The following is a 111969-nucleotide window of genomic DNA, read 5'->3' as shown; positions in this document are numbered from 1 at the left end:
TGTTCAGCGAGCTGCCGAGAGTCGTTGCGCCGGTGATCAGCGCTACGGAAATCAGCGCTGCGATCAGGCCGTATTCGATTGCGGTTGCGCCGGATTCGTCCTTCAGAAAACGGCTAAAAAGCTTGGTCATGGTTTCCTAACTCCAGTTGAGGTTCAGCACGTCCGCCAACTGTGCCGTTGATCGGATGCCACAACCTAGCGAGGCGCCATTTCAATCGGCTTAAGGAAGAGGGTTACCAGATCGTAAATGCTAAAGTAGAAACTGCCATGGTAAGCATTGCGTTACTAGGATATATTCCAATTTAACTATATTACGAATCTTATAACACACCAATCTTCGGGATGCGCCGAAACGTTACATAGGCTGCGTCATTACAGATCATCGCACTCAGGAAATTCTTCTCACATGACCCAATTCGGACAAATACGTGCCGTCACCGGGCAGTTCCAACGATTCTTAAAGCTTCATTCACCATTTTTTTCCATTCTGTTTTGAGATTTCTACCGGACTCTGATCCGGATTCCAGTAAAGAGAGCCCTATGCCACCGAGCGGCAAGACTATCCCTTTTACCGCAGCCGCCATCCTCGTGCTTTGCGGGCTTCAGGCTCCCGCGCGCGCCGAGGAAGACGTGCTGCGCGTCTATATGGATCATGCGCGTGTCTTGAAGCTCGACCGGCCAGCCAGCAAGGTGATTATCGGCAATTCCAAGGTTGCCGATGCGACCGTTGCCGATCCGAAGACGATCGTGCTGACAGGCCGCAGCTTCGGGACGACAAACCTGGTGCTGCTCGATGCCGATGGCAATGCGATACTCGACGAGACCGTCCTCGTCTCCATCGACGAAGGCAACACCGTTCGCGTCTACCGGCAGACCGATCGCTCGGTCCTTTCCTGCACGCCGAACTGCGAACAGCACACGCAGCAGAACAATGCGGCCGATGCGGGCGGCTGAGGAAGCTTCATCCGTTAAATTGTTGACCCGCCCTGAAACGGAAAATCAACGAACGCCCGCTACGATCAGCGCATGAACGTTCTTCGGGATGGCGCTATGGCGACCAGTGATCACCAGGCAGACAGAACCTGCACGCCGCCCGGCAAACGGAGCGGATGGCGGGCTTTTGCGCGCTCGCGCGACGGCTCGGCAGCGATAGAATTCGCGCTGCTCGCCATCCCCTATTTCATGGTGATCTTCGCAATTCTGGAGACCTTCATCGCCTTTGCTGCGGAAGAACTGGTGTCCAACGCCGTCGACACCATGAGCCGCAAGATGCGGACCGGACAGATCATCTCTACCGTTGGTGAGGCGGCGTTCCGGCAGGAGTTTTGCGACGAGGTCTCGATCCTGATCCAGTGCTCCGAAGCCGAGATCGCCACCCCGGACAAGCTTAGGCTCGATGTTCGCACGTTCAGCAAATTTTCCGAAATCCCCGCCGCTGTTCCAATGAATGCGACGGGCCTCGATACATCGGCGATGCAATATTCACCCGGCGGCTCCGGCTCGATCAATATGGTTCGCGCCTATTACCACTGGCAGATCATCGCCGATCTTATCCGGCCCTATATCACACCATACCGCACTGCCGACGGATCAAGGCTGAACGACTACCTGATCGTCGCCACGGCCGCCTTCCAAAACGAGCCATACTGATGACGGCGAACGGAACGCTGATGCGGCTGAAAGACAAGCTCGTCCGGTTCGGACGCGACCGCAGCGGCGTCGGCGCAATCGAGTTCGCCATCCTCTTTCCCGTCCTGGTGATGCTCTATATCGGCGCCTTCGAGATCACCATTGGACTGAGCGTCAGCAAACGCACCAGCCGCGCGGCCGGCTCGATCGCCGATCTGATCACGCAGCAGAAGGACGTGACCAAGAGTTCGCTGACCGAGATCAGTTCTGTTGCCGGCGCGATTTTCACTCCCTTCGATACGACCGGCATGCAGATCAAAGTGACCGGCATCAACATCGATGCCGCGGCCAACGCCAAGGTTTTCTGGTCCTGGGCGAGCAACACCACGACAGCGCCCTACGCGGCCAATACCGCCGTCACCGACGTCCCGGCCGATATGAAAAAGGCAGACAGCTTTCTCGTGCGGGCCGACCTCAGCATTCCCTACAAGCTGTTCGCATTCGGCCCCGATTTTCTTCCAGGCGACATGCAGGAACTCACCATCCGGCGCACCTATTATTACCGCCAGCGACAGGGCGACAATGTCGCCTGCGGCGATTGCTGATCAGGATCCTTTCCGAACTTTGAAATTTGCCAAGCCTGCGGCAGCATTATATGCCTGAGCGGGATTGCGGTTCATTGGCCGCTCAGCTTGATGGGTAAAGATGGCACGTGCATTTCTCTTCGTTCTCGATTCCTTCGGCGTCGGCGGCGGGCCGGATGCGGCTCAATATGGCGACGAAGGATCGGATACGCTTGGCCATATAGCGGAGTTTTGTGCGGCTGGCGCTGGCGACAGGGCGGGCTTGCGCTCCGGCCCGCTTTCGCTTCCCAATATGTCGGCGCTCGGCCTGATGCAGATCGCCAAGACCGCAACCGGACGCTTTCCGGCCGGCATGCCGGTTCCGGATAAAGTCTACGGCATCCATGGCTGCGCCAGCGAAATCTCCCGCGGCAAGGATACCCCGTCTGGCCATTGGGAAATTGCCGGAACGCCCGTGACCTTCGATTGGGGTTATTTCCCCACGGAAGGCGAAGCCTTTCCGCCGCAATTTATCGAGGCGCTTTGCAGCGCTGCAGAGGTTCCAGGCATCCTCGGCAATTGCCATGCCTCAGGCACGGAAATCATCGCCCGCCTCGGCGAGGAGCATATCCGCACCGGTAAGCCGATATGCTATACCTCGTCCGACTCCGTTTTCCAGGTCGCGGCGAACGAGACGCATTTCGGCCTCGACCGACTCCTCGGCTTCTGCCGCATCGCCCGGGCGCTGCTCGACAGCCATAATATAGGCCGGGTCATCGCCCGGCCTTTCGTCGGCGAGACCTCATCGACATTCGAGCGCACCGGCAATCGCCGCGATTTTTCGGTGCCGCCTCCGGAGCCAACGCTGCTCGATCGTATCGTCAAGGCGGAGCGCAACGTCCACGCCATCGGCAAGATCGGCGACATCTTCGCGCACCAGGGCATTTCAAGGGTCATCAAGGCGAATGGCAATGATGCACTGATGGACGCGTCGCTCGCCGCTATGGAAGAGGCGAAGGACGGCGACCTCGTCTTCACGAATTTCGTCGATTTCGACATGGTCTATGGCCACCGGCGCGATGTGCCTGGCTATGCCGCGGCGCTCGAAGCCTTCGATGCGCGGCTGCCGGACGTGCACCGCAAGCTTGCGCCCGGCGATCTCGTCATCCTGACGGCTGACCACGGCTGCGACCCGACCTGGCGCGGCACGGACCATACGCGCGAGCGCGTGCCGATCATCGCTTACGGTCCGGGGCTGAAGTCGCGCAATATCGGCGTCCGCAGCACATATGCCGATATCGGCGCGACGGTTGCCCGGCATCTTGGCATCGCCGCCGGGCCGCACGGGAGAAGTTTTCTGTGACATCGCATTTGAAGAAGGTCGAGCTGCATTGCCATCTGGAGGGCGCGGCGCACCCGGCGCTGACGGAAGCCCAAGCCCGCAAATACAATACCGACATCAGCGCCTATCTCCGTGACGGGGCATATGTCTGGCATGATTTTGCGAGCTTCCTCGAATGCTACGATAATATCTCCAAGGTCTACAGGACTGATGAGGATTACGCACTGCTCACCGAGACCTATCTGCAGGAGCTTGCAGAGATCGGCACGGTCTATAGCGAACTCACCGTTTCGCCGGATCACGGCGGGCGTATCGGGCTTGGCGCAGATGCCTATATCGCCGGCATCTGCGAAGGCATTCGCCAAGCGAAGGCAAAAAGCGGCATCGAAGCGCGGCTGATCGTAACCGGCGAGCGGCATTTTGGACCTGAGAGCGTGATCGCCGCTGCCGAATACGCGGCTAAAGCCAACAACCCGCTAATCACCGGCTTCAACCTCGCCGGCGAGGAGCGAATGGGGCGTGTGGCGGATTATGCCCACGCCTTCGATATCGCCCGCGACGCGGGTCTTGGCCTCACCATCCACGCCGGCGAGGTCTGTGGCGCCTTCAGCGTCTCCGATGCGCTCGACGTCGTGCGTCCGTCGCGCATCGGGCATGGCGTTCGCGCGATCGAGGATGCGGAACTCGTCAGGCGGCTTGCCGATCTCGGCACTGTTCTGGAGGTTTGTCCCGGCTCAAACATCGCGTTGAACGTCTTTCCCGATTTCGCGTCCCATCCCTTGCGCACGCTCAAGGAAGCCGGCGTGCGCGTGACGATCAGTTCCGACGACCCGCCCTTTTTCCATACCTCGCTAAAGCGCGAGTATGAGCTGGCCGCCAATGCATTCGGCTTCAGCGACAGCGAAATCAACGAACTGACGCGGACCGGCATTGAAGCGGCTTTCGTCGATGAAGCGAGCCGCTTGGCGCTTCTCGCCCGGCTTTGAGCTGCCCGGGCTTGGGGATCAAGCCATGAAAATCGCCTCCACTCTTGCAGTTGGGGCGCTTTCCATGAAAGAAACGTCCGATAAGAACAAAAGGAAGGCTCGGCCATGGAAGGCGTCATCGTCATCGATCACCCGCTTGTGCAGCACAAACTCACCATCATGCGGCGCAAGGAGACATCGACGGGCAGTTTCCGCCGGCTGCTCCGCGAGATCTCGACCCTGCTCTGCTACGAGGTGACGCGCGATCTCGAACTGACAATGGAAACCATCGAAACGCCGCTGCAGACCATGGAATCGCCGATCCTGGAAGGCAAGAAGCTCGTCTTCGCCTCGATCCTGCGCGCCGGCAACGGACTGCTCGAAGGCATGCTCGATCTCGTGCCTTCGGCTCGCGTTTCCCATATCGGCGTCTATCGCGACCACGAAACGCTGCAGCCTGTGGAATATTACTTCAAGGCGCCGGAGGACGTGGCTGAGCGTCTCATCATCGTCGTCGATCCGATGCTTGCGACCGGCAATTCCTCGATTGCCGCGATCGAAAAGCTGAAGGAACGCGGCGCGCGCAATATCCGCTTCCTCTGCCTGCTCGCCGCTCCAGAAGGCCTCAGGAATTTCCGCGCGGCACACCCCGATGTGACTGTCTTCACGGCGGCGATCGACAGCCATCTGAACGAGAAGGGCTACATCATGCCAGGCCTCGGCGATGCCGGCGACCGCATGTACGGCACGAAGTAGTTCAGCTTTCCTTTACCAAATCTCAAGACATCGAGGGCCCGGAGCATTAATCCGGGCCTTTTTAACTCCGCCATTAGCGACTTATCAGCAATTGCGGCGTAGCAGTCTTGAAGACCCGAGCCCGCATGAGGCGGGGTCTATACAGGCAGGGTTTCTGATTCATGCTCATGCGTATCGTCATTTTCGCGAGCATTATCGCCGCACTCGCCACTCAGGTGCCCTCATTCTTCGGCGGCAGCCAGCCCGTTGCCGACACGGTTTCTGCCAGCGCTGTTTCAACCCCGGCCCCTCAGCCTAGGGCGCCCGCCCCGGTTTCCGGCAATGGCCGCATGCACCTTCAGGCCGATGCGAGGGGGCACTACACCGGCGACTTCAAGATCAACGGCAAGCCAGTACAGGGCCTGATCGATACCGGTGCCACCTATGTGGCACTGAACGAAAGCCTTGCGCGCCGTCTCGGCTACGGGGGCAATCAGCTCGATTTCCGCCATGCGGTGAATACCGCCAACGGCCAGGCCAAGGCCGCGCATGTCACGCTCGATCGCGTGGAGATCGGTGGCATCCGCGTGCAAGATGTGGAAGCCTTCGTGCTTAAGGATGATGCGCTTTCGACGACCCTGGTCGGCATGAGCTTCCTGAAGAAACTCGAGTCCTACTCCGTTGCCGACGGCTCACTGAATCTGAAGCAATAATCAAATGCGGCCGGAAATCACCGGCGGCAGAGAAGGCTCGTTGCCGGAGATGCGGTAGCTTGCCGTGATCGAGGCTGCCGCCTTTTGCGCCGCCGCCTCATCTGCGGCACCAACGATCGCGATCGTATCACCCTTTTCGACACGGGTGCCGAGCGGCAGCAGGGCGGAGAAGCCGACGCGATGATCGATTTTGTCTGCCGGGTGACGCCGCCCGCCGCCGAGATCGATAACGGCCATGCCGACATCGCGCGCATCGCAGGCCGAGAGCCATCCGCTCTCTCCTGCGAGAACCGGCCTTTCGACGGGCGCTTTCACCAGATAGTTTGCGGGCTTTTCGACAAGATCCGCCGGGCCGCCCAGCATATGCACCATGCGGCCAAAGACTTCGGCCGCCTTGCCGGACGCTAGTGCCGCACGTGCTTTCGCTTCGCCATCGTTCAGAGACGGCGAAACGCCCGAACGCACCAGCATCTCGGCTGCAAAGGCCAGGACGACGGCCTCAAGCCGGGTTCCAGCTTTCTTCCCCGCCAGGAAATCCAGGCAGTTCCATATCTCCACGACGTTGCCCGCCGCGTCCGCCAGCGGCTGGTTCATGTCGGTGATCAAGGCCGATGTCTTGACCCCTGCCCCGTTTGCCACGTCGACTAGGGAGTGCGCCAGAAGCTTTGCCTGCTCGTGATCGGCCATAAAGGCGCCGTTGCCGGTTTTCACATCAAGCACCAAGGTCTGAAGTCCAGCCGCGAGCTTCTTGGAAAGAATGGAGGCCGTGATCAGCGGAATGGAATCGACGGTCGCTGTGACATCGCGCACGGCGTAGAGCGTGCCGTCGGCGGGCGCCAACGAACCCGTCTGCCCGATGATGGCGCAGCCCACTTCCTTAACGACCTTGCGGAAACGAGCAGCATCCGGCGTAATTCCATAGCCGGGAATGGATTCCAGCTTGTCGAGCGTACCGCCGGTGTGGCCGAGGCCGCGGCCGGAGATCATCGGCACCGCTAGGCCGCAAGCAGCCGCAATCGGCGCCAGCATCAGCGAAACGTTGTCACCGACCCCGCCGGTCGAATGCTTGTCGGCAATTGGGCGATCGATCCCGAGCCATGTGAGCATATCGCCTGAGCGCGCCATGGCGAGCGTCAACGCGACGGTCTCGTCACGCGACATGCCCTTGAACCAGACGGCCATCGCAAAGGCGCCGATCTGCCCCTCTGATAACTCGCCGGTGGCAAGGGCCGCAACGAAGGACTGGATCTCATCCGCGGAAAGGACGCCACCATTCCGCTTCTGCCGAATGATCTCCTGCGGGATCATGCTCAATAGCTCGAGGCCTTGGCGGGCGCTGACTGGGCGCCGCTGAGGACAGCGAGGATGTCATCGAGCAGGCCGGAGGCCCCGAAACGGAAGGTGGACGGCATCGGCCAATCCGGCGTCATGATCGTTTCCGTAAGGCTGAGATAAAGGGCGGCATCCGCGACGGAGCCGATGCCACCGGCCGGCTTGAAGCCCACCTTGCGGCCGCTGTGGCGGATCGCGCGGATCATGATATCTGCAGCTTCGAGCGTCGCGTTGACGGCGACCTTGCCGGTGGATGTCTTGATGAAGTCCGCGCCCGCATCGATTGCAAGTTCAGATGCGCGGCGAATGAGGCCGGGATCCTTGATCTCGCCGGTCTCCAGGATGACTTTCAGCAGCACACCACCGGTGCATTCCGCGCGCACCGCCGCCACCATGTCGGTCACGGCCTTCTCGTTGCCATTGAGGAATCTGCGGTAGGGAATGACCAGATCTACCTCGTCCGCACCGTCTGCAATAGCTTCGCGCGTTTCGGCGGCGACATCAGCCACTTCCATGTCGCCAGACGGGAAATTGACGACCGTCGCGATGCGGACGGGATGACCCTTGCCGAGAACCGTGCGGGCATGTGCCACGAAACGTGGCCAGATGCAGATCGCGGCACTATTCCCGTAGGGCGTCTGTGCGCGGGCGCAGAGCGTATCGATCTGCTCTTCGGTGCAATCGTCCTTGAGATTGGTAAGGTCAAGGAGCGACAGCGCGACGGCTGCCGTTTCCTTCTGCGAGTGACTACTCATTATCGCTTCCTCCACCCGCAATCATTTCCTTTAAGATTGCGGCGAGACGCGCGCCGCCGACGGGCGCCATGTCTTTTGTTTCTTCGTGGCTGAGTTCGGAGCCGGTCATGCCAGCCCCATAATTGGTGATAACCGAGGCTGCGGCAACCCTCAAACCCAGCATTCGGGCGATGATGACCTCCGGTACGGTCGACATGCCGACGGCATCCGCACCGAGAATCCGCGCCATACGGATTTCCGCAGGCGTTTCGAAGCTTGGTCCCGAAAACCACATATAGACGCCGTGAGAGAGCTTGATGGCGAGCTTCTCGGCCGCCTTGCGCATGGACATGGAAAGATCGCGATCATAGGCGCTCGTCATGCCGACGAAGCGGCGGTCGCTTTCTTCGCCAATCAGCGGATTCATGCCGGAATAATTGATGTGGTCGGTGATCTGCATCACCGAACCCGGCGGCATTTCCTCGAGTAGCGAGCCTGCGGAATTGGTCAGGAACAGTGACTGCACGCCAAGGCCCTTCAACACCTCAAGCGGCAGTCGCATGGCGCTGGCGTCGCCTTTTTCGTAATAATGGACGCGGCCCGACAGCATGATGACCGGCACGCCGCCGAGATGGCCGGCAACGACCTCGCCGGCATGCCCGGAGACGGCGCTGACAGGAAAGCCCGGCAGGTCCCGATAGGGAATTCGCACCGCATCCGTCAGTTCGCTTACCAGCGAGCCTAGGCCGGAACCGAGCACAATGCCGTGACGCGGCGCGAACCCACCGAGTTTGCCGACGAGCAGATCGATGGCGGCGTTCATCCGAGTTCAGTCTCGAAGCTGAAGGGAAGAAGCTCCTCCATCGTCATGGTCTTCTTCACGCCCACGTCGTCGCAAAGATAGATCTTCGTATCCTTCGACGCGAATTCGGAGATCTTCTGCCGGCAGCCGCCGCAGGGCGGGCAGAGCGGCAGCTTCTCGGCGATGACCGCCATTTCAACAATCTTCTTCGCTCCGCCCATGATCATGGCGCTGATGGCCGTCGGCTCGGCGCACCAACCCTGCGGGAAGGAGAGGTTTTCGATATTGGCGCCGGTATAAACCTTGCCGTCTTCGGCGCGGATTGCCGCACCGACCGGGAATTTGGAATAGGGCGCATGGGCAAAGGCCATGGCGCCGCGAGCGGCTTCGAAAAGGTCATGCGACATGTTTCAACGCTCCTTCGTATAGGGGACGCCACCAGCCTTCGGCGGCGTTGCGACGCCAATGAATCCAGCAAGCAAGATACAGGTGAGAATATAAGGCAGCGCCTGGAATATCTGCACCGGCACTGCGCCGATCAGCGGGACCTGCTTGCCCTGCATGAAGTTCGCCAGCGCATCGAGGAAGCCGAAGAGCAGGCAGGCGAACATCACCGGCACCGGTTTCCATTTTGCGAAGACCAGGGCGGCAAGGGCGATATAACCCTTGCCTGCCGACATATCCTTGATGAAAGCGGCCGATTGCGCGATCGCCAGATAGGTGCCCGAGAAGCCGCAAAGAATGCCCGCACACATGACGGCTCGATAGCGCAGCCAACTGACCGAGATACCGGCGGTATCGACCGCACCGGGATTTTCACCGACGGCACGAAGGCGCAAGCCGAAGCGCGTCCGAAAGAGGATCCACCAGGAGAGCGGGACTGCCAGGAATGCGAGATAGGTCAGGATGTTGTTGCCAGAGATCACGTTGGAATAAAGCGGACCGATGATCGGAACCTCCCGCATCACGTCTGCGCCCGGAAGCGCGATCGGCGAAAACCGGCTTGCCGGGGAAAGCTGCGGCGTGCGGCCGCCCTGGCCAAACCAGGCCTGCCCAAGCACAATCGTGATACCGGCGATGAAGAAGTTGATGGCAACGCCCGAGATGATCTGGTTGCCCCGATTGGTGATGGATGCAAAGCCATGCACCAAACTCAGCGCGACGGAGCAGAGGATGCCCGCGACGAGGCCGAGCCAGGCGGAGTCGGTGATGTATGCAACGCAGGCGGCGGCAAAGGCCGCGCCCAGCATCTTGCCTTCAAGGCCGATGTCGAAAACGCCGGCACGTTCGGAAAAGAGGCCTGCAAGGGCGGTAAAGATCAGCGGGATCGAGAGCCGGATCGTTGAACTCAGAACGTTGATGAGGATGTCATAGTAATCCATCGTCCGCTCCCCTCACTTGACCTTGAACTGTTGGTAGATTCGGACGAGCGCCGGGCGGAACATATATTCGAGCGCGCCTGCGAAGAGAATGACCAAGCCTTGAATCACAAGGATCATTTCGCGGGTGATGTTCGGCATCTCGAAGGAGACCCAGTCGCCACCCTGATAGAGGATGCCGAAGAGGATCGCCGAGAAGATGATGCCGACGGGATGATTGCGTCCCATCAGCGAGACGGCAATACCGACGAAACCAGCCCCGCCGACAAACTCGACCTGGAGGCGGGCGGATGAGCCCATGACCGGGTTCAGCGCCATCATGCCGGCCAGCGCGCCGGAAAGCAGCATGGCAATCATCACCGTGCGGGCATACGGAATGCCTGCATAGGAGGCGGCAGTGGGACTGACACCGAGCGTGCGCATCTCAAATCCAAGTTTCGTGCGCCAGATGAGCAGCCAGACGAAGTAGGCGGCGACTAGGGCGATGAGGAAAGAGACATTGAACGGCGCGGCCCCAAGCTTCGCACCGAAGAGGTTCATCACCCATCCGAGCTTCGGCAATTGGCCGCCTTCGAGGAAGGTGCGCGTTTCCGGCGCCATCTTGCCGGGGACGATCAGCACGTGAACCAGCAGGTAAACCATCAGCGCCGCGCCGATGTAGTTGAACATGATGGTCGTAATGACGATGTGGCTGCCGCGTTTTGCCTGGAGGAAGGCCGGAATGGATGCCCAGGCGGCACCGAACAGGCCTGCACCGACGACCGCAACCGGCATGGTGACATACCAGGGCACGAAGCGGTCAAGGGCCAGCGCCGCCAATGCGCAACCGAGGCCACCGAGATAGGCCTGCCCCTCCGAGCCGATATTGAAGAGACCGGCATGAATGGCAACTGCCACAGACAGGCCAGTGAAAATGAAGCTTGTGGCGTAATACAGCGTGAAGCCGATGCCTTCGCCACTGCCGAGTGCCCCCTCGATCAGCAACGAGAGGGCGCCAAGCGGACTTTCGCCGATCAGCCAGACGACGAAGCCGGAGATCAGGAAGGCAACGATCAGGTTCAAGACCGGGATGAGGCCGTAGGTGATCCAATGCGGAAGAGGAACGGAAGCAGTGCTCATTAAGGCCTCACGCGGCAATGCCGGCCATCATCAGGCCGAGGGTCTGTTCACCGGCATCGGGCGTCTTCTCGCCGACGACATGGCCGGCAAACATGACAAGGATACGGTCTGAAAGGGCGCGGATTTCGTCGAGTTCGACGGAGACGAGCAGGATCGCCTTGCCCGCGTCGCGCATCTCGATGATGCGGCGGTGGATGAATTCGATGGCGCCGATATCGACGCCGCGCGTCGGCTGGCCAATAATGAGTGCGGCAGGATCGCGCTCGATTTCGCGGGAAACCACGATCTTCTGCTGGTTGCCGCCCGAGAAATTGGCGGTCTTCAGCCGCGGGTTCGGCGGGCGGATGTCGTATTTCTCGATCTTGTCCATGGCATCCTTGCGGATCGCATCAAGATCGAGCAGCGGACCTCTGCTATAGGCAGGATTGCGGTGATAACCGAGAACCGAGTTCTCGTATTCCTCGAACTTCAGCACGAGGCCCATATGGTGGCGGTCCTCGGGAATATGGGCAAGGCCCAGTTCGCGCAGCCGTGCCGCGTCGGCCTTGTCGATCGTCTGGCCATCAAGGAAAATCTCCCCGGAATGCGGCTTGCGGATGCCCGCGATCGCCTCCAGCAGCTCCGATTGGCCGTTGCCTGCAACGCCTGCGATACCGACAATTTCGCCGGCCCGGACATCGAAGGAGACATTGTCGACCATTGTCACGCCGCGATTGTCCTTGACCGTCAGGTTGCGGACCGACAGCAGCACATTGCCGGGTGTCGCCTCGCCTTTCTGAACGCGCAAAAGAACACGGCGGCCGACCATGAGTTCGGCGAGTTCTTCGACCGTCGTTTCCGCGGTCTTGCGGGTCGCGACCATTTCGCCGCGGCGCATCACCGAAACGGTGTCGGTGATGGCCATGATTTCGCGAAGCTTGTGCGTGATAAGGATGACCGTCTTGCCCTGATCACGTAGCACCTTGAGGATGCGGAACAGGTGGTCGGCTTCAGCTGGCGTCAGGACGCCGGTCGGCTCGTCGAGGATCAGGATTTCGGCGCCGCGATACATGGCTTTCAGGATTTCGACGCGCTGCTGCAGGCCGACCGGTAGCTGCTCGATCAGCGCATCCGGATTGACCTCCAGGCCGTATTCCTTCTCCAGCCGTCTCAATTCGGCGCGAGCAGACGCAACACCCTTCGCCAACAGCGCCCCGCCTTCGGCGCCGAGCATGACGTTTTCCAGGACCGTGAAATTATCGACCAGCATGAAGTGCTGGTGGACCATGCCGATGCCGGTTGCAATCGCCGCCTGACTGTCGCGGATGGTCACCGGCTGACCGTTAACCCGGATTTCGCCGGCGTCGGCGTGATAAAAACCGTAGATGATCGACATCAATGTCGACTTACCAGCACCGTTTTCCCCGATAATGCCGTGGATCGTGCCCTTGGCGACGGTAAGGTTGATGTCCTTGTTTGCGTGAACGGCACCGAATTTCTTATCGATGCCCACAAGTTCGATAGCGGGCGTGTCTGTCACAGCAGGCTCCAAATACGAAAAGGGCGTATGGCGGAAAAAACTGGCCGCCATACGCCCATCTCAGTCGCGGATCACTTCGGGCAAGAGTTGTCCGTCGTGTAATCGTGAACCTTGATGGTTCCTGCGATGATGTCAGCCCGTGCCTTGTCGACGGCGGCCTGCATTTCCGGCGTGATCAGCGGCTTGTTGTTGTCGTCGATCGCAGCGCCAACGCCGTCTTCCTTGACGCCAAGAGCCTGCACGCCGCCGGTGAACTTGTCGTTCTTCGTATCGGTGTAGGCGTTGTAGACGGCGAGATCGACGCGCTTGACCATCGAGGTCAGCACGGAGCCCGGATGCAGATGGTTTTGGTTGGAATCGACCCCGATCGAAAGCTTCTTGTTGTCGGCAGCCGTCTGGAGAACGCCGAGGCCGGTCGCACCTGCCGCCGCATAAATGACGTCAGCGCCCTGGTCGATCTGGTTCTTGGTGAGCTCGCCGCCGCGAACCGGGTCGTTCCAGGCAGCACCGGTCGTGCCGGTCATGTTCTGAAAGACTTCAATGTCAGCCTTGACGGAGCGGGCGCCCTGCTCATAGCCGCATTCGAACTTACGGATCAGCGGAATATCCATGCCACCGACGAAACCGACCTTGCCGGTTTTGGAGGCCATGCCGGCGAGAACGCCGACGAGGAACGAACCTTCTTCTTCCTTGTAGACGACCGAGCGGACATTCGGCTTATCGACGACGGAATCTACGATGATGAACTTGGTGTCCGGGAATTCAGCAGCGACCTTTTCGATTGCCGAGGTCCATGCGAAGGACACGGCGACCACTGGGTTGAAACCGCGGCTTGCGAAGTTGCGGATCGCCTGCTCGCCCTGTGTGTCGCCGGTCGGTTCGAAGTCGCGATAGGCAATGCCGGTTTCCGCCTTGAACTTCTCAGCGCCATTATAGGCTGCTTCGTTGAAGGACTTGTCGAACTTTCCGCCAGTGCCGTAAACGAGAGCCGGCTTGACGTCGGCAGCGAGCGCCGTCGTGGACATCGCGGCCACGGCCAGGAGAGAAAGAAGGGTTTTTTTCATAGTGCAGCCCTATTGTTGCTATTTGTTTGGGTCCTCCCGCAAGCCTTTGGCAGGCATGTCTGCGGAACCACCGGCCTCCCCCCGGAGGCCTGGCTGGGCGCATCCTTGCATGGCTCAACGAAAAATTCACGAGAAATTTTTCGGCTGGTAAAAAATCCGAATAGATGCTGAAAATCAGCCCATGTGGGCTGATTTTTGCGCAAAATGAGCTGCTAAAATGCGACTTTACTGGCCAATCGGGCAGCTCACTCCGGTTCCGCGGAGACCGCAATAACCATCCGGATTCTTCGCCAGATACTGCTGGTGGTAATTCTCGGCATAGTAGAATTCACCTGCCGGAGCGATCTCCGTGGTGATCTTCGCCATGCGGCCGGTAGATTTGAGAGCCGCCTGGGATGTGTCGCGTACGCGCTCTGCCGTCGCAAGCTGTTCCGGGGCCGTCGTATAAACGGCCGAGCGATAGGTCGTTCCGACGTCGTTGCCCTGGCGCATGCCCTGCGTCGGATCATGCTCGTCAAAGAAGGTTTTCAGCAGGCTTTCCAGCGACACGACCGTCGGATCGTAGACGAGCTTGACTACTTCGGTGTGGCCGGTCAGTCCTGTCGTCGTTTCCTGATAGGTCGGGTTTTTCATGAAACCGCCCGAATAGCCGGCCGCGGTCACATAGACGCCCGAGATATTCCAGAGGAGGCGCTCAGCAACCCAGAAACAGCCCATGCCGAGATAAACGGTCTCCGTGCCTTCCGGATATGGTCCCTTCAGCGGACGACCGCTGACGAAATGTTCGGACGCGGTCGGGATCGGCTGATCGCGGCCCGGCAAAGCCGTGTCGTGGTCTTCTTGGTGAGCATATCGATTATGCGCATTCCAGCTTTCTGGCATAGGCCCGATGCAGGCCTCAAAGCTGATACGTCAGGGCCGCGCGTTTTGTTACGCGGTAAATCGGCCAGCCACCGGCGGCTTTTTGTAGCCGATCATCCAAAGTAGCAGCGCGATCACCAGAAAGACGGCAAAAGCGGGCTGCAGCATCAGCCATTGGAATACGAAGGCATAGAAGCGCGGGTGCACATAGTAGGAAACGGACGACTGCAGTGCCGAAAGCGACGAAGGGCTCAAATCCTGCCAGGCACCGCCCATGGGTGTCACCACGACAGCCGATGCCGCAACGGACTGAATTGAATCGATCGTCCCTGCAATCACGGCCACAACGAGCGCGACAAGGCTAGCCACACGCAACAAGAAACGCATCAATCCCTCCGACGCTCTACCGCCGGATTTTCCGGTCAGCCGCGCCATTCTCCACCTTGGCCAATAGATAATTATCTCACGATCAAAGCGCAATGGACAGCGCGGGCGGAGTTTTATCGGAAGAAGTCAAAAAACTGTTAGATTTAGGTTGATCCCCGAAAATTCATCGGTATATATCGCGCCGTTCCGACGATTTGCTCCTCTCCGGGTGCGAACGCAAATGGACAGGTGGCCGAGTGGTTTAAGGCGCACGCCTGGAACGCGTGTGTACGTGAAAGCGTACCGAGGGTTCGAATCCCTCTCTGTCCGCCATTTCTCAATAAAATCAGACACTTCTTGTCGTGCTGAACAGCACGTCAAAGCATTGAAGATGAGCTAATTAAACTTCTCTTCTTTCCAGCCGAAGACGCTTCTGCCGCCCCAACCGGGTGAGTTGCGGAATTCGCCGGCGACGACCTCCTTGAGGTCTGGGCCTGTAACATATCGCTCGAGTTGCCGGGACTGGTCGTCGAGGCGTTTCAGCGCCTGCAGTTCCTCCTCACGGCCGAGCCTGCCCTTCTGCACGGCTGACTTCATCACCTTGATCGTCTCGTCATAGACCTTCAGCGGGACGGGAAATGGATGCCGATCCTTGCCGCCGTGGGCGAGCGAGAAGCGCGCGGGATCGGAAAAGCGGCAAGGCGCACCATGAACCACTTCGGCGACCATCGCCAGCGCCTGCACCGTTCGGGCTCCGACGCCGGGCACGAGCAGAAGCTGCTCAAAATCTTCCGGTCCGCGGTCGGCGGCGGCTGCAAGATTGCCATGCAGGCGCTTCATGTTGACGTCCTTTTCACGAACGTCGTGATGGGCGGGCATGAGGAGATGGGGTAGGAGCGGCTGGTCCGGCTGCGGCGCAGGTTTCGCGAGATCGAACGCCAAGGCTGCCGCTTCGCGCAGAATACGATCCGGCCCGAGCGTCGCCAGAAGATCAAGCTGCCCCGTGCGCGAACGCTCGGCACGCCTGTCGGCCAAATTGATGATATTGCCCTGGCTGCGGCCCTCGATTGCCGTGTGCGGCGAATTGACGAAGCTCTCGAGACCTTCCGACAGCCAGTGATAACGCCGCGCCTGCCGCTTGTCGCCGTTCATGCCTTGCTGCACGACAACCCATTTGCCGTCGTCGGTGACGATGAAGCCATGGAGGTAGAGAGCGAAGCCATCCTGGACGGCGGCGCTATCAACCTTCGCGACGAGCCTGCTCGCAGTCGCAAGCGAACCACCGTCGAAGCCGACACGCTCACCGATCGCAACGAGTTCGTCCGGTGTCTTGCGGGAATGGGCGCCACGGCCGCCGCAGACATGCAGGCCGAGTTCGCCCGAAAGCGGCGTCAGCCCGCGCTTGAGGGCGCCGAGGACGCTGGTTGTTATTCCGGAGGAGTGCCAGTCCATGCCCATGACGGCGCCGAAGGACTGGAACCAGAAGGGATGCGCAAGGCGGCGAAGCAGTTCATCCCGGCCGTAATGTTGCACGACGGCTTCGGTGATGACTGCACCGAGCTTCGTCATCCGCTCGCCGAGCCACCGCGGAACTCTGCCGCCATGCAAGGGAAGATCGGCGCTGCCTGCTCGTTGTGCCATGCCGCAACTATAGCGCGGCCAGTGACGCGAAGGAATGTTTTCCTTGAGACGACTCGCAAAAAAACGCCGGTTGCGATGCAACCGGCGCCCTTGGGAGGAAAGCCTGGGGCTTAGGCAGCCGCCGAAGCGAAGCCGGAGGTCGAAACTTCCGAGATCGTCTTCAGAACCTGCGAAGCAATCTGATAAGGGCAGCCCTGCGAGTTCGGGCGGCGATCTTCCAGATAGCCCTTGTAGTCGTTCTTGACGAAGGAGTGTGGAACGCGGATCGACGCGCCGCGGTCGGCAACGCCATAGCTGAACTTGTTCCACGGAGCCGTTTCGTGCTTGCCGGTCAGGCGCAGGTGGTTGTCCGGGCCATAGACGTCGATGTGGTCCTGCAGGTTCTTGTCGAACTGAGCCATGAGTGCTTCGAAATAGGCCTTGCCGCCGACTTCGCGCATGAACTTGGTCGAGAAGTTGCAGTGCATGCCCGAGCCGTTCCAGTCCGTGTCGCCGAGCGGCTTGCAGTGGAATTCGATGTCGATGCCGTACTTTTCGCAGAGGCGGAGAAGCAGGTAGCGAGCCATCCAGATCTGGTCGGCGGCGCGCTTGGAGCCCTTGCCGAAGATCTGGAATTCCCACTGGCCCTTCGCCACTTCGGCATTGATGCCTTCGTGGTTGATACCGGCGGCCAAGCAGAGGTCGAGGTGCTCTTCCACGATTTCGCGGGCAACCGAGCCGACGTTCTTGTAGCCGACGCCGGTGTAATACGGACCCTGCGGAGCCGGGTAGCCCTGCTCCGGGAAGCCGAGCGGACGGCCGTCTTCGTAGAAGAAGTATTCCTGCTCGAAGCCGAACCAGGCGTCTTCATCATCAAGGATGGTTGCGCGGCTGTTCGACGGATGCGGCGTGACACCATCGGGCATCATGACTTCGCACATAACGAGAACGCCGTTCGTGCGGGCCGGATCCGGATAGAGGGCAACCGGCTTCAACACGCAATCGGAGCTGCGGCCTTCGGCCTGCATCGTGGAGGAACCATCGAAGCCCCAGAGCGGAAGCTGCTCGAGCGTCGGAAATTCAGCAAATTCCTTGACCTGCGTTTTGCCACGCAGGTTCGGTGTCGGTGTGTAACCGTCGAGCCAGATGTACTCGAGCTTATACTTTGTCATTGGCCAGTCTCTCAAACGTAAGGGTGTGAGCAAATCCCGAAAGCGACCGCTAAGCGCGTGCTTGATCACCACCGGATGTCAGATGCCAAGCACGTGCCGTGCCAGTTTGGAGAGGGCACACGGACTGTGACGAAACGTGTAGCGGGAATCAGCTGGGAGCAATCGTCGATTTTCAACGAAAGCGAGGGTTTAGGGGCATGGAACCGATCGGCGCACAGGACGTTTTTTTGGTCGACCCCTAACGCCTCAAAAAGGTGCAGGCAGTGCTAGTATTTTACGCGTCTTATCAAGTGCTTATGAATATCACATTTATTGGCGCTTTTTTAGGCTGTTTGCGCAAATGATGGGCACTCTGTTACTATGAAATGCCGGGCAACCGGTATGCGAAGATAATGGAAGGCAATTCGATGCCAGCAAATGTTCATCGCGAATCCGCGAAGATCTATCAGTTCCCGGTAAAATTCCGCAGGCCGGGCGAACGCTTTAGTGCCCGCCACCAGCTCGACATCGATCCCGATGTCTGCGACGCCGCCTTCGATTCCTGGTATCACGAAGACGCCATCCGCGAAGCTGAAGAAAAGCAGAAACCGCAAGCCTGAATATCTGACCGACGCGGCGGGGGAACCAGCGGCCGCGACGTCAGTTTGTCTTTCATGGCAAGGAAAGGCACGATCCGTATCGGCATATCCGGCTGGACCTATGCGCCGTGGCGCGGGGTATTCTATCCTGAGGACCTGCCGCAGAAGTGCGAACTGCATTTTGCCGCGCGCAATTTTACCTCGATTGAAATTAACGGCACATTTTACGGATTGCAGAAGCCTGACGCGTTCGCGCACTGGCGGGAGATGACGCCGGACGGCTTTGTATTCGCCGTCAAAGGTTCACGCTACATCACCCATTTGAAGCGGCTTCACGATGTCGAGACGCCGCTTGCGAATTTCATGGCGTCCGGGCTTCTGCGACTGGGGCCAAAGCTCGGCCCCATTCTATGGCAGTTTCCGCCGACCATGAAATTCGACGATGAGCGTTTCGCGCGATTTATGGCAATGCTGCCGAAAGACACGGATGAAGCGACGAAGCTTGCAAGGTCGCACGATGACCGGTTGAACGGCCGTGACTGGCTGGAAAGTGATGTGCAGCAGCCCCTTCGTCACGCTCTTGAAATTCGCCACGACAGTTTCTGCACAAGGGAATTCATCGAGTTGCTGCGCGAACATCAGGTTGGCCTCGTCTGCGCCGACTCGGTCCAGTGGCCGCTTCTGATGGATGTCACCGCAGACTTCGTCTATTGCCGCCTTCACGGATCCGAGGAGCTTTATGTCAGCGGATACGACGATGCGGCGCTCGATGTCTGGGCCAAACGTATCGCGGCATGGGCGCGTGGACACGAGCCGGAAGATGCCAATCGCGTGCTGCCGCCGCTCAAGGGGTCAGCCAAAGGGCGCGACGTTTTTGTCTATTTCGACAACGACGCGAAGGTGCAGGCGCCTGCGGATGCACGTTCGCTTGCCGAGAAGCTTGGTGTTACCTTCTTACTTGAAGACGCTGCCACATCATCAACGCCGCCAAAAAAGAGCCGGTGGAGTGGGGAGGATGCGAGAGCGAACCGGCCCTCCCCCTGACCTCAATCAGACAAGTACCGTCTGCTCGGTGCGATCTTCCGCGCCGAAGAATTTGAGGTAACGCTCGACTTCTGCCGGGTCTCCGGTTGCCTTCTGAGGATTGTCGGAGAGCTTGACCGCCGGGCGGCCGTTGGCCTCGCTGACCTTGCAGACGATTGAGATCGGATTGAGGCCGGAAATTTCGGTCGGCGCGCAGCCTGCGAAATCGTTGGTCAGGTTGGTCCCCCAGCCGAAGCTCATGCGCACGCGGCCCTCGAAATGCTTGTAGGTGTCGATGATCGCATCGACGTCGAGACCATCCGAGAAGATCAGCAGTTTCTGGCGTGGATCGCGGCCCATTTTCTTCCACCAATCGATGATCTTCTCGCCGCCCTCGATCGGCGGTGCACTGTCGGGGCGGAAGCCGGTCCAGTCGGCGACCCACTCGGGCGCGTCACGCAAAAAGGCTGCAGTGCCGAACGCATCCGGCAGGACGATCAGCAGGTTACCACCATAGAGCCTGTTCCAATCGCGCAGGATCTTGTAAGGCGCGTTGCGCAGCTCCTCGTCGGTGTCGGCAAGCGCTGCGGCCACCATCGGAAGCTCATGAGCGTTCGTGCCGACCGCTTCCAGATCGGAATCCATAGCGAGCAATACATTGCTTGTGCCCGTGAAAGCGGGGCCGATGCCCTCCTTCAACGCCTCGACACACCAGCGTTGCCACAGGAAGCTGTGGCGACGGCGCGTGCCGAAATCGGAGATACGCAGGCCCGGCAATTCACGCAGCCGCTCCACCTTCGCCCACATCTTGGCCTTGGCGCGTGCATAAAGCACATCGAGCGTGAAGGGACCGAGCGCCTTCATCGCCGAGCGCGAGCGCAGCTCGTTGATAATCGCCAGCGCCGGAATTTCCCACATCGTCGTCTCTTTCCACGAACCGTGGAAATCGAGCACATACTGGCCGTCCTTCTTCGACAACTCGTATTCCGGCAGCTGGAAATGAGAGAGCCAAGCAAGGAACTCCGGCTCAAAGATCTGCGCACGGCCATAGAAGCTGTTACCTGCGAGCCAGATTATTTCCTTCTTGGAGAGCCGCAGCGTGCGGGCATGATCGAGCTGGGCGCGCAGTTCCCCCTCATCGATCTCCTCGGCAAGACGGACGCGCTTGGTGCGGTTGATGAGCGTGAAAGTGGCGCTGACATCCGGATAAAGCTTCCAGATCATTTGCAGCATCAGAAGCTTGTAGAAGTCCGTATCGATGAGGCTGCGGACGATGGGATCAAGCTTCCAGGCGTGATTGTAAACGCGCCTTGCAATATCTGTCTTGGCCATGCTCCACCCCGTCCCAATCCGGTCGGGTGCCGCAAAAGGCCGGCACACGACGACCGGCTCGTGCGCCTTCTTATCGAAAAATCAGCTGATAATGTCCAGTACAAATAAAAACCCCGCCGCAGCAAGGCGGCAGGGCCTCTTTCGATGATCCCCTTGGGACTCAAGCCTATTGCGCAGGCTGAGGCGGCGCAGGTGTGGCAGGCGTCGCGGGTTCAGCGTTCGGTGTCGGCGGCTGCGTGTTGGGCGTTTGCGTGGGAACGGCACTGCCATTCTGCATGGATGGCGGCGCAGCGGGTGCCGGCGGCTGGGACTGCAGTTCCTGACCGGGCTGCTGTGGCGCTACTTCATCGGCTTGACGGCTGCCCCAGATTTCGACTGGAATCCAAACGATGAAGGCAAGAATGAGCGCAACGACCAGGACCATCAGGATGCGGGCGCCAGTGCGGCCCTGCTTTGCCTTCACCGCGGGGACCTGCTCTTCGGCATGCCGCTTGCTATCGGAGTTTTCCCAGCGCTTATCCATCTGATGAGCCATCTTCGTCTCCCTTCCGATGTCTCGCGGATCGTATGCCGACCCGCCCCAGGACCGTCGTTAGGAGCAACGAATATGCTGCGTCATGGTTCCGCCGGGCCTCAGTAGCCAGCCTTCCGGTCCACCACGAACTCCAGCGGCTCGCCGCGCTCGTAGCGGGCGATCTGCGCCTCGACATACCGGAAGAGCGCATTCTCTTCCGAGATTGCGGCATCATGCGGGGTGATGAAAACGTTCTCCAAACCCCAGAGGGGATCGTCCGCCGGAAGCGGCTCGACCTCGAATACATCAAGGGAAGCACCGCCGAGCACACCGCCTTCAATCGCCGCAACAATATCGTGCTGCACCTGGCTCTTGCCGCGGCCGGCATTGATGAAAACCGGCTTTCCGAGCGGACCATCCGGACGGAGCTTTGCAAACAGCATCGCATTGTAGAAGCCTGTCGTTTCCGGTGTCAGCGGGAGCAGTCCGACGAGGAAATCGGTCTTCGACAGGAAGGTATCGAGTTCGCTTGCATCGAAGGTTTCGATCCCATCAAGCCGTTTGCGGCTGCGCGACCAGCCGATGACGTTGAAGCCCACGACCTTCAGCTTGCGGAGAGCATCCTGCCCCAGCACGCCAAGCCCCATGACACCAACGGTGATTTCCGCGGCTTCCGGCGGTGCCATCTGGTTCCAGACGCGACCGCGCTGGTGCCGATCATGGTCGCGCTGCTGGCGCAGGTGCATCAGGCACTGCAGCAGCACCCATTCGCTCATGCGCACCGTCAGGCTGCTGTCAACAAAGCGGACGATCGGCACGTCGGGCAAACCCGAAAGGTTCATGAAACTATCGACGCCGGCACCGCCTGAGAAGATGACCTTCAAGTTCGGTGCGCGTTCGAAAAGATCGGCATCAGGCTTCCACAGCAACGCATAGTCGATCGCGCTCAAGTCGCGGCTCTTGGTCGCAGGATCGGCAAGATTGATGCTGCCGCGATCCGGAAAGGCGGTTTTCAGAATGCGGGCGATGCCTTCGGGATTGAACTTCAGATCGACGAGAACGGGAGGTCTTGCGGACATGATCTTCTTTACTGCTGCACGGCAGGCGTCGGCACTGCCTCGATATTGAAAGCGGCGGCCATCAGCGCCTTGGTGTAGTCGTGTTTCGGCGCGCGGAAGATTTCTGCCGACGACCCCTGCTCAACCACCTTGCCGAAACGCATGACAATGACATCGTTGGCGAGCGCTTTGACGACCTTCAGGTCGTGGCTGATGAAGAGGTAGGCTAGATCGTGCTTCTTCTGCAGGTCGCGCAAAAGATCGACGACCTGTGCCTGGACGCTCATGTCGAGCGCCGATGTCGGCTCATCGAGCATGACGAAGCGCGGCTTCAGCACCATGGCGCGGGCAATCGCGATGCGCTGACGCTGGCCGCCGGAGAATTCGTGCGGGTAGCGCCAGCGGGTCAGCGGGTCGAGGCCGACCTCTTCCAACGCCCAGCACACGCGCTGGTCGCGCTCCTCATGCGACAGCGAGCGCTCATGGACTTTCAGCCCTTCTGCGATGATATCGCCGACCGACATGCGCGGGCTGAGAGAGCCGTAAGGATCCTGGAACACGACCTGAAGCTGGTTGCGCAGCGGCCGCATTTCGGTGAACGAATAGTCCGCTATGTCCCTCCCGACGAAACTGATGCGTCCCTTGGAGGAAATCAGGCGGGTGAGCGCTAGGCCAAGTGTCGTCTTGCCGGAGCCGGATTCACCGACGACACCGAGCGTCTGGCCAGCGCGCAGCGAAAGGTCGATGCCGTCGACGGCCTTCACGTGGTCAACGACTCTGCGCATCAAGCCAGCCTTGATGGGGAACCAGACACGGATATCGGAGCCCTCCATCACCACCGGCTTGGATGGATCGGCGAGAGGCGGATCGCCACGCGGCTCTGCGGCAAGAAGATGACGCGTATAGTCGTGCTTCGGATTGCTGAACACCTCTTCGACGGCTCCCGTCTCGACAATCTTGCCCTTCGTCATGACGCAGACACGATCAGCGAATTTGCGGACGATGCCGAGATCGTGGGTGATGAAAAGCAGCGACATGCCATGCTCGCCTTTCAGCTTGCGCAGCAGATCCAGTATCTGCGCCTGGACCGTGACATCGAGCGCCGTCGTCGGCTCGTCGGCAATCAGCAGCTCGGGCCGGTTGGCAAGCGCCATCGCGATCATAACGCGCTGGCGCTGGCCGCCGGACAGCTCGTGCGGATAGGCTTTCAGCCGCTTTTCCGGCTCGCGGATGCCAACCTGGTTCAGGAGTTCCAGCACCCGCATGCGGGCCGCTTGGCCGGTCACGCCCTGATGCAGATCGAGGATTTCGGCAATCTGCTTTTCGATGGTGTGGAGCGGGTTGAGCGAGGTCATCGGCTCCTGGAAGATCATCGTGATATCGTTGCCGCGCACCTCGCGAAGCGCCTTCTCCGATGCCTTGAGCAAATCCTTGCCCTTGAAGAAGATTTCGCCGCTCGGGTGGCTTGCTGCAGGATACGGCAGCAACCGCAGGATGGAGTTTGCGGAAACAGACTTGCCCGACCCGGATTCGCCGACCAGCGCAACGACCTCGCCCTTTTTTATCTCGAAGGAGATGCGATCGACGGCCAGTGACGTTTCGCCGCTTTGGTGGAAGGCGACGGAAAGATCGCGGACAGAGAGAAGAGGTTCAGGCATCTGGCTCATGCGAAGGTCTTTCTCGGGTCAAACGCGTCGCGCACGGCCTCGCCAATGAAGATCAGCAGGGAAAGCATGATCGACATAGTGAAGAAGGCCGCCAGCCCTAACCATGGCGCCTGAAGATTGGCCTTGCCTTGGGCGATCATCTCACCGAGCGACGGCGAGCCGGGCGGCATGCCGAAACCCAGGAAGTCGAGCGAGGTCAGCGTCGTGATCGAGCCGGACAGGATGAAGGGCAGGAACGTCAGCGTCGCCACCATTGCGTTCGGGAGCATATGGCGCCACATGATCGTGCGATTGTTGACGCCGAGCGCTCGGGCGGCGCGGACATATTCGAAGTTGCGGGCGCGCAGGAACTCCGCGCGTACCACGCCGACGAATCCGACCCAGGAGAAGAGCAGCATGATGCCGAGCAACACGAAAAAGCCCGGCGGCAGGACCGCGGCGATGATCAGCAGAATATAAAGCACCGGCATCGATGACCAGATTTCGATCAAGCGCTGCAGAAGCAGATCGGTCCAGCCGCCAAAATAGCCCTGCACAGCGCCGGCGGTCACGCCGACAATTGCCGAGCAGATGGTCAATACCAGGCCGAAGAGCACGGATATACGGAAACCGTAGATGATGCGCGCCATTACGTCGCGTGCCTGATCGTCGGTGCCGAGCCAATTGAGATTGCCGTAGGTGCAATTGGGATCGTTGACGCCCTGCGGATAGCCTGCGCAGCGCTCCTCCTTGCTCATCAACCAGAACGGCGGCGTCGGCGCGGAATGCGGGATGTTGGAATTCACCGAGCGGTAGGAATAATGGACCGGGGGCCAGATCATCCAGCCATTGGCTTTGATCTCATCGGCGATGACATCCGAGCGGTAGTCCGTTTCCGCGAGAAAGCCGCCAAACTTCTCCTCCGGATAATCCACCAGCACCGGAAACAGAATCTCGCCCTTGTAGGATGCGATGATCGGCTTGTCGTTGGCGATGAATTCCGAAAATAGGCTGAGGCCGAACAACAGCATGAACAGCCAGAACGACCAGTAGCCGCGGCGGTTTGCCCTGAAATTCCGCCAGCGGCGGATGTTCGTCGGGGAAAGCAGGCCCTTGCGCGGCGGCTTGACCGGCGTAACGGGCGTCGGATTGGCAGCCGTATCCATCAGACATCCCTCCGCTCGAAATCGATGCGTGGGTCGATCCAGGTATAGATCAGGTCCGAGAGCAGGCTGACGAAAAGGCCTAGCAGCGAGAAGATATAAAGTGTTGCAAAGACGATCGGGTAATCGCGATTGACGACCGAGAGATAGCCGAGGCGACCGAGACCATCGAGCGAGAAGATATTTTCGATCAGCAGCGAGCCGGTGAAAAAGGCGGAAATAAAGGCGCCCGGAAAACTGGCGATGATGACCAGCATGGCATTACGGAAGACATGACCGTAAAGCACCTGCCGCTCGTTCAACCCCTTGGCGCGCGCCGTCGTCACATATTGCTTCTTAATCTCCTCGATGAAGGAATTCTTCGTCAACAGCGTCGTCGTCGCGAAGGCGGCAAGCGAGAGCGAGATCAGCGGCAGCGTCAGGTGCCAGAAATAATCAAGCGGTTTTTGCCACCAGGCGAGCTGGTCGAAATTATCCGACACCAGGCCGCGGAGCGGGAACCAGTCGTAAAATGAGCCGCCGGCGAAAAGCACGATCAGCAGGATACCGAACAGAAAGCTCGGCACGGCGTAACCGACGATAATGGCGCCGGATGTCCACACGTCAAAAGTCGAGCCATCCTTCACAGCCTTGCGGATGCCGAGCGGAATGGAGATGGCGTATGAGAAAATCATGATCCAGATGCCGAGCGAGACGGATACCGGCAGTTTTTCCTTGATGAGATCGAGCACCGAGGTATTGCGGAAGAAGCTCTCGCCGAAGTCGAAGCGGATGTAATTCCACATCATTTCCAGAAAGCGCGTCAGCGGCGGCTTGTCGAAGCCGAACTGCTTTTCGAGTTTGGCGATCAGTTCCGGATCGAGGCCCTGGGCACCACGGTATCTGGAACCGCTGTCATCGAACTGCTGTCCGAGATCGCCGCCGCCGGAAATCCTTTGGTCGGCACTATCGGCCTGACCGGTCAGCTGCGCGATGACCTGCTCGACAGGGCCGCCCGGTGCAAACTGGATGACGGTAAACGAAATTGCCATGATGCCGATAATTGTCGGTATCATCAGAAGCAGGCGTCGAAGAATGTAAGCTCCCATCAGCGCGCGGCCTTCCAGGTCTCGAAATTCATAAGGGTGCGCGTCCTACCAGAAGTCTTCAATCCGTCAGCCTTTCTCCGCCGGTAGCCCCGGCTTTTTCATAGTGATTCGGATGGCTCATTTGGACCCCAGCCGCAAAGCCAATGCAAGTCCGCTATTTCGCGTCTTTCGACCACCACACGTCGGGGAAGCCAAGCGAGTAAGTCGGCAACTCGGCAGGATGAGTCAGCTTATCCCAATAGGCGACGCGCGACGTATTGCTGTAGAACAAAGGGACGACATAGTGGTTTGCAAGCAGCACCCGATCCATCGCCTTGATTGCCGCCACTTGCTCCTTACGGTTCGGCGCAAAAATGATCATCCGGATCAGCGCGTCGACTGCCGGATCGGAAATGCCGGCATAGTTGCGGGATCCGGGCTGGTTCGCCGCCTGGGAGCCCCAGTAGTCGACCTGCTCGTTGCCGGGATCCATCGTCTCCGCCCAGATGCCCCATATCATATCATAGTCAAAGCTTCTGACGCGGTTCGTATATTGCGAGGCATCGACGGTGCGCAACCGCGCGTCGATGCCGATCTTCTTCAGATTGTTCGCAAAGGGCAGAACCGAGCGTTCGAACGACGGGTTGGAAAGCAGGATTTCGAAGCTCATCGGCTGGCCGTTCTTCGTGTTGACCATGCGGTTGCCCTTCAATTCCCAGCCAGCCTCCTTGAAGAGCGCGATCGCCTTGCGCAGATTGTCGCGCAGCTTTTGCGGATCGCCGGCGACCGGGTTTGTGTAGGGCGTCGTGAAGACCTCCGGCGGCACCTTGTCCTTCAGTCCTTCAAGGATTTCCAGCTCCCTTCCTTGCGGCAGACCCGAGGAGGCGAGTTCCGTGCCCCAGAAATAGCTATCGACGCGCTTGAAGGCGTTGAAGGCAAGGTTGCGGTTCATGTCCTCAAAGTCGAACGCATAGTTCAGCGCTTCGCGCACCCGCGCGTCCTTGAATATCTCGCGACGCGTGTTGGGCACCAGCGCCTGCATGACGCCGACGGCCCGCAGCGCATTCGGCAATTCCTCGCGTTTCACGCGGCCGTCCTTCACGGCCGGGAAGTCGTAGCCCGTCGCCCAGCGGCTCGCCTGGGTCTCCTGTCGGTAATCGATGTTGCCGGCGCGGAAAGCCTCGAGCTCGACGTCTCTGTCGCTAAAGAAGGTGTATGTGATGTTGCGGAAATTGTTCTGTCCGACATTCACGTTGAGGTCCTTACCCCAATAGTCATCACGCAGTTCATAGCGAATGTTCGCGCCCGGCGAGAAGGAGGCTATCCTGTAGGGCCCGGAGCCCATGACGGGCTCCAGTGTCGTCTTCGAGATATCGCGCGGCTTGCCGTCCGGGCCAGGCGCCTCCCACCAGTGCTTCGGCACGACCATGAGCTGGCCGAGGATACTCGGCAGTTCGCGGTTGTTTTTTTCATCGAAGGTGAAGGTCACATCGCGCTCGCCGGTCTTCTCGGCCTTCACCACATGCCGGTAGTAGTTGGCTGTAAGCGGACTGTGTTCTTTCGTCTTGTCGAGGCTGAAAATCACGTCCTCCGGTGTGACCGGCTGGCCGTCCGCCCATTTCGCCTCTTTGCGCAGGCGGAAGGTGACGCTGGAGATATCCGATGGAAAGGAAACCCCTTCGGCAAGCAGGCCGTAAGAAACGAGAAGCTCGTCATCGGCGGATTTCATCAGCGTGTCATGGACCAGCGGCAGGCCGTCCGCTACCTCTCCCTTTGCGAGAACCGGATTGAAGGTATCGAAAGTGCCGGTCGTCGAAAGCCGCAGATCGCCGCCCTTTGGCGCGTCCGGATTGACATAGTCGAAATGCTTGAAGCCGGGCTGATATTTAAGGGCACCTATGCTCGACGTGCCGATTTGAAAGCTCTGCTCCTGCGCGAAAACTTCCAAAGGCAAGGAGATCAAGGCCACGAGAGCAACGAGCAGACTTCTTTTCGACCATGCGACCGCCATTCACCAAACCCCATATTATTTTAGCTTTCTTCGAGAATACGGGAAATACAGGCAAAAAACAGGAAAGTGTGACGTTTTCGTCCATTTCGCAAAATTTTGACTGGATACAAGCCGCCAGGACACGTCTTCTTCATTCGACCGCCACCGCCGGAATGTCATCCCCGCTGCCAGAACATCGATTCACCAAAATTGCTTTTCACGGTAGACTCGATGCAAATCACTCTGGCAGACATTCAGGATACCGCATGACATTCCGCCTCGCTCCGTCTTTCCAGACAATCGGCAGACTCGCGTTGGCGGGTATTATTGGTGCAAGCCTGATTGCGGGCGACGCGGAAGCGCAACAGAAGCAGCCGAGCCCCGGCAGCGCCAAGGCGCTCTTCGGTTCGGCTTCCCTACCGGCGCAAGGACCGGCGCGACCGATCGGTTTCTATTCGAAAGGGTGCATGCTGGGCGGCGTTGCCTTGCCCGTGGATGGTCCGACGTGGCAGGCAATGCGCCTTTCGCGCAACCGCCGTTGGGGCAATCCGGCCATGATCGCGCTGCTTGAGCAATTGTCCCGCGATGCAAGGCAGCAGATCGGCTGGCCGGGGCTGCTCGTCGGCGATATATCGCAACCTCGGGGCGGACCGATGTTCAATGGCCACACCTCGCATCAGATCGGCCTTGATGCCGACATATGGCTGATGCCGATGCCCACACGCCGGATGACGGCAGAGGAGCGCGAAGACCTTCCCTTCACCACGATGCTGCAGAAGGAGAAGTTCCTGACGATTAATCCCAGGGTCTGGACGCAATCCCACGCCGAATTGCTGATGCTTGCGGCAAGCTACCCTCAGGTGGAACGCATTTTCGTCAATCCTGCAATCAAGAAAAAGATGTGCGATACTTGGAGGGGCGACCGCACGAACCTCGGCAAGCTGCGCCCGATATACGGCCACGACTCGCATTTTCACATCCGGATGAAATGCCCGCCTGGCGCTGCGGACTGCAAGCCGCAGGCGCCAATCACGGACGGCGATGGCTGCGGAAAGTCGCTGGCCTGGTGGTTCACCAAGGAGCCGTGGGCGCCGCCGAAGCCCGATGCCCGGCCGCCTAAACCACCGCGTGAAATCATGGTAGCCGATCTTCCGAAGGTATGCGCCGCCGTTCTGGATGCACCGGCCGCCGCATCGATGACGGCATCGACTGATGGCGGCTCGACCGCAACTGCCCTGACCGCGGCACCAGCAACACCTGCGGCGGCCGGAGACCTTCTTCCTGCCGTCGGCCCGGTTCCCACCGACAAGCCCCTGGTGCAATGATAGTGGAAATGCTTGTTTTTCTAATCGTGGGCTTGGTATAGAAGCGGCCAAATCGATTGAATCTATGGGATGGAGGTTCTTTTTCATGGCCGGCGGCAAATGCCTTGCATTGATTGCGCATGACCAGAAGAAGAACGAGATGGCGGAATTCGCCCGCCGCAACAGGAACCAGCTGTCCAAATGGAAGATCGTGGCGACCGGAACAACCGGCGGCCGCGTCCTCGATGCGGTCCCCGATCTCGATGTCACCCGTCTGAAAAGCGGGCCGCTCGGCGGCGACCAGCAGATCGGCGCATTGATTTCAACCGGTGAAGTCGGCGCACTCATCTTTTTTGTCGATCCATTGACGCCGATGCCGCATGATGTCGACGTGAAGGCATTGATGCGGCTTGCGATCGTTTACGATATTCCAATGGCACTAAACGAAGCGACTGCCGAAAAACTCATCCCGACTCTGAACGCCTAGACACGGAACCGGCTATGTCCATGCTCAACACCAGCGATGCCCTGCCTTTTCCGATCCTGATCGGCGATATCGGCGGAACGAATGCGCGCTTCTCCATTCTTGCGGACGCTTCGGCCGAGGCCGTCAATTTCGCGAACGTTCGCACAGCCGATTTCGAAACCATCGACGAAGCGATCCTGAAGGGCGTCTTTGCAAAGACGGAGATGCGCCCGCGCGCGGCTATTCTCGCCATTGCCGGCCCGATCAATGGCGATGAAATTCCGCTGACCAATTGCGACTGGGTCGTCCGTCCTCATACGATGATCGAAGGTCTCGGCATCGAGGACGTGATTGTCGTCAATGACTTCGAGGCGCAGGCACTGGCGATTTCCGCACTCGGTGACGGCGAGCGCGAGCGCATTGGTGCTGCATCCGGAGAGATCGTCGCTTCCCGCGTCGTGCTCGGACCCGGAACCGGCCTCGGCGTTGGCGGGCTCGTCCGCGCGCAAGGTTCATGGATTCCCGTGCCGGGCGAAGGCGGCCATGTCGATCTCGGACCACGCAGCAAACGAGACCTGGAGATCTTCCCCTATATCGAGACGATCGAGGGCCGTGTTTCGGCGGAGCAGATCCTTTGCGGACGCGGCATCGTCAATCTCTACCGCGCGATCTGCAAGGCGGATGGCATCGAGCCCAAATATCGCGATCCGGCCGACATCACCTCTCACGCGCTTGCCGGAACCGATACGACGGCCGTGGAGACCATCTTCCTTTTTTCAACCTACCTCGGCCGTGTTGCAGGCGATATGGCGATGATCTTCATGGCCAAAGGCGGCGTCTATCTTTCCGGCGGCATCTCGCAGAAGATATTGCCGGCATTGAGGCAGCCGGAGTTCCGAGCCGCTTTCGAGGACAAGGCGCCGCACTCTCACTGGCTGAAGGCGATTCCAACCTATGTCGTGACCCACCCGCTGGCGGCTCTTGCAGGCCTTTCGTTCTACGCCCGCCGGCCGGCAAGTTTCGGTGTCTCGACCAAGGGCCGCCGCTGGCGCGGTTAATGCCAGTCTAGCCAAAGGCGCGCCAACTCTTTATAGAGCCGCCCCAAGCGCGCGGCTGACGCCGTGCGGGTTATCCGAGACAGGAAGCACAATTTTTGGATTCGTCCGCGAGCAAAAAGAGCACCGTCAGCAGCGATACCGTCACCGGCATCTTGAAGCGCATTATCGCAGAAAACGGCCGTGATCATATCGGTGGATATGCTTTTGCGATCAGCTGTCTGGTCGTTGTGGCCCTTTCGACGGCGTTCACTGCGTGGATCATGAAGGTGATCATTGACGAGGCCTTTGCCAATCGCCGTGCGGATATGGTGTGGATCATTTGTCTTTCGATCTTCATCGCATTCGTGCTGCGCGGTTTTGCGAGCTACGGCCAAGCGGTGGCGCTGTCCAGGATCGGAAACAACATCGTGGCACGCTATCAGCGGCGCCTTTATGCTCATCTCATGACCCTGTCCGTCGGCTTCTACAACCAAGCCCGTTCGGCACATATTGCGGCGCAAGTCAGCCAGAATGTCGGCGGCATCCGCGATGTCATGAACCTGACGATCACATCGACTGCGCGTGACCTTCTCACCTTCATCGCCTTGATCGGCGTGATGGTTTTTCAGGATCCGTTGCTAAGCCTTGCAGTCTTCATTCTAGCTCCGCCGCTCCTCTATGGCTTGCGATATCTGTCCAAGCGCCTACGTCAGGCGACCAAAGAGGCGATTTATCTGAACAGCCATGTCCTGGGCGCGATGCAGGAGACGATCCAGGGGATCGCCATCGTTAAAGCCTTCACCATGGAAGGCGAACTGGAGCGCAAGCTCAACAAGCTCGTCGCTGCGGCAGAAGGCCGCGCAAACCGCATCGCCCGCCTGTCTGAGCGGAATGCGCCGATGACGGAAACCTTCGCCGGTTTTGCCGTTGCGAGCATCCTTGCCTATGCCGCCTATCGGTCGATCTATGACAACGTGCCGCCGGGGGCGTTCTTTTCCTTCGTAACAGCACTGTTGCTCGCTTACGACCCTGCCCGCCGCCTTGCAAGACTGCAGGTTCAGCTGGAGCGAGCCGTCGTCAACGCCCGCATGATCTACGAACTGCTCGACATGGAGCCGCGTCAGCGTGATCTTCCGGATGCGAAACCGCTAAATGTCACAGATGCCCGCATCGAATTCCGCGATGTATCGTTCGCTTACGGTACAGATCCGATCCTCAACGCCGTAAAATTTGTTGCAGAAGGCGGCAAGACGACGGCGCTCGTGGGTCCATCCGGCGCCGGAAAGTCGACGGTCATCAATCTCATTCCGCGCTTCTTCGATCCGAAGAGCGGAGAGATTTTCATCGATGGCCAGGACATTGCGCACGTCACCAAACAGTCGCTTCGCCAGCAACTCGCCTATGTGTCGCAGCAGCCATATCTATTCGAAGGCACGATTCGCGAAAACATCCGCTATGGGCGTCCGGAAGCGACGGATGCCGAAGTGGAAGAGGCCGCCCGGCTTGCCTACGCCCATGAGTTCATCCTCGCGCAACCCAACGGCTACGATACGCCTGTCGGTGAAAATGGCGTGACGCTTTCCGGCGGCCAGCGCCAGCGTCTGTCAATCGCCCGGGCGCTCGTCCGAAAAGCGCCGATCCTGCTTCTTGACGAGGCTACATCGGCACTCGATACGGAATCCGAAGCGGCCGTACAAAAAGCGCTCGATGAAGCGATGACCGGTCGCACCGTCGTCGTCATCGCCCACCGGCTCTCAACGGTCGTGCGCGCCGACAAGATCGTCGTGATGCAGCAGGGCCGTGTCGTCGAGGAAGGCAATCACGAGACGCTTGCGAAGCTCAACGACGGACTTTACGCTCGCCTCAACAATCTTCAGCGGCCTGCCGCCTCGGATTCTCTTTGATACGGATTGTGAGCTGACATGAGCGACGCTGCGATGAAGCTGGTGGTGGTTGGGGCAGCAGGCCGCATGGGACAGACGCTGATCCGACTTATTCATTCCATGGAGGGTGTCACGCTGCATGCGGCCGTCGCCCGGCCCGGCTCGCCGTTCGTCGGCAAGGATGCAGGCGAAATCGCAGGCCTTGGACCAAATGGCGTCACCATTGGGGACGACCCCCTCGCGGCCTTTCTTCACGCCGACGGTGTCCTGGACTTTACAACGCCCGGGACGACAAATGAGTTTGCAGCACTCGCCGCTCAGGCGCGCATCGTCCATGTCATCGGCACCACTGGGTGTTCGGATGCGGATAATGCCAAGATTGCAGCAGCATCGCGTCATGCGCGTATCGTAAAGTCCGGCAATATGAGCCTTGGTGTGAACCTTCTCAGCGTTTTCGTAGAGCAGGCCGCACGAGCGGTCGATGCTGCCGATTGGGATATCGAAATCCTCGAAATGCACCACAAACGCAAGGTTGATGCGCCTTCGGGCACCGCTCTGCTTCTGGGGGAAGCTGCTGCCAAAGGCCGCAACATCGACCTGTCATCGCAATCTGTCCGCGTCCGCGACGGCCATACCGGGGCGCGCGAAACGGGTACAATCGGCTTTGCGACGCTGCGCGGCGGTTCGGTGATCGGTGAGCACTCCGTGCTCTTCGCCGGCGAAGGCGAGATCGTGTCGATGTCGCACAGCGCCGCTGATCGCTCGATCTTCGCCCGTGGCGCCATCAAGGCGGCGCTTTGGGCCCGCGACAAGAAGCCCGGCTTTTATTCCATGCTCGACGTGCTCGGGCTCTCCTCACATTGATCTCATTACGGAGGCATATTTCATGAGCGGCACCCTCGTCCTCGTTCGCCACGGCCAGAGCGAATGGAACCTGCAAAATCTCTTCACCGGCTGGAAGGATCCAGATCTCACGGAACTCGGCATCGAAGAAGCCAAGACGGGCGGTCAGGCGCTTGCCGACTACGGTATAAAATTCGATGTCGCCTTTACGTCTGCGCTCGTACGCGCGCAACACACGCTAACGCTCATTCTCGACAAAATCGGCCAGCCGGACCTCAAGACGATCCAAGATCAGGCTCTGAACGAGCGCGATTACGGCGACCTCTCTGGCCTCAACAAGGACGATGCCCGCGCCAAATGGGGCGAGGAGCAGGTTCACATTTGGCGGCGTTCCTACGACGTCCCGCCTCCTAGCGGTGAAAGCCTGCGCGACACCGGCGCGCGCGTCTGGCCTTACTATCTCACCGAGATTCTGCCGCGCGTGCTGCGCGGTGAAAAAGTGCTCGTCGCTGCCCATGGTAACTCGCTGCGTTCGCTGGTCATGGTGCTTGACCGCCTGACCAAGGAGCAAATCCTGGCGCTCAACCTCGCAACCGGCGTTCCGATGGTCTACAAGCTCGATGCCGACTCCACCGTCGCTTCCAAGGAAGTGCTCGGCGATATGTCCGGCGCGCATTAAGCCTTCGGGATCTCCGCTCAGAAGCCGGGCTCGCTGCCCGGCTTTTTCAATTCTCTATCGTGAACTGCACCCTGTCGGCTGCAAAGCGGCTGATCGAGTATTGCACCGGCACGCCCTCAATATCCGTATTCATTGCCTTGGTGATGAGCAGGATGGCACCCGGCGTCAATTCCAGGGTCGTGATGTCGCGTGAATCGGCATGAGCGGCCGTAATCTCTGTCGTTGCGCGGACGTAATCCGGCAGGCCCAGTTCGGCGAAGGCCTTGGTGATCGATTCCGTCTTGCGATAAGCTTCGTCGATGCCGGCAAACCGGTCCGCCGGAAACCATGTCGTCGCGCAAGACACCGGCCGTTTGTCGGCCATACGCAATGTCTCGAGGCGGATCACCGCAGCCCCGGGTCTAAGTCTCAGCCAGCGTGCAACTTCCGCATCGGCTCCCTCCTCGGTATGGTCGAGCAATAGCCCGCGCATCTCGCGCGCCTGGGCACCGATACCGGCGGTGAAGCGCGTGCGACGTGTGATCGGAAAATTCAGCCGTTCCTTCCGCTCGATCAGGGTACCGCGGCCCTGCACCGCGCGCACGATGCCTTCCTGAGCCAGGGCGGCAAGCGCGCTTCTGACCGTATGACGATTGACGCCGAATTGCAGCGCCAGAACCGTTTCCGGCGGCACCATGCCGGTCTCGTCATAGGCCCCGGTATTGATTGCGTCGCGAATACGGTCCGCGATTTGGCGCCAGAGCGCCACGCCCGTCTGTCGTTGCACTTGTTCTGCCATCTTACCCCTTGATGTCACACGCTTGTCACGTCGGCGATTTAAGCGTAATCATATCTTGTATAGTTGTCTATATCAATAGACATTTAGGGATGTGGTGATGACCTTGGCGGAGAACAATGCGGCGGCGAACGGCGAGCGCAAGCGCGCTGCCGGCCTGCTCGCGCGGGCTGAACGACACGAGCTTGTCGAGGCTTTTGAAGCTCTCGCAGAAAAGCCGGCGGTTCAGCCTGTGCGCGGGCCGGAAACCGGCCTCGTGATGGTGCGTGGCCGCATCGGCGGCGGCGGCGCGCCCTTCAATCTCGGCGAAGTCACTGTCACGCGCGCAACGATACGGCTTGGTTCGGGTGCCGTTGGTCATGCGCAGGCGCTCGGCACAGACCGCGAAAAGGTAAGGCTTGCCGCGATTTTCGACGCGCTTTGGCAGAACGACGCGACGAAGGGCTTCATCGAGGAGAGACTGCTTTTGCCGATCGCGGCGCGAATTGCTGAGACCGATCGCCGCAAGGCAGACGAAACGGCGGCGACGCGGGTTGATTTCTTCACAATGGTGCGCGGAGACGACTGATGAGCCTCAAGATCGAAGCCCTGACCGGTGGCTTTACCGAACCCGTCTTCCAGTCCCAAAGCGTCTTCAAGACTATGATGGATAGTATGGCGCGGCCCGGAACAATCCAGACCATTGCACCCGAAGTCGCGCCACCTGCGCCGCTTGGTACTGCCGCAGCCGCGATTGCGCTGACGCTATGCGACCACGATACGCCGGTCTGGCTGTCTTCCGGGCTCGCGAAATCAGCAATGCCCGATTGGCTCGGCTTTCACACCAGCGCGCCCGTGGTTCCGGAAAGGGCTGAAGCCCGCTTTGCCTTTATTGAGCACGGCGTGACGCTTTCCTCGTTAGGACTCTTTGCCTTAGGTACGCAGGAATATCCCGATCGCTCGACAACGTTGATCATCGAACTTGCAGGACTCGAAGGCGGCCGCCGGCTGGCGCTAACGGGCCCCGGCATTCAGAGCGTGACCGAGATTGGGCCCGTCGGCCTGCCGGAGACCTTCCTGCGGCTCTGGGCGGAAAACCGCGCCCTCTTTCCACGCGGCATCGACCTCGTGCTGACAGCAGGCAGCCGTTTCCTCTGCCTGCCGCGAACCACCAAGATCATCGCAACGGAGATGTGAGCCATGTATGTTGCCGTCAAAGGAGGCGAGGCCGCCATTGAGAATGCCCACCGCCTGCTTGCCGATCGCCGCCGCGGCGACCGTTCGCTCCCTGCGATCGGTATAAACCAGATCGTCGCGCAGCTTGCCCTTGCAGTCGACCGCATCATGGCCGAGGCCTCGCTCTACGACCGCACGCTCGCCGCACTTGCCGTCCGCCAGTCGCGTGGCGACATGATCGAGGCGATCTTCCTGCTGCGTGCCTATCGCACGACGCTGCCACGCTTCGGATACTCGAAACCGCTCGATACCGCGGCGATGAAGATCGAGCGCCGCGTTTCCGCCACCTACAAGGATCTGCCTGGCGGCCAGCTTCTCGGTCCCACCTTCGACTACACGCACCGACTGCTCGATCCTGCGTTGCTTTCCGACGAGGCCGTTGAAGAGCCAGCGCAACGTCCTGCCGAAACCGGCCGCGTCATGCGCGTGTCGGAAATCCTTGGCCAGGAGGGACTGATTGAGGCCGACGGCGATATGCCGGAGGATCACGAGATCGGCGACCTTACCCGCGAACCGATGGAATTTCCGATGAGCCGCGACCTTCGCCTGCAGGCGCTTGCGCGCGGGGACGAGGGCTTCCTTCTGGCGCTCGGCTATTCCACGCAGCGAGGCTATGGCCGCAACCATCCCTTCACGGGGGAAATCCGTATCGGTGACGTCGAGGTGGAATTAGACGTTCCGGAACTCGGTTTTGCCGTATCGCTCGGGACAATCCAGTTGACGGAATGCCAGATGGTCAACCAGTTCAAGGGCTCAGCCAAAGCGCCGCCGCAGTTCACGCGCGGTTACGGCCTCGTCTTCGGCCAGAGCGAACGGAAAGCGATGTCGATGTCGCTGGTCGATCGGGCACTGCGCGCCGAGGAGTTCGGGGAAGACATCACAGCACCGGCACAGGACGAGGAATTTGTCATTTCTCATTCCGACAATGTCCAGGCCACTGGCTTCGTCGAGCATCTGAAATTGCCGCATTACGTGGATTTCCAGGCCGAACTGGACCTTGTCCGGCGCATGCGCCGCGACTTCGAGACTGCTCGAAACGGCGGCAGGGACTTGCAGGAGGCGGCAGAATGATGCGCGCCGCCAAAAGGCTTTCAGTCGCCGCCACCCCCGCTATCGCCGTCGTCCAAGTCGAAGCTGCTGTCCTTTCCGGAACCGAAGATCTGACGGTGGAGAAACGCAAACGCAATGGCTGCCAAGAGCACGGCAGTCGAGAGCATTTCAGCGTCGAATTCCAAGCCGTTCCCTCGCTTTTGCTTGAAGGTAACCGCAAATGACGGAGCTAGCCACCTACAACTTCGCGTATCTCGACGAGCAGACGAAGCGGATGATTCGCCGCGCGATCCTGAAGGCGATCGCGATTCCCGGGTACCAGGTGCCTTTCGCCTCCCGCGAAATGCCCATGCCCTACGGCTGGGGCACGGGCGGGGTGCAGGTAACGGCCTCGATCATCGGGCCGGACGATGTACTGAAGGTCATCGACCAGGGTGCCGACGACACCACGAATGCAGTTTCCATCCGTGCTTTCTTCCAGAGGGTTGCAAACGTCGCGGTGACCACCCACACCAAAGATGCAACGGTCATCCAAACGCGTCATCGCATTCCGGAAGAAAAGCTCGGAGCCAACCAGGTGCTCGTCTACCAGGTTCCGATCCCGGAGCCACTCCGCTTCCTCGAGCCGCGCGAAACCGAAACGCGCAAGATGCATGCGCTGGAAGAATACGGCCTGATGCATGTGAAGCTTTACGAGGACATCGCGCACAACGGCCGCATCTCCAAGACCTACGCCTATCCGGTGAAGGTCGCCGGGCGCTACGTCATGGACCCGTCGCCGACGCCGAAATTCGACAATCCGAAAATGCATATGTCCGACGCGCTACAGCTCTTCGGCGCTGGCCGCGAGAAACGCATCTACGCGGTTCCGCCCTATACCGAGGTCGTCAGCCTCGATTTCGAAGACTATCCGTTCGAGATTCAGCGCTTCGGCAAACCCTGCGCACTTTGTGGCGCAGAGGAGGTCTATCTCGACGAGGTAATTCTCGACGACAAGGGCGGACGCATGTTCGTCTGCTCCGATACCGACCATTGCGAAGACCGCCGCGAGCAGGGACATGCCGGCGAGATGCTTGCGCCGAAGGAGGCTGCGGAATGAGCGACACACCTCTTCTCAAAGTCAACGACGTTTCGAAATTCTACGGAAATCGTGTCGGCTGCCGCAATGTCTCCTTCGAGCTCTGGCCGGGCGAGGTGCTGGCCGTCGTCGGCGAGTCCGGTTCCGGAAAGACGACGCTACTTAACTGTATCTCGACGCGCTTGATGCCGACGACCGGTAGCGTCGAATATCACATGCGCGATGGAAGCTATCGCGATCTCTACCGCATGAACGAGGCGGAGCGCCGCTTCCTGATGCGCACTGATTGGGGATTCGTGCACCAGAATCCGGCCGACGGCTTGCGCATGACGGTGTCGGCCGGCGCCAATGTCGGCGAACGGCTGATGGCGATCGGCGACCGGCACTATGGCAAAATCCGCTCCACCGCCATCGACTGGCTGGAGCGTGTTGAAATCGACGCCGGCCGCATCGATGATCAGCCTCGCGCTTTCTCGGGCGGCATGCGCCAACGTCTGCAGATTGCCCGCAATCTCGTCACCAGCCCGCGGCTCGTCTTCATGGATGAGCCAACCGGCGGTCTCGACGTCTCGGTTCAGGCGCGCCTCCTCGATCTGGTTCGCGGTCTCGTCAACGATCTCGGCCTCTCGGCCATCATCGTCACCCACGATCTCGCCGTCGCGCGCCTGCTCTCGCATCGTATGATGGTGATGAAGGACGGCTATGTTATCGAACATGGCCTCACAGACCGGGTGCTCGACGACCCGCGCGAGCCCTACACACAATTGCTCGTCTCATCGATCCTGCAGGTCTGAAAGGCAACAACCATGGCAACGCCCCTCGTCGTTTCCGAAGTTTCGAAGTGCTTCACCATGCATTTGCGCGATAACATCAAACTTCCGGTCGTCTCTGACGTCGCCTTCTCCGTTGCCGCCGGCGAATGCGTCGTTCTCGGTGGTCCTTCGGGCATCGGCAAGAGTTCCCTGCTCAAGATGATTTATGGCAACTATGCCGTAGATACCGGACAGATCCTCGTCAGCCACATGGGCCGTGTCGTCGATCTCGCCGCTGCGGACCCGCGCACTGTCATCGATGTCCGCCGCCATACTCTCGGCTATGTCAGTCAGTTCCTTCGCACCGTTCCGCGTGTTGCCGCCATCGATGTCGTTGCCGAACCGCTGCTTGCCCGCGGAGAGACCGCTGCCACCGCACGCGAAAAAGCGGCGGCCCTGCTTGAAAAGCTGAACCTTCCCCAAGCGCTATGGCGGCTGCCGCCTGCGACTTTCTCGGGTGGCGAGCAGCAGCGTGTCAACATCGCTCGCGGTTTCATCACCGACCATACGGTCCTGCTGCTCGATGAGCCAACCGCTTCTCTCGACGCAAAAAATCGCGCCGTCGTCGTCGGCATGATCGCAGAGAAGAAAGAGGCGGGCGTAGCCCTTCTCGGCATATTCCATGATGAGGAAGTAAGAGAGGCGGTAGCCGACCGCATCCTCGACGTCCAGCAGTTTTCGCCGCGAAAGGCGCTTGCAGCATGAGCCGGAAGCTGGGCGACATGCCCTATATTCATGAGACCGCCTTCGTCAGCGATGCCACGCTTGGCCGTTATACGGAGATATCCGAACGCTGCCGGATCAGCGAAGTCGAATTCGGTGATTATTCCTACATCATGCAGGATGGCTCTATCTGGTGCGCGACCATCGGCAAGTTCGTAAATATTGCCGCCGCCGTCCGTATCAACGCGACCAACCATCCGACATGGCGCGCGACGTTGCATCACTTCACCTATCGCGCCGCAGACTATTGGCCGGATGCGAATATGGAGACGGATTTCTTCGAATGGCGACGCTCCGACCGCGTCGTCATCGGCCATGACGTATGGATCGGCCATGGGGCAACCATCTTGCCCGGCGTCACCGTCGGCAACGGCGCGGTGATCGGCGCAGGTGCCGTCGTCTCAAAGGACGTCGCGCCCTACACGATCGTCGGCGGCGTTCCCGCAAAGCTTATCCGCGAGCGTTTCTCCAGGGAAATCGGCGAGCGGATGGACAGACTTGCGTGGTGGGATTGGGAGCATTCGAAGCTGCGTTCAGCACTCGAGGATTTCCGGGCGCTTTCGGCGGAAGATTTCCTTAGCCGGCATAATAGCTAAAGGCCTGTTCATAAGGCCGATTGTCACAGCACTTACACAAAACTGACATTGGAGTTTCATCGAGCCCGACTAATGCACTCCTGACGCAGGCCCTTAGAATGCGAGGTAGAGCATGATGTTCGAACTGAAGGATGTCACCCGCCGTTTTGGTGCAAAGCTGGCCGTGGATTCCGTCACGCTCGACATGCCGCAGGGCCAGATGGTCGGCATCATCGGGCGCTCGGGCGCGGGGAAATCCACGCTGCTTCGCATGATCAACCGGCTGCAGGAGCCGACTTCCGGATCCATTCGTTTCGGCGGCGTCGAAGTCTCCGCCCTTCGCGGCGAGGCCTTGCGCAACTGGCAGCGCGATTGCGCGATGATCTTTCAGCAGTTCAATCTCGTCCCGCGCCTCGACGTTCTGACCAATGTCATGCTCGGCCGCCTCAATCACCGCCCGACCATGCTGAGCCTCCTCAACATCTTTAGCCGCGACGAGCGCATTCATGCGATTGCGGCCCTGGAACGCCTCGGCATCGAGCAGACGGCGCTGCAGACCGCCGGCACGCTTTCCGGCGGCCAGCAGCAGCGGGTGGCGATCGCGCGCGCCCTGATGCAGAACCCGAAGATGGTGCTCGCCGACGAGCCGATCGCCTCGCTCGATCCGCTGAACGCCAAGATCGTCATGGATGCGCTGCGCGACATCAACGAGCGCGAGGGCATCACCGTCATCACCAACCTGCATACGCTCGATACGGCACGCAATTATTGCGAGCGCATCGTCGGCATGGCCGCTGGCCGCGTCGTTTTCGACGGCAAGCCTTCAGAGCTGACAGCGGCTGCGGTCAAGGAAATCTACGGCACCGACAAGGATGGCGCCGGCATCGACGAGACCATGACGTCCACCTCGATCAAAATTCCCGCGCCAGCCGCGGTTCAAGCATCCGCCGGCCTGCAACCGGTTGCCCTGGCAGGCCTCTGAGGGAGACGGCCGTGATCGATTGCCTGCCTCAAGGGCACACTTCTTCGTAACAGCAAGACCACCGGGGAACCGGTTAATCAGGAGAGACCCATGTTGAAGAAAGCACTCTTTGCCGCGACAGCGCTTCTGGCGCTTGCCGGCGCTGCCGCCGCCGAAGACCTCAAGGAGTTCCGCGTCGGTATTCTCGGCGGCGAAAACGAAGCTGACCGCCTGCGCAACTACCAGTGCATGGTCGACAAGCTGCCATCCGTTCTCGGCGTGGAAAAGGTTTCACTGTTCCCGGCCGCCGATTATGACGGCGTCATCCAGGGCTTGCTCGGCGGCACACTTGACTATGCCGAACTCGGCGCATCCGGCTATGCCAAGATCTACCTTGCAAACTCGAAGGCTGTGGAGCCGATCCTGACCACGGTTCAGACCGACGGCTCCATGGGCTACTACTCGATCATGGTTGCCCGCAAGGATTCGGGCATGACGAAGGTCACCGACATCAAGGGCAAGAAGCTCGGCTTCGCCGATCCGGACTCCACTTCCGGCTACCTCATCCCCACGGTCACCCTGCCGGAAGCCCTCGGCGGCAAGCCCGTCAAGGAACTCGTGGCTTCGACGGGCTTCGGCGGCGGCCATGAGAACCTCGTTCTCGAAGTGCTGAAGGGCACCTTGGATGCCGGTACGACCTTCGGCTCCGGCATCGGCGATTTCAAGGACGGCTACACCTCCGGCAATCTTCGCAAGATGGTCGACAAGGGGGTCCTCAACATGGACGATCTGGTCGAACTCTGGAAGTCTCCGCTGATCCCGAACGGCCCGGTCGTTGTCCGCACTTCCATGAACGACGATATGAAAGCCAAGTTCAAGAAGTTCATGATGGACCTGCCGACGAGCGACGCTGCATGCTTCTCGGCTATTCAGGGCGGTGACTTCAAGGGCTTCGCTGAAGTCAATGCGGACTTCTACAAGCCGATCATCGACGCCCGCAAGGCCACGATCGGCGGCTGATCGCCCACAATTACGACAGCGCCGCCGACGGGATGCCGCCGGCGGCGCTTTCATGTTGAGTCCACCTCGTGTGCGGAAGGGGATAACGGGATGACGTCCACCACACTGCAGCCGTTTCTGAGCGAGACAGGGGCGCTTGTCGAACGCCATTGGCAGGAGCTCGCAGCTCGCCGCCGGCTTTATACCGTTTTCAGCCTCGCAATCCTGATCCTCGCTCTGAGCGGGTCCCTCTGGTTCGCCAACGAGACCAACTCGGGGAAATTCCTGGATCGGCTGCCGCACCTTTTCGATTTCGTCGGCGATCTCGTTCCGCGGGACGGCATGGAAATCTGGCGCGCCATGTTCGACCTCCCTTCGCCCTACTATGATGGCAGCCTCCAGTACGATTATCCGGACGGCCGGCACTACATCACCGGAAGTTTCTATATTCCGGAATATTTCTACAAGATGGCAGAGACGCTGAACATCGCGATCTTTTCTACTGTCATCGGCCTGTTTTTCGGCTTCATCCTGTCCTTCATCGCCGCGAAAAACATGACCCGCAATATCTGGATACGCGGCATGGCGCGACGCTTCATGGAAATCCTCAGGGCTTTTCCCGAAGTTGTTCTCGCCGGCTTCTTCCTTGCAATCCTCTCTCTCGGCCCCCTTCCCGCTGTCATCGCAGTGTCGATCCATACGATCGGAGCACTTGGCAAGCTGTTTTTTGAGGTCATTGAAAATGCCGACATGAAGCCCGATGAGGGATTGAAGGCCGTGGGAGGCAACTGGATTGAGCGCGCATGGTTCGGCATGGTCCCGCAGGTGCTGCCGAACTTCATGAGTTATTTCCTGCTGCGCCTCGAAATCAATGTCCGAGCCTCCACCGTCATCGGTGCCGTCGGCGGCGGCGGCATCGGTGAGCAGTTGCGCCTGTCGATCAGCCGCGGACACGAGGCTAAGACCTTGGCGATCATCATATTGCTGCTGCTGACAGTCATCGCTGTCGACCAGTTCTCGGCCTGGCTGAGGCGCAAGCTGGTGGGCGACCATGCATTTCAGACCATTGGATAAGGACCGCGCCATGCCCTCCCTGAATGCCGCCGAAATGGAACGTATCGCCGCCGGGCATCCGGAAATCTTCAACCGCTCCGTCTGGCGGCGGTTTCAGGTTCCGCTCATCGTGGCCGCCCTCGTTCTCTACGTCTTTTATGCCTGGTGGTTTTTCGCAGCCGGAAAAGTATTCGGCGAGGCCAACTGGGGTATCGCCGGCAATTATCTGGCCGACTGGGTTTCTTACGAGATCCGTCCCGATATAGAGATCAATCCCGACGGCAGCATGCGGATCACGTATTCGCGCTTCGATCCCATCGGCCCCAATCCGAACCCTGATTGGTTGGAGGCGAAACGCGAAATCGTTAGCCGCACAATCGAAGCTCCGACGACGGCACCCAGTACGACTGCGCCGTCCGCTCCATCCTCAAGCTTCAATTTCATGGCCGGCGCCTCGCAGCAGCAGGCAGCTCCCGCAGAGGCGGCCAGAACCGACGTACGCGCGGAGGAAGTCGTCACCGAAGCGCTGGTCCACATGGGCGCGTCACGAACAGCGGAGATCCGCCCGAACGAGGTTGTCCTGACACGCAACGACGAACGCGTGACCCTGACTTTGGATACAACCGCGGAACGGGTGACCGCCCAAGGCAACCTTCCGGAATGGGTGGAGCAGCGCTCTCCAGGGGGGCGCGTGATCGCATACTTCGGCCTTTCCGGTTGGGCGGAGATCTCCTCCGACCGCGTGAGGGTCCACAAGCGCTTCCTGGGTTGGGCGAACTTCGTGTTCGACACCAATTCAGCTTTCTTCGGCAAGTCTGCCGGTGAAGTGGCCTCTTTGGTCCTGTCGAGCGAACACCTCGATCCGAGGCAGAGCAATCTGTCGCTCGCCTGGAACGACTTCCTCTACAATCCCTCCTGGCAACATCTCGACGTGTGGACAAAACTGCTGCAGACGGTTGTCATGGCCTTTGTCGGCACGCTGTTTGCCATGCTCGTCGCCTTCCCACTGTCCTTCATCGCCGCGAGGAACATTTTCCGCAATCGGCCGGCCAATCAGCTGACAAAGCGATTCTTCGACTTTCTGCGCTCGGTGGATATGCTGATCTGGGCGCTGTTCTTTACCCGGGCGTTCGGACCTGGTCCTCTCGCCGGCATTTCAGCCATCTTCTTCACCGATACGGGAAGCCTTGGCAAACTTTACTCGGAAGCGCTCGAAAACATCGATGACAAGCAGCGCGAGGGCGTGAAATCGGTAGGGGCACATCCAGTTACGGTGCAGCGATATGGTGTGGTACCGCAGGTGATGCCGATTTTTGCTTCTCAGGCGCTCTATTTCTGGGAGTCCAATACCCGTTCCGCCACCGTTATTGGTGCGGTCGGTGCCGGGGGCATCGGTCTGAAGCTCTGGGAGGCCATGCGCACCAATTCCGACTGGGAAAATGTCGCCTATATGGTCATCCTGATCCTGATCGTCGTCTTCTTGTTCGATGCCGCATCAAACGCACTCCGCCAACGGCTGATGGGCACGAAAGCGCATTAAAAGTTGATGGGGCGGCAGCCTCATCATCATTCTGTCACGGAAATCTTTTAGCCGGGAGCCTGCTTGCGGTCCGCGGCCAAATCACTGACATTGCGGCCCCTGCTTGAACATATTTTCAGGACAAGAACATTGCGCTACGCCCTTTATTTTACGCCGCCAAAGGACGATCCTCTGACCGGCGCCGCCTCGATCTGGCTTGGGCGCGACGCATTTACGGGCGAAGCTTATCCGGCTCCCGAGGAAGATGGGATGCCGGCCGCAGAACAGTTCGAACTGACAGCCGATCCGCGCCGATACGGCTTTCATGCGACGATCAAGGCACCCTTCGCTCTCGCCTCATCGGTCACCGAAAGGGACCTGATCGCAGTCGTCGAGGATTTCGCCGGCCGCACGCCGGCATTCGATGTCCCGGAGCTTGTCCTCGGGCAGATCGGCCGATTCTTTGCGCTGGTTCCTGGCTTTATGCATGCGCCGCTTCAGGATTTCGCGGCAAGCGTGGTAAAGTCCTTCGAGCCGTTTCGCGCAGCACTTTCCGAGGCCGATGTTACAAGGCGAAAGCCTGAACAACTGACGGAAAGCCAACGCTCCAACCTCATGCGCTGGGGCTATCCTTACGTGATGGGGGACTTCGGCTTTCACATGACCCTGACCGGCCAGGTGCCCGAAGAGCGCTCGGCACTGATGAAATCGATCCTGGAGAAGCGTTTTGCCGATTTCATCGGCCGGCCGCTTTCCATTTCTGGCCTCGCAGTCTTCATCGAAGAAGAGCGAGGTGCGCTGTTCAAAATTCATTCATGGCTGCCGCTTGCTGGCGCCAAACGCTGAGAGATCGACAGATGACCAAAGAGATAGTCCTTTCCAACGCCCGCATCGTTCTTGAAGACGAGATCGTTGATGGCTCGCTTTTGATCCGCGACGGGAAAATTAATGATATCTCGAAAGGCAATTCGGCAAATGGAGAGGATTTCGAGGGCGATTACCTGATCCCTGGTCTCGTCGAACTGCATACCGATCATCTCGAAGGCCACTATTCGCCGCGTCCAGGCCTTCGCTGGCATAAGACGGCGGCCATTCAGGCCCATGACGCGCAGATCGTCACCTCCGGCATCACCACCGTCTTCGACTGCCTGCGCATGGGTGCGGACGAAGACGGCGGCTTTGAACATGGCGAAATGCGCGAGATGGCCGATGCCATCCAGAAGGCAGAGCGGGAAGGCCGCCTTCGAGCGGAACACCTGATCCACCTGCGCTGCGAGGTCTCGGCCGACAATGTGCTGGAGCATTTCGCGGATTTCGAGAACGATCCCTATGTCCGCCTCGTTTCGCTCATGGACCACGCGCCGGGCCAGCGTCAGTTCCAGACGATGGATCAATACGTCTTCTATTATCAGAAGAAGCGCGGCCTTTCGGACGAGGAGTTCGCGCGCTTCATCGAAAAGCGCCTCAACGAATCCGCCCGCAATTCGACGCCGCACCGCAACGCAATCGCCGAGGTCTGCAAGGCGCGTGGTATCACCGTTGCGAGCCACGATGATGCGACGCTTGCCCATGTCGACGAGGCGATGGAGAACGGCGTGCGCCTTGCGGAGTTTCCGACGAGCTTCGATGCCGCCAAGGCATCACATACGCACGGCATGAGCGTGCTGATGGGCGCTCCCAACGTCGTGCGCGGCAAGTCCCACTCAGGCAATATCGCTGCTCGCGACCTTGCCGAACGTGGCGTGCTCGACGTGCTTTCTTCCGACTATGTGCCGCTCAGCCTGCTCTACGCACCCTTCATTCTTGCCGACGAGCTAGAAACGATCTCATTGCCGAAGGCGATCGCGATGGTGACGGCGACGCCGGCACGTACCGTCAGCCTCAACGATCGCGGCAGAATCGAAACCGGCCTTCGCGCCGATCTTGTGCGCGTCTTCCGCGACGAAGGCGTACCGGTGACCCGCTCCGTCTGGCGTGAAGGGCGCCGGGTCGCATGATTCCGTCGCACGAACCGCACCTAGTACCTGGCACCGAGCGTGGGGTCATGGTCGTTGTCGTCGGCCCAAGCGGCGCCGGCAAGGACACTCTGATGACTCTGGCGGCCAAGCATTTTGCCGGCCGTCCCGACGTGCACTTCGTTCGCCGCGTCATCACGCGGGACGGCGATGCCGGCGGCGAAGACCATCTCTCCGTTTCCGAGGGAGGCTTCGTCTCGATGGAGCAATCCGGCAACTTCGCGGTATGGTGGGAAGCGCATGGGCTGAAGTATGGCATTCCGGCAGAGGTTTCCGCCGCACTGGCGAAGGGGCACCTAGTGATCGCCAACGGCTCCCGTTCGGCTCTCCACCGTTTTCAGGCCGTTTTTCCCCGTCTCAAGGTCATCAACGTGACAGCGCGCCCGGAAGTGCTGGCCGGACGTCTCGAGGCTCGCGGCCGCGAGACCCACGAGGACATCATGGCCCGCCTCGCTCGCGGCTCACTCACCGTGCGCGGCGACTACGACGTCACCGAGTTCGACAACAGCGGTTCGCTGGAAGAGGCCGAGCGCAAGATCGTCGACACGCTCAACGGCTTCCTCGCTGAAATCGCTTAGCCGGCTAGGGGAGCTCATGACCATCGTAATCGTTCCCTACTTACGGTGCTGCACAGCTCTGCAGTTGCACTTCTGAAAATGCTGTGCTCAGGGATCGCATTGCCTTGCGCGACTATCTGCGGACGTATTCCCGAAGGGCCGAAGCCTATGCGGCTCTCAAGCTTCGGCTCATGGATGAAGCCAATGGCGACTGGAGCTACTGCACCGGCGGCAAGTCGGCGTTCGTGCGTGAGACGAACGGCTTGCTGGATTGGGTTAGTTGCAGCCGGCGGGCGGATTATAGTACCTGCGCTGGCAACTATTCGCCGTCCCCTCGTCCCGACACGATCTCACGCTTGCCGACATGGTTGGCCGGTCCGACGAGGCCTTCCTTTTCCATGCGTTCGACCAGCGATGCGGCGCGGTTGTAGCCGATGCCGAGGCGGCGCTGGATGTAGGAAGTCGAGCATTTCTTGTCGCGAAGCACGACCTTGACAGCCTGATCGTAGAGCTCATTGCCGTCCTCGGATGCCGTGGCGCTCTTGTCGAAGACGGCGCTGTCTTCCGGCTCGGCATCTTCCTCTTCATCCGCGGTGACCGTCTCCAGATATTCCGGACGGCCCTGCGTCTTCAGATGTGCGACGACCTTTTCGACTTCGAGATCGGAGACGAACGGGCCGTGGACGCGGGAAATCCTGCCGCCGCCCTGCATGTGCAGCATATCGCCCTGGCCGAGGAGTTGCTCGGCACCCTGTTCGCCAAGGATCGTGCGGCTGTCGATCTTCGACGTCACCTGGAAGGAGATGCGGGTCGGGAAGTTCGCCTTGATCGTGCCGGTGATGACATCGACCGAGGGACGTTGCGTCGCCATGATCAGGTGAATGCCGGCGGCGCGCGCCATCTGGGCGAGACGCTGGATCGCGCCTTCAATCTCCTTGCCGGCGACCATCATAAGGTCGGCCATTTCGTCGACGATGACGACGATATAGGGCATCGGCGCCAAGTCCATTTCCTGCTGCTCTTCGATCGGTGCGCCTGTGCCCCTGTCGAAGCCGGTCTGGACCATGACGTGGATGGTTTCGCCCTTGTCGCGCGCCTGCGCCACGCGGCCGTTATAGCCGTCGATGTTGCGCACGCCGAGGCGCGACATCTTGCGGTAACGCTCCTCCATTTCGCGCACCGCCCATTTCAGGGCCATCACGGCCTTCTTCGGATCGGTGACGACGGGCGTCAGCAGGTGCGGGATGCCGTCATAGACCGACAGTTCCAGCATCTTCGGATCGACCATGATCAGGCGGCACTGCTCCGGCGTCATGCGATAGAGAAGCGACAGGATCATCGTGTTGATCGCGACGGACTTGCCGGAGCCAGTGGTGCCGGCCACCAGTAGATGCGGCATCTTCGCAAGCTCGGCAATCACCGGCTCGCCGCCGATCGTTTTGCCAAGGCCGAGCGCCAGTTTGTAGCCGCTCTTCTCGAAATCCTGGCTTTCGATCATTTCGCGGAAATAGACGGTCTCGCGGATGGCATTCGGCAATTCGATGCCGATGACATTGCGGCCGGGCACGACGGCAACGCGGGCGGACAGCGCTGACATGGAGCGGGCGATATCGTCAGCAAGGCCTATGACACGCGACGACTTTACACCGGGTGCGGGCTCGAATTCATAGAGCGTGACGACCGGACCGGGACGCACATGGATGATCTCGCCTTTGACGCCGAAGTCTTCCAGCACGCTTTCCAGCAGTCCGGCATTCTGCTCCAGCGATTCCTGCGACATGATCTCGCCCAGACGCTCCGGAGGCTCCTGTAGCAGTGCGCGCGGCGGAAATTCGTAGCCGGATGGATCGATATTCGCCGGGATAGTCTTCTGGGTCACGGCGCGCGGTGCGGGCGCCAGATGTGCAGTGGCCTGCACGCGAACCGGCATCGGCGCGATCGGCAGCGTTTTCGCGATCACCGACGCGGCCGGTTGGGTTGGTGGGGCCGCGTTCGATATAGGCTTTGCAGGTGCTGGAGCGGCCATTGCTGTGGCCGGCACATCGGCGCGCGTCTGCGGCCTCCCTCCCGGGCGCCACTCCATCACGCGGAAGCGCGAGATGATCGATTCCGGCGTGGCCACAATCTTCGGCAGTGAAGCAGTTGGAGCGATAATCGGGGCCGCAGCCGCTTCCTCGAAGGCCATGACTTCCCAGAAAGCGAAATCGGAAATGTCCGTAAGCTCGGACGACGCGCGGAATTCCGGTTGAACCGCAGCGACATGCTCCAGATGGTCGCTCTCGGGCACATCCCGAACATAGATATCGAATGGCACATCGATCATGATCGGAGCGCTCGGCTCGGCATCAAGAGCCGACGCTTCGCTGACGGCTTCCTCACGAATCGGCTGGTCCGATTCGGGCGGCGGGCGGCGTTTGCTGATCAGGTTTTCCGGTGTGCGGGTAAAACGCACGTTCGGTGCAAGCGAGAAATTGCTCTGCCAACCCGGCGCTGCGGGAGCGACATTCATGTCACCGCCTGCATCCTGTACGTCTATTTCCGAGGAAAATTCCTCGGCATCCGTCAAATTCGTTCTGGGAAAACGCATGCGACACGCTACTCGCTCAATTTCTGACCCAACCGGATTAGAAAATGAAGGTTAACAAGTTCCTTCCAGTCGCACCTAAACGGCACACCTCCCGAAGCCTAAATTGAGCATTATCAATTGGTTATGCTACTGAGAAAAATCTTCGAGGACGAAGGGCTCAGTGCGCTTCTTCCCAATTGGTGGCGGCGCGCGCATCGACCTTCAACGGAACGCGCATTTCGAGCGCCGGCATGGCGGCGTTTTCCATGACGGAAACGATGATCGGCATCGCCTTTTCGACATCGGCATCCTCAACCTCGAAGACGAGCTCGTCGTGCACCTGCAGCAGCATGCGGACCCGATCCGCAAGACCGGCTTCGGCAAGCGCGGGCTCGATCTTGATCATTGCCCGGCGAATAATATCGGCGGCCGAGCCCTGGATCGGCGCGTTGATCGCAGCACGCTCGTTGAAGGCACGCACTGAAGGATTGGACGAGCGGATTTCCGGGTAGTTGATTCGCCGCCCGAAGATCGTCTCGACATAGCCCTTGTCGCGCGCCATCTGCTTGCGGCTGTCCATGTAGTCGCGGATGCCGGGGAAGCGCTCGAAATATTTCTTGATGTAGTCACCCGCTTCGGAGCGTTCGATCGAGAGCTGGTTGGCAAGGCCAAATGCGGAAATGCCATAGATGATGCCGAAGTTGATCGCCTTGGCGCGGCGGCGCACCTCGGTCGGCATGCCGTCGACCGGAACGCCAAACATTTCGGAGGCCGTCATCGCGTGAATATCTATACCTTCGGCAAAAGCCTGGGTCAGTTGCGGGATTTCCGCAACATGCGCGAGCACGCGCAGTTCGATCTGGCTGTAATCGGCCGAGATCAGCTTATGCCCGGGCACGGAGATGAAGGCGGTGCGGATTTTCCGGCCTTCCAACGTGCGCACCGGAATGTTCTGCAGATTCGGCTCGGACGACGAAAGGCGCCCCGTCGTCGTCGAGGCCAACGAATAAGAGGTGTGGACGCGCCTCGTCTGTGGATGCACGTAGCCCGGCAGCGCATCGGTGTAGGTGGATTTCAGCTTGGTCAGCTGACGCCAATCGACGATCTTGCGCGGCAGCTCGTAACCCGCGGTTGCAAGCTCTTCCAGCACGCTTGCCGACGTCGACCATTGCCCGGTCTTCGTCTTGTTGCCACCGGCAAGCCCCATCTTGCCGAAGAGGATGTCACCAAGCTGCTTCGGCGAGCCGATCGTGAACTTCTCGCCCGCCAGCGTGTAGATTTCGTCCTCCAGACGCGCAGCTCCTTGTGCCAGTTCGCCGGAAAGGCGGGACAGAATCTGGCGGTCGACGGTGATTCCTCGCTCCTCCATGCGCGCGAGCACCGGCAGCAGCGGCCGTTCCAGCCGCTCGTAGACGGCTGTTAGCTTTGCTGCGGCAAGCCGCGGCTTCAGCACCATCCAGAGCCGCAGCGTCACATCGGCGCCTTCGGCGGCATAGTGTGTGGCTCGGTCGATATCGACAAGGTCGAACGTGACATTCGCCCTGCCGCTTCCTGCGATATCCTTGTAAGCGATCGGCTTGTGGCCGAGAAATTTCTCGGAGAGCGAATCCATGCCATGCGCGCCAATGCCGGCGTCGAGGACGTAGGACATCAGCATCGTGTCATCGAAGCTCTTTGTCTCGACGCCGTAGCGCTTCATCAGCAGATAATCATATTTCAGGTCCTGCGCGACCTTGAGGACGGACTCGTCTTCGAGCAGTGCCTTGAGCCGCGGCAACGCGTCCCGCATCGGTATCTGGTTGTCCGCAACCCCGCCGCCAAGGAGATCGCTGACGCCGTTCCTATGGCCGATTGGGACATAGGCGGCGCGGGTCTTGAGGCCCGTCGGGTTCTTGTCGTTGTCGGCAATCGCCATCGAGAATCCGACCAGCTCCGCCTGCATCGCATCAAGCGAAGTGGTTTCGGTATCGAAGGCGACGAGGCCTGTTGCCCGCGCATCGCCAATCCATTTGTCGAGCGTCGCGAGATCGCGGATCGTCACGTAGGTAGAATGATCAAACGGCAGCGCTGCAAAGGCTTCGGCGCGCGCCTTGGCAAGTTCGGCGGGGGTAAAGCCTTTGCCGGCGGGCTTGGCCGTCGCCGGAATCGGAACGGCAGCGCCCTCAACATCCGGAATGCCGCCTGCAACCGGCTCCGGTTCAACGGCATCGAGATCGGGGCCGTGCGCAGCAGTACCCCACTCGACCTTCACGTCGGCCGCCTCGATGGCGCTCGCATCGCAATTGCACGCCTCCGCCACACGGCGCGTCAGCGTCGTGAATTGCAGCGCCTTCAGGAAGCCGATCAACTTCGGACCGTTCTGCACTTCGAGAACGAGGTCGTCCAGACCAAGCACCAGCGGCACATCAGATCGCAGCCGCACCAATTCGCGCGAGAGCCTTGCCTTGTCGGCATTTTCGAGAATCGCCTGGCGGCGCTTTTCCTGCTTGATCTCATGCGCACGGTCCAGCAGCGTGTCGAGGTCGCCGTATTCTGCAAGAAGCTGTGCGGCGGTCTTCGGGCCGACGCCAGGAATACCCGGAACATTATCGACCGAATCGCCGGTCATTGCCTGCAGGTCGATCATCTTTTCGGGGGAGACGCCCCATTTCTCGATGACGTCCGGGATGCCGATCTGCTTGTCCTTCATGCTGTCGTACATGTGGATGTTCGGCGTTACGAGTTGCATCAGATCCTTGTCGGACGAGACGATCGTCACATCGGCGCCGGTCGCTTCCGCCTGGAGGGCATATGTGGCGATGATATCGTCCGCCTCGAAACCCTCGGTCTCTATGCAGGGCAGGTTGAAGGCGCGCGTTGCCTCCCGGATCAGCCCGAATTGCGGTATCAGTTCATCCGGCGGCGCAGAGCGGTTCGCCTTGTAGGCATCGTACAAGTCCTTGCGGAAGGTCTTTGCCGAATAGTCGAAGATTACCGCAAGGTGCGTGGGCGTCACGCCGACGGACGTGTCGCGCGCATCGGTCAACAGCTTCCAGAGCATGTTGCAGAAACCGGAAACGGCGCCGACCGGCAGGCCGTCGGACTTGCGCGTCAGCGGCGGCAGAGCGTGAAACGCCCGGAAGATGAAACCCGAACCGTCAATAAGGAAAAGATGATCGCCTTTTTTCATGGTTGCATGGATAGCGTGGCGGGATGGAAACGTCCATTGCACATGCTGTTTGCGGTACTATTTATTGCTGACCTTCGGCCTTCGAAATGGAATTGCCTATGGAAAAGCGCAGCATCGCGGTCGCCTATGCCGTACCGCTTATTCTCATGGCGATCGTTCTTGCCAGCTCCTATGCACTGGGTGACGGCCCTGCTGTTATCTTTCGCAAAGTGCTTTTCGCGCCTGTGTTCCTGCTGGCGATCAAGGGTTTGCGAACCTTCTTTCCGCAGCATCTGGATCGCACGCGAAGCTTCAGCACCCAAGCAGAATTTCAGCTGTTGAACGCCTTGCTCCTTTCGGCCTTTCTGATCTCGGTCGGCCCTTACGAATCGCTTCGCATCATTCCGCTGATCTGCGCCTTTGCCGGCATGGCCATCCTGATCGCCGGATGGAATCTTGCATTCTACTGGCATGATCGTGGAAGGGCTCAGGACTAGGACTTTGCGGCCCTCACCGAACTGTTACCAATTTGTAATTGTCGGTTCGGCCGGCCTCCCTTGAAAAACCACATTCCCGATCACAAATCATACTCACCGGCGTTTGATCGCGCCGAGGGTCTGATTACCGGCTTGTCCCCCGCCGCATCAGACTTGGACAAAGGCCTTATCCCCCTCTCCGGGCCTTTGTCCCCATTTTCAAGCCGCCATGGCCAACCTCCAGGCCATGGCGGCTTTGTTTTTCCGCAGAGATGCACATTTATGAAGCTCAAGGGCAAATTTTGATCCATCGCATGCGACTTGTTGCATTGTTTCGCATCCGTTTTTGAGCCTAACTGCAATCATGGGATTTAACAGGATGGATTCGGGAGCATACCTTGCAAGCCAGCTGGCCAAGGGTTTTGCCCGCTCGCTGCAGCAGCGCGCGGCGGGGCTCGGTTTTTCTCCCGGGCAATTCCCGATCCTTCTCGAACTTTGGGCGGAAGACGGCCTGACGCAGAAGCAATTGCTCGAACGCGTCGATATCGAACAGGCGACAATGGCCAATACGCTTGCACGCATGGCGCGCGACGGTCTCATCGAGCGCCGCCCCCATCCTTCCGACAAGCGAGCACAGCTGATCTTCCTGACGCCCATCGCACGGGCGATCGAAGATGAGGCGGTCAGGACAGCGCGCGAGGCTGACCTTGCGCTTTTCCAAGGTTTCAAGGCCTTCGAACGCGAGCTGATGCTGGAATATATCCGGCGCCTTCTCGAAAACGCGAAGAAAATCTGATCCCTATTCGGCAGCTGGAACATCCCGTGAGCGTTTTCGCAACGGTCAATCGGCACGTGCCGAAAGCACGCCTACGCGCGCCGTCAGCTTTGCGCTCGGCTCGATATCAGGCTTGCCGAGCATATCGCGGCCTTTGTGCCTTAGTAGGACGCCGCCTTGTTAACGGCTTCCAAATTCCGATTTTTCTTCCTCGAAACGTCCCCACCTTTGGTCTATCGTCCGGCCAAATTTCAAAAGGGAGTCGGAAATGATAGACGTAACCCCGGTGCTTTCGCGCGCGGATCAGAATCTCGGCTTAAGCCTCGACAGACTATTCGAGTTGCTGCGCATCAAATCGATCTCGACCGACCCGGCTTACAAAGCGGATTGCCGCATGGCGGCTGAATGGCTGGTCGCCTATTTGAAGACGCTGGGCTTCGAAGCTTCCGTTCGCGATACTCCCGGCCACCCGATGGTCGTTGCGCACCATGCAGACGCCGGTGCGGATGCGCCGCATGTACTATTCTATGGTCATTACGACGTTCAGCCGGTCGATCCAGTTGAGCTCTGGGAAAACGATCCCTTCGAACCGGCCATCACGGACATGGGCAACGGCCGAAAGATCCTGACCGGCCGCGGCACCGCGGACGACAAGGGCCAGCTCATGACCTTCGTCGAAGCTTGCCGGGCCTATAAAGAAGTCAACGGCGCGCTTCCCTGCCGGATCACCATCCTCTTCGAGGGCGAAGAGGAATCCGGCTCGCCCTCGCTCAAGCCCTTCCTGGAGGCAAATGCGGCCGAACTGAAGGCCGACTACGCGCTTGTCTGCGATACCGGCATGTGGGATCGTGAGACCCCGGCAATTGCTGCTACCCTTCGGGGCCTTGTTGGCGAAGAAGTCGTCGTTACGGCAGCAGACCGCGATCTGCATTCCGGGCTTTTCGGCGGCGCGGCTGCAAATCCAATCCATGTCCTGACAGCGGCGCTTTCCGGCCTCCACGACGAAACCGGCCGCGTTGCGCTCGAGAACTTTTATGAAGGCGTCGAGGAAACGCCTGCAAACATCAGGGCCTCATGGGAAAAGCTCGGCCAGACCGCTGAAAGCTTCCTGGGCCAAGTCGGCCTTTCGGTGCCGTCGGGTGAAAAAGGCCGCTCCGTTCTGGAACTCACCTGGGCGCGCCCGACGGCTGAAGTCAACGGTATATGGGGCGGCTATACCGGCGAGGGTTTCAAGACCGTGATCGCCGCCAAGGCTTCGGCCAAGGTTTCCTTCCGCCTCGTCGGCAAGCAGGATCCGGCAAAGATCCGAGAAACGTTCCGAAGCTATATCCGTTCGAAAATTCCTGCCGACTGCTCGGTCGAGTTCCATCCTCATGGCGGTTCGCCGGCAATTCACCTTGCATACGATTCTCCGGTGATCACCAGGGCGAAGAGCGCCCTTTCCGACGAATGGCCGAAGCCCGCCGTCGTCATCGGTATGGGCGGCTCAATTCCGATCGTCGGCGATTTCCAGACAATGCTCGGCATGGAATCGCTGCTTGTCGGCTTCGGCCTTTCGGATGATCGGATCCATTCGCCCAACGAGAAATATGAGCTCGCCTCCTACCACAAGGGCATCCGCTCCTGGGTGCGCATCCTCGACGCGCTGGCAGCCTGAAACAAAAGGCGTGCCTCGCAGTTTACGCGGGCACGCATTCAGACGAAGGCCGGATGAACCCGGCCTTTCGTCATCCGCTTCGCTTCAATGCCAGTACATCCGTGGTCAAGGAAAAAGCGGACATTGCAGCCAATTGGCTGCGATCTGTTGAGCCTCAAATCGGAAGCCGCTCCGGCAATTTCAAGGCCCAGAGCCCGGATTCTTCCGTTCAAGCTGCGTTCATGCAAGATGTGCTATAAACCATTGAAAGACAAGACGAATGATTGCCGTCTCACAAAGGCCGGCAAGCGTTCTGATTATGCCCCGGAACCGGCAAAAGCCGAAGTAAAAACAAATACCGGATGTGGCATGACGTCTGCTTCCCAGGGAGTTGAACCGTGAAACGCACCCTTTTGAAAATTGCCGCGACCGGCATGCTCTTGCTTGTTCCGCTGATCGCTCAGGCCGCAGAAGGCTTCGCGACGACGAACGTCAATATGCGCGCCGGCCCAAGTACCGCGTATCCGGCCGTCACCGTAGTTCCGGCCGGCGAATCCATCGAAATTTACGGCTGCCTTGCCGATGTTCCATGGTGCGATGTGGAGTTCTACGGCGGCCGTGGCTGGGTGCACGGCCGATACATCCAGGCTCTTTATCAACAGCGCCGCGTTTATGTCGGGCCTCAATATTATCGCCCGCTCGGTATTCCCGTCGTTGTCTTCAGCTTCGGCAGCTATTGGGATCGCTATTACCGCGACCGTGACTTCTATCGTGACCGCGATCGCTGGCGCCGCGGACCAGACTTCTATCGCGGCCCGGACCGCCGTCCGGAACCTTACCGGGCGCCCAGTCGCAGACCTGAATTCGAGCCGCGGCCAGCTCCGCAATTCGAGCCAAGGCCAGCTCCGCGCCCGGAATTCGACCGGCGACTGGAACGGAGGCCCGATTTTAGCCGTACGCCTGAAAGGCGCCGTGAGTTTGATGACCGTCCGGATCGCCAGCCGAATTTCGATCGTGCGCCCAGCCGCAGGCCTGATGTCGACAGGCAGCGGGAATTCAACCGTGATCTGCGCAATGAGGGCGATCGCGGCCGCCGGAGTTTCGAACGGCGGGGCAATGATGACAATCGCGTCATCCGCCGGGGCGATGATAGCCGTGGCCGCAACGGCGGTGATAATGACCGCCGCAGGCCACCGCGGGGTGCCTGCAAGCCAGGCGAACCGGGCTGCCGGAACCAATGAAGGTCCAGGGCGGCGGAAATGCCGCCCTTTCCATTGCAGAGTTGAAAAAGCCCGACGCTCCAGGAAGGAGGCGCCGGGCCTGATTTCGATCGGCCGTGTTGAGGGGAGACGACCGATCCATCACGGGACTTGAGGGCTGTCCCGCTATGATAAAAACGAGTGGGACAGCTAAAGGTTCCCAATTTACCAAACAGAAGCTTTTCGTTCAGGGCCTGCCGTAAGTTCGTGCATCTCTGCAAACGGGCCGTGCAGCATTTTCAGGCGGCTTTCTTCCATCTTGCCCTGCCGACATTGCCGCGCAAATTCATGGACGCTCCAGATTTCGCGGAGCCTGGTCTCGTCTATTCTCTTAAGATCAATGCTCATAATAATTGCCTATCTATTGCGCTTATTGCTTTTTTCTTCGGCGCAAGGTGGCGCGATATATGTCAGTTCTGTGACAATCGCAACGAATGGCAGCCATGCGCAAGCGGCACGGCTGAAGCCGCTGCCGAGACCGCTCGCCGGCAGTCTTAACCACCCCTTAAATCGCCGTATTTACAGTCCACCCGGATGATTGCGCAAAGAGCGCTTGCGACACATGGGGTGCGGCCGGTCCACGATGGCAGGTAGGGGCAGATCACGTGATAGAATCGAACCGTCCTTCAGCGGCCGTAGCCGCTATGAAGACGACGACGATTTCTCGCTCGATGACGACGACCGTGTCGCGGGCGGACGCGGAACCAGACGTTCTTCCTCGGAACCTACACGAAGCCGCGCACCAGACAGGAAAAAGCGCGGCAGACGCGAGCGGCCGGAACGCCAGGATGGCGGTCTCTTCCGTTTTATCCGCCGCGCGGTCTATTGGTGCGTCGTTCTTGGTATCTGGGCCGGCATCGGTGTGGCTGGGCTGGTTTTCTACTACGGCTCGCGCATGCCGAGTGCCAGCACGTGGGCGATCCCTGACCGGCCGCCGAACGTCAAGATCACATCCGTCGATGGCAGCGTTATCGCCAATCGCGGCGCCACGGGCGGCGAGGCACTGTCGCTCGATCAGATGTCGCCTTATATTCCCGAGGCGATCGTTGCCATTGAAGATAAGCGCTTCTATTCGCATTTCGGCGTCGACCCGATGGGGCTTGCCCGCGCCCTCATCAATAATTTGACCGGCCAGCCCATCCAAGGCGGCTCGACGCTGACGCAGCAGCTCGCAAAGAACCTCTTCCTCTCACCGGATCGCACGCTGGAGCGCAAGGTCCAGGAAGTGCTGCTATCCTTCTGGCTCGAGCAGAAATATACCAAGGACCAGATCCTTGCGATGTATCTGAACCGCGTCTTCTACGGCTCGAATGCCTATGGCGTCGAGGCCGCCGCCCGCCGCTATTTCAACAAATCTGCGCGCGACGTGAATCTCGGCGAAGCGGCTTTGCTCGCCGGTCTCGTCAAGGCGCCGTCACGCCTCTCTCCGGCCCGCGATCCCGAAGCCGCAAACGCCCGTGCCCAGGTCGTGCTGCAGGCCATGCGCGATCAGGGCTATATCACCGACAACGAGGTGAAGACGGCGATGACGCAGACGCCGTCTAAGGCGAAGAGCTACTGGTCGGGTGCCGGTCAATATGTGGCCGACATGGTAATGGACGAGCTTACCGGACTGGTCGGCGAGGTGAAAGAAGACCTCATCGTCGACACGACAATCGACAAGGGGCTGGAAAAGAAGGCCGAGCAGTCGCTGAACCACATTCTCGCAAAGGACGGCGCAAAACTCGACGCGTCTCAGGCCGCTCTCGTCTCGATCGACGGGACCGGGGCGATCCGGGCACTTGTCGGCGGCAGGGACTATGCCGAAAGCCAGTTCAATCGGGCCGTCAGGGCGAAACGCCAGCCTGGTTCCTCGTTCAAGCCTTTTGTCTATGCCGCCGCGCTCGAAAAGGGGCTGACGCCTTATTCCGTCTTCAACGACGCGCCGATCCGCATCGGCAACTGGACGCCTGAAAACTACGAAAAGAAATACAACGGCGAAGTGACGCTCGCGACCGCTCTTGCGAAGTCGTTGAATACCGTCGCAGCCCAACTCGTCATGTATGACGGACCGGAGCAGGTGATCAAACTCGCCCACCGTCTCGGCATAGAGACCGAGCTGCAACCGAATGCCTCGATCGCGCTCGGCACGTCGGAAGTATCGCTGATGGAACTCACTGCGTCCTACGCCTCCTTCATGAACGGCGGCTTTAAGGCAACCCCGCATGTGATCCGCCGGGTGACGACCGCCGAAGGCAAGGTTCTTTATGAGAACACCTACGACAACCCGCCTCGCGTTCTTTCCGAAACGGTCGCCGCCAACATGAATGCCATGATGATGGGCACGATCGAGACCGGCACGGGCAAAAGCGCCAAGATTCCTGGCTGGCAGGCCGCCGGCAAAACCGGCACAACGCAGAATTCCCGCGATGCGCTCTTCGTCGGGTTCACCAGCAATCTGACAACCGGCGTCTGGTTCGGCAATGACGACGGCACGCCGATGAAGAAGGTCACCGGCGGCGGCCTGCCGGCAAAGGCGTGGCAGGAATTCATGATTGCTGCGCATAAGGGCCTTTCTCCTGCTCCGCTATTCGGCAATGGTCAATTCATCTCGGACCCGAATGGATTCGGCAACCAGCCGATGGCGCAGGGTGAACCGCAGCCGATGCAGGAGCAGCCGACAACGATTAGCGGCATCATTTCCGGCGTTTTCGGAGGTCGGACCAGCACGGAAGCGCAAGCATCGTTTCCTCCGGCACCCGGTCAGCAGCAACAGGCCGTAGCCGCCCCGGAAGGACCGATTCCGCCGGGAGACATCGGCGGCCCGGCAGCAACGTCTTCCCTCCAACCGCGCCGGACCACGTTGCTTGATCTGATCATGGGACAATAGCGAAGCCCCTCATGCCAAGCGCAAGCCGGCTTTGTTAAGTCCGCGGAGGCGCGAAGGGTAGCGGACTTCTTTCACGCGCTGTAGAAAGTGAATGCAACACGTTCGTTTTGCTGGATCTCGGGTTCATTCTCGCCTTGCAGTCAAGAAAACCGCTCCTTATATACGCCGCATCACCGCAATCACGATTGCGTTAATTAAGAAGACCCACATCCCGTAAGGGGCTGTCAGGAAATGCCTTCGCGGGGTTCCGACAGCTTGCTTCAAGGAGTAAATGACATGGCAAAAGTAATTGGTATCGACCTCGGAACGACAAATTCCTGCGTCGCTGTCATGGACGGCAAAGACGCGAAGGTCATCGAGAACGCGGAAGGCGCGCGTACGACCCCTTCCATGGTGGCATTTACCGACGATGGCGAACGCCTTGTCGGCCAGCCGGCAAAACGCCAGGCCGTCACCAATCCAACGAACACGCTCTTCGCCGTCAAGCGCCTGATCGGCCGCCGCTACGAAGATCCGACCGTTGAGAAGGATAAGGGTCTTGTCCCCTTCAAGATCTCGAAAGGCGATAATGGCGACGCCTGGGTCGAAGCCAATGGCAAGGGCTATTCGCCCGCGCAGGTCTCCGCAATGATCCTTCAGAAGATGAAGGAAACGGCTGAATCCTACCTCGGTGAAAAAGTCGAGAAGGCCGTCATCACGGTTCCGGCATACTTCAACGACGCACAGCGTCAGGCAACCAAGGACGCCGGCAGGATCGCGGGTCTTGAGGTTCTGCGCATCATCAACGAGCCGACCGCAGCGGCGCTGGCTTACGGCCTCGACAAGAAGGAAGGCAAGACGATTGCCGTCTATGACCTTGGCGGCGGTACTTTCGATATTTCGATCCTCGAAATCGGCGACGGCGTCTTCGAGGTGAAGTCGACCAACGGCGACACCTTCCTCGGCGGTGAAGACTTCGACATGCGTCTCGTCGAATACCTCGCTGCCGAGTTCAAGAAGGACAATGGCATCGATCTCAAGAACGACAAGCTCGCTCTTCAGCGCCTGAAGGAAGCTGCCGAAAAGGCCAAGATCGAGCTCTCGTCCTCGCAGCAGACCGAAATCAACCTGCCGTTCATCACGGCTGATGCTTCCGGTCCGAAGCACCTGACGCTGAAGCTGACACGCGCCAAGCTCGAGAGCCTGGTCGATGACCTCGTTCAGCGCACGATCGCGCCGTGCAAGGCAGCCCTCAAGGACGCCGGCGTCACGCCCGCCGAGATTGATGAAGTCGTTCTCGTCGGTGGTATGAGCCGCATGCCGAAGGTTCAGGAAGTCGTCAAGCAGCTGTTCGGCAAGGAGCCGCACAAGGGCGTCAACCCGGACGAAGTCGTTGCTCTCGGCGCTGCCATCCAGGCCGGCGTTCTGCAGGGCGATGTCAAGGATGTTCTGCTCCTCGACGTAACTCCGTTGTCTCTGGGCATCGAAACCCTCGGTGGCGTCTTCACCCGTCTGATCGAGCGCAACACGACGATCCCGACCAAGAAGTCGCAGACCTTCTCGACTGCCGATGACAATCAGCAGGCTGTCACCATCCGCGTTTCGCAGGGCGAACGCGAAATGGCTGCCGACAACAAGCTGCTCGGCCAGTTCGACCTCGTCGGCTTGCCGCCGGCACCGCGTGGAATGCCGCAGATCGAAGTCACCTTCGATATCGACGCCAACGGCATCGTCAACGTTTCGGCCAAGGACAAGGGAACCGGCAAGGAACAGCAGATCCGCATCCAAGCCTCCGGCGGCCTTTCGGACGCCGACATCGAGAAGATGGTCAAGGATGCAGAATCGCATGCCGCAGAAGACAAGAAGCGCCGCGAGACCGTAGAAGCCAAGAACCAGGCCGAGAGCCTGGTCCACTCGACGGAAAAATCGCTGAAGGATTACGGTGACAAGGTCTCCGAGGCCGACCGCACCGCGATCTCCGATGCTATTGCGGCTCTGAAGTCTGCAGCCGAGGCGACCGATCCGGATGCAGAGGACATCAAGGCCAAGACGCAGACTCTCATGGAAGTATCCATGAAGCTCGGCCAGGCGATCTACGAGGCCCAACAGTCGGAAGCCGGTGCGGCAGATGCTTCGGCAGGTGATGACAATGTCGTCGATGCCGACTACGAAGAAGTCAAGGACGACGACCGCAAGAAGTCCGCATAATCCGCAACGAGGCGGTTATGCTAAACACTGCAATCCGGCTGCCGAAGGGCAGCCGGAAATCCATTTCCGGGGTTTAAATTGGCAAAAGCGGACTTTTACGAAACTTTGGGCGTCGCCAAAACGGCGGATGAAAAAGAGCTGAAAAGCGCCTTCCGCAAACTGGCAATGAAATATCATCCGGACAAGAACCCGGACGATAAGAACGCCGAAATCAAATTCAAGGAAATCAACGAAGCCTATGAGACGCTGAAGGACCCGCAGAAGCGGGCTGCCTACGACCGTTACGGTCACGCAGCCTTCGAGCATGGCGGCATGGGTTCCGGCGGCTTCGGTGGCGGTGGTTTTGCCGGCGGCGGCGGTTTCTCGGATATCTTCGAAGATATCTTCGGCGAAATGATGGGCGGCGGGCGGCAGCGCCAACGCTCTGCCGGTGGCCGGGAACGCGGTGCCGATCTTCGCTACAATATGGAAATTTCGCTGGAAGAAGCCTTTTCCGGCAAGACGGCGCAGATTCGTGTTCCAACCTCGATCACCTGCGATATGTGCTCAGGTTCCGGCGCCAAGCCCGGCACACAGCCGAAAATCTGCGGCACCTGTCAGGGATCCGGCCGCGTTCGCGCGGCGCAGGGTTTTTTCTCGATCGAACGAACCTGCCCGACCTGCCACGGTCGCGGCCAGATCATTCCCGATCCATGCCCGAAGTGCCATGGACAGGGCCGCGTGACGGAAGAGCGTTCGCTCTCGGTCAATATACCGGCCGGCATCGAAGATGGCACGCGCATCCGCCTGCAGGGCGAAGGCGAGGCCGGCACGCGCGGCGGACCGGCGGGCGACCTCTACATCTTCCTGTCGGTGAAGCCGCATGAATTTTATCAGCGCGATGGAGCGGACCTTTATTGCGCCGTTCCGATCTCGATGACAACGGCAGCACTCGGCGGCACTTTCGACGTGGCGACGCTCGATGGCACGAAATCGCGCGTGACCGTTCCGGAAGGGACACAGGCCGGTAAGCAGTTCCGGCTCAAGGGCAAGGGCATGCCGGTGCTGCGCTCCAGCCAGACGGGCGACCTCTACATCCAGATCCAGATCGAGACGCCACAAAAGCTCTCAAAGCGCCAGCGCGAGCTGCTGCAGGAATTCGAACAGCTTTCGTCCAAGGAGAACAACCCGGAATCAACGGGCTTCTTTGCCCGCATGAAGGAATTCTTCGAAGGATAAGGGCCGACGCGCAAACATAATTCAGATTGAAGCCGGGCTTTCCTTCCCGGCTTTTTTCATGTCGTAGAGATCTACAGGCACGGCCCCGGCGGGCCATCTTGAAGGCCACTCTTCGATCGTGCGATGGCGGTAAGCCACCACTGGCACATGGCGGGCATGTTTCAAAACCGCACGAATTCGGAATCGCTCGCGGACCTGACCATTTCTGTTCCAATTTGAAACACAGCAAGCCGGCAATATGTCCTGCGTTAACGCAGGCTGCGGATGCCGCTTGCAACCTGCTGAAATGGCATCACTATTACCCTTGGAATTCTGGGGAACAAACCAAACTGAGGGTCACTTCCATGACGGCAGCAGCCTCCTTGCCCTTCCAGCCGGATGACGTCGACGTCCTTGCCGGCGCACTTTATACCTGGTGTGCCGAGCACAACATCAAGCTTCGCAGCCAGCAAGGACTGTCGATCGCCAGCATCGCGATCGACCTTTATCACGCCGGACATCATACGCAGGACGAATTGCTCGTCGCGCTGCACGAGCGAGAACTTCACTAGAAAATCCGGACCAAAAGAAACTCGCCTTGCGGCGGACATGAGGTACCGGGATTGTCTTTTGTTATGGGCCGCGATGGGAGCGTCAGGCGGCCTTTTCCGTGCTCATCAGCGTCAAAATCGTCTTGACCGCCTCCTTGCCCGCTGGCGAGCGAAGCCTGTCGTAATTGATGGCCAGTTCATAAGCCTCAGGGCTCAGTTCAACCTTTGACGGGAACTGCGCCATTTCCGTGCCCTCAAAGAGCGCTGAGATTTCAACGCCAAGAAAGACCGCGATCTGATGCAACTTGCTGGCGGAGACGCGGTTGGTGCCTTTTTCGTATTTCTGGATTTGCTGGAACGTTAGGCCGAGAGCTTCCCCCAGCTCCAGTTGCGAGACACGCCGGCGGGCACGAAGCTGTCTGACATTGCGACCGACGAGAATATCTACCGGATCTGGCACCTAAGCATTCCCTCACATATTAACAAATTGCTTATAGTAATATGCCGGTTATTGAAAATAACTCAACCCATCAGTTGCAAAATTCAACCGACTTTTTTTGGGACTTACGTAGCGTCAGGGAAGCCGAGCGTCAGTGCGTAGATCGGCGCATGGGCGGGGTTGCGGAGGCCTATTAGTTCACCAATCATCGTATGGCTGAGCGCCGCCGTCGGGCAGGCTGTCATGCCGCGGGCGGTGGCCGAAAGCATGATGTTCTGGCCGATGTGCCCCGCCTCGATCATGACCACACGATAGGCATTGGGATCGCTGTATTTCCACATGGTGCGGTCCATGTGGGCGACGAGAACGATCATACAGGGCATGGTATCGGCCCATTCCTGTCCGCCCACGAGATCGGCAAGCAAAGGCGAAGCATCCGATATCTTCGCCAATGAATGCTCAAAGGCCGAATAGTGGTAGATGCCCGGCGCCAGCCCGTCGACTGCCTTGACGAAGATATAGGCCTCGTAGGGGTTGCGTGCGCCGCCGGAGGGCGTCATCGACAACGGCAGCGTCACCACGGCATTTCGCGCAGTGCCGGTAATTCCAAGGCCTGCGAAAAGCGCTTCGGAAAGTGCTGGCACTGACACGGCTTTCGCGAGACCTTTGCGTTGAGTGCGCCGCTTGGCCATCAGTTGCAGTAACGAATTGCCGGAAAGCACCTCTGGGAGCGCAGTGACGTCCACTCGCCCCGAATTGAGGCTGTAGAGCTCGATCTCACCGTCGCTGGCGAATGCGGCGCGCTGTAGATCCTCGGCCTCATTAAGCGACATGTATTCAGGATCCTGAACACAGAAATGCATCAGTGCTGCGGGCACGCCCCATTTCCAATGCCGGCGGAAGGCGTCCTCGCGCATTTCAAGGTTAGACCCTTCAACGACCAGTGCGGACATCTCGGCAAGCGCCGCAAGCGTTTCATCGAGTTCGTCCTCGCTATAGCCCGGCGCTTGCTCGCGGATCGCTGCGCGGTCACTCCAGTCGGCAACAGCGCCCAAAAAATCCAAGAGATCCGGGCTGCACTCGAAGACAGCCTTGGTAAGGAAATTACAGGCTACGAACTCGTCACCGTCATTGTGAAAGACGAGCGTGCGGGAGGAGCGATATCGCATGGCAGGAAAATGCCCGCCGTGGCTTATTCGCCCGGCAGGCACCTCATCATTTAATCGATGCGGAACATCATGCCGCGGCTCACAAAAGTCGGCTTGGCCTTGATTGCAGTAACCTTAAGGTTCGGCTTGCTCTTCTTCTGCATGTCCGTTCTCCTCGGGTTCGAAGACGATCGATCCTGATCGCAGGCCGAACAATGAGGTACACCCGCAAACATTCAATTAATGCGCAAATATTAGTTTGATACATCCGAGTGATACATTGCTTCAGTTTAAGTCAAAAATCGACTTTTTCTGAATTAAAATCGTTATCATTGGGTTTATGCAGAAATATCTAGCTCAAAAATGCGAACTATGCCAATCATAATGCGCAATTGAACTCTACGTGACCGACGGAGAAGCACGATGGACCAGAAAAAGACTGTGCAAGCCAAACAAGCGCTGAATTTTGATGATGGCGTCGGTGACTACGCGATCGATATGCTGAACACGCTGATCGCGCAGAGTCGGAGCGCCCGGCAGCCCATGCTGACTTATCTTTTGTCGATGGCGCTGATTGAGGCGCACCGCGTCAATGTGGATCACGCTCCCGTAACCCATGAAGCCGGGCTTTCACTGAACTAGCCGAGGTCGCGTGTAACCGCGGAGATAAAATCGGCGCGTTGCTGCACAATCATATCCCGCACGATCCGCGGAACGGCCTCATCGGTCGTTCGATAGACCTTCGCGAGGCGCAGCGCCGTTCTGAGGTTGATCTTCGCGCTCAGCGGCACCATCACAACCGCACTGAAGGATGGTCCAGCCGGAGTAAAGATCATGGCATGACCACCAAGCAACTTTTCCGAGAAGGGCAACCACCATAGACGCATCAGCGTCGGCTCCTGTGTGCCGATCTGATTGGCAGCCACAAAGGAAAGACAATTAAGACGCTCGACGACGATGCCCTTGTGATCACCGGTGAAGCGCGACCAGTACTCGCCCCTCTTTACCGCGCGATTGGTGAGGCGCCGGAAAGTCGTGGCACTTCCCTGCTTGGCAATAACGATAACAGCGCAGAGCAGACTCCCCGGCGTACTCGGAATCGTCATGTAGGCATGATAAATGCCAGGCGCGATACCGGCGGACGGATCGGCAAAAAGGAGCGGCTCCAGCGCATCCCGCGCCGCAGATAGGATGCGCTGCGCTGACGGGCGGCCGTGGTCCAAATCGACCGAAACCGGCCGCTGGTACATCTCCTCCTCGGTGACGCCGAGATATTCGCAGATTTTTTTGACAGAGGCGCGGCCCGGCGCGCGCCGTGCCTGAAGATAGGATTCAATCTGCGAGCGGCCGATTTGCATGCCTCGCGCGGCAGCGCTGATGCTGCCCGCCTTGGCAAGACAGAGGCGCCGTAGATTTTCGGCGAAATTCTCGAGTGCAGACATGTCCGCGATGGCTTCCAGGAGATGAGTCGGCCTCAAACTAGCGGCTCGAAAGACGGAACACAAACGGGCGGTGAGACAAATCCGGGGATGATCCCATTGAGGCATGAACTGCACAGCGATAGGCAGTATCGGCAGGCCGTGATGATCTGCTGGTATATTTTTTCGTTATGATTCAACGATGAATGATGCGATGCACCGGAAAAGCGATAATCCAGGACAGTGCCCATGTGGATGGAGACATGGCAAGCGTAAGCGGGCCAATACCTTGCGTGCGGACAATACTGATGGCGGAGGCGACGCCTCTCATCAGCATCGACAGGATAAATGGCACGACAATCGCGTTATAGCGTTTGGGGAGTTTTGCTATAGGGCATTGAATTTCTCCGAAAGATGCGGCCGAACCAATTGCGCAATGCCCGGGCGGCGGATTGCGCGTTGATTGACCTAAACGCTTACGGAGCTTCGCTTGAAACAACGGTGTTCCTATGCCCGAAAGCCCAGCCGTGCTGTGCGTCTGTCATTCCCGTCATGACCGAATCGGATAGGATGCCACTGAACCTAGCACAGGGGGCCATCGTTGTTTCTGTTTTCAAAGTTAGTCTGGGTCTTCGGCCAGCCGCTTTCGCTGGTGTTCTTCCTCATTCTCTTCGCATTCCTTGCTGTGGTTCTCCGCTTCAGGCGCCTTGGCGCGCTTTTCTCGGCATTCGCCACGCTGTTGCTCTTCGTCGTCCTCTTCACCACGACAGGCAATTACCTCCTCCAGGGCCTGGAGTTGCGTTTTCCAAAGCCGGACCGTGATCCAGATAACTTGCAATGCATGATCGTTCTCGGCGGCGCATTTGAAAATGAAGTGAACACGACCGGCCACGGAATCGAGTTCAATGCGGGCGCAGACCGTTTTATCGAAGCGCTGCGGCTGGCGCAGAAATACCCGCAATCGCGCATTCTGGTCTCCGGCGGAGATGGCTCGATTTCCGGAAAATATGAAGGCGACGCGGCCGCCTCGGCACGCTTCTTTCCGCTCTTTGGGGTTCCGCATGAACAGCTCATCGAAGAGAGGGCATCCCGCACGACCTTTGAAAACGCGATCAATACAAAGGAACTGCTTGCAAGCCAGGGACTGGCGAACTGCCTGATGATCACATCCGGCTATCACATGCCGCGTTCGGTCGGCATTTTCCGCAAGCAGGGCATCGATGTCGTGCCGTGGCCAACGGATTACAGGACGGACGGCCATGTAACGCTCGGCCTCGACTTCACGCAACCGAGCCAGAACGCCCAGAACATGGCGACTGCCGTGCGCGAATGGTTCGGCCTTATCGGCTATTACTTTGCGGGCCGAACGTCGGCGCTTTATCCCCGCTGAGCCGCTATTTCTTCGAAATTGTGACGAATTTCGTGCCACGCACGCGAGCCGTGACGACGCATGGACCGCTATCGGTGCGATCGCAGAAGCGCGGATGCATCTTCATGGCCAGCACCATATTGCCGAAGCGCTTGATGAAGTCGTAGCCATAGATCTGCGCTGTCGCAATCATGAAATAGCCGCCCTCGGCCACCTGCAGATAGAAGTTATAGGTGCAGCCATCATCATTGCACTGCGGCCCCTTCTTTCCGTCGCAGGTCAATTCGCCCTCGTTGACCACAACATCAATGAGGCCGTCATTGTTGATGTCCTGACGTGTGATGTAAGCGTCCGAAAACTCGGCCTTCGTACATTGCTCGGTGAAATGCTTCTTCTCGTAGATTTCCGGATCCGAGATCAGCGATTGCTGCGCAGAGGCGGACGGAGCCACAAGGAGGGCTATGACGTTCAGGACGATGAGAAGCGCTTTCACGGCTTTCCTCTTTTGTCGGATAGACACTAACAGCCGCGCATTCTAGACGATCCGCCTTGCGCCGCCCTTGCCACCATGATTCAGTTCAGCATCGTCTGCCGGCTCTTGGGGGGCCAATCATGTCTCTGCTCGCTTATCTCGATTATGCCGGCATCGCGCTCTTTGCCGCGACGGGCGCACTCGCCGCCTCGCGCAAACAACTCGATCTCATCGGCTTTCTCTTCTTCGCAATGGTGACGGGCACCGGCGGCGGTACGGTGCGCGACATCGTGCTTGGCCGCGTGCCGGTGTTCTGGGTGCTTAATCCGGCCTACATCGTCATCTGCTGTCTGGTGGGCATCGTGGTTTTCTTCACCGCCCATCTCGTGGAGTCACGTTATCGCCTGCTGATCTGGCTCGATGCGGTGGGGCTTGCCGCCTATTGCGTCATGGGTGCAGCCAAGGGACTTGCTGCGACGGGCTCGCCGACGATCGCGATCGTGACAGGGACACTGACCGCAACCTTCGGAGGCGTGCTGCGCGATCTGATGGCTAACGAGCCTTCCGTGCTCCTGAGGCCCGAAATCTACATCACGGCAGCGCTCTTTGGTGCGGGCATCTTTACCGGCGCGACTGAACTCGGCCTGCCGCTCTATATGGCTTCCGCGTTCGGCGTCATCGGCGCCTTCGCCGTACGCGGCGGTGCATTATGGTTCGGATGGACGTTCCCGACCTACATGCACAAACCCGGCCGCCACCCTGACGATGTCATGTGAAAAATCAGCGCTTCGGGCGCAGGCGGATCACCACGTCGACATGAGCAATTTCCATACCCGCCGGCGGCTCCGGCAGATTGCCGATCGTCAGGTTGCTGACCGGAATATCCAGCACCTCGTTATCTCCTTCGACAAAGAAGTGATGGTGATCGGAAACGTTGGTGTCGAAATAGGTCTTAGCACTCTCGACGGCGAGAACGCGGATCATGCCCGCCTCGGTAAACTGATGCAGCGTATTGTAGACCGTAGCCAGAGAAACCGGCACACCGGCGGTGACCGCTTCTTCGTGCAATTCCTCGACCGTCAGATGCCGGTCGCCCTTGGCGAAAAGCAGATCGCCTAGTGCAACACGCTGACGCGTCGGCCGCAGGCCTGCGCTACGCAGTCTGGCTTCAATTGCGATCGGGGCTGCAGCCGCCATCAGGGAAGAACTCCGGTTATTCTAGCGTCAATCAATCAGGTTTCCTAAGCCATATAACTTTTGCGCGGAAGCCTTTCAATAGTTTCAATGGGGACAATGGACCTCGAAACGCCGGAAAATCGGGCTTTTAACGCAATTGGGTCTGGCCGGGGCCTTGGCCTTCCTGTATGCGACCACCAAATAAGGCGACAAGTCAGTTCAGGACGGCGGGAGAACTAGTCATGCTTATGCTTCATTTTCCTCGGAACTTGGACTAAACACTCACTCCATAGGCACGTGCGGGGGAAACAGAGTTTTGATGACAACGAAACAATCCAGCTTCACTTATGAGGAAATTCTGACCTGCGGCCGCGGCGAAATGTTTGGCCCGGGTAACGCGCAGCTGCCGCTGCCGCCGATGCTGATGTTCAATCGCATTACGCAGATTTCCGAAGACGGTGGACCGCACGGCAAGGGTTTCATTCGCGCTGAATTCGACATCACTCCGGATCTCTGGTTCTTCCCGTGTCACTTCATGGGTGATCCCGTGATGCCTGGCTGCCTGGGCCTTGATGCCATGTGGCAGCTGACCGGCTTCTTCCTCGGCTGGCTCGGCGAGCCTGGCAAGGGCCGCGCGATCTCGACCGGCGAAGTCAAGTTCACCGGCATGGTGACGCCGAAGACGAAGCTTGTCGAATATGGCATCGACTTCAAGCGCGTCATGCGCGGCCGCCTCGTGCTCGGCATCGCCGACGGCTGGATGAAGGCCGACGGTGAGGTCATCTACAAGGCTACCGATCTGCGCGTCGGCCTCTTCCAGGAAAAGGCCGCCTGACTGCACCGGGTGAAACGGCCCGGTATTCCAAGATAGAAAAAACGAAAAGGTCGAAACACATGAGACGGGTAGTTGTCACGGGTCTGGGCGTTGTTTCCTCGATCGGCAATGATGCCGCTGAGGTCACGGCCTCGCTGCGCGATGCCAAGTCCGGCATTTCCTTCTCCAACGATTTTGCCGAGCATGGCTTCAAGTGCCAGGTTTGGGGTCGTCCCAGCCTCGATCCGACCGATCTGGTCGATCGCCGCGCCATGCGCTTCCTGTCGCAGGGCGGCGCCTGGAACCATGTCGCGATGAAGCAGGCGATTGCCGATTCCGGTCTCGAAGAGTCCGTGATCAGCGGCAACGAACGCACCGGCATCATCATGGGCTCGGGCGGCCCGTCCACGCGCACGCTGGTCGAAGCCGCCGAGATCACCATCAAGAACAACAGCCCGAAGCGCATCGGCCCGTTCGCCGTGCCGAAGGCTATGTCTTCGACGGCATCGGCAACGCTTGCGACGTGGTTCAAGATCCATGGCGTCAACTACTCGATCTCGTCGGCCTGCTCGACCTCTGCACACTGCATCGGCAATGCCGCGGAAATGATCCAGTGGGGCAAGCAGGACGTGATGTTCGCTGGCGGCCACGAAGACCTCGACTGGACAATGTCCAACCTTTTCGACGCGATGGGCGCGATGTCCTCCAGGTTCAACGACACGCCGGAGAAGGCTTCTCGCGCCTACGACGTCAACCGTGACGGCTTCGTCATCGCCGGTGGTGCAGGCGTTCTCGTACTCGAAGAACTGGAGCATGCCAAGGCGCGCGGCGCGAAGATCTACGCTGAGATCGTCGGCTACGGCGCGACCTCCGACGGTTACGACATGGTCGCTCCCTCTGGCGAGGGCGCTGTGCGCTGCATGCGTCAGGCACTCGCGACGGTGAAGGGTGATATCGACTACATCAACACCCACGGCACCTCTACGCCAGTAGGCGACAGCAAGGAAATCGGCGCGATCCGGGAGGTCTTCGGCGACAAGATGCCTCATATCCAGTCGACCAAATCGCTGACGGGCCATTCTCTCGGTGCTGCCGGTGTCCAGGAGTCGATCTATTCGATCCTAATGATGCAGGAAGGCTTCATCGGCGAAAGCGCCCATATCAAGGAAGTCGATCCTGAATTCGATGGCGTGCCGATCGTCCGCAAGCGCATCGACAATGCCAAGATCGACATCGCCCTGTCCAACTCCTTCGGCTTCGGTGGCACCAACGCGACGCTCGTTTTCCAGCGCTATAACGGATAAGAACATGACGGCAATCATGCAGGGTAAGCGCGGGCTCATCATGGGCGTCGCCAACAACCATTCTATCGCCTGGGGCATATCAAGGGCGCTTGCAGCCCAAGGCGCCGAGCTTGCCTTCACTTATCAGGGAGAGGCGCTTGGTAAGCGCGTGAAACCGCTCGCTGCTGAAGCCGGCTCGGATTTCGTCGTACCCTGCGACGTCGAAGACATCGCCTCGGTCGACGGCGTTGTCGACGCACTCAAGGAGCGTTGGGGCAAACTGGATTTCATCGTTCATGCCATCGGTTTTTCCGACAAGAACGAGCTGAAGGGCCTTTACGCGGACACCACGCGCGAAAACTTCAGCCGCACGATGGTGATCTCCTGCTTCTCCTTCACGGAAATCGCCAGACGCTGCGCACCATTGATGAACGAAGGCGGCTCGATGCTGACGCTGACCTATAACGGTTCCACACGCGTCATCCCGAACTACAACGTCATGGGGGTCGCAAAGGCGGCTCTGGAGGCGTCCGTGCGCTATCTCGCCGCCGACTACGGTCCGCGCGGCATCCGCGTCAATGCCATCTCCGCAGGCCCGATCCGCACGCTGGCCGGCGCCGGCATTTCGGATGCCCGTGCAATCCTGTCGTGGAACCAGCGGAATGCTCCCCTCCGCAAGACGGTCAGCATTGATCACGTCGGCAATTCCGCCCTCTATCTGCTCTCCGACCTGTCCGCAGGCGTGACCGGCGAAATCCATTTTGTGGACGCTGGCTACAACATAACCTCGATGCCGACGCTGGATACGCTGCGCAAGGCAGATGTAGAGTAAGCGAGGCAGATTAATCGCCAGCGACGCCTGTTGCTCCAAGGTGGCAGGGCCACCGGTTTTCTAGCAGCGAAACGGCCACAGCGGGTATCTGCTCAGTTACTGGATAAAGTTCGGAAAGCCGTCACTTGCCGCCGCTTGCCCGCTCCAATTCCGAAAGGCGCTCCTTACAAATCGCCGCGACAATCTGGTGCAAGTGTTCTGTCCGCTCAAGCAGCCAGCCAAGCGCTTCTTCGGTGATCTCGAAGTGCTTCGAGTATCGGGCCTTGACATAGGCTTCGTTGAGGACGTTGTACCAGGCGGCATAGCGGTGCTGGTCGCGCGGCCATGCGTCGATGAGCCGACGGTCCTGATCTTCAGCCAGCCCGCGCAGGAATTTTAGATTGTGCGACGGCGGACTGTAGTTGGTTAACGTGAGGAGCAAGCAGGAATAGGCAGTTTCAACCGCCTGATGGAAATTGAAAGCCGCATGATTGGGCTTGTTATCCGAGATCGCATATCGAGCTAACTGGCAAAAATATTCAGCGCTCGCAAACTGCCTCTCGAAATGCTCCTTCGCCACCCTATACGCGTCGACGGCGTGGAGCTTCCTCGGTTCGGCCAGCGGTCGGTCGTCGAGCTCGTAGAGCACGATGCCCTCGCGCAGGATGTCGACGAAGAAATACTGGCCATCGGCCAGGAAGTTGTTCACCTCCCTGGCGCCATGGACGATCAGCCCGACCGGGGTTTTGACCTGCTTGTCCCATAGCAGCCGGTCGGTCGCTTTCTCCCAATACTGTGGCTCGGCCAGCTGCTTGGAATTGACGATGACGAGGATATCGTAGTCGGAGCGGTAGCCCTTCATCGTGTGCGGCTCGTCGACCCAGGTGCCGCGGCAATACGAACCAAAAAGCAGAATCTTTAAGATCCGGCCGCGCTTCTTGAAGGCGGCAGACGTCCCTGACAGCGCATCGGCGAACTCCTCATGGATGATCGCAACGACGCGGGCAAGCTCGCGCTGCTTTTCTTCCGGCAGATGTTCCAGGGACGATCGCAAGGGTCCATCGATAGGCCAAAGACGATTCGCCGTCCACTACCGGAAACTGTAGGAACCGCCGTAGGAAAATGCAGCGGGTTGATCCGGCTGGGCAACCAAATCGACGATCTGCGGCGTCGCCGAGCGACTACAATCAGATTGACGAAAATGAAAAAGTTACCACTGGCCGCCTTTCTTATTTCTTCGCCCAGAGCACCTTGAAGCGCGCGTTGCGGCAGGTTTCGCCGCTTTCCTTGAAGTTTGCAGCGAGCACCGGCTCGTAAGGCAGGCCGCGATTGGCGACGAGCATCAGGCGGCCGCCACCGCGTAGCGCCGATGCCGCCGTCTTGATCATCGCCTGGCCGAGCGAAGGCTCCGCCGCGTGTCCTTCATGGAAGGGTGGGTTCATGATGATCAAATCGTACTTGTCCTTGACCGGTTCAGCCGCCAGATCGTGCCAGAAGAAGCGCGCCGGCGCGTTCGGGCAGTTCTCCGCCAGATTGGCCTTAGCCGCTTCGAGAGCGGCGTGGTTGGCTTCATATAGATCAAGGCGGCTGACGCCTGGCGAACGTTCGGCCTGTTCCACGGCGAGATAACCCCAGCCGGCACCGAAATCGGCCACGTCGCCGGTGAAGTCTGTCGGCAAGCGCGAGGCGAGCAGTTCGGATCCGTCGTCGATGCGGTCATGCGAGAACATGCCGGCGCGGGCCTGGAAGCGGCCGTCGACGCGTACCGGCGCCTTGGCGAATTTCGAAACAATTTCACTGACGTCCGTCGGGCATGCGAACCAGAAGGCAACGCCATGATATTTGGGCATATGCTCGATCTCGAGGCCGAAACCTTCCATACGCTTGCGCAGCGGCTGGATGCCGTCTTCCTTGCCGCCGGCGACGACGATCAGGCCGCCCGCCTTCACGCGGGAAAGTGCGGCTGCGATATTCGCTTCGTTCTCGCCTTTGTGCTTCGTGCAGAGCATGAGTGCCGCATCATAACCCTCGCCTTCGATCTCCGGCGACGCTTCGACGCGCTGCGACAGAAGCTGCCTGTAGAGCGGCCGGAAGCCCTGCACGGCGCTGAGGGATGCTCCAAAGCCCTCCGGCAGCACAAAGCCGGCTTCGGCCCCCAGGAACAGCACGCGCTCACCCTCGCGCGGCGCCTCGATGGTACCGCTCACAAAGGGGTGGAACAGGGTCTTCAGCGTTTCGCGACTCATAATCTCTTCTCGACTTCGAATACAAAAAGGGCGCGGGAAAACTCCCGCGCCCATGTACGGTTGGAAAGGCGCGGCTTACTCGGCCGCTTCTTCCTTCTTCTTTTCGCCAGCCGGGAGTTCCTGGCCGGTCGTCTGGTCGACGACCTTCATCGACAGGCGGACCTTGCCGCGCTCGTCGAAGCCGAGGAGCTTGACCCAGACCTTCTGGCCTTCCTTGACAACATCCTGCGTCTTCGCGACGCGCTCAGAAGCAAGCTGCGAGATGTGGACGAGGCCGTCACGGGCACCGAAGAAGTTGACGAAGGCGCCGAAGTCGGCGGTCTTGACGACCGTGCCTTCATAGATCTGACCGATTTCCGGTTCTGCGACGATCGAGTGGATCCACTTGCGGGCCGCTTCGATTTCCTTGCCGGAAGACGATGCGATCTTGACGGTGCCGTCGTCTTCAATGTTGATCTTCGCGCCGGTCTTTTCGACGATCTCGCGAATGATCTTGCCGCCCGAGCCGATGACTTCACGAATCTTGTCGACCGGAATGTTCATGACTTCGATGCGAGGTGCAAATTCGCCGAGCTGGCCGCGGCTTTCGGAGATCGCCTTCGCCATTTCGCCGAGGATGTGCAGTCGGCCACCCTTCGCCTGATCCAAAGCGATCTGCATGATCTCTTCGGTGATGCCGTGGATCTTGATGTCCATCTGCAGCGAGGTGATGCCTGCCTCCGTGCCAGCAACCTTGAAGTCCATGTCGCCGAGGTGGTCCTCGTCGCCGAGGATGTCGGACAGAACGGCGAAACGCGCTTCTTCCTTGATCAGGCCCATGGCGATACCGGCGACCGGCTTTGCCAGCGGGACGCCTGCATCCATCAGCGCCAACGACGTGCCGCAGACGGTTGCCATCGAGGAGGAGCCGTTGGACTCGGTGATTTCCGAGACAACGCGGAGCGTATAGGGGAACTGCTCAGCCGAGGGCAGCATCGGGTGGATGGCGCGCCATGCGAGCTTGCCGTGACCGATTTCGCGGCGGCCCGGAGAACCCATGCGACCCGTTTCACCGACCGAGTAGGGCGGGAAGTTGTAGTGCAGCATGAAATTTTCCTTGTACATTCCCGTCAAGGAATCGACATACTGCTCGTCTTCGCCGGTGCCGAGCGTGGCAACGACGATCGCCTGCGTTTCACCGCGGGTGAAGAGGGCCGAACCGTGCGTGCGCGGCAGGAGACCGACTTCAGCGACGATCGGGCGAACGGTCTCGAGATCACGGCCGTCGATACGGCTCTTGGTGTCAAGAATGTTCCAGCGAACGATCTTTGCCTGCAGGTGCTTGAAGATCGCACCGACTTCTTCAGCTGTATATTTGGCTTCGCCTTCCTCAGGAAGGAAGCGTTCCTTCACCTTTGCCTTGACGGCATCAACGGCAGCGTAGCGGTCGGCCTTCTGAGTGATCTTGTAGGCTTCGCGAAGCTCCGCTTCGAAATGCTGAAGCATTTCGGCTTCGAGTTCGGAGTAGTCTTCCGGCTGGAAGTCGCGCGGTTCCTTGGCTGCCACTTCCGCGAGCTTGATGATCGCTTCGAGAACCGGCTGGAAGCCCCTGTGGCCGAACATGACGGCGCCAAGCATGACGTCTTCCGGAAGTTCCTTGGCTTCAGATTCCACCATCAGAACCGCGTCATGCGTACCGGCGACAATGAGATCGAGGCTCGATTCGTCCATCTCGTCGAGATGCGGGTTGAGGACGTATTCGCCGTTGATATAGCCGACGCGCGCGCCGCCGACCGGACCCATAAAGGGAACGCCGGAGAGCGTCAGGGCAGCCGAGGTCGCGATCATCGACAGGACGTCCGGATTGTTCTCCAGGTCATGCTGGACGACGGTGACGACGACCTGCGTGTCGTTCTTGTAGCCCTCTGGGAAGAGCGGGCGAATCGGGCGGTCAATCAGGCGGGAAACGAGGGTTTCGTTTTCGCTCGGGCGGCCTTCGCGCTTGAAATAGCCGCCAGGAATCTTGCCGGCTGCGTAGGTTTTTTCCTGGTAGTTGACGGTCAGCGGAAAGAAGTCCTGGCCCGGCTTCGGCGCCTTGGCGGAAACGACGGTGGCGAGAACTACGGTTTCGCCGTAGGTCGCGAGAACGGCGCCATCGGCCTGACGGGCGATCTTGCCGGTTTCGAGCTTCAGCGGGCGGCCTGCCCACTCGATTTCCACGGTGTGAGTGTCAAACATGTGTCTTGTCCTTCAATGCGGGATTACGCGCCTTCGCCAATGAGGCTCGGCGCGCGTCAACCGCAATCAGTGTGACGCATCATGGGCAAGACAACGGGAGGCTTTGCATCTCAGCTTCCGAGGAAGCTAGGCCAAAGTGTCTGAAACTTTGGCCGAAAGCGTCCGGCAATCCTGCCCCATGACAGGTCAACGGTTGGTTTGGCAGATCCGGCCCATCCGGGTCTGCCGGGCAATTCCGCCGCGCTTCAAAATGCACAGCGGGATCGGGAGAATATTTCCCGAAAGAATCCGGCGAACGTCCAAGAGGAGCGTCCGCCGGAAAGCCTTAGCGGCGGATACCCAGGCTGCCGATCAGCTTGGTGTAACGGCCTTCGTTCTTCTTCTTGAGATAGTCAAGAAGCGAGCGGCGGCTCGAAACCATCGTCAGGAGGCCACGGCGGGAATGGTTATCCTTCTTGTGACCCTTGAAGTGTTCCGTCAGGTTGTTGATACGCTCGGTCAGGATCGCAACCTGAACTTCCGGAGAACCGGTGTCGCCTTCGAACGTTGCGTATTCCTTGATGAGAGCCGTCTTGCGCTCAGCTGTAATCGACATCGGATGTTCCTTTCTATGAGAGGAGATTAGGTCGCCAAAAGCCGGGATGCCGTCCAGCTTCGGCCGCGAATGCACTCAGGTCCTGCCCGATGCTGGCGCTGCCTATAAACCAAATGAGCCGCGATGGAAAGGGCCCCGCGCCAGATGGCGGATTTATCACTTACCCGCCATCGCGTCACGTATCATCGCATTGTACCCTTCGGGGTCCTGCAGCATCGCAAAATGGCTGGCATCCTTCAGAATGACGAGCTTGGCGCCGGGAATCTGCTTCGCCATCCTCTCGGTGTGATCGAACTTGATCGCTTCGTCGTGATCGCCGATTGCCAGAGTGACGGGCACGGCGATCTTGCCGAGGTCGGCAGCAGTCCAGGCGGGCTCGCTCATCCACATCGCCGAAATCTGGTTGACGAACGCGTCATATTCGTTCGGCGTCGGCGAGAGCTTCTTGTAGGCCTCGCCCGCGACATTGATGTAGTCGTTGAAGATCCTGTTGGTCATCACGTCCGGCTTCACTCCGTCAGTCGTCACATTGGCTGCCTGCGCAATGACACGCGTCAGCTTCTCGGGGTGCTTCATCGCCATGTCGATGCCGATAATGCCTCCATCCGACCATCCGACAAGCGTGACCTTGTCGAGCTGCAGATAATCGAGGAGCGCAACATAATCGGACGTCATGAGATCGTAACCGAAAGGCTGCCCGCTGCGCGTCGAGCGCCCGTGTCCGCGGCTGTCAGCGACGATCACCCGATGATCTTTGGCAAAATCCTCGACCTGATGACCCCAGACATCCGCACTGCCGAGGCCGCCGTGGATAAAGAGGATCGGATCGCCTGCACCGTACTCGGCATAGTACATCTTGATGTCGTTCACTTGCGCCATGCCGCTTGTCTTTGCTGGCGGCATGGGAAGAAAGGCGGGCAGTTCCGCCCAGCGTTCGGCAGGCTCGGCATTTGCGAGAACGGCCGAAAAGAACATCGCGATTCCGACTGCAACTGCGCGCATGAGCCGCTCCTCAACCTAGGCGGCCTCTATAGCCGCAAGGAGGAGAAGCATAGCTCAAGGCGAATGATTGACAATTGCCACCAAAAGGCTGCGTTGCCGAACCTCAAACGAAGACGCGCTTCGGGCGGAACTCTCCCTGGCCGATCTCGCCGATCGCGATAAGCTTGCCGCGCGCCGTCGCATAGGCTTCGCTTTCGACAACTGGTGCATCCCGGCCTCGCACGAGAATGGGATTGCCCATCCTCAAGCGATGCGCCTGATCATCATTGACCACGAGGTGCGGCAGCGAGGACAGGGCTTCGCTGGTATCGATCAGCAGGGCATCGAGCGCGGCAAGGCGCTCATCCATGTCCTCGATCATTTCGAGCGCGACAAGGTTTGCGAGCGGCACCATGCTCTCTTCGGCGAAAGGCGCCACGAAGGTCCGGCGTAGCCCCGAGATATGGCCGTAGCAGCCGAGCTCGCGGCCAAAATCACGAGCGAGCGCACGCACATAGGTACCCTTGCCGCATTCGACTTCGAAATGTGCCGTATTCTCATCCGGGCAGGCAAGCAGCGTCAGGCGAAAGATCTCGACCTCTCGGGAAGGGATCTCCACCGTCTCACCGTCGCGCGCCAGATCGTAAGCGCGCTCGCCGGCGATCTTGATCGCCGAGAATTGCGGCGGCACCTGGCTGATGACGCCGGTATGTTTCGGCAGAAGATCGCGGATCTGCTTTTCTGTCGGGCGCTTGTCGGAGCTTCGGGTCACTTCGCCTTCGAGGTCGTCGGTTGCGCGTTCCTCGCCCCAGGTCACGGTGAATTCATAGATCTTGCGGCCGTCCATGACGTAGGGAACGGTCTTCGTCGCATCGCCCAGCGCAATCGGCAGCATTCCAGACGCCAGCGGATCGAGCGTGCCGGCATGGCCGCATTTTTGCGCCTTGAAGAGCCACTTGATCTTGGAAACGGCTTCGGTCGAACCGAAATCGACAGGCTTGTCGAGGATCAGCCAGCCGGAAACCGGGCGGCCCTTGGGTTTGCGTGGTTTGGACATACGCTTCTTCTGCTATTGTTCTTCAGTGTCGTCGTCGAGATCACGCTGGACCTCCGGCGAGCGCAGCAATTCGTCGATCTTCTTGTAGTTATCGAAGCTCGTATCGTCGCGGAAACGGACCTCCGGCATATATTTCATCTGCCGGAGTTGCGGGCCGAGACGGCCGCGAATGTATCTGGCGTTGCGGTTCAGCGCATCGATGATGGCGCCGTGATCGGAAACGCCGAGCGGCGTCACGTAGGCCGTTGCGATCTTCAGGTCCGGCGACATACGGACTTCAGAAATCGAAATGACGGTCTTTTCGATCACGTCATCGCGCACTTCGCCACGCTGGAGAACCTGCGTGATTGCGGCGCGAACCTGCTCACCGACGCGCAGCATGCGCTGCGAGGGTGCCGAGGTTGTGGGTTTTGCTGTCATTGTTCTTTGCCCCGAAAAGGTTCGGGCGCCGGCCTCTCATGATCCGGCGCCCGTCCAAGTTCTAGTTTTGCGCCGTCAGAGCGTGCGGGTGATGTGCTCGACGCGGAAGCATTCGATCGTGTCGCCTGCGCGGATGTCTTCGTAATTCTCGAAAGCCATACCGCACTCCTGGCCGGAATGCACTTCCGAGACTTCGTCCTTGAAGCGCTTGAGCGTCTTGAGCTTGCCTTCGTGGATGACGACGTTGTCGCGGATGAGGCGGACGCCGACGCCACGCTCGACCTTGCCTTCGGTAACGCGGCAACCTGCAACCTTGCCGACCTTCGTGATGTTGAACACCTCGAGGATCTCGGCATTGCCGAGGAATGTTTCGCGCCGCTCCGGAGAGAGCAGACCGGACATTGCCGCCTTAACGTCATCCACGAGGTCGTAGATGATGTTGTAGTAGCGGATTTCGATGCCCTGACGCTCGGCAAGCGTACGCGCTTGCGCATTCGCACGAACGTTGAAGCCAATGATTGCAGCACCGGATGCTTCCGCGAGGGAAATATCCGACTCGGTGATACCGCCAGCCGCAGAGTGTACGATGCGGGCGCGAACTTCATCCGTTCCGAGCTTGTCGAGCGCACCGGCAATCGCCTCGATCGAGCCCTGCACGTCGCCCTTGACGACCAGCGGGAACTCCTTGACGCCGGCAGTCTGAAGCTGGCTCATCATCTGTTCCAGCGAGCCGCGCTGACCCGAATGGCGGGCTGCAGCCTTGTCTCGGGCGAGACGCTGGCGGTACTCGGAAATCTCGCGGGCGCGAGCTTCGTTTTCGACAACGGCGAACTTGTCGCCCGCCTGAGGCGTGCCGGAAAGACCCAGAACCTCGACCGGAGTGGCCGGGCCTGCTTCCTTGACATGCTCGCTCTTGTCATCAACGAGCGCACGTACGCGTCCCCAGACATCGCCAGCCACGATGATCTGGCCAGGCTTCAGCGTGCCCTTCTGGACGAGGACCGTTGCGACCGAACCACGGCCGCGGTCGAGCTGCGCTTCGATCACTGTACCCTCGGCCGTCCGGTTCGGATTGGCCTTGAGGTCGAGGATTTCGGCCTGCAGCAGGATCGCCTCGAGCAGCTTGTCGAGGTTGGTGTGGTTCTTCGCCGAAACTTCGACGTCGAGCACTTCACCGCCCATGGACTCCACGAAAACCTCGTGCTGCAGAAGCTGTGTGCGCACCTTCTGTGGATCGGCCGTCGGCTTGTCGACCTTGTTGATCGCCACGATGATCGGAACGCCTGCCGCCTTGGCATGGTTGATCGATTCGATGGTCTGCGGCATCACGCTGTCGTCAGCCGCAACCACGAGGATCGCGATGTCCGTCGCCTGCGCACCACGAGCACGCATCGCTGTAAAGGCTGCGTGGCCGGGGGTGTCGATGAAGGTAATCTTCTGACCGTTCTGCTCGACCTGGTAGGCGCCGATATGCTGGGTGATCCCGCCGGCTTCCCCGGCCACCACGTTCGCATGGCGAATGGCGTCGAGCAGCGAGGTCTTGCCATGGTCGACATGGCCCATGATGGTGACGACCGGCGGACGCGAAACCTGTTCGCCCTCGTCATCCGTCACATTGAAGATGCCGAGTTCGACGTCGGATTCGGAAACACGCTTGACCGTGTGGCCGAACTCGCCCGCGATGAGTTCTGCAAGGTCGGCGTCGATGACGTCGCCAGGCTTCATCATCTGGCCTTCCTTCATGAGGAACTTGATGACGTCGACGGCACGTTCCGACATGCGCTGCGACAGTTCCTGAATGGTGATGGTTTCCGGCAGGATGACTTCGCGCATGACCTTTTCGCGCGTTTCCTGCATCTGGCTGCGGCGGAATTTCTCCTGGCGGCGACGCATAGCGGAAAGCGAACGGCCGCGCGCATTGCCGTCGTCATCGACGTTTGCCGTTGTGATCGTCAGCTTGCCGCGGCGGCGCTCCTCTTCGGTCTTCGGACGCGTCGTCACCGGTTTTGCCGGTTCCGGGCGAACGACCCTGCCACGGGCAGGAGCCCCACGAGGAGATGCGCGCTCTTCCTCCTCACCTTCCGGACGACGGCCGCGGACAACCGGTGTCACCCCAGCTGGAGCCGGACGAGCAGGAGTAGGCACAGAGGTCTCGGGACGCACGGCCGAAGCCGGGCGCGGAGCCTCTGCCTGGACGTTGGCAGCTTCTGGCGCAGGAACCTCAGCCGGCGCAGGAGGACGGGCGGCCTCTTCGGCTGCGCGGCGGGCTGCTTCAACCGCCTCCGCTTCGCGACGGACGGCTTCTTCAGCTGCACGGCGCTTTTCTTCTTCAGCGCGGCGGATCGCATCTTCTGCATCGCGGACCTGGGCAAGCGCCAGCGCGCGCCGGCGGGCATCCATTTCCTCGGGCGAAAGATGATTCAAGACAACCGGACGCGGGCGGTCCTGCTGGCGAGGAGCCTGCGAAGCTGACTGCTGCGGACGCGGCGGCTGGCCGCCCGGCTTTTGGATGCGAGGCGCAGGAGCCTGCGCCGGAGCGGATTCTGCCGCGCGGGGTGCCGGTGCCGGCGCCGGCGTTGCCGGGCGATCGTCTTCAGGGCGCATCGGGCGCCGCTTGCGAGTCTCGACAACGACCGCCTTGGTGCGACCGCGGCCCATATCCTGGCGCACAGTACCTTGGCTTATCCCCGATGGTTTCAAGGTAAGCGTCTTCTTTGCTCCAAGCGTCTTGTCGTCATTGCTATCAGTCATTCGTTCCCGTTCCTTCGGACAGGGAGCGATGACGTCATCAAACCCTGTCGTTCAAATGCTTTTCGATCAATGATGGGCCGGCCGGTGCCGGTCGCCGCATCATTGTTTTTGCTGGCCAGCGCCGCCTGGTGCTCGGGATTGACCGCCGCTGCGGTACTTTTCGAGCATCTTTGCGCGCTTCACTACACCCTCACCTGCCTGCCCTGCAAGCACCGCGGCATGGATAAAAGCATTCTGGCCCATCACGCCTTCCATTTCGCTCTCCGAGAAGAGACGGAAGGAAGGTATTTCCTCCTCGGTTTCCATTCCGAGGTGCCAGGCCTTGCGAGCCTGATCGATTTTTCTCACGCCATCGTCCGCGGCATCCGTCGAATGGAACACCGCGAGTGCCGCTCCGCTTCTAACTGCGGCATCCACTTTCGAGGAGCCGCTGACGAACTGGCCCGCCTTGCGCGCCATGTTCATCATCTGCATCAGATGCTGTGCGAGCAGCCGGTCGACGGTTTCACCCAGATCGGCAGCTACCTTCACATCCGCCTTCAGTGCACGGGCGAAAGACTTCTTCGCCACCGCCTTGTCGACCAACGCGCGATCAAGCTTGACCCAGCAGCCGCGCCCCGGAAGCTGACGCTTCAGATCGGCGACAACTGTCCCGTCGGGAGCCGCGACAAAGCGGATCAACTCATCCACCGATCCGCTTTCACGCGTCACGATGCACATGCGGCCGTTCACGTCATAACCTGCAAGATCATCATCCTCAGGAGAAGCGTGCAGCTCCGCGATCATTATGCGTCCTGCTCGGCAGCGTCGGCGTCGGCTTCGACAACTTCAGCGTCCTTCGCAAGATCTTCCTCGGTGATCCAGCCGGCGGCGATGCGCGCCTGGACGACCATCTGTTCGGCCTCGACGCGCGAAACGTCGAACTTCGAGAAGAGGCCCTCGAACTTCTTGGTCTCGTTGTTCTTGCGCTCTGTCCAGCCGACGAGATCGTCCGCCGCGCAGCCCGCGAAATCTTCCAACGTCTTGATGCCGTCTTCGCCGAGTGCCACCATCATCTGCGCGGTCATGCCATCGATCTGACGAAGGTCGTCGGAAACGCCGAGCGCCTTGCGCTTCTCGTCCATCTCGGCTTCGAGCTTTTCGAGATACTCGCGGGCACGCTGCTGGATTTCCTGCGCCGTCTCTTCGTCGAACCCATCGATCGACGAAATTTCGTCGAGATCGACGTAAGCGAGTTCTTCAACCGCAGCAAAGCCTTCCGAGGCCAGAACCTGGCCGACCATTTCATCGACGTCGAGCGCATCCATGAAGAGGTTAGTGCGTTCGTTGAATTCCTTTTGACGGCGTTCGGATTCTTCGGCTTCCGTCATGATGTCGATATCCCAGCCGGTCAGCTGCGAGGCGAGGCGAACATTCTGGCCGCGGCGCCCGATCGCCAGAGACAGCTGCTCGTCAGGAACTACGACTTCGATGCGTTCTGCATCTTCATCGAGAACGACCTTAGCGACTTCAGCGGGCTGCAGCGCGTTGACGACAAAGGTCGCCGGATCCTGCGACCAGGGGATGATGTCAATCTTTTCGCCCTGAAGCTCGCCGACGACGGCCTGGACGCGTGAACCGCGCATACCGACGCAGGCACCGACTGGATCGATCGAGCTATCGTTCGAAATGACAGCGATCTTGGCGCGCGACCCCGGGTCACGGGCGACCGAGCGGACCTGGATGATGCCGTCGTAGATTTCCGGCACTTCCATGGTGAAGAGCTTGACCATGAACTGCGGATGGGTGCGCGAGAGAAAAATCTGCGGACCGCGCTGTTCACGGCGGACGTCATAGACATATGCGCGAACGCGGTCGCCGTAACGGACGTTTTCACGCGGGATCATTTCGTCGCGGCGGATAATGCCTTCGCCACGGCCGAGATCAACGATGACGTTGCCGTATTCAACGCGCTTGACGGTGCCGTTGACGATTTCGCCGACGCGATCCTTGAATTCGTCGAACTGCCGGTCACGCTCGGCTTCGCGCACCTTCTGGACGATGACCTGCTTGGCCGACTGAGCGGCGATACGGCCGAAATCCATCGGCGGCAGCGGATCGGCGATGAAGTCGCCAAGCACTGCGTCGGGGTTGCGGTCGCGGGCCAGCTCCAGCGGGATCTGCGTGGAGTAGTCTTCTGCCTTCTCGACGACTTCGAGCAGTCGCTGCAAGCGGATTTCACCGGTCTTCGGATTGATATCGGCGCGGATGTTCGATTCCGTGCCGTAACGGGAGCGCGCCGCCTTCTGGATCGCATCCGCCATCGCGGCAAGCACGATTTCGCGGTCGATGACCTTTTCGCGCGCCACTGCATCTGCGATCTGCAGAAGTTCGAGCCGGTTCGCACTGACTGCCATTGTCTTATCTCTCCGTCTTGGCCTTCCGGGTTCCCGTCCCTGGTGCCGTAGTTGATCGGTTATTCTTCGTCTTCCGCTTCGTTCTGGTTCGCTGCCTGCGCTTTCGCGGCCTTATCGGCGCGTAGCGCATCGCGGATCAGATCGTCGGTCAGAATGAGCTTCGCATCGCTGAGCGCCGTGAAGGGAATGGTGACCTTCTGCTCTTCGCCATAGGCAACCTGGTCACGTTCGAGCGTGAAACCATCCGCGTTCGCTTCGATGATCTTTCCGCGAAAGCGCTTGCGGTTGCCGATTATGATCGACGTTTCGCACTTCACAAGGTGTCCTTGCCAACGGGTGAAATCGGATTTCCGCACCAAAGGGCGGTCGATACCGGGCGAAGACACCTCTAGATGATACTCCCGATCGATCGGATCTTCCACATCAAGAACCGGAGAAATAGCCATCGAGACCTCTTCGCAGTCTTCGACGCTCATCGTGCCATTGTTGCGCTCTGCCATGATCTGCAGCGTAGCGCCGTTCTGGTTGAGCATGCGCACGCGGATCAGGCGGAAGCCCATGCCGACGAGCACAGGTTCGATGATGTCGGCAAGGCGCTGGTCAAGCCCGGTTTCGGTAATCAGCCGCGGCTCAAGTTCATTGTCTGCGTTCGTCGGATCCGACAAGCGATGCGCTCCTCGCAATTTTCATGCATTTGGACGATCGCGCTAATAAAAAAGAGCGGGTCCTTGCGGCCCACTCTTCATCGCACGATCAAGAATTTGAGTGGCATATAGGCCCGTTTTTATGAAATTGCAAGCTCTCGGCTCAAATGCGCCGCGGCGGCGCAATCGCGCCTAGCCACCGTCGAGGTTCATCATATATTGGAGCCGAGGGAGAATTTAGCAAGCGGGAGGAATCGTGCCATCCAATTCATCAACGCTGGCGCCGCTGAAGCATGAAACCTACCGCACAATCTGGTTCGCAAGCCTCGCCTCGAATTTCGGCGGCTTGGTCCAGGCGGTGGGCGCCGCGTGGATGATGACGACCCTCACGGCTTCCGAGGACATGGTGGCGCTGGTCCAGACCTCGACAGCACTTCCCATCATGCTGTTTTCGCTCATTTCAGGCGCGCTTGCCGACAATTTCGACCGGCGGCGGGTGATGCTGACGGCGCAATTTCTCATGCTGGCCGTCTCGATTATTCTAACCGCCTGCGCCTTGCTCGGCTGGATCACGCCCTGGCTGCTCCTGTTCTTCACCTTCCTGATTGGCTGCGGTACTGCGCTCAACAACCCATCCTGGCAGGCTTCCGTCGGCGATATGGTGCCGCGCGCCGATCTGCCGAATGCGGTAACGCTGAACAGCATGGGCTTCAACATGACCCGCAGCGTCGGCCCCGCCATCGGCGGCGTGATTGTCGCGACGGCGGGCGCCGCCGCTGCTTTCATGGTGAATACGGCCAGTTATTTCGCGCTCATCTATGCGCTCACGCGCTGGAAGCCGTCGCTGCCTGTTTCCACCCTTCCGAGGGAAAGCCTCGGGAGTGCGATCTCCGCCGGTCTTCGGTATGTCTCAATGTCGCCGAACCTCGAAAAGGTGCTGATCCGCGGTTTGATCTTCGGTATCGGCGCAAGCTCGGTGCTCGCGCTTCTGCCGATCGTCGCGATCGATCTCGTCGCCGGCGGGCCGCTGACCTACGGCTTCATGCTCGGCTCCTTCGGCATTGGCGCAATCGGTGGCGGGGCGCTCAATGCGCGCTTGCGCGAGATGTTCAGCAGCGAGGCCATCATCCGCTACGCCTTTACTGGCTTTGCCATCAGCATGGTGATTGCTGCGTCGAGCCAGTTTGCCGTGCTCACCTCCGTCGGGCTGCTCGTTTCCGGCGCGTGCTGGGTGCTAGCGCTTTCACTGTTCAACACGATTGTGCAGCTTTCGACGCCACGCTGGGTCGTCGGCCGGGCGCTTTCACTTTATCAGACGGTCACCTTCGGCGGGATTGCCGCCGGCAGCTGGCTCTGGGGTGTCGCTGCCGACCGCTTCGGCGTGTCGAGCGCGCTCTATGGCTCAGCCGCGGTGATGATGATCGGCATCGTTATCGGCTTTCGCTTCTCGATGCCGGCCTTTGCCTCGCTCAATCTCGATCCGCTCAACCGCTTCACCGAGCCTGCCCTCGGCCTCGATATCACGCCCCGGAGCGGGCCGATCGTCATCCAGGTCGATTATCAGATTGGCGATAACGATCTGCCGGAATTCCTGAAGCTAATGGGGGAACGGCGGCGCATCCGCATCCGCGACGGCGCACGCAACTGGGCGCTAATGCGCGACCTCGAAAGTCCCGGCACCTGGACCGAGACGTATCACACGCCGACCTGGGTCGAGTACATCCGCCACAATCAGCGCCGCACGCAGGCCGATGCTGAAAACTATGATCGATTGCGCGCCCTCCACCGCGGCACGGCTGCGCCGCATGTTCACCGCATGATCGAGCGGCAGACCATCCCGCCATCCGACGATGTCTTTCACAAGGCGCCGATCGATCTTCACCATTGAGTCACTGCGATGACGCATTCGTTCCGAAAAGCCCGCGAAACCGATCTTATCGATATCATCCGGCTGCTTGCAGACGACGATATCGGCCAAGGAAGAGAATTCGTTACCGATCCCATCGATCAGCGCTATCAGACCGCCTTTGCCGCGATCGATGCGGATGAAAACCAACTGCTGGTGGTTGCCGTGGATCAAAAGGACCACGTCATCGGCTGCCTGCAGCTTTCGTTCATTCCCGGCCTGTCGCGCACCGGCACATGGCGCGGGCAGATCGAGAGCGTAAGGATTGCAAGGGAAGCGCGCGGCAGCGGTCTGGGCACCGCATTCATCGAATGGGCAGTCGAAACATGCCGCGCGCGGGGCTGCAAGATCGTGCAGCTCACCTCCGACAAATCCCGGACGGATTCCATTCGCTTTTATGAAAAGCTCGGCTTCACCGCGAGCCATGAGGGGCTGAAACGCAGTCTCTGAAAGCTTATTTCAACTTTCCCTTCATCGAAGCATCGGGGAAGCAGGTTGGTTTCATTCCATTCTTTTCCTGCCACTGCCCAATCGAGCGGCGGGTTTTATAGCCCGGCAAGCCGTCCGACCCGCCGACATCGTAGCCCTGGCGCTCGAGCGCCTTCTGCATTGCCGCTACATCGGAGCGCAGCATTTTGCCGACATCGCCCCAGGCACCCTGAAAAGCGCCCGAGCCATAGGCGATCCGGTCGGCGAGGTTGCCGATATAGAGCGCATAGAGATCGGAGTTGTTGTATTCCTTGATGATGTAGAAGTTCGGCGTGACGAGGAATTCCGGCCCATCACGCCCGGCCGGCACCAGCATCATGCCTTCAGCCTTCATCTCGCCAGATGGAAAGCCCTTGCCCGAGATGCGATCGATGCCGAGCGAAGCCCAATGCGAGAGCGGCTTTGCAAGGTCCGGTCCTTCCTGCGCGCAGGAGACTGTTGCCGGGATCGTCACCTCGAAGCCCCAATCGCGGTTGCGCTGCCAACCCTTCTCGACAAGATAGCTGGCTATGGATGCCAGCGTGTCCGGCACCGACGTCCAGATATTGCGGTGCCCGTCACCGTCGAAATCGACCGCATATTTCAGATAGCTGGTCGGCATGAATTGCGGTTGGCCGAGCGCGCCGGCCCAAGAGCTCTTGAAATCGGCAGGCGCCACATCACCGCCATCGAGAATGTGAAGTGCGGCAATCAGCTCGACACGGAACATTTCTTTGCGGGTCGACATGAAGGCCTTGGTCGCCAGCACCTCGATTGCCGAATTGGGGATCTTTGCCGCCCCGAATCCCGTCTCGCGGCCCCAGATCGCCAGCACAATCGAACCCGGCACGCCATAAGTCTTTTCGATGCGCCTCAGCGTCGAGGCATATTGCGAGGCAAAACCACGTCCGGTTGCCGCCAGCTTCTTCAGCCGGTCCTCATTGAAATACGGACCCGGCGAAGAAAACTCCGCCTGCGTCTGCTTGCGTTCCTTCGGCGGTGGGAATCCGGGAGGTGCAAGATCGGGGAGACTCCAGTTGAGTACCACGCCCGAAAAAGCCGCCTGGAATGTCTTTGCTGATATGCCGTTTTTCTCCGCTTCCGGACGCAATTCACTCAAAACCCATTTCCGAAACTGCGCTTCGACATCGGCTTTCGAGGCAGCCGCGGCCGGCAAATGCGACAGCGCCACTAGCGCTACGCTCACGACGGCAAGGCGGCCGAAAATACTCATACTCATCTCCTCTAAATCACTGTCCGCGCGCGAAGCGCTGCAGCCAATGTCCCCTCGTCGAGGTAGTCGAGTTCGCCGCCGACCGGCACGCCATGCGCCAGCCGCGTGATCTTCACGTCCAATCCCGCCAGCTGGTCCGTTATATAGTGCGCTGTGGTTTGACCCTCGACGGTCGCGTTGACGGCGATGATGAGTTCGCGAATACCACCCTCCCCGACGCGATCGATCAGTCCGCGAATGTTCAGGTCATCCGGCCCGACGCCATCGAGCGGCGAAAGCGTGCCGCCGAGAACATGATATGCAGCGTTCATCACCCCGGCGCGTTCCAATGCCCAGAGATCGGAAACATCCTCGACGACGATGATGACGGACTGGTCGCGGCGCTCATCGGTGCAGACCGTGCAGGGATCGACTGTATCGACATTGCCGCAGCGCGAGCAGATTTTCACCTTGTCGTAGGCTTCGCCCATCGCGCTCGACAGCGGTCCGAGCAGCTGGTCCTTCTTCTTGATGAGGTGTAGCGCCGCGCGCCGGGCCGAGCGAGGCCCGAGACCCGGCACCTTCGCCAGAAGCTGGATGAGTTTTTCAATTTCGGGGCCGGTGACTCGCTTTGCCATTTGCCGTTCTTAGCTCATATGTTGCCAAAACGGAATCGCGGAAAGAATCGGCCTTATGCTGAAAATACGCGCCGTCTGCACCGGCAACCCCGAATGGCTGCCCGGCAATTAAGATCAGCGCATCGCGATTGCGACAGCGGCACCGGCCATGGTTCCGGCGCTGGCACGGTTCGCGATCCGAACCGCACGGCGGCTTTTCAGGAAGCCGCGGGCTTTTGCGGCAAGTAATGCCCAGCTAACGTCGATCAGGACCAGCACGACGAACATGGTCGCGACGAGTTCTGCCCAACCTATAATCGTCACCGAATGGATATCGATGATCGATGGCAGCAGGGCGACGTAGAACATCATGATCTTCGGATTGCCAAGCGTCACCGTCATGCCCCCAAAGAAGAGTTTTGCGGCGGATTGCGCTTCAGGCAGCTTTTCCTCGCTCGTATCAGACGAGACGAACCACATCTTCCATGCGAGATAAAGTAGGTAGCAGACACCGAGCCATTTGATGGCGACGAAGGCCCAATGGAAGGTTTCGGCAACGGCAGCAAGGCCCGCCACCGCGCAAGTCAGCCAGATCGCCTCGCCGATCCACATGGCGGCGAGAAAAGGCAGAACATCGCGGGCACCCTTCGACAGCACGCGGGCGACAAGCGCCGCGACACTCGGCCCCGGCGAGCCGGCGGCCATGAAAAGAGCGCCGGCAAAAACAATGAGACTGGTCAGCGTCATCGCCGGTCTCCTCCGTGAAGATGACTGCTAAGCTCAGAACGGCATCTTGAAGCCGGGCGGGATCGGCAGGCCGGCCGTGAGCGCCTTTGTCTTTTCGGCTGCGGCGGCCTCCGCCTTGTCCTTGGCGTCCTTATGAGCGGCAACGATCAGGTCTTCGAGGATCTCGACGTCGTCTTCTTTGAAGAGCGACGGGTCGATTTTTAAGCTCTTCAGTTCACCCTTGCCGCTGATGACAACGGTCACGAGACCGCCGCCCGCCTTGCCTTCGGCCTGAAGCTCGGCGATTTCCGCCTGCATCTGCTCCATCTTGGCCTGCATTTCCTTGACTTTGCCCATCATGCCCATGATGTCGCGCATCGCCTGCTTCCTTCTTCAACTCTTAGAATTCTATGTCGTCGCCGGGCAGAATGTCGCCCTCTTCGGATTCGGCGGCCGCGGGCGGCTTCGCCTCGCCCTCCTCTTCCGGTTCGGATGCTCTCACTCTAACATCGATGATCTTTGCGCCCGGGAACTGAGCGAGGATCGCTGCCACATCCGGATCCTGCCGGGCGTCGCTCACCTGCTGCTCCTTGGCCTTGGCTTCCGCCTCGACCATCGTCGGATCGCCGGCCTCACGGCTGAGGCTGACGATCCAGTGGATGCCGGTCCACTCCTTCAGTTTGACAGCCAGTTCGTTGAGCAGCGTCGTCGGTGCGCCCTCAATGAGGTTCACGTCGAGGCGGCCTTTCTCGATCTTCACCGGCCGAACGAAATTGCGGACCAGCGCCCTCAGCTTCGGATCGCGCTTCTCGGTCGCGAGATTGACGATATCGGCGATCGATTTGACGGGAACAAGCGGCGTCGGCGCTTCTGTCGGCTTCGTCTCGATGCGACCTGCCTGCATCGGCTGCGGATCGGAATTGGGTACAGCACGCAGCATCGTGGCCGCCCCCCCCGAAGGCTGCGGCCTCGGCGTACTCTCCGCCGCGCGTGTGGCTATTGCTGATTGATATGGTACATGGGCGCCATTGCCGCCGTTACCCGACGGCGTAGGCGAGGGACGTGAGCCGCCATTCTCGGAGAGCTCGGCGAGCCGCCGTGCTGCATCTTCGGGTGCCGGCAGATGTGCTGCATGCGCAAGCCGGATCAGCACCATTTCCGCGGCACCGGCCGTGCGCGAAGAGCTTTCGGTTTCGGGAATGCCTTTCAACAGCATCTGCCAGATGCGCGACAGCGTCGTCACCGCAATTCCTTGAGCGAACTCGGAAGCCCTGGTGCGCTCGACTTCGCTAAGCGATGGGTCATTAGCGGCGTCCGGCACATATTTCAACCGGGTGACGAGATGGGTGAAATCGGCAAGATCGGTCAATACGACGACAGGATTTGCGCCGGCCTCATACTGCGCCTGGAATTCGGCAAGCGCTGCGGCGACGTCGCCTCTGGCGACATGCTGGAAGAGATCAACGATACGGGCGCGGTCGGCAAGGCCGAGCATGCCGCGCACCGCTTCCGCCTGGACTGCCCCGCTGCCATGGGCGATTGCCTGGTCGAGCAGCGAAAGACCATCGCGTGCCGAGCCTTCGGCAGCGCGCGCGATCATCGCCAGCGCATCCGGCTCCGCATCGATGCCTTCCTTCGCTGCGATGACCGAGAACAGGCCGACGAGATCCGACGCACTGATACGGCGCAGATCGAAGCGCTGGCAGCGCGACAGAACGGTAATCGGAACCTTGCGGATTTCGGTGGTCGCGAAAATGAACTTCACATGCTCCGGCGGCTCTTCCAGGGTCTTCAGCAAGCCGTTGAAAGCCTGCGTCGAAAGCATGTGCACTTCATCGATGATATAGACCTTGTAGCGCGCAGACACCGGGCGGTAACGCACCTGCTCGATGATTTCGCGGATATCGTCGATGCCGGTATGAGAAGCAGCGTCCATCTCGATCACATCGACATGACGGCCTTCCATGATCGCCTGGCAATGCTCGCCCGGCACGCGCAGGTCGATCGTCGGCTTGTCGATGTCCGGCGTCTTGTAATTCAGCGCGCGCGCCAGAATACGGGCCGTCGTCGTCTTGCCGACGCCGCGAACGCCGGTCAGCATGTAAGCCTGCGCAATACGGCCGGTCTCGAAGGCGTTGGTTAGCGTGCGGACCATCGGCTCCTGGCCGACCATGAGGTCCGTGAAATCCTTGGGGCGGTATTTGCGTGCCAGCACCCGGTATCCGGTGCCCGTCGAGGCGGCATCTTGTGACTGTCGCTCGGTGTCGCTCATCGCCCTGCTTATCGCCCGGAACGCCGGGCATTTTTGGAAGAGAGAAGGGTGGGAGGCTGGCACGATGACCCGTGCCGGGCTCGTTAGGGCTGCTTCCTTCCGGACCTGACCCGGTTGGCGAGTGGCTCGTCCACCACCAACCTCCCGAATGCACATATCGGCAATATCGCCATCAAAAGCAAGCCAAGCTAAAAAAAAACTGCTAATCATAGGAAAAATATGGAGGAATGGCCTGTTGGACGATTTCATTCTCGACCGCCGGCTGGAGAGCGACAGCGACCGCGTCATGCAGACCGGTCTGTGCGATCTTCGACTGTCGAAAGACGCTCGCTGGCCGTGGCTGATCCTGGTGCCGCGCAGGGCCAACATCACGGAGCTCTTCGAACTCACGCCGCTCGATCAGGTGCTCCTCACCTTCGAAACGGAAATGACCGCGGCTGCGCTGAAGAAAATCACCGGTGCCACAAAAATCAATATCGGGGCTCTTGGCAATATCGTGCGTCAGCTTCATGTTCATGTTATTGCCCGCTCCGAAGGCGATGCCAACTGGCCAGGCCCTGTCTGGAGCTTCGGTAAGGCCGAACCCTACGAAGCCGGCAAGAGAGATGAATTCATAGCGAAGTTGCGGGAAGCCCTTTCATCATGAACCGTTCGCTTTTCGATTCGGATGTTCCACATCCGGAACCCAGCAATCTCACGGCCTTCGCCGCAAACGACCTCAACCGCGATTCCGAACATCGCGACGAGCAGTCCGTCGAAGGGGCGCTGGCGAAGGACGGCACGCATATCTTCGCCTTCACCAAGGACAAGCTCGTCCTGAAGCATGATGGCCAAGTGCTCGATCCACTGTTTGCCCGTTACGAACTGCAGGAGCTGCAGCCACATTGGGACGAGACGATCTTGCTCGGCTACCGCAAGACAGGCGAACCGCGGCTCGCCGTTCCTGTCGGGATTCCTGCCGAGGATCTCGAAAGCCACTACAAGCCTGCCGACGGCCGAACCCTCTACCGCGACCAACTCGTTGACGAAGTACTGTTGGGTGAATTCGCCCAGGCCGCAAGCCTCATCCGCTGGAACGGCGACAACCGCTTCTGCGGCCGCTGCGGCGGCACGATGGAGATGCGCATTGGCGGCTATAAGCGGGTGTGCACGGCCTGCGAACACATGATCTTCCCGCGCACCGACCCTGTGGTCATCATGCTGACGATTGACGAACAGCGCGACCTTTGCCTTCTCGGCCGCAGCCATCATTTTACACCGGGCATGTATTCCTGCCTCGCCGGATTCGTCGAGCCCGGCGAAACGATCGAAAATGCCGTGCGCCGCGAGACGCTGGAGGAATCCGGCATCAGGACTGGCCGGATTCGCTACCACGCTTCGCAACCGTGGCCGATGCCGCATACGCTGATGATCGGCTGCTATGCCGAAGCTAAATCGACGGAGGTTCATCGCGACGAATCGGAACTGGAGGATTGCCGCTGGTTCACCCGCGAGGAAACACTTGAAATGCTCGAACGCCCCGGCGCCAACGGCCAGGCTTCGCCGCCCAAAGGCGCTATCGCGCACCGCCTGATGCGCGATTGGGTGGAGTGGAAAAAGCAATAGGCTGATGCGATGGCGCGCTCGGAACGCCTTCTGACCCTGCTTCAGACATTGCGGCGCTACCGCCGTCCGGTGAGCGGTGCCGTCTTGGCGACGGAAACAGGCGTCAGCATCCGCACACTCTATCGCGATATCGCCAGCCTCCAGGGGCAGGGCGCCCTGATTGAAGGCGAACCCGGCATCGGCTACGTTTTGAAGCCCGGCTTCATGCTGCCGCCGATGATGTTTTCCCAGGACGAAATCGAGGCACTAGTCCTCGGTTCGCGCTGGGTCGCCCGCGCCGCCGATCCGCGTCTTGCTGCCGCCGGCGCCGACGCGCTGGCGAAGATTGCGGACGTCCTGCCGCGCGAGATGCGCGACGAGATCGACACCTCGACGCTTCTGGTCAATTTCCGTCCTCGCTTTGAGGACAAGGCCGATCTCGGCATCATCCGCAAAGCGATCCGGGCCGAACGTATTCTTAAACTGACCTACACGGACGAAGGCGGCGCGGTCACCGTCCGCCGCGTCTGGCCTTTCGCGATCAGCTTTTTCGAGCAAGTCCGCGTCATGGTCGCCTGGTGCGAGTTGCGGCAGGATTACCGCCACTTCCGCACTGACCGCATTGTCGAAATAGCGCCCCAGGAGCTGCGCTATCCGCGACGGCGTGCCGTTCTTCTCAAGGAATGGCGCGAGCAGCAGGACGTCCCAGCAGAGACCTGAGGATACTGCCATAAACTGACAGTGGTCAGCGTTACTATCGGACCAATCCCAAACCGGAGGACCGATGATGACGACCCTGAATCCCACCCGATCGACGCACGGAAATCGAGTTGCCGAGGACACACCCAGACAAGCGAGATATCCGCAATCTCTAATGCTGCGAATGATGCTGAACGCATCGCGCAGGATGGTGCGGAGCCGCTATCCTCAGCTCGATCTCGATGCGATGTCCGATTACATGAAGCGCGATATCGGGTTCATGGACTGGAACCACCCGCACCACGAGAGCAACTGAATTCACCACGCCGCCTCACCGACGTAGCGCCGCCGCATCAACGGCGGGTTCAGCGCTTGCCGTGGCCAATGGCCGGCAAGCGCTGAATCTGTGCAAACAATTCCAAATACGAGGGACAACGATATGACCAGCCCGAATCTCATCATTCTTTACGTCAAGGATCCCGCGGAAAGTGCGACCTTTTACAAGGATCTACTCGGCCGCGAACCCGGTGTCGCCGCACCTAATTTCGTCGCGTTTCCGCTCGACGGCGGCTTCACGCTCGGCCTTTGGCGGCGCAGCACGGTCGCGCCGCAACCTTCCGCGATCGGCAATCGCGGCGAGGTTGCCTTCATGGTGGCCGGCGAGAATGCTGTTGCCAAACAATACGAGGATTGGCGAAGACGCGGCCTGCCGATTGCTCAGGAGCTGACGGATCTCGATTTCGGCCCGACCTTTGTCGCGCTCGATCCGGACGGCCACCGGTTGCGCGTTTGCGAACCGGACAAGTAAAAGACAGGAAGAAGGGCGCCCGCAGGCGCCCTTCTGTCACTTGTGCAGTTGGCCCCGCATCGGATGGCCCGTGTAGACGCCGAGAATGCGGACATTCTCCGAAAAGAACCGCAACTCTTCCAAAGCCCGGCGCACATGGGCATCGTTCGGATGGCCTTCGATATCGGCATAAAACTGCGTCGCCACGAATTTGCCGCCGAGCTGATAGCTTTCGAGCTTCGTCATGTTGATATTGTTCGTCGCGAAACCGCCGAGCGCCTTATAGAGTGCAGCCGGAATGTTTCGGACGTTGAAGACGAAGGTCGTGACGATCTTTTCTTCGTCGGAGCCGCGGTTTGCCCATTCTTCGTCGCGGGAGAGCACGACGAAGCGGGTAACATTGCTCTCCGTGTCCTCGACATTTTCGGCAACGATGTCGAGGTGATAGAGCTCGGCTGCAAGGCGCGGCGCAAGCGCCGCCATGGTCCGGTCGCCGGTTTCCTTGACGAGCTTCGCGGCACCAGCCGTATCTCCTGCGATCACCGGCTTCCAGCCATTTGCGCGCACGATCTTCCGGCATTGGCCTAGCGCATGGATGTGGCTATGCACGGTGCGTATCTCGTCCTTCAAAACGCCGGGCAGCACCATCAGCTGAAAGCGGATCGGCATGAAGTATTCGGCGATGATGTGCAGCCGCGACTCCGGTAGGAGATGATGAATATCGGCGACCCGGCCCGCGATCGTGTTTTCGATCGGGATCATCGCAATATCGGCTTCGCCATTGTCGACCGCCATGAAGGCGTCTTCAAAAGTCTGGCAAGGCAACGGCTCCATTGTCGGGAACATGTCACGGCAGGCCATGTCGGAATTCGCGCCGAATTCGCCTTGAAAAGAGATTCGGTTGGTCTTGATGTTCATGACGATGTCCTTCATGCCTTCCTTGCCGAAAGAATGCGGCGGGCTTTCTCGAGATCGGCTGGCGTATCGACCCCAAGCGGAACGGTTTTAACGATTTCCACGTCGATGCGCATGCCTGCTTCCAGCGCGCGAAGCTGCTCCAGCGATTCGCGTTTTTCGAGGACCGACGGGCCAAGCGAGACATAGCGTTCGAGCGCTGCCCGGCGATAGGTATAGAGCCCGATATGGTGATAGAGGGGACCGTTACCGTATGGCGCCGTTGCTCGGGTAAAATAGAGCGATCGTAGCCGCGTCTCGGAGATCGGCGATCCCACGACCTTGACAATGTGCGGCGCAGTCTTGTCTGCTTCATCGTCTATAACCACCGCGAGCGTTGCGATGTCAGTCGTCTCGTTTTCCAATGGACGCAGCGACGCACGCACTGTCTCGCGATCGACGGTTGGCAGATCGCCCTGAACATTGACGATGAATTTCGCGTGGCCTTCAGGATCCACCTTCGTCAGAGCCTCATAGATACGATCGGACCCTACCTGATGGTCCTTGCTGGTCATGACGACTTCAAAACCGGCTTTCGCGACAACGTCAAATACCTGCTGATCATCGACCGCGACGACGACGCGTCCGATCTCCGCTTCCTTCGCCCGCAAAGCCACCTGGACGATCATCGGCAGTCCGCAAATATCGGCCAGCGGCTTGCCGGGAAGGCGGGTGGACGCCATGCGGGCGGGGATCAGAACCAGCACGTCATCTAAATTTGAACCTGTCATCGTTCGGACCTTCTATTCCAGGCAGGAAAGTGTCAAAAAGTCTCACGTACAAGACCATTTAGACAGTTGCAACGAATTGCCAAAAGACATAGGTTCCGCGCGATTTCAAGATGGTGCCTTTTAGGGTCTGCCGACTGCACGGGGAGCATTGCAGATGAATTCTTATGTCAATATGGGCGTTGGGGCGCTGCTCGGAACGATTTTCGTCCTGATGTCAGTGTCGATCGCGTCCGAAGGGATCTTCCACTCCGAAGCGCCGGAGAAGGAAGGTTTCGCCATTGTCGCAGAAGAGGCGCCTGCTGCTGGCGGTGGCGGTGGCGGTGAGGCTGCACCCGCAACTGTAACTCCGATCGCCAAGCTTCTTGCCAGCGCGGATGCCAAGGCTGGCGAAACGGTATTCAAGAAGTGTCAGTCCTGTCATGACGCGACGAAGGGAGGGCCGAACAAAGTCGGCCCGAACCTCTATGGTCTCGTCGATCGCCCGATCGCTTCGCATGAAGGCTTTGCCTTTTCTTCTGCCATGAAGGATTTCTCCAAGGGCGGCAGCGAAAAGTGGACCTTCGATCACCTGAACCACTTCCTGCTGGCACCGAAGAAGCAGGTTCCGGGCACGGCCATGGGCTTTGCCGGTCTGCCAAAGGAACAGGACCGCGCGAACGTGATCCTTTACCTGCAAACGCTTGCAGACGCACCGGTTGCGTTGCCGGATCCGAACGCGCCGGATACCGTTACGCAGTAGTCCTGCAAGCTTTCCGACGGAATCGAGAGCCCGGCCGACGCCGGGCTTTTTTGTTGCAGTCAAGCGCCGAGCAGGTAGGCCCAGAGCGAAACCGAAATGGCGCCGAGGGCCGTCGTAACCGTAATTGTGGAGGCTGCAAGGCTGTGGCCAACGCCGAAACGATTGGCGATCAGCCAGGCATTGACACCAGTTGGAACAGCGGCGATCAACACCAGTGCAGCGGTCCAGCTGCCGGTCAATCCAACCAGATGACTTGCAGCCCAGACGCAGCATGGAAGCAACAGCAATTTGAAGGCAGATGTGACGCTGGCAATGCCGACATTGCCGGAGACACCGTATCGTTCAAGCGCCATGCCCAGCGATACCAAGGCGACAGGTCCAGCGACGCCGGCCAGCTGGTCGACAATGGATTCCACCGGAGCCGGCATTGGGAGGCCTGCAAGGTGCACCGCGGCACCTGCGGCGAGACCGATAACGAGCGGATTGCGGACAAGATTGAGACCGATCTGGCGAAAGAGGTTGAGTATGTTGCGTTCGCCCTTGCCCGCAATCTTGCGCTCTGCCCGCTCCATCATGATCGTGCCGATGATCATCATGACGGGCAGGTGCACGGCGATCAGGATGGAAAGCGGCACCAGGCCCTCATTGCCGACGGTGCGTTGAACAAGCGGCAGGCCGACAAAAATAGTATTGGCAAATGCCGACGAAACGCCGGCGAGCACGCCGATGCGATCATCACGGCCAAAAAAACGTGTCGCAGCGATGTGGCCCGCGGTCCAGGTCACCGCAACGCCGGAGAAATACGCGATCCAGAGGCGAAACGGCGAAGCGCCATGAAAATCCGCTTCGGCAATCGTGCGGAAAAGGAGCAGCGGAACGGCAATCTTGAAAACGAACTCGCTCAATGCGTCGCCGACATCCGCCTTCATCAGTCCGGTTTTGACGATCAACCAGCCGATCAGGATCATGATGAAGATGGGAAGGACGTCGAAGATGATGGCTGTCATGCGGAGGGATGCCTTGCGCGGGGATACCCTGCTCTACCAGCAAAACTTCTTCGTTGACAAATGGATTGGCAAAGAGATGTGCGGATGCTGGCGGATCGGGTAGGAGGGAGCCTTACGGCATCCCTCCTCCCACACCACCGTGCGTACGGTTCCGTACACGGCGGTTCATCGAGCGTGATTTAGGCGTTGGAGCTCCTGCTGAAGTGAGATCAGCCCGAGTTGGTCAAAGAAGGCCTTGCGGAAGGCATCGTTCATGTGGCTGGCCCCGGCGTTCCACCAGGGACCGCGGCCATTGCCGGCCGATTCACATGCACGCTCTTCCGTCAGGCCTCGTTGCCTCAGCCGCATGGCGCGCGTAGCTGATCGCTTCCATTGCCGCCATAGGATGCAGCGCAACCGGCGCCGCAGCCAGCCATCAAGCTCCTCCAAGACCCCTTTGCCTTCGGTCAGCCGGAAGTAGGCCATCCAACCCCGCAGGATCGGGGCGAGGTCCTTGATGGTGGCGCCAAAGGCGCGACCGCGCCCTGCGCGAAACGCCCCCTTCAACCTGTCCCGCAGCCGCTTCACACTCGGCGCCGCAATCAATAAGCGTGGCGCTTTATGGGCGGTCATGGTGTAGGCAAGAAAGGTGCGCTTCCATGGTCGGTCCACGGCGCTTTTGGCGCCATTGACCGTGAGCTTCAGCCGCTCGGCGAGGAAGCGGGTCAGCGAGGCCATGACCCGCTCGCCGGCACGTCGCGACCGCACATAGACATTGCAGTCGTCGGCGTAGCGGCAGAAGGCATGACCGCGCCGTTCCAGCTCCTTGTCGAGATCATCGAGCAGGACGTTCGATAGCAGCGGCGAGAGTGGACCGCCTTGCGGGGTGCCCTCGCTGCGTGCCGTTTCGATCCCGCCCGTCATCAGCCCGGCCTGCAGGTAGCGGCGGATCAGCCGCAGCACCCGCTTGTCCGTGACCTTGCGTGCCACGCGTGCCATCAGGACATCGTGGTTCACTCGGTCGAAGAACTTCTCCAGATCAAGGTCGACCACGAAACGGCGGCCATCGGCGACATGTGACCGGGCGGCAAGAACCGCATCGTGGGCGCTCCGCCCCGGCCGGAAGCCGTAGGAGGAGGCAGAGAAGTCCGGGTCGAAGATCGGCATCAGCACCTGATGCATCGCCTGCTGGATAAGCCGGTCCAGAACGGTCGGGATGCCCAATTGCCGCATCCCTTTGCCGCCGGGCTTGGGGATTTCCACCCCGCGCACCGGCGCCGGCCTGTAGCGGTCCGCCAGCAAGTCTTCCCTGATGTGTGGCCAGTGCGTCGCGAGGTAAGGCTTCAGTTGGTCCACCGTCATCTTATCGACGCCCGGCGCACCCTTGTTCGCTACCACCCGGCGGTAAGCCGCCATCATGTTCTCGCGGCTGAGGATCGTCTCCATCAGTCGCTCATTCGCCTCCGGTCGAGAGGATGACGGTCCTGCCGTGGTGTCTGATGCACCCAATGCCTGCCCTCGCGGCTTCCGGCCGCTACTCTCGGCATGGGCACGGAGCATCTCAACTCCGTCTTCTGCGTCTGTTCTCACCATCGAAAGACCGGTCTCCGTCCGGCACTCCATGTTCAGCCCTTCACCGCTTGGTCCGGCTACTACGGCGTCTGCTGACTTCTGCCGCCCCGTCCCGACGCCTTTCGACGCCGGTAGCCCACCTGAAACCAGGGGCAGGTCGGCAGACCTCCCAGGGTAAGACGCGTGACCTTCGTGCCAAATACCTGTCGCATCTACGCCCGCACCCTCCGGAGTGATATCGGGCTTCGGGTGTTGTGGCCCCCTCGCCCGGATGCGGACGCCTCATATGCGCTTCCTGTTCGTCAGGCCGGCACTTTGCCTGCAGCTTCCTTCAGACCCCGCCTCGCGGCGACGCCCTTGCTGTTCAGCTAACGGTTCCCATCACCAGGGCCCGCAGAGGACTCTCACCTCCAAGTCAGCGGCCGGATACCACCCCGGCCAAACGGTGCTCACGCACCACGCGCCATGCCTGGCGCACCACAAACAAAAAAAAAGCGGGCACGGCCCGCTTTTTCGCATCCGGACTTGCCGGACACCCGGTTCCGGTGCTGCCAGTTCATCCGTGGTCAGCGCCTGCTCCGGTACAGTCGAAGGGCTTCATTCCCTTCTCATCCGGCTGCAACCCAACGGTTGCTCATGCCGGCCTGCTTCTGAAGATATTTAGAAACCCAAAGTGACAGTGGCATGACGGATCGGCGCCATTTTTGCGAAGAAATAGGCCGCCGACCTGCGTTTTTTCTTCCAAAGCCCGGAAATTCCGGTAAGACCGGACCCCGGCAATCATCTAATCCGGAACCTTCCCTTTCATGACCAAATTCGATGTTCTGACTGTCGGCAACGCCATCGTCGATATCATCGCGCGCTGCGACGACCAGTTCCTCATTGACAACAACATCACCAAGGCGGCGATGAACCTTATCGATGCCGAACGCGCCGAACTTCTCTATTCGCGTATGGGACCGGCACTCGAAGCTTCGGGCGGCAGCGCCGGCAATACGGCCGCGGGCGTTGCAAGCCTCGGCGGCAGGGCCGCCTATTTCGGCAACGTCGCGGAAGATCAGCTCGGCGAGATTTTCGCCCACGACATCCGGGCGCAGGGCGTGCACTACCAGACGAAACCAAAGGGCACGTTCCCGCCGACCGCCCGCTCAATGATCTTCGTCACCGACGATGGCGAGCGCTCGATGAATACCTATCTCGGCGCCTGCGTCGAGCTCGGCCCGGAAGACGTCGAACCCGATGTCGTGGCGCAAGCCAAGGTGACCTACTTCGAAGGCTACCTCTGGGATCCGCCGCGCGCCAAGGAGGCGATTCGCGAATGCGCCCGTATCGCGCATGAGAACGGCCGCGAAGTCTCCATGACGCTTTCGGATAGCTTCTGCGTCGATCGCTACCGTGCCGAGTTCCTCGAACTTATGCGATCCGGCACCGTCGACATCGTGTTCGCCAACCGGCAGGAAGTGCTCGCACTCTATGAAACGGACGATTTCGAGGAAGCGCTCAACAAGATCACCAAGGATTGCAAGATCGCGGCCGTGACGATGAGCGAAAACGGCGCCGTTATGCTGAAGGGTAACGAGCGCTGGTATGTCGATGCAATCCGCATCAAGGAAGTGGTCGATACGACCGGCGCCGGCGATCTCTTCGCGTCAGGTTTCCTTTATGGTTATACACAGGGGCGGACGCTGGAAGATTGCGGCAAGCTTGGCTGCCTTGCAGCTGGGATCGTCATCCAGCAGATCGGACCGCGGCCGATGAAATCGCTTTCCGAAGCCGCCCGCGACGCGCAGCTTATTTGAAGGCTTCGCCCGGGTAAGCGCCCCAGATTTCCGACTGCGCCACCCAACCTTCGGCGCCGTCGGCTTCGGCATGACACCAATCGCCATTGCATTCGGCGATATGGATCATCACACCCGGCTCCAGCTTGGCGACGACCGTCGCCGACGACTGCGGCTCACGGCGCATGTTGACATAGACGAACTTGCCCTTGCCCTTCATCCACGGTGCAGCAACCGCCGCGCGCTGACCCGACAGCAGCGATTGGTTGACCCAGCCTTCCGTGCCATCCGCATCGCGGATACGGCGCCAGTTGTCGTATTCCTGGATAATCTCGACCGGCAGGCCTGCCTTCAGATACATCCACGACGCGGCGTAATCCGTGCCGGGGCCGATGCGCAGATTGACACGCTTCGATTTCAACGTGACGAACCGCGGAAGCGGTAAGCCGCTCGGGCCCTTTGCCACTTGCGCATACGCAGGTTCGACGGCTTCCGCCGCAAACATCAGACCAACCGCAAAGACGAGGCAGACCTTCAGATATTTTCCACGCATAGAGGCTTCCGTTCGCTCAAGTTCGCCAGCAGATCCAGCCTGCTTTGCCGCCGGTTTGACATTCACCTAACGCTACCCGCGAGTTTTGTTTGTCTTCGCGTGCGGGTCTGGTAGAAATTGCCCGAGACGGGAAAATTATCCCCCGTCTTGGTTAAGGACCTCTGAACAAGGCATGGCCGAGCCGCGATGACATCGAAGAAAAAACCGAAGGTTTACATCACCCGGAAACTGCCGGATGCGGTGGAAACCCGCATGCGGGAGCTTTTCGACGCCGAGCTCAATATCGACGATTCGCCGCGCTCCGTTGCCGAGCTTATCGAGGCTGTAAAAACAGCCGATGTTCTTGTGCCGACGGTAACGGACCGCATCGATGCGGCTCTTATCGAGCAGGCTGGGCCGCAGATGAAGCTCATCGCGAGCTTTTCGAATGGCACCGACCACATCGACGTCGAGGCGGCAGCCCGCAAGGGCATTACTGTCACCAACACGCCGAATGTTCTGACCGAGGACACAGCCGACATGACCATGGCGCTCATCCTCGCGGTACCGCGGCGTCTCGGTGAAGGTGCACGGGTGCTTACCGACAAACCCGGGGAATGGGCGGGATGGTCACCGACCTGGATGCTCGGCCGGCGCATTCACGGCAAGCGCATCGGCATTGTCGGTATGGGCCGGATAGGCACGGCTGTCGCGCGCCGCGCCAAGGCATTCGGCCTGTCGATCCACTATCACAACCGCAAGCGGGTCAGCCCGGCGACCGAGGACGAACTGGAGGCGACTTATTGGGAAAGCCTCGACCAGATGCTGGCGCGGGTCGATATCGTCTCCATCAATTGCCCTTCGACGCCGGCGACCTTCCATCTGATTTCCGCGCGGCGCCTCGCGTTGCTGCAGCCAACCGCCTATATCGTCAACACGGCGCGCGGCGACGTCGTGGATGAAGCCGCCTTGATCAAATGCTTGAGGGAAGGAAAGATCGCCGGCGCCGGCCTCGACGTTTTCGAAAACGAACCTGCCGTTAACCTGAAGCTCGTCAGGCTTGCGAACGAGGGCAAGGTGGTGCTGCTCCCGCATATGAGTTCGGCGACGATCGAAGGCCGCATCGACATGGGCGACAAGGTGATCATCAACATCCGCGCCTTCATCGATGGCCACCGCCCGCCGAACCGCGTGTTGCCCGGCCGTTAAGTGGCGAGAACCTTGCGCATTTCGATATAGGTAACGCGATCGAAGCCCGGATGGGATTTTTCGGCCGTCTTCTCAAAACCCCAGGCGGCAAAGACGGTATGGTTGTCGGTCAATTCGATACGCGTATCGAGCCGCAGCGTGGGCAAACTGCGCGCTTTCGCAATAGCTTCTGCGAGCTGCAGCAGCTTCCTGCCGACGCTCTTACCTTGCGCCTTCGGCGCGACCGCGAGTTTGCCGAGGTAAAGACACTCCGGTTCAGGCCTCAGAAACATGCAGCCAAGCAAATCCTCATCTTCAAGCGCAACGTAGCCGATTTCGTTTGTCGCCTTTTCGGCAAGCGATTGCAGTGTCAGGCTCAGGGCCGAAGACGGCGGGTTGATACGGCCATTCATATAGGCGAAGGACGAGAGGATCAGTTGCAGCAATTCGTTCCAGCGACTGAAACTCTCATCGATCCGGACGATCCTCATGAAGCGCCCGGCTCTTGCGTGCGGCGGCGCTTGTAACGGACGGTTTCGAAGCGGGCGGCAAGCGCATCATAGAGCAGCAATCGGCCAACCAGCGGCTCGCCAGCGCCGGTGACGAGCTTAATCGCCTCCATTGCCATCAGCGTTCCGATGACGCCGGTGAGAGCGCCGATGATGCCGGTTTCGGCGCAGGCGGGAATGAGACCCTCCGGTGGGATTTCGGGAAAGAGGTCGCGATAGGTCGGGTTGAGCGCACCATCTTCAGCCCGCTCGTAAGGTTTCAACACAGTCAAAGAACCGTCGAAACGGCCGACAGCGCCGCTGACGAGCGGAATTTCCGCCTGCTCGGCTGCATCGGCTGCAGCGTAGCGCGTTTCGAAATTGTCAGATGCATCGATGAGGAGATCGAAGCCTGAGAGATGGCGGCGGGCGGACTCCGGCGAAAAGCGCTCTTCGAAGCGGATGATGTTCACATGCGGATTCAGCCGCGCAATTGCAAAGGCGGCACTCTGCGTCTTCAATTCGCCGATGGTGCCCGAATCATGGATGACCTGGCGCTGGAGGTTGGAAAGCGAAACGCGATCATCATCGGCAATGCCGAGCGTGCCGACCCCGGCGGCTGCCAGATATTGCAAAACTGGTGCGCCAAGACCGCCTGCACCGATCACCAGCACACGGGCGGCCTTCAGTCTTTGCTGGCCCGTCCCGCCGATTTCCGGCAGCAGGATATGGCGTTGGTATCGGGCGATTTCTTCCGGGCTCAGAGGTTCCATGGGCGCGATGCTATCATGGCCCGAAGGCGCGAGGAAAGCAGCATCGGTCATTTGAAAACCCGGCTATCGGCAACCGTGAAAAACTGTCCGCGGTCGCCAAGGACAGAAAACATCGAGCGATCGGTGCCGGTCATGAAGGCTTGGCCGCCAAGCGCATCGATGAGATCGAAGAGCGCGGCGCGACGCCCCTCGTCGAGATGGGCAGCGATTTCGTCGAGAAGCAGAACCGGCGCATGCCCAGTGAGATTGGCGACAAGCTTGGCATGCGCGAGGATCAGGCCGACCAGCAGCGCCTTCTGTTCGCCGGTCGAGCAGCGCTCCGCTTCCATCTGTTTCTCGCGATGTCGGACGAGCAGGTCGGCCCGGTGCGGACCGTCAAGTGTGCGGCCAGCGCCGGCGTCGCGATAACGGCCTTCGGCAAGCATTGCAGCATATTCGTCTTCGAGATCGACGGAAGGCCGCTCGAGCTGGCCATCCATGAAGCCGGAAAGCTCAAGCGCGGCGGAGGGAAAGGGCGAGGTTTCGCGCGTTTCCTCGATAAGGCGGGCAATCAGGCCGAGCATTTCCTGACGTGCAAGCGCCATGGCGATACCGAGGCTCGCCATCTGCTCTTCAATGCCAGAGAGCCAGGAGGGGTCGAACCGACCTTCGTCCAGGAGCTTGTTGCGGCTGCGCATGGCGCGCTCGAAATCGCTGGCACGGCGCCCATGGGCCGGGTCGAGCGATAGCACGAGCCGGTCGAGAAAGCGGCGCCGGTCTGAAGATCCGCCGGTAAAAAGGCCATCCATGGCAGGCGTCAACCAGAGCACACGCAGGTGATCCGTCAGCTCGTCGACCGTCTTGGCTGGCGTGCCGTTGATGCGCAGCTTGCGGCCGGTATTCTCGTCACTGATGTCTGTCCCGGTGCCGATTTCGACCTGGCCTTCCATGCCGTTAAGCTCAGCGAAGACCGAAAACCCTGACGAAGCCCCGACGCGGGTGACATCGGAATAAGTGGCGCGACGAAGACCGCGCCCCGGCGAGAGGAAGGAAACCGCCTCCATGAGATTGGTCTTGCCGGCACCATTGTTCCCCGTCAGCACGACATGCCGCTCGTCGAGCACGAGCGAAGCTGCAGTATAATTGCGAAAATCGGTCAGCTTCAGGCGGGAAAGAGAGACCTTGTGGGGCATCGAATATCCGGATTCAGGGCGTCGGGGCAGAGCTATGCCGAAGTGGGGTGAATGGCAAGGGTTGGAGGTGACGGCCGCGTGCTTGACTGTTGCGAAGATCGCCCGCCGAAGGCCACCCCCTGGACAGCCGGCCGATCATCTTTTCTCTCGGCACAGAACCTTAAAGAGCGGCAATTTGAGAGCTGTAGATTGCCCCTCCATGAACCGCGAGCGGGGACGCTATGAGCCATTTCCATAATCCACATGGTTCCGTTGGCTCGCCTCTTGATATCGCTTGTACTGCTCATAGCGTTCACGAGCAAAGAATTGATATCTGGCCCGTCTTGCTTCGTCCGCCCAATCGTCAACAATACGAGTGAATTTGACCTCTTCTCCCATCACCATCCACCGGGACGAGACATAGCGCTTCGGTTCCCACACAGACTACCGTCCGATGCCCTGTCGTAATAAGAGTAGCAGTTACCAGGATATCGCGGCGGCGGGTTATAGTACCCACCTCCTCCGCAGTTATTGTTGGCGCAGACTGCGACGGCCGTCCCTACGAGCGCAACCGCCACCAAAGCAGCAGCAGCTTGCCTCTGCTGGATCAGCATCTGTTGGCATTCCGGAATGCTTATCCCGCGCCGGCTCAGCTCTGCCACGAGCTGCTGTTGAAACAGCGGGTCCTGCGTCTCCAATACTGTCTTGCAGAGCGCCGCCTTGCTTACCGCGGACGGTTTTTTGTTGAAGTCGGCTTGCGTTGTTGTGCAGCTCGCCAGCGCGACCGAAATCGCCACAGCGCCGAAGCGCTGAGCCATATAACTCGTTTTCACGGATAACCCCTCAGTTGCCCGAGGTGAGCATCGCAGAAATTGTTGCGACGTCAAATTGTAGGTTAAGATATCGTTAATGCAGCCAGAAGGGGAAAATCTGCGACCGTGCTACGCCGACTAAACTGACAGAACCGACGAAATTAGGTTTTGTCAGTTAATCAGTTTGTCGGAAGGGTCGAAGATAGAAGGTCCCGCTCCTCGGGTATTTCTTCTTGCTTTGAGGGTAATTGTTGTAAGGGGTGGAGTTCGTTCTCTTCGAAAGAGCCATCCATTGGAAAGAACGCCCCGATCAGGAAAAGCACGCCGCCGAAAAAAGGCAGGCTTGCATCATCAGCCCCGTTCCTTTCAGGGCTGCGAATATGCAAGTCGCCCAAGCGCGGCCAAAATCGAAAATGCCATCCACCCAAGAAATCTGAAATCTTTCGACGGGATCCGCTGCACTCAAACACGGCCTCGTTCGTTCTTCTCTTTTCCGAGGCTGGTGGCGACAAGGATGGGGAAAGCTAGAACGCCGGCAGAGATAAGGAACTCCCAGTTTCCCCGTGGCCCGTCAGGCTGATCAGCTTGCCGCTGAAGTCGCCTTCCTGAGAGCTAGATAGACGAACAAGCAACCAGACAGCAGGTCTATTGGTAGCCAGACCGCACGGCTGAAGCTTACGGGTATCAGGGGATTGAACAGGATGGCCACCAGCCCCATGACGACCACCTCCCAGCTTACCGCTGCCCCAGCCTTGAACGCAGTGTACGCGCCAAACACAGCAGACACCGTGACGACCAATCGCAGAAGCGTGTATAGCCATAGGGTAACGGCAGGACAGCCAGCACGAGGAACGCTGCCGGTATGAGCAAGTAGTTTCTCGTCTGGTTTGCCATGACCGTCCCCATCATTCGATGTTGAGTTGAGGCGCGCAGGGGCCTGCCGCTTAGTCTTCCATTTCCAACGTTCGGTACTCACCGGCCTCAGAGTCGTAGACTTCTACTTCTACCGAGCCTGCCCCTCGCGTGATCGACTCGACATCAACATCGCGATATTCACCTGAACCGGAGTCGTAGATTTCAATGGTCTGGCCAGACCGAACGAGGTTCCCCTTTCCGATCTCAACAGCGTTTCCAGTTGCTGCATCGACACCGTCCCAAGCGTAAGCCGACAACGGCCGCACGAGGCTGATCGCTACTAAAGACGCCAGCTTAACGGCGCTCAGTGGCAATGGTAGCCTCCATTCTTTCTGTCGTTATGACACCCGTTACTATCGGTGCCCCCGCCGTGAGCATAAACCGGTGTAACGGCAGAAACGAAGATCGTCATTGCTGCAAGTAGTTTCAAAAACATCAGTACCCCCCAATCTAAGTTTAATGTACGGCTGTCACTGTCGACATTTAGGTTGCATTGTCAATATCACAAATAACCTACAAGTAGTTCTCATCTTATTCCCAAAGTTGCCAGCGTGATCATTACAGGGCTTCTTAGTGTGCCCTCTGTCACATGCATTCCACAGGCTAAGCCGCCACGGTAGAAGCGGGGTGTCGTCCTTTTTTTTGCTGCCGTGCCTCGGTTTATGCTGACGTTTCTTGCAACCGAGTCCTGCGCTGGTTACGATTCTGGCAGCAAATCAAAGCGGGGTAATATTTCGAGCATGAAGAGGGATGTAGTGCTGACGTGGCTGGTCTGCCTGTCAATCGCGGGCTTTCTAATATGGGCTGGCGTGAGCGATAGGCGGAGCGGCGGCTACGATGATGACGATGCCTACTAGTCTCGAAACTTAAAAACATGAACAAAGATCGACTTGTTACTCGTCTAAGAATACCCCGGCGGACTGATAAGCACCGGGGCATGCCTCACTGCTGTCCGACTCCGACCGAAAAAAGACGCGGAGCCAAGGAGCCGATTGGGCAAACCTCTTACATCCAAAAGACGCAGGCGAACGCTGTTTTGCTAATCGACTACGGTCACTAACCCGGACCTGATCGCTGGCTCAATAAGCTTGCTCGGCCCACCACGGGCTCAGGTGAGTCGCGGAGGTCAAGGCCTGAGTGCTTTTTTCCTCTGACTGCGCCTGCTACTTCGAAGTCGTGGACTTCGTCGAGGGACAAGCACCCTCTCGTCCGGTATGAAGACGCGATCAGCCCCGATGGAAGGCAGTCACCTTTTCGGCCGGGAGTCCGCGCTTTCCCGGTGCTTCCCACAGACGCAGATCAATAGGTAATGGTAGGCATCAATAGCCTAATTGCCTGATTTATTTGAGGGAAATTGGTGGAGCTAAGCGGGATCGAACCGCTGACCTCTTGCATGCCATGCAAGCGCTCTCCCAGCTGAGCTATAGCCCCATCAGGGTGGCCCGGCATCTTTCCGGTCCTGGGATACTTCGGAGGCGTTTGCCGTTCGAAGTGGCGGCTTCATACTTGCGGTTTTCGCAGATGGCAAGCCTAAAAAGCCGGCCCGGAGTTTTTTTGTCGTCCGGGCCGCGCATTACGATCAGACTTCGTCTTCGTCGCCGGTGACGCCGATGATGTCGCTCATGTCGTCATCTTCGTCATCTTCGTCGGCTTCGAGGAAGGTGTCGTCGTCATCGCCTTCGATTTCGACGTCGTCATCGCCGATATCCGGGATATCGTCGCCGGATGCGCCTTCATCAGCGTCCTCGAGCGATACGAGTTCGACTTCCGTGCTCTCGGTATCGACTTCCTGCACCTCGTCTTCCTCTGCGAGCTCGGCCGCCGCAGCCGAGGTTTCCTGGAAGAAGGACAACGGATAGGACTTGCCTGTATAAGGAGAAACGATCGGATCCCGGTTCAGGTCATAGAATTTCTTGCCGGTTTCCGGATCGGTACGCTTGGTTCCAAGTTCCGCTTTCGCCACTATAAGCCTCGTGAGAATGGCCGAATGCTAAATTCGGCAAATGCCGTTCAAACCGGCGTTCCATCGGAATTTATAAGCCGGTCCCCATAATCGTTGCTGCCAATGATGTCAAAGCCAAATTTCACACAGCAATCAGCATCGTGAAATGAACGTCAGATGACCGGCAAATAACATTGTGTTAGGTAGCGCCAGAAACGACAAGCCAGCGAGAAGCAGATGTATCAACCGTCCCATTTCAGGGAAGATGATCTGGCGACCCAGCGCCAGCTGATCGGCGGCCTGAAAGGAAACCATTGAGCAGGACATTTACGATCGCCATCGACGGACCGGCAGCGGCGGGCAAAGGCACGCTTTCGCGGCAGATTGCGGACGAATACGGCTTCC

115 protein-coding genes, 2 tRNA genes and 1 other RNA gene (2 of these 118 running past the window's edge) are annotated in these 111969 nt (G+C 59.6%); 58 read left to right on the top strand and 60 right to left on the bottom strand.

The genetic code is table 11. The annotated features are described in order from the left end of the window. On the bottom strand, positions 1 to 130 hold the 5' portion of the coding sequence (locus N2599_RS19375; RefSeq protein ID WP_027510532.1) for a Flp family type IVb pilin. 53 nt of this gene lie to the left of the window's left edge; the window shows 130 of its 183 coding nt (coding positions 1-130); it begins with the start codon at positions 128 to 130; its stop codon lies beyond the left edge, outside the window. Between the two features lie 410 nt (positions 131 to 540). On the opposite strand from N2599_RS19375, the gene N2599_RS19370 reads away from it, so the two are divergent. The 7 genes from N2599_RS19370 to N2599_RS19340 all read left to right on the top strand — a co-directional run bounded on the left by N2599_RS19370 (position 541) and on the right by N2599_RS19340 (position 5947). Continuing rightward, entirely contained in the window at positions 541 to 954 is a 414-nt protein-coding gene (locus N2599_RS19370; protein ID WP_027510531.1) for a pilus assembly protein N-terminal domain-containing protein, read from the top strand. A gap of 96 nt (positions 955 to 1050) precedes the next feature. After that, on the top strand, positions 1051 to 1650 hold the full coding sequence (locus N2599_RS19365) for a TadE/TadG family type IV pilus assembly protein (protein WP_027510530.1): 600 nt from the start codon (positions 1051 to 1053) through the stop codon (positions 1648 to 1650). Next, positions 1650 to 2234 (top strand): TadE/TadG family type IV pilus assembly protein, encoded by a 585-nt coding sequence (locus tag N2599_RS19360; protein WP_037142136.1) that lies wholly within the window; start codon positions 1650 to 1652, stop codon positions 2232 to 2234. Before N2599_RS19365 ends, N2599_RS19360 begins: the two co-directional genes overlap by 1 nt. A gap of 100 nt (positions 2235 to 2334) precedes the next feature. Beyond that, the gene (locus N2599_RS19355) at positions 2335 to 3555 is read left to right on the top strand and encodes a phosphopentomutase (protein ID WP_027510528.1); all 1221 of its coding nucleotides are present in this window, start codon (positions 2335 to 2337) and stop codon (positions 3553 to 3555) included. After that, entirely contained in the window at positions 3552 to 4520 is a 969-nt protein-coding gene (locus tag N2599_RS19350) for an adenosine deaminase (protein ID WP_027510527.1), read from the top strand. The genes N2599_RS19355 and N2599_RS19350 overlap by 4 nt, the downstream gene beginning before the upstream one ends. Before the next feature lie 105 nt (positions 4521 to 4625). Continuing rightward, complete coding sequence (upp, locus tag N2599_RS19345; protein ID WP_027510526.1) at positions 4626 to 5255, top strand: uracil phosphoribosyltransferase; 630 nt, start codon at positions 4626 to 4628, stop codon at positions 5253 to 5255. Positions 5256 to 5416: 161 nt separating this feature from the next. Continuing rightward, positions 5417 to 5947 (top strand): TIGR02281 family clan AA aspartic protease, encoded by a 531-nt coding sequence (locus N2599_RS19340; protein WP_027510525.1) that lies wholly within the window; start codon positions 5417 to 5419, stop codon positions 5945 to 5947. Here the strand turns inward: N2599_RS19340 and deoA are convergent, their stop codons facing one another. The 10 genes from deoA to N2599_RS19290 form a co-directional block, all read right to left on the bottom strand. After that, positions 5948 to 7255, bottom strand: a complete 1308-nt coding sequence (gene deoA, locus N2599_RS19335; RefSeq protein ID WP_027510524.1) for a thymidine phosphorylase — start codon at positions 7253 to 7255, stop codon at positions 5948 to 5950. It abuts the gene before it with no gap. A 2-nt stretch (positions 7256 to 7257) separates the two neighbouring features. Beyond that, positions 7258 to 8034, bottom strand: coding sequence for a deoxyribose-phosphate aldolase (deoC, locus tag N2599_RS19330; RefSeq protein ID WP_027510523.1), 777 nt, complete (start codon positions 8032 to 8034; stop codon positions 7258 to 7260). Beyond that, positions 8027 to 8836 carry a purine-nucleoside phosphorylase gene (locus tag N2599_RS19325; RefSeq protein ID WP_027510522.1) on the bottom strand — a complete coding sequence of 270 codons (810 nt, stop codon included), beginning with the start codon at positions 8834 to 8836 and terminating at the stop codon, positions 8027 to 8029. The genes deoC and N2599_RS19325 overlap by 8 nt, the downstream gene beginning before the upstream one ends. Continuing rightward, positions 8833 to 9222, bottom strand: a complete 390-nt coding sequence (locus tag N2599_RS19320) for a cytidine deaminase (protein WP_027510521.1) — start codon at positions 9220 to 9222, stop codon at positions 8833 to 8835. Before N2599_RS19320 ends, N2599_RS19325 begins: the two co-directional genes overlap by 4 nt. A 3-nt stretch (positions 9223 to 9225) precedes the next feature. After that, the gene (locus N2599_RS19315; RefSeq protein WP_027510520.1) at positions 9226 to 10197 is read right to left on the bottom strand and encodes an ABC transporter permease; all 972 of its coding nucleotides are present in this window, start codon (positions 10195 to 10197) and stop codon (positions 9226 to 9228) included. 12 nt (positions 10198 to 10209) lie between these two features. Further along, entirely contained in the window at positions 10210 to 11313 is a 1104-nt protein-coding gene (locus N2599_RS19310) for an ABC transporter permease (RefSeq protein WP_027510519.1), read from the bottom strand. 7 nt (positions 11314 to 11320) lie between these two features. Then, positions 11321 to 12832: an ABC transporter ATP-binding protein gene (locus N2599_RS19305; RefSeq protein ID WP_027510518.1), complete on the bottom strand. Its 1512-nt coding sequence runs from the start codon at positions 12830 to 12832 to the stop codon at positions 11321 to 11323. A gap of 71 nt (positions 12833 to 12903) precedes the next feature. Beyond that, the gene (locus tag N2599_RS19300; protein WP_027510517.1) at positions 12904 to 13896 is read right to left on the bottom strand and encodes a BMP family lipoprotein; all 993 of its coding nucleotides are present in this window, start codon (positions 13894 to 13896) and stop codon (positions 12904 to 12906) included. Positions 13897 to 14121: 225 nt separating this feature from the next. Next, the gene (gene msrA / locus N2599_RS19295) at positions 14122 to 14778 is read right to left on the bottom strand and encodes a peptide-methionine (S)-S-oxide reductase MsrA (RefSeq protein ID WP_156915284.1); all 657 of its coding nucleotides are present in this window, start codon (positions 14776 to 14778) and stop codon (positions 14122 to 14124) included. Positions 14779 to 14826: 48 nt separating this feature from the next. Further along, complete coding sequence (locus N2599_RS19290) at positions 14827 to 15144, bottom strand: hypothetical protein (protein ID WP_027510516.1); 318 nt, start codon at positions 15142 to 15144, stop codon at positions 14827 to 14829. A 222-nt stretch (positions 15145 to 15366) separates the two neighbouring features. Here N2599_RS19290 and N2599_RS19285 point away from each other — a divergent pair. Continuing rightward, a tRNA-Ser gene (locus N2599_RS19285) sits at positions 15367 to 15456 on the top strand. A gap of 63 nt (positions 15457 to 15519) precedes the next feature. Here N2599_RS19285 and N2599_RS19280 read toward each other — a convergent pair. Continuing rightward, positions 15520 to 16764: a DUF763 domain-containing protein gene (locus tag N2599_RS19280; protein WP_027510515.1), complete on the bottom strand. Its 1245-nt coding sequence runs from the start codon at positions 16762 to 16764 to the stop codon at positions 15520 to 15522. Between the two features lie 110 nt (positions 16765 to 16874). Continuing rightward, on the bottom strand, positions 16875 to 17915 hold the full coding sequence (locus N2599_RS19275) for a glutamine synthetase beta-grasp domain-containing protein (RefSeq protein ID WP_027510514.1): 1041 nt from the start codon (positions 17913 to 17915) through the stop codon (positions 16875 to 16877). Positions 17916 to 18322: 407 nt separating this feature from the next. Between N2599_RS19275 and N2599_RS19270 the strand changes: the two genes are divergently transcribed. Both N2599_RS19270 and N2599_RS19265 read left to right on the top strand, forming a co-directional pair. Then, entirely contained in the window at positions 18323 to 18514 is a 192-nt protein-coding gene (locus N2599_RS19270; RefSeq protein WP_027510513.1) for a DUF2735 domain-containing protein, read from the top strand. Between the two features lie 54 nt (positions 18515 to 18568). Next, positions 18569 to 19537, top strand: coding sequence for a DUF72 domain-containing protein (locus N2599_RS19265; RefSeq protein WP_027510512.1), 969 nt, complete (start codon positions 18569 to 18571; stop codon positions 19535 to 19537). A gap of 6 nt (positions 19538 to 19543) precedes the next feature. Here the strand turns inward: N2599_RS19265 and pncB are convergent, their stop codons facing one another. The 7 genes from pncB to N2599_RS19230 all read right to left on the bottom strand — a co-directional run bounded on the left by pncB (position 19544) and on the right by N2599_RS19230 (position 28307). Next, the gene (gene pncB / locus N2599_RS19260) at positions 19544 to 20848 is read right to left on the bottom strand and encodes a nicotinate phosphoribosyltransferase (RefSeq protein ID WP_027510511.1); all 1305 of its coding nucleotides are present in this window, start codon (positions 20846 to 20848) and stop codon (positions 19544 to 19546) included. 166 nt (positions 20849 to 21014) lie between these two features. Continuing rightward, positions 21015 to 21383: a membrane protein gene (locus N2599_RS19255; RefSeq protein ID WP_027510510.1), complete on the bottom strand. Its 369-nt coding sequence runs from the start codon at positions 21381 to 21383 to the stop codon at positions 21015 to 21017. A 98-nt stretch (positions 21384 to 21481) separates the two neighbouring features. Next, positions 21482 to 22441 (bottom strand): 2-hydroxyacid dehydrogenase, encoded by a 960-nt coding sequence (locus N2599_RS19250; RefSeq protein ID WP_027510509.1) that lies wholly within the window; start codon positions 22439 to 22441, stop codon positions 21482 to 21484. 8 nt (positions 22442 to 22449) lie between these two features. After that, complete coding sequence (locus tag N2599_RS19245; RefSeq protein ID WP_027510508.1) at positions 22450 to 24087, bottom strand: ABC transporter ATP-binding protein; 1638 nt, start codon at positions 24085 to 24087, stop codon at positions 22450 to 22452. After that, the gene (locus N2599_RS19240) at positions 24084 to 25232 is read right to left on the bottom strand and encodes an ABC transporter permease (RefSeq protein ID WP_027510507.1); all 1149 of its coding nucleotides are present in this window, start codon (positions 25230 to 25232) and stop codon (positions 24084 to 24086) included. The genes N2599_RS19245 and N2599_RS19240 overlap by 4 nt, the downstream gene beginning before the upstream one ends. After that, positions 25232 to 26317 (bottom strand): microcin C ABC transporter permease YejB, encoded by a 1086-nt coding sequence (locus N2599_RS19235; RefSeq protein WP_027510506.1) that lies wholly within the window; start codon positions 26315 to 26317, stop codon positions 25232 to 25234. The genes N2599_RS19240 and N2599_RS19235 overlap by 1 nt, the downstream gene beginning before the upstream one ends. Positions 26318 to 26471: 154 nt before the next feature. After that, the gene (locus N2599_RS19230) at positions 26472 to 28307 is read right to left on the bottom strand and encodes an extracellular solute-binding protein (protein WP_027510505.1); all 1836 of its coding nucleotides are present in this window, start codon (positions 28305 to 28307) and stop codon (positions 26472 to 26474) included. Between the two features lie 245 nt (positions 28308 to 28552). Here N2599_RS19230 and mepA point away from each other — a divergent pair, with 245 nt between their 5' ends. The 6 genes from mepA (at position 28553) to N2599_RS19200 (ending at position 34498) form a co-directional block, all read left to right on the top strand. Beyond that, positions 28553 to 29611, top strand: coding sequence for a penicillin-insensitive murein endopeptidase (gene mepA / locus N2599_RS19225; protein WP_027510504.1), 1059 nt, complete (start codon positions 28553 to 28555; stop codon positions 29609 to 29611). 85 nt (positions 29612 to 29696) lie between these two features. Next, positions 29697 to 30077: a methylglyoxal synthase gene (locus N2599_RS19220; protein WP_027510503.1), complete on the top strand. Its 381-nt coding sequence runs from the start codon at positions 29697 to 29699 to the stop codon at positions 30075 to 30077. A gap of 14 nt (positions 30078 to 30091) precedes the next feature. Next, the gene (locus N2599_RS19215) at positions 30092 to 31114 is read left to right on the top strand and encodes a glucokinase (RefSeq protein ID WP_027510502.1); all 1023 of its coding nucleotides are present in this window, start codon (positions 30092 to 30094) and stop codon (positions 31112 to 31114) included. Positions 31115 to 31209: 95 nt separating this feature from the next. Then, complete coding sequence (locus tag N2599_RS19210; protein ID WP_027510501.1) at positions 31210 to 32997, top strand: ABC transporter ATP-binding protein; 1788 nt, start codon at positions 31210 to 31212, stop codon at positions 32995 to 32997. An 18-nt stretch (positions 32998 to 33015) separates the two neighbouring features. Then, positions 33016 to 33840, top strand: coding sequence for a 4-hydroxy-tetrahydrodipicolinate reductase (gene dapB, locus N2599_RS19205; protein ID WP_027510500.1), 825 nt, complete (start codon positions 33016 to 33018; stop codon positions 33838 to 33840). Between the two features lie 22 nt (positions 33841 to 33862). Continuing rightward, on the top strand, positions 33863 to 34498 hold the full coding sequence (locus N2599_RS19200; RefSeq protein WP_027510499.1) for a 2,3-bisphosphoglycerate-dependent phosphoglycerate mutase: 636 nt from the start codon (positions 33863 to 33865) through the stop codon (positions 34496 to 34498). Positions 34499 to 34544: 46 nt separating this feature from the next. On the opposite strand, the gene phnF is transcribed toward N2599_RS19200, so the two are convergent. Beyond that, positions 34545 to 35276, bottom strand: a complete 732-nt coding sequence (phnF, locus tag N2599_RS19195) for a phosphonate metabolism transcriptional regulator PhnF (RefSeq protein ID WP_027510498.1) — start codon at positions 35274 to 35276, stop codon at positions 34545 to 34547. A gap of 97 nt (positions 35277 to 35373) precedes the next feature. Between phnF and phnG the strand changes: the two genes are divergently transcribed. From phnG to N2599_RS37855, 16 genes are all read left to right on the top strand, one after another. After that, positions 35374 to 35841: a phosphonate C-P lyase system protein PhnG gene (gene phnG, locus N2599_RS19190; RefSeq protein ID WP_027510497.1), complete on the top strand. Its 468-nt coding sequence runs from the start codon at positions 35374 to 35376 to the stop codon at positions 35839 to 35841. Beyond that, entirely contained in the window at positions 35841 to 36449 is a 609-nt protein-coding gene (gene phnH / locus N2599_RS19185) for a phosphonate C-P lyase system protein PhnH (RefSeq protein ID WP_027510496.1), read from the top strand. Before phnG ends, phnH begins: the two co-directional genes overlap by 1 nt. A 3-nt stretch (positions 36450 to 36452) precedes the next feature. Further along, a complete protein-coding gene (locus N2599_RS19180; protein WP_027510495.1) occupies positions 36453 to 37559 on the top strand; it encodes a carbon-phosphorus lyase complex subunit in 1107 nt (368 codons plus the stop codon). Next, positions 37556 to 37762 carry a hypothetical protein gene (locus N2599_RS19175; RefSeq protein WP_027510494.1) on the top strand — a complete coding sequence of 69 codons (207 nt, stop codon included), beginning with the start codon at positions 37556 to 37558 and terminating at the stop codon, positions 37760 to 37762. The genes N2599_RS19180 and N2599_RS19175 overlap by 4 nt, the downstream gene beginning before the upstream one ends. Further along, positions 37759 to 38637, top strand: coding sequence for an alpha-D-ribose 1-methylphosphonate 5-phosphate C-P-lyase PhnJ (locus N2599_RS19170; RefSeq protein ID WP_027510493.1), 879 nt, complete (start codon positions 37759 to 37761; stop codon positions 38635 to 38637). The genes N2599_RS19175 and N2599_RS19170 overlap by 4 nt, the downstream gene beginning before the upstream one ends. Next, positions 38634 to 39410: a phosphonate C-P lyase system protein PhnK gene (gene phnK / locus N2599_RS19165; protein ID WP_027510492.1), complete on the top strand. Its 777-nt coding sequence runs from the start codon at positions 38634 to 38636 to the stop codon at positions 39408 to 39410. Before N2599_RS19170 ends, phnK begins: the two co-directional genes overlap by 4 nt. A 12-nt stretch (positions 39411 to 39422) precedes the next feature. Next, a complete protein-coding gene (gene phnL, locus N2599_RS19160) occupies positions 39423 to 40133 on the top strand; it encodes a phosphonate C-P lyase system protein PhnL (protein ID WP_027510491.1) in 711 nt (236 codons plus the stop codon). Beyond that, complete coding sequence (locus tag N2599_RS19155) at positions 40130 to 40747, top strand: DapH/DapD/GlmU-related protein (RefSeq protein ID WP_027510490.1); 618 nt, start codon at positions 40130 to 40132, stop codon at positions 40745 to 40747. Before phnL ends, N2599_RS19155 begins: the two co-directional genes overlap by 4 nt. A gap of 115 nt (positions 40748 to 40862) precedes the next feature. After that, entirely contained in the window at positions 40863 to 41708 is an 846-nt protein-coding gene (gene phnC / locus N2599_RS19150; protein ID WP_037142168.1) for a phosphonate ABC transporter ATP-binding protein, read from the top strand. 90 nt (positions 41709 to 41798) lie between these two features. Further along, entirely contained in the window at positions 41799 to 42707 is a 909-nt protein-coding gene (gene phnD, locus N2599_RS19145) for a phosphonate ABC transporter substrate-binding protein (protein ID WP_027510488.1), read from the top strand. Positions 42708 to 42797: 90 nt separating this feature from the next. Then, entirely contained in the window at positions 42798 to 43760 is a 963-nt protein-coding gene (phnE, locus tag N2599_RS19140) for a phosphonate ABC transporter, permease protein PhnE (RefSeq protein ID WP_027510487.1), read from the top strand. A gap of 10 nt (positions 43761 to 43770) precedes the next feature. Then, positions 43771 to 45279 (top strand): phosphonate ABC transporter, permease protein PhnE, encoded by a 1509-nt coding sequence (gene phnE, locus N2599_RS19135; RefSeq protein WP_027510486.1) that lies wholly within the window; start codon positions 43771 to 43773, stop codon positions 45277 to 45279. Between the two features lie 129 nt (positions 45280 to 45408). Further along, positions 45409 to 46104, top strand: a complete 696-nt coding sequence (locus N2599_RS19130; RefSeq protein ID WP_027510485.1) for a DUF1045 domain-containing protein — start codon at positions 45409 to 45411, stop codon at positions 46102 to 46104. An 11-nt stretch (positions 46105 to 46115) separates the two neighbouring features. After that, entirely contained in the window at positions 46116 to 47255 is a 1140-nt protein-coding gene (locus N2599_RS19125; protein WP_027510484.1) for an alpha-D-ribose 1-methylphosphonate 5-triphosphate diphosphatase, read from the top strand. Continuing rightward, the gene (gene phnN / locus N2599_RS19120; protein WP_027510483.1) at positions 47252 to 47851 is read left to right on the top strand and encodes a phosphonate metabolism protein/1,5-bisphosphokinase (PRPP-forming) PhnN; all 600 of its coding nucleotides are present in this window, start codon (positions 47252 to 47254) and stop codon (positions 47849 to 47851) included. The genes N2599_RS19125 and phnN overlap by 4 nt, the downstream gene beginning before the upstream one ends. A gap of 83 nt (positions 47852 to 47934) precedes the next feature. Next, positions 47935 to 48261 (top strand): GrpB family protein, encoded by a 327-nt coding sequence (locus N2599_RS37855; protein ID WP_084606480.1) that lies wholly within the window; start codon positions 47935 to 47937, stop codon positions 48259 to 48261. On the opposite strand, the gene N2599_RS19110 is transcribed toward N2599_RS37855, so the two are convergent. Continuing rightward, complete coding sequence (locus N2599_RS19110) at positions 48150 to 50417, bottom strand: DNA translocase FtsK (protein WP_027510482.1); 2268 nt, start codon at positions 50415 to 50417, stop codon at positions 48150 to 48152. The genes N2599_RS37855 and N2599_RS19110 overlap by 112 nt on opposite strands. Before the next feature lie 157 nt (positions 50418 to 50574). Continuing rightward, complete coding sequence (gene polA, locus N2599_RS19105; protein ID WP_027510481.1) at positions 50575 to 53565, bottom strand: DNA polymerase I; 2991 nt, start codon at positions 53563 to 53565, stop codon at positions 50575 to 50577. 98 nt (positions 53566 to 53663) lie between these two features. Here polA and N2599_RS19100 point away from each other — a divergent pair, with 98 nt between their 5' ends. The 5 genes from N2599_RS19100 to N2599_RS19080 all read left to right on the top strand — a co-directional run bounded on the left by N2599_RS19100 (position 53664) and on the right by N2599_RS19080 (position 57672). Beyond that, positions 53664 to 54041 carry a hypothetical protein gene (locus N2599_RS19100; RefSeq protein WP_051336586.1) on the top strand — a complete coding sequence of 126 codons (378 nt, stop codon included), beginning with the start codon at positions 53664 to 53666 and terminating at the stop codon, positions 54039 to 54041. A gap of 358 nt (positions 54042 to 54399) precedes the next feature. Further along, positions 54400 to 54816 carry a MarR family winged helix-turn-helix transcriptional regulator gene (locus N2599_RS19095; RefSeq protein ID WP_027510480.1) on the top strand — a complete coding sequence of 139 codons (417 nt, stop codon included), beginning with the start codon at positions 54400 to 54402 and terminating at the stop codon, positions 54814 to 54816. 247 nt (positions 54817 to 55063) lie between these two features. Next, a complete protein-coding gene (locus N2599_RS19090; protein ID WP_027510479.1) occupies positions 55064 to 56452 on the top strand; it encodes a M20/M25/M40 family metallo-hydrolase in 1389 nt (462 codons plus the stop codon). 53 nt (positions 56453 to 56505) lie between these two features. Continuing rightward, positions 56506 to 56691 carry a hypothetical protein gene (locus N2599_RS19085; protein WP_027510478.1) on the top strand — a complete coding sequence of 62 codons (186 nt, stop codon included), beginning with the start codon at positions 56506 to 56508 and terminating at the stop codon, positions 56689 to 56691. 138 nt (positions 56692 to 56829) lie between these two features. Beyond that, a complete protein-coding gene (locus tag N2599_RS19080) occupies positions 56830 to 57672 on the top strand; it encodes an SH3 domain-containing protein (RefSeq protein WP_027510477.1) in 843 nt (280 codons plus the stop codon). A gap of 183 nt (positions 57673 to 57855) precedes the next feature. On the opposite strand, the gene N2599_RS19075 is transcribed toward N2599_RS19080, so the two are convergent. Then, positions 57856 to 58038, bottom strand: coding sequence for a hypothetical protein (locus tag N2599_RS19075; RefSeq protein ID WP_084606479.1), 183 nt, complete (start codon positions 58036 to 58038; stop codon positions 57856 to 57858). Between the two features lie 235 nt (positions 58039 to 58273). Between N2599_RS19075 and N2599_RS19070 the strand changes: the two genes are divergently transcribed. The 4 genes from N2599_RS19070 (at position 58274) to N2599_RS19055 (ending at position 64515) form a co-directional block, all read left to right on the top strand. After that, positions 58274 to 60559 carry a transglycosylase domain-containing protein gene (locus N2599_RS19070; protein WP_027510475.1) on the top strand — a complete coding sequence of 762 codons (2286 nt, stop codon included), beginning with the start codon at positions 58274 to 58276 and terminating at the stop codon, positions 60557 to 60559. Between the two features lie 276 nt (positions 60560 to 60835). Continuing rightward, positions 60836 to 62746, top strand: coding sequence for a molecular chaperone DnaK (gene dnaK, locus N2599_RS19065; RefSeq protein ID WP_027510474.1), 1911 nt, complete (start codon positions 60836 to 60838; stop codon positions 62744 to 62746). 78 nt (positions 62747 to 62824) lie between these two features. Further along, the gene (dnaJ, locus tag N2599_RS19060; RefSeq protein WP_027510473.1) at positions 62825 to 63964 is read left to right on the top strand and encodes a molecular chaperone DnaJ; all 1140 of its coding nucleotides are present in this window, start codon (positions 62825 to 62827) and stop codon (positions 63962 to 63964) included. 344 nt (positions 63965 to 64308) lie between these two features. Next, positions 64309 to 64515, top strand: a complete 207-nt coding sequence (locus tag N2599_RS19055) for a hypothetical protein (protein ID WP_027510472.1) — start codon at positions 64309 to 64311, stop codon at positions 64513 to 64515. A gap of 82 nt (positions 64516 to 64597) precedes the next feature. Here N2599_RS19055 and N2599_RS19050 read toward each other — a convergent pair whose 3' ends face one another. Both N2599_RS19050 and N2599_RS19045 read right to left on the bottom strand, forming a co-directional pair. Continuing rightward, complete coding sequence (locus tag N2599_RS19050; RefSeq protein WP_027510471.1) at positions 64598 to 64954, bottom strand: helix-turn-helix domain-containing protein; 357 nt, start codon at positions 64952 to 64954, stop codon at positions 64598 to 64600. A 104-nt stretch (positions 64955 to 65058) separates the two neighbouring features. Continuing rightward, positions 65059 to 66102, bottom strand: coding sequence for a SagB/ThcOx family dehydrogenase (locus tag N2599_RS19045; protein ID WP_027510470.1), 1044 nt, complete (start codon positions 66100 to 66102; stop codon positions 65059 to 65061). Between the two features lie 402 nt (positions 66103 to 66504). Between N2599_RS19045 and N2599_RS19040 the strand changes: the two genes are divergently transcribed. After that, positions 66505 to 66723 (top strand): hypothetical protein, encoded by a 219-nt coding sequence (locus N2599_RS19040; RefSeq protein ID WP_027510469.1) that lies wholly within the window; start codon positions 66505 to 66507, stop codon positions 66721 to 66723. On the opposite strand, the gene N2599_RS19035 is transcribed toward N2599_RS19040, so the two are convergent. Next, entirely contained in the window at positions 66720 to 67523 is an 804-nt protein-coding gene (locus tag N2599_RS19035; RefSeq protein ID WP_027510468.1) for a helix-turn-helix domain-containing protein, read from the bottom strand. The two genes, N2599_RS19040 and N2599_RS19035, sit on opposite strands and share 4 nt — an antisense overlap. 172 nt (positions 67524 to 67695) lie before the next feature. Then, positions 67696 to 67998, bottom strand: coding sequence for a DUF2798 domain-containing protein (locus tag N2599_RS19030; protein ID WP_244914774.1), 303 nt, complete (start codon positions 67996 to 67998; stop codon positions 67696 to 67698). A gap of 102 nt (positions 67999 to 68100) precedes the next feature. Between N2599_RS19030 and N2599_RS19025 the strand changes: the two genes are divergently transcribed. Continuing rightward, positions 68101 to 68889, top strand: a complete 789-nt coding sequence (locus tag N2599_RS19025; RefSeq protein WP_027510467.1) for a YdcF family protein — start codon at positions 68101 to 68103, stop codon at positions 68887 to 68889. A 4-nt stretch (positions 68890 to 68893) separates the two neighbouring features. On the opposite strand, the gene N2599_RS19020 is transcribed toward N2599_RS19025, so the two are convergent. Continuing rightward, positions 68894 to 69361 (bottom strand): hypothetical protein, encoded by a 468-nt coding sequence (locus tag N2599_RS19020; RefSeq protein ID WP_027510466.1) that lies wholly within the window; start codon positions 69359 to 69361, stop codon positions 68894 to 68896. Positions 69362 to 69480: 119 nt separating this feature from the next. Here N2599_RS19020 and N2599_RS19015 point away from each other — a divergent pair, with 119 nt between their 5' ends. After that, a complete protein-coding gene (locus N2599_RS19015) occupies positions 69481 to 70116 on the top strand; it encodes a trimeric intracellular cation channel family protein (protein ID WP_027510465.1) in 636 nt (211 codons plus the stop codon). Between the two features lie 4 nt (positions 70117 to 70120). Here the strand turns inward: N2599_RS19015 and irrA are convergent, their stop codons facing one another. Then, on the bottom strand, positions 70121 to 70537 hold the full coding sequence (gene irrA / locus N2599_RS19010) for an iron response transcriptional regulator IrrA (RefSeq protein ID WP_027510464.1): 417 nt from the start codon (positions 70535 to 70537) through the stop codon (positions 70121 to 70123). A gap of 298 nt (positions 70538 to 70835) precedes the next feature. Between irrA and fabA the strand changes: the two genes are divergently transcribed. Genes fabA through fabI form a run of 3 tightly spaced genes read left to right on the top strand, consistent with a single transcriptional unit; the run spans position 70836 to position 73445 of the window. Continuing rightward, positions 70836 to 71351, top strand: coding sequence for a 3-hydroxyacyl-[acyl-carrier-protein] dehydratase FabA (fabA, locus tag N2599_RS19005; RefSeq protein ID WP_027510463.1), 516 nt, complete (start codon positions 70836 to 70838; stop codon positions 71349 to 71351). Positions 71352 to 71410: 59 nt separating this feature from the next. Then, positions 71411 to 72634, top strand: a complete 1224-nt coding sequence (gene fabB / locus N2599_RS19000; RefSeq protein WP_027510462.1) for a beta-ketoacyl-ACP synthase I — start codon at positions 71411 to 71413, stop codon at positions 72632 to 72634. Positions 72635 to 72638: 4 nt separating this feature from the next. Beyond that, a complete protein-coding gene (gene fabI / locus N2599_RS18995) occupies positions 72639 to 73445 on the top strand; it encodes an enoyl-ACP reductase FabI (protein ID WP_027510461.1) in 807 nt (268 codons plus the stop codon). 121 nt (positions 73446 to 73566) lie between these two features. On the opposite strand, the gene N2599_RS18990 is transcribed toward fabI, so the two are convergent. From N2599_RS18990 to rimP, 11 genes are all read right to left on the bottom strand, one after another. Continuing rightward, positions 73567 to 74478 (bottom strand): nucleotidyltransferase and HEPN domain-containing protein, encoded by a 912-nt coding sequence (locus N2599_RS18990; RefSeq protein WP_100770670.1) that lies wholly within the window; start codon positions 74476 to 74478, stop codon positions 73567 to 73569. A 175-nt stretch (positions 74479 to 74653) separates the two neighbouring features. Beyond that, entirely contained in the window at positions 74654 to 75670 is a 1017-nt protein-coding gene (locus tag N2599_RS18985; protein ID WP_027513567.1) for a class I SAM-dependent methyltransferase, read from the bottom strand. Positions 75671 to 75745: 75 nt separating this feature from the next. After that, complete coding sequence (pnp, locus tag N2599_RS18980) at positions 75746 to 77887, bottom strand: polyribonucleotide nucleotidyltransferase (protein WP_027513568.1); 2142 nt, start codon at positions 77885 to 77887, stop codon at positions 75746 to 75748. A gap of 325 nt (positions 77888 to 78212) precedes the next feature. Next, positions 78213 to 78482 (bottom strand): 30S ribosomal protein S15, encoded by a 270-nt coding sequence (gene rpsO / locus N2599_RS18975; protein WP_027513569.1) that lies wholly within the window; start codon positions 78480 to 78482, stop codon positions 78213 to 78215. A 156-nt stretch (positions 78483 to 78638) separates the two neighbouring features. Then, on the bottom strand, positions 78639 to 79484 hold the full coding sequence (locus tag N2599_RS18970) for an alpha/beta fold hydrolase (RefSeq protein WP_027513570.1): 846 nt from the start codon (positions 79482 to 79484) through the stop codon (positions 78639 to 78641). Positions 79485 to 79587: 103 nt separating this feature from the next. Then, the gene (gene truB / locus N2599_RS18965) at positions 79588 to 80520 is read right to left on the bottom strand and encodes a tRNA pseudouridine(55) synthase TruB (RefSeq protein WP_027513571.1); all 933 of its coding nucleotides are present in this window, start codon (positions 80518 to 80520) and stop codon (positions 79588 to 79590) included. A gap of 12 nt (positions 80521 to 80532) precedes the next feature. Continuing rightward, positions 80533 to 80940 carry a 30S ribosome-binding factor RbfA gene (gene rbfA / locus N2599_RS18960; RefSeq protein WP_027513572.1) on the bottom strand — a complete coding sequence of 136 codons (408 nt, stop codon included), beginning with the start codon at positions 80938 to 80940 and terminating at the stop codon, positions 80533 to 80535. 75 nt (positions 80941 to 81015) lie between these two features. Further along, positions 81016 to 83691 (bottom strand): translation initiation factor IF-2, encoded by a 2676-nt coding sequence (gene infB / locus N2599_RS18955; protein ID WP_027513573.1) that lies wholly within the window; start codon positions 83689 to 83691, stop codon positions 81016 to 81018. Between the two features lie 99 nt (positions 83692 to 83790). Next, complete coding sequence (locus N2599_RS18950; protein ID WP_037144073.1) at positions 83791 to 84477, bottom strand: RNA-binding protein; 687 nt, start codon at positions 84475 to 84477, stop codon at positions 83791 to 83793. Next, entirely contained in the window at positions 84477 to 86087 is a 1611-nt protein-coding gene (gene nusA / locus N2599_RS18945) for a transcription termination factor NusA (RefSeq protein ID WP_027513575.1), read from the bottom strand. The genes N2599_RS18950 and nusA overlap by 1 nt, the downstream gene beginning before the upstream one ends. A gap of 59 nt (positions 86088 to 86146) precedes the next feature. Beyond that, entirely contained in the window at positions 86147 to 86752 is a 606-nt protein-coding gene (gene rimP, locus N2599_RS18940) for a ribosome maturation factor RimP (protein WP_027513576.1), read from the bottom strand. A 235-nt stretch (positions 86753 to 86987) separates the two neighbouring features. Between rimP and N2599_RS18935 the strand changes: the two genes are divergently transcribed. Together N2599_RS18935 and N2599_RS18930 are read left to right on the top strand one after the other, a co-directional pair. Continuing rightward, on the top strand, positions 86988 to 88619 hold the full coding sequence (locus N2599_RS18935; protein WP_027513577.1) for an MFS transporter: 1632 nt from the start codon (positions 86988 to 86990) through the stop codon (positions 88617 to 88619). A 9-nt stretch (positions 88620 to 88628) separates the two neighbouring features. After that, entirely contained in the window at positions 88629 to 89087 is a 459-nt protein-coding gene (locus N2599_RS18930) for a GNAT family N-acetyltransferase (RefSeq protein ID WP_027513578.1), read from the top strand. A 4-nt stretch (positions 89088 to 89091) separates the two neighbouring features. On the opposite strand, the gene N2599_RS18925 is transcribed toward N2599_RS18930, so the two are convergent. From N2599_RS18925 to ffs, 6 genes are all read right to left on the bottom strand, one after another. Next, positions 89092 to 90339, bottom strand: a complete 1248-nt coding sequence (locus N2599_RS18925; protein ID WP_027513579.1) for a lytic murein transglycosylase — start codon at positions 90337 to 90339, stop codon at positions 89092 to 89094. Positions 90340 to 90350: 11 nt separating this feature from the next. Beyond that, positions 90351 to 90956, bottom strand: coding sequence for a recombination mediator RecR (gene recR, locus N2599_RS18920; RefSeq protein WP_027513580.1), 606 nt, complete (start codon positions 90954 to 90956; stop codon positions 90351 to 90353). A gap of 114 nt (positions 90957 to 91070) precedes the next feature. After that, a complete protein-coding gene (locus tag N2599_RS18915) occupies positions 91071 to 91682 on the bottom strand; it encodes a LysE family translocator (protein ID WP_027513581.1) in 612 nt (203 codons plus the stop codon). A gap of 33 nt (positions 91683 to 91715) precedes the next feature. After that, positions 91716 to 92039: a YbaB/EbfC family nucleoid-associated protein gene (locus tag N2599_RS18910; RefSeq protein WP_027513582.1), complete on the bottom strand. Its 324-nt coding sequence runs from the start codon at positions 92037 to 92039 to the stop codon at positions 91716 to 91718. 22 nt (positions 92040 to 92061) lie between these two features. Further along, positions 92062 to 93933, bottom strand: coding sequence for a DNA polymerase III subunit gamma/tau (locus tag N2599_RS18905; protein ID WP_027513583.1), 1872 nt, complete (start codon positions 93931 to 93933; stop codon positions 92062 to 92064). Positions 93934 to 93981: 48 nt separating this feature from the next. Next, positions 93982 to 94078: signal recognition particle sRNA small type (gene ffs / locus N2599_RS18900), an RNA gene on the bottom strand. 90 nt (positions 94079 to 94168) lie between these two features. On the opposite strand from ffs, the gene N2599_RS18895 reads away from it, so the two are divergent. From N2599_RS18895 to N2599_RS18875, 5 genes are all read left to right on the top strand, one after another. Continuing rightward, positions 94169 to 94579, top strand: coding sequence for an HIT domain-containing protein (locus N2599_RS18895; protein ID WP_027513584.1), 411 nt, complete (start codon positions 94169 to 94171; stop codon positions 94577 to 94579). Further along, positions 94576 to 95538, top strand: a complete 963-nt coding sequence (gene nudC, locus N2599_RS18890) for an NAD(+) diphosphatase (RefSeq protein WP_027513585.1) — start codon at positions 94576 to 94578, stop codon at positions 95536 to 95538. Before N2599_RS18895 ends, nudC begins: the two co-directional genes overlap by 4 nt. A gap of 9 nt (positions 95539 to 95547) precedes the next feature. Next, positions 95548 to 96237: a helix-turn-helix transcriptional regulator gene (locus tag N2599_RS18885; RefSeq protein ID WP_027513586.1), complete on the top strand. Its 690-nt coding sequence runs from the start codon at positions 95548 to 95550 to the stop codon at positions 96235 to 96237. Between the two features lie 64 nt (positions 96238 to 96301). Beyond that, positions 96302 to 96532, top strand: a complete 231-nt coding sequence (locus tag N2599_RS18880) for a hypothetical protein (protein ID WP_027513587.1) — start codon at positions 96302 to 96304, stop codon at positions 96530 to 96532. 123 nt (positions 96533 to 96655) lie between these two features. Further along, positions 96656 to 97024, top strand: a complete 369-nt coding sequence (locus tag N2599_RS18875; protein WP_027513588.1) for a VOC family protein — start codon at positions 96656 to 96658, stop codon at positions 97022 to 97024. A gap of 36 nt (positions 97025 to 97060) precedes the next feature. On the opposite strand, the gene N2599_RS18870 is transcribed toward N2599_RS18875, so the two are convergent. Continuing rightward, complete coding sequence (locus N2599_RS18870) at positions 97061 to 97921, bottom strand: prephenate dehydratase (RefSeq protein WP_027513589.1); 861 nt, start codon at positions 97919 to 97921, stop codon at positions 97061 to 97063. Between the two features lie 11 nt (positions 97922 to 97932). After that, entirely contained in the window at positions 97933 to 98688 is a 756-nt protein-coding gene (locus tag N2599_RS18865) for a 3-deoxy-manno-octulosonate cytidylyltransferase (protein ID WP_027513590.1), read from the bottom strand. Positions 98689 to 98842: 154 nt separating this feature from the next. Between N2599_RS18865 and N2599_RS18860 the strand changes: the two genes are divergently transcribed. After that, the gene (locus N2599_RS18860; protein ID WP_027513591.1) at positions 98843 to 99427 is read left to right on the top strand and encodes a c-type cytochrome; all 585 of its coding nucleotides are present in this window, start codon (positions 98843 to 98845) and stop codon (positions 99425 to 99427) included. A gap of 59 nt (positions 99428 to 99486) precedes the next feature. Here N2599_RS18860 and N2599_RS18855 read toward each other — a convergent pair whose 3' ends face one another. Together N2599_RS18855 and ltrA are read right to left on the bottom strand one after the other, a co-directional pair. Beyond that, positions 99487 to 100434 carry an AEC family transporter gene (locus tag N2599_RS18855; RefSeq protein ID WP_027513592.1) on the bottom strand — a complete coding sequence of 316 codons (948 nt, stop codon included), beginning with the start codon at positions 100432 to 100434 and terminating at the stop codon, positions 99487 to 99489. 165 nt (positions 100435 to 100599) lie between these two features. Beyond that, complete coding sequence (ltrA, locus tag N2599_RS18850) at positions 100600 to 101859, bottom strand: group II intron reverse transcriptase/maturase (protein WP_260307469.1); 1260 nt, start codon at positions 101857 to 101859, stop codon at positions 100600 to 100602. 932 nt (positions 101860 to 102791) lie between these two features. Here ltrA and N2599_RS18845 point away from each other — a divergent pair. Then, complete coding sequence (locus N2599_RS18845; protein WP_027511934.1) at positions 102792 to 103784, top strand: adenosine kinase; 993 nt, start codon at positions 102792 to 102794, stop codon at positions 103782 to 103784. On the opposite strand, the gene N2599_RS18840 is transcribed toward N2599_RS18845, so the two are convergent. Then, a complete protein-coding gene (locus N2599_RS18840; protein ID WP_027511935.1) occupies positions 103777 to 104316 on the bottom strand; it encodes an SH3 domain-containing protein in 540 nt (179 codons plus the stop codon). The two genes, N2599_RS18845 and N2599_RS18840, sit on opposite strands and share 8 nt — an antisense overlap. 186 nt (positions 104317 to 104502) lie before the next feature. On the opposite strand from N2599_RS18840, the gene N2599_RS18835 reads away from it, so the two are divergent. Further along, positions 104503 to 105504 carry a 2-hydroxyacid dehydrogenase gene (locus N2599_RS18835; protein WP_027511936.1) on the top strand — a complete coding sequence of 334 codons (1002 nt, stop codon included), beginning with the start codon at positions 104503 to 104505 and terminating at the stop codon, positions 105502 to 105504. On the opposite strand, the gene N2599_RS18830 is transcribed toward N2599_RS18835, so the two are convergent. The 8 genes from N2599_RS18830 to N2599_RS18805 form a co-directional block, all read right to left on the bottom strand. Continuing rightward, positions 105501 to 105974 carry a GNAT family N-acetyltransferase gene (locus tag N2599_RS18830; RefSeq protein ID WP_027511937.1) on the bottom strand — a complete coding sequence of 158 codons (474 nt, stop codon included), beginning with the start codon at positions 105972 to 105974 and terminating at the stop codon, positions 105501 to 105503. The two genes, N2599_RS18835 and N2599_RS18830, sit on opposite strands and share 4 nt — an antisense overlap. Beyond that, positions 105971 to 106795 carry a molybdopterin-synthase adenylyltransferase MoeB gene (locus N2599_RS18825; RefSeq protein ID WP_027511938.1) on the bottom strand — a complete coding sequence of 275 codons (825 nt, stop codon included), beginning with the start codon at positions 106793 to 106795 and terminating at the stop codon, positions 105971 to 105973. Before N2599_RS18825 ends, N2599_RS18830 begins: the two co-directional genes overlap by 4 nt. Further along, positions 106792 to 107916 carry a DNA replication/repair protein RecF gene (gene recF / locus N2599_RS18820; protein ID WP_027511939.1) on the bottom strand — a complete coding sequence of 375 codons (1125 nt, stop codon included), beginning with the start codon at positions 107914 to 107916 and terminating at the stop codon, positions 106792 to 106794. The genes N2599_RS18825 and recF overlap by 4 nt, the downstream gene beginning before the upstream one ends. Before the next feature lie 1371 nt (positions 107917 to 109287). After that, positions 109288 to 109485, bottom strand: a complete 198-nt coding sequence (locus tag N2599_RS37850; protein WP_375714128.1) for a DUF6804 family protein — start codon at positions 109483 to 109485, stop codon at positions 109288 to 109290. Between the two features lie 166 nt (positions 109486 to 109651). After that, positions 109652 to 109936, bottom strand: coding sequence for a DUF5334 family protein (locus N2599_RS18815; RefSeq protein ID WP_244915023.1), 285 nt, complete (start codon positions 109934 to 109936; stop codon positions 109652 to 109654). Then, a complete protein-coding gene (locus tag N2599_RS37615) occupies positions 109927 to 110034 on the bottom strand; it encodes a YHYH domain-containing protein (protein ID WP_100772115.1) in 108 nt (35 codons plus the stop codon). Before N2599_RS37615 ends, N2599_RS18815 begins: the two co-directional genes overlap by 10 nt. Before the next feature lie 943 nt (positions 110035 to 110977). Continuing rightward, a tRNA-Ala gene (locus N2599_RS18810) sits at positions 110978 to 111053 on the bottom strand. Positions 111054 to 111201: 148 nt separating this feature from the next. Then, on the bottom strand, positions 111202 to 111585 hold the full coding sequence (locus N2599_RS18805; protein WP_027511942.1) for a TIGR02300 family protein: 384 nt from the start codon (positions 111583 to 111585) through the stop codon (positions 111202 to 111204). A 293-nt stretch (positions 111586 to 111878) separates the two neighbouring features. On the opposite strand from N2599_RS18805, the gene cmk reads away from it, so the two are divergent. Then, positions 111879 to 111969, top strand: partial view of a (d)CMP kinase gene (gene cmk, locus N2599_RS18800; protein WP_027511943.1) — the start only. It continues 554 nt past the right edge of the window; only the first 91 of its 645 coding nucleotides appear in the window; its start codon is at positions 111879 to 111881; its stop codon lies beyond the right edge, outside the window.

The sequence above is a fragment of the Rhizobium sullae genome, from assembly GCF_025200715.1.
GTDB lineage: Bacteria > Pseudomonadota > Alphaproteobacteria > Rhizobiales > Rhizobiaceae > Rhizobium > Rhizobium sullae.
Note: the sequence above shows the minus strand (reverse complement) of the source record. Positions and strands in the feature narration are given on the sequence as shown.

What these genes read in the sequence shown, in the direction of transcription:
- N2599_RS19360 (WP_037142136.1), top strand. Translation starts at nt 1,650, where the DNA reads ATGACGGCGAACGGAACGCTGATGCGGCTGAAAGACAAGCTCGTCCGG.
- N2599_RS19325 (WP_027510522.1), bottom strand. Translation starts at nt 8,836, where the DNA reads ATGAACGCCGCCATCGATCTGCTCGTCGGCAAACTCGGTGGGTTCGCG.
- N2599_RS19175 (WP_027510494.1), top strand. Translation starts at nt 37,556, where the DNA reads ATGATGCGCGCCGCCAAAAGGCTTTCAGTCGCCGCCACCCCCGCTATC.
- N2599_RS19015 (WP_027510465.1), top strand. Translation starts at nt 69,481, where the DNA reads ATGTCTCTGCTCGCTTATCTCGATTATGCCGGCATCGCGCTCTTTGCC.
- N2599_RS18970 (WP_027513570.1), bottom strand. Translation starts at nt 79,484, where the DNA reads ATGCGCGCAGTTGCAGTCGGAATCGCGATGTTCTTTTCGGCCGTTCTC.
- nudC (WP_027513585.1), top strand. Translation starts at nt 94,576, where the DNA reads ATGAACCGTTCGCTTTTCGATTCGGATGTTCCACATCCGGAACCCAGC.
- fabI (WP_027510461.1), top strand. Translation starts at nt 72,639, where the DNA reads ATGACGGCAATCATGCAGGGTAAGCGCGGGCTCATCATGGGCGTCGCC.
- rpsO (WP_027513569.1), bottom strand. Translation starts at nt 78,482, where the DNA reads ATGTCGATTACAGCTGAGCGCAAGACGGCTCTCATCAAGGAATACGCA.
- phnG (WP_027510497.1), top strand. Translation starts at nt 35,374, where the DNA reads ATGACCTTGGCGGAGAACAATGCGGCGGCGAACGGCGAGCGCAAGCGC.
- N2599_RS19240 (WP_027510507.1), bottom strand. Translation starts at nt 25,232, where the DNA reads ATGGATACGGCTGCCAATCCGACGCCCGTTACGCCGGTCAAGCCGCCG.
- N2599_RS18875 (WP_027513588.1), top strand. Translation starts at nt 96,656, where the DNA reads ATGACCAGCCCGAATCTCATCATTCTTTACGTCAAGGATCCCGCGGAA.
- N2599_RS19090 (WP_027510479.1), top strand. Translation starts at nt 55,064, where the DNA reads ATGATAGACGTAACCCCGGTGCTTTCGCGCGCGGATCAGAATCTCGGC.
- N2599_RS18855 (WP_027513592.1), bottom strand. Translation starts at nt 100,434, where the DNA reads ATGACAGCCATCATCTTCGACGTCCTTCCCATCTTCATCATGATCCTG.
- phnH (WP_027510496.1), top strand. Translation starts at nt 35,841, where the DNA reads ATGAGCCTCAAGATCGAAGCCCTGACCGGTGGCTTTACCGAACCCGTC.
- N2599_RS18985 (WP_027513567.1), bottom strand. Translation starts at nt 75,670, where the DNA reads ATGAGTCGCGAAACGCTGAAGACCCTGTTCCACCCCTTTGTGAGCGGT.
- dapB (WP_027510500.1), top strand. Translation starts at nt 33,016, where the DNA reads ATGAGCGACGCTGCGATGAAGCTGGTGGTGGTTGGGGCAGCAGGCCGC.
- N2599_RS19340 (WP_027510525.1), top strand. Translation starts at nt 5,417, where the DNA reads ATGCTCATGCGTATCGTCATTTTCGCGAGCATTATCGCCGCACTCGCC.
- N2599_RS18845 (WP_027511934.1), top strand. Translation starts at nt 102,792, where the DNA reads ATGACCAAATTCGATGTTCTGACTGTCGGCAACGCCATCGTCGATATC.
- phnK (WP_027510492.1), top strand. Translation starts at nt 38,634, where the DNA reads ATGAGCGACACACCTCTTCTCAAAGTCAACGACGTTTCGAAATTCTAC.
- N2599_RS18880 (WP_027513587.1), top strand. Translation starts at nt 96,302, where the DNA reads ATGATGACGACCCTGAATCCCACCCGATCGACGCACGGAAATCGAGTT.
- N2599_RS18910 (WP_027513582.1), bottom strand. Translation starts at nt 92,039, where the DNA reads ATGCGCGACATCATGGGCATGATGGGCAAAGTCAAGGAAATGCAGGCC.
- N2599_RS19365 (WP_027510530.1), top strand. Translation starts at nt 1,051, where the DNA reads ATGGCGACCAGTGATCACCAGGCAGACAGAACCTGCACGCCGCCCGGC.
- N2599_RS18825 (WP_027511938.1), bottom strand. Translation starts at nt 106,795, where the DNA reads ATGACCGATGCTGCTTTCCTCGCGCCTTCGGGCCATGATAGCATCGCG.
- N2599_RS19035 (WP_027510468.1), bottom strand. Translation starts at nt 67,523, where the DNA reads ATGTCTGCACTCGAGAATTTCGCCGAAAATCTACGGCGCCTCTGTCTT.
- N2599_RS19170 (WP_027510493.1), top strand. Translation starts at nt 37,759, where the DNA reads ATGACGGAGCTAGCCACCTACAACTTCGCGTATCTCGACGAGCAGACG.
- deoA (WP_027510524.1), bottom strand. Translation starts at nt 7,255, where the DNA reads ATGATCCCGCAGGAGATCATTCGGCAGAAGCGGAATGGTGGCGTCCTT.
- N2599_RS19095 (WP_027510480.1), top strand. Translation starts at nt 54,400, where the DNA reads ATGGATTCGGGAGCATACCTTGCAAGCCAGCTGGCCAAGGGTTTTGCC.
- irrA (WP_027510464.1), bottom strand. Translation starts at nt 70,537, where the DNA reads ATGGCGGCTGCAGCCCCGATCGCAATTGAAGCCAGACTGCGTAGCGCA.
- N2599_RS19040 (WP_027510469.1), top strand. Translation starts at nt 66,505, where the DNA reads ATGGACCAGAAAAAGACTGTGCAAGCCAAACAAGCGCTGAATTTTGAT.
- N2599_RS18925 (WP_027513579.1), bottom strand. Translation starts at nt 90,339, where the DNA reads ATGAGTATTTTCGGCCGCCTTGCCGTCGTGAGCGTAGCGCTAGTGGCG.
- N2599_RS18915 (WP_027513581.1), bottom strand. Translation starts at nt 91,682, where the DNA reads ATGACGCTGACCAGTCTCATTGTTTTTGCCGGCGCTCTTTTCATGGCC.
- N2599_RS18930 (WP_027513578.1), top strand. Translation starts at nt 88,629, where the DNA reads ATGACGCATTCGTTCCGAAAAGCCCGCGAAACCGATCTTATCGATATC.
- N2599_RS19085 (WP_027510478.1), top strand. Translation starts at nt 56,506, where the DNA reads ATGAACCCGGCCTTTCGTCATCCGCTTCGCTTCAATGCCAGTACATCC.
- phnL (WP_027510491.1), top strand. Translation starts at nt 39,423, where the DNA reads ATGGCAACGCCCCTCGTCGTTTCCGAAGTTTCGAAGTGCTTCACCATG.
- N2599_RS19200 (WP_027510499.1), top strand. Translation starts at nt 33,863, where the DNA reads ATGAGCGGCACCCTCGTCCTCGTTCGCCACGGCCAGAGCGAATGGAAC.
- deoC (WP_027510523.1), bottom strand. Translation starts at nt 8,034, where the DNA reads ATGAGTAGTCACTCGCAGAAGGAAACGGCAGCCGTCGCGCTGTCGCTC.
- N2599_RS19270 (WP_027510513.1), top strand. Translation starts at nt 18,323, where the DNA reads ATGCCAGCAAATGTTCATCGCGAATCCGCGAAGATCTATCAGTTCCCG.
- N2599_RS18860 (WP_027513591.1), top strand. Translation starts at nt 98,843, where the DNA reads ATGAATTCTTATGTCAATATGGGCGTTGGGGCGCTGCTCGGAACGATT.
- phnE (WP_027510487.1), top strand. Translation starts at nt 42,798, where the DNA reads ATGACGTCCACCACACTGCAGCCGTTTCTGAGCGAGACAGGGGCGCTT.
- N2599_RS18885 (WP_027513586.1), top strand. Translation starts at nt 95,548, where the DNA reads ATGGCGCGCTCGGAACGCCTTCTGACCCTGCTTCAGACATTGCGGCGC.
- N2599_RS19355 (WP_027510528.1), top strand. Translation starts at nt 2,335, where the DNA reads ATGGCACGTGCATTTCTCTTCGTTCTCGATTCCTTCGGCGTCGGCGGC.
- N2599_RS19245 (WP_027510508.1), bottom strand. Translation starts at nt 24,087, where the DNA reads ATGAGCCAGATGCCTGAACCTCTTCTCTCTGTCCGCGATCTTTCCGTC.
- N2599_RS19230 (WP_027510505.1), bottom strand. Translation starts at nt 28,307, where the DNA reads ATGGCGGTCGCATGGTCGAAAAGAAGTCTGCTCGTTGCTCTCGTGGCC.
- ltrA (WP_260307469.1), bottom strand. Translation starts at nt 101,859, where the DNA reads ATGGAGACGATCCTCAGCCGCGAGAACATGATGGCGGCTTACCGCCGG.
- N2599_RS19235 (WP_027510506.1), bottom strand. Translation starts at nt 26,317, where the DNA reads ATGGGAGCTTACATTCTTCGACGCCTGCTTCTGATGATACCGACAATT.
- dnaK (WP_027510474.1), top strand. Translation starts at nt 60,836, where the DNA reads ATGGCAAAAGTAATTGGTATCGACCTCGGAACGACAAATTCCTGCGTC.
- N2599_RS19265 (WP_027510512.1), top strand. Translation starts at nt 18,569, where the DNA reads ATGGCAAGGAAAGGCACGATCCGTATCGGCATATCCGGCTGGACCTAT.
- N2599_RS18870 (WP_027513589.1), bottom strand. Translation starts at nt 97,921, where the DNA reads ATGAACATCAAGACCAACCGAATCTCTTTTCAAGGCGAATTCGGCGCG.
- N2599_RS19290 (WP_027510516.1), bottom strand. Translation starts at nt 15,144, where the DNA reads ATGCGTTTCTTGTTGCGTGTGGCTAGCCTTGTCGCGCTCGTTGTGGCC.
- N2599_RS19310 (WP_027510519.1), bottom strand. Translation starts at nt 11,313, where the DNA reads ATGAGCACTGCTTCCGTTCCTCTTCCGCATTGGATCACCTACGGCCTC.
- infB (WP_027513573.1), bottom strand. Translation starts at nt 83,691, where the DNA reads ATGACTGATAGCAATGACGACAAGACGCTTGGAGCAAAGAAGACGCTT.
- nusA (WP_027513575.1), bottom strand. Translation starts at nt 86,087, where the DNA reads ATGGCAGTCAGTGCGAACCGGCTCGAACTTCTGCAGATCGCAGATGCA.
- phnD (WP_027510488.1), top strand. Translation starts at nt 41,799, where the DNA reads ATGTTGAAGAAAGCACTCTTTGCCGCGACAGCGCTTCTGGCGCTTGCC.
- pnp (WP_027513568.1), bottom strand. Translation starts at nt 77,887, where the DNA reads ATGTTTGACACTCACACCGTGGAAATCGAGTGGGCAGGCCGCCCGCTG.
- fabB (WP_027510462.1), top strand. Translation starts at nt 71,411, where the DNA reads ATGAGACGGGTAGTTGTCACGGGTCTGGGCGTTGTTTCCTCGATCGGC.
- phnN (WP_027510483.1), top strand. Translation starts at nt 47,252, where the DNA reads ATGATTCCGTCGCACGAACCGCACCTAGTACCTGGCACCGAGCGTGGG.
- recF (WP_027511939.1), bottom strand. Translation starts at nt 107,916, where the DNA reads ATGCCCCACAAGGTCTCTCTTTCCCGCCTGAAGCTGACCGATTTTCGC.
- N2599_RS19070 (WP_027510475.1), top strand. Translation starts at nt 58,274, where the DNA reads ATGGCAGGTAGGGGCAGATCACGTGATAGAATCGAACCGTCCTTCAGC.
- rbfA (WP_027513572.1), bottom strand. Translation starts at nt 80,940, where the DNA reads ATGACAGCAAAACCCACAACCTCGGCACCCTCGCAGCGCATGCTGCGC.
- N2599_RS19320 (WP_027510521.1), bottom strand. Translation starts at nt 9,222, where the DNA reads ATGTCGCATGACCTTTTCGAAGCCGCTCGCGGCGCCATGGCCTTTGCC.
- N2599_RS19180 (WP_027510495.1), top strand. Translation starts at nt 36,453, where the DNA reads ATGTATGTTGCCGTCAAAGGAGGCGAGGCCGCCATTGAGAATGCCCAC.
- N2599_RS19370 (WP_027510531.1), top strand. Translation starts at nt 541, where the DNA reads ATGCCACCGAGCGGCAAGACTATCCCTTTTACCGCAGCCGCCATCCTC.
- recR (WP_027513580.1), bottom strand. Translation starts at nt 90,956, where the DNA reads ATGGCAAAGCGAGTCACCGGCCCCGAAATTGAAAAACTCATCCAGCTT.
- mepA (WP_027510504.1), top strand. Translation starts at nt 28,553, where the DNA reads ATGACATTCCGCCTCGCTCCGTCTTTCCAGACAATCGGCAGACTCGCG.
- N2599_RS19215 (WP_027510502.1), top strand. Translation starts at nt 30,092, where the DNA reads ATGTCCATGCTCAACACCAGCGATGCCCTGCCTTTTCCGATCCTGATC.
- N2599_RS18865 (WP_027513590.1), bottom strand. Translation starts at nt 98,688, where the DNA reads ATGACAGGTTCAAATTTAGATGACGTGCTGGTTCTGATCCCCGCCCGC.
- pncB (WP_027510511.1), bottom strand. Translation starts at nt 20,848, where the DNA reads ATGGCCAAGACAGATATTGCAAGGCGCGTTTACAATCACGCCTGGAAG.
- N2599_RS19055 (WP_027510472.1), top strand. Translation starts at nt 64,309, where the DNA reads ATGACGGCAGCAGCCTCCTTGCCCTTCCAGCCGGATGACGTCGACGTC.
- N2599_RS19155 (WP_027510490.1), top strand. Translation starts at nt 40,130, where the DNA reads ATGAGCCGGAAGCTGGGCGACATGCCCTATATTCATGAGACCGCCTTC.
- N2599_RS18840 (WP_027511935.1), bottom strand. Translation starts at nt 104,316, where the DNA reads ATGCGTGGAAAATATCTGAAGGTCTGCCTCGTCTTTGCGGTTGGTCTG.
- N2599_RS19275 (WP_027510514.1), bottom strand. Translation starts at nt 17,915, where the DNA reads ATGACAAAGTATAAGCTCGAGTACATCTGGCTCGACGGTTACACACCG.
- N2599_RS19280 (WP_027510515.1), bottom strand. Translation starts at nt 16,764, where the DNA reads ATGGCACAACGAGCAGGCAGCGCCGATCTTCCCTTGCATGGCGGCAGA.
- polA (WP_027510481.1), bottom strand. Translation starts at nt 53,565, where the DNA reads ATGAAAAAAGGCGATCATCTTTTCCTTATTGACGGTTCGGGTTTCATC.
- N2599_RS19255 (WP_027510510.1), bottom strand. Translation starts at nt 21,383, where the DNA reads ATGGCTCATCAGATGGATAAGCGCTGGGAAAACTCCGATAGCAAGCGG.
- truB (WP_027513571.1), bottom strand. Translation starts at nt 80,520, where the DNA reads ATGTCCAAACCACGCAAACCCAAGGGCCGCCCGGTTTCCGGCTGGCTG.
- N2599_RS18835 (WP_027511936.1), top strand. Translation starts at nt 104,503, where the DNA reads ATGACATCGAAGAAAAAACCGAAGGTTTACATCACCCGGAAACTGCCG.
- N2599_RS19300 (WP_027510517.1), bottom strand. Translation starts at nt 13,896, where the DNA reads ATGAAAAAAACCCTTCTTTCTCTCCTGGCCGTGGCCGCGATGTCCACG.
- phnE (WP_027510486.1), top strand. Translation starts at nt 43,771, where the DNA reads ATGCCCTCCCTGAATGCCGCCGAAATGGAACGTATCGCCGCCGGGCAT.
- N2599_RS18830 (WP_027511937.1), bottom strand. Translation starts at nt 105,974, where the DNA reads ATGAGGATCGTCCGGATCGATGAGAGTTTCAGTCGCTGGAACGAATTG.
- N2599_RS19110 (WP_027510482.1), bottom strand. Translation starts at nt 50,417, where the DNA reads ATGCGTTTTCCCAGAACGAATTTGACGGATGCCGAGGAATTTTCCTCG.
- N2599_RS19075 (WP_084606479.1), bottom strand. Translation starts at nt 58,038, where the DNA reads ATGAGCATTGATCTTAAGAGAATAGACGAGACCAGGCTCCGCGAAATC.
- fabA (WP_027510463.1), top strand. Translation starts at nt 70,836, where the DNA reads ATGACAACGAAACAATCCAGCTTCACTTATGAGGAAATTCTGACCTGC.
- phnF (WP_027510498.1), bottom strand. Translation starts at nt 35,276, where the DNA reads ATGGCAGAACAAGTGCAACGACAGACGGGCGTGGCGCTCTGGCGCCAA.
- N2599_RS18950 (WP_037144073.1), bottom strand. Translation starts at nt 84,477, where the DNA reads ATGATCGCGGAGCTGCACGCTTCTCCTGAGGATGATGATCTTGCAGGT.
- N2599_RS19100 (WP_051336586.1), top strand. Translation starts at nt 53,664, where the DNA reads ATGGAAAAGCGCAGCATCGCGGTCGCCTATGCCGTACCGCTTATTCTC.
- msrA (WP_156915284.1), bottom strand. Translation starts at nt 14,778, where the DNA reads ATGCCAGAAAGCTGGAATGCGCATAATCGATATGCTCACCAAGAAGAC.
- N2599_RS19220 (WP_027510503.1), top strand. Translation starts at nt 29,697, where the DNA reads ATGGCCGGCGGCAAATGCCTTGCATTGATTGCGCATGACCAGAAGAAG.
- N2599_RS19125 (WP_027510484.1), top strand. Translation starts at nt 46,116, where the DNA reads ATGACCAAAGAGATAGTCCTTTCCAACGCCCGCATCGTTCTTGAAGAC.
- N2599_RS19250 (WP_027510509.1), bottom strand. Translation starts at nt 22,441, where the DNA reads ATGTCCGCAAGACCTCCCGTTCTCGTCGATCTGAAGTTCAATCCCGAA.
- N2599_RS18905 (WP_027513583.1), bottom strand. Translation starts at nt 93,933, where the DNA reads ATGAGCGACACCGAGCGACAGTCACAAGATGCCGCCTCGACGGGCACC.
- phnC (WP_037142168.1), top strand. Translation starts at nt 40,863, where the DNA reads ATGTTCGAACTGAAGGATGTCACCCGCCGTTTTGGTGCAAAGCTGGCC.
- N2599_RS37615 (WP_100772115.1), bottom strand. Translation starts at nt 110,034, where the DNA reads ATGACGATCTTCGTTTCTGCCGTTACACCGGTTTATGCTCACGGCGGG.
- N2599_RS19045 (WP_027510470.1), bottom strand. Translation starts at nt 66,102, where the DNA reads ATGCGATATCGCTCCTCCCGCACGCTCGTCTTTCACAATGACGGTGAC.
- upp (WP_027510526.1), top strand. Translation starts at nt 4,626, where the DNA reads ATGGAAGGCGTCATCGTCATCGATCACCCGCTTGTGCAGCACAAACTC.
- N2599_RS19315 (WP_027510520.1), bottom strand. Translation starts at nt 10,197, where the DNA reads ATGGATTACTATGACATCCTCATCAACGTTCTGAGTTCAACGATCCGG.